This is a genomic window from Nocardia sp. NPDC006630 (assembly GCF_040611495.1).
GTDB lineage: Bacteria > Actinomycetota > Actinomycetes > Mycobacteriales > Mycobacteriaceae > Nocardia.
In genome coordinates this window covers 113,366-228,708 of sequence record NZ_JBEXOK010000005.1, presented here as the reverse complement: position 1 = coordinate 228,708, position 115,343 = coordinate 113,366, and the positions used below count along the sequence as shown (strand labels likewise).

At 67.1% G+C, this 115,343-nt stretch carries 99 protein-coding genes, 4 tRNA genes and 2 pseudogenes (2 of these 105 running past the window's edge); 52 read left to right on the top strand and 53 right to left on the bottom strand.

Features of this window, described 5'->3' with window-relative positions:
• Both ABZX86_RS16315 and ABZX86_RS16310 read left to right on the top strand, forming a co-directional pair.
• Positions 1 to 353, top strand: the 3' end of a protein-coding gene (locus tag ABZX86_RS16315; RefSeq protein WP_355124187.1) for an RNA methyltransferase. It extends 451 nt beyond the left edge of the window; the window shows 353 of its 804 coding nt (coding positions 452–804); its start codon lies off the left edge, out of view; its stop codon occupies positions 351 to 353.
• Positions 350 to 643 carry a DUF2537 domain-containing protein gene (locus tag ABZX86_RS16310; protein ID WP_355124185.1) on the top strand — a complete coding sequence of 98 codons (294 nt, stop codon included), beginning with the start codon at positions 350 to 352 and terminating at the stop codon, positions 641 to 643. The genes ABZX86_RS16315 and ABZX86_RS16310 overlap by 4 nt, the downstream gene beginning before the upstream one ends.
• Positions 644 to 659: 16 nt before the next feature.
• Here the strand turns inward: ABZX86_RS16310 and ABZX86_RS16305 are convergent, their stop codons facing one another.
• The 3 genes from ABZX86_RS16305 to serC all read right to left on the bottom strand — a co-directional run bounded on the left by ABZX86_RS16305 (position 660) and on the right by serC (position 4,188).
• Positions 660 to 1,400 carry a hypothetical protein gene (locus ABZX86_RS16305; RefSeq protein ID WP_355124183.1) on the bottom strand — a complete coding sequence of 247 codons (741 nt, stop codon included), beginning with the start codon at positions 1,398 to 1,400 and terminating at the stop codon, positions 660 to 662.
• 343 nt (positions 1,401 to 1,743) lie between these two features.
• Positions 1,744 to 2,916 (bottom strand): septation protein SepH, encoded by a 1,173-nt coding sequence (gene sepH / locus ABZX86_RS16300; RefSeq protein WP_355124181.1) that lies wholly within the window; start codon positions 2,914 to 2,916, stop codon positions 1,744 to 1,746.
• A gap of 147 nt (positions 2,917 to 3,063) precedes the next feature.
• On the bottom strand, positions 3,064 to 4,188 hold the full coding sequence (gene serC, locus ABZX86_RS16295) for a phosphoserine transaminase (RefSeq protein WP_355124179.1): 1,125 nt from the start codon (positions 4,186 to 4,188) through the stop codon (positions 3,064 to 3,066).
• A gap of 65 nt (positions 4,189 to 4,253) precedes the next feature.
• Here serC and ABZX86_RS16290 point away from each other — a divergent pair, with 65 nt between their 5' ends.
• The gene (locus tag ABZX86_RS16290) at positions 4,254 to 5,042 is read left to right on the top strand and encodes a hypothetical protein (RefSeq protein ID WP_355124177.1); all 789 of its coding nucleotides are present in this window, start codon (positions 4,254 to 4,256) and stop codon (positions 5,040 to 5,042) included.
• A gap of 11 nt (positions 5,043 to 5,053) precedes the next feature.
• On the opposite strand, the gene ABZX86_RS16285 is transcribed toward ABZX86_RS16290, so the two are convergent.
• Together ABZX86_RS16285 and ABZX86_RS16280 are read right to left on the bottom strand one after the other, a co-directional pair.
• Entirely contained in the window at positions 5,054 to 5,926 is an 873-nt protein-coding gene (locus tag ABZX86_RS16285) for a polysaccharide deacetylase family protein (RefSeq protein WP_355124175.1), read from the bottom strand.
• Between the two features lie 44 nt (positions 5,927 to 5,970).
• Positions 5,971 to 6,144, bottom strand: a complete 174-nt coding sequence (locus ABZX86_RS16280) for a DUF1272 domain-containing protein (RefSeq protein WP_355124861.1) — start codon at positions 6,142 to 6,144, stop codon at positions 5,971 to 5,973.
• A gap of 179 nt (positions 6,145 to 6,323) precedes the next feature.
• Between ABZX86_RS16280 and ABZX86_RS16275 the strand changes: the two genes are divergently transcribed.
• Positions 6,324 to 7,061, top strand: coding sequence for an RDD family protein (locus ABZX86_RS16275; RefSeq protein ID WP_355124173.1), 738 nt, complete (start codon positions 6,324 to 6,326; stop codon positions 7,059 to 7,061).
• A 107-nt stretch (positions 7,062 to 7,168) separates the two neighbouring features.
• On the opposite strand, the gene ABZX86_RS16270 is transcribed toward ABZX86_RS16275, so the two are convergent.
• Positions 7,169 to 8,308 carry a citrate synthase 2 gene (locus ABZX86_RS16270; RefSeq protein WP_355124171.1) on the bottom strand — a complete coding sequence of 380 codons (1,140 nt, stop codon included), beginning with the start codon at positions 8,306 to 8,308 and terminating at the stop codon, positions 7,169 to 7,171.
• A 149-nt stretch (positions 8,309 to 8,457) separates the two neighbouring features.
• Between ABZX86_RS16270 and pdxH the strand changes: the two genes are divergently transcribed.
• The 4 genes from pdxH to ABZX86_RS16250 all read left to right on the top strand — a co-directional run bounded on the left by pdxH (position 8,458) and on the right by ABZX86_RS16250 (position 14,061).
• Positions 8,458 to 9,135, top strand: coding sequence for a pyridoxamine 5'-phosphate oxidase (gene pdxH / locus ABZX86_RS16265; protein WP_355124859.1), 678 nt, complete (start codon positions 8,458 to 8,460; stop codon positions 9,133 to 9,135).
• A gap of 137 nt (positions 9,136 to 9,272) precedes the next feature.
• Positions 9,273 to 10,556: an MFS transporter gene (locus ABZX86_RS16260; RefSeq protein ID WP_355124169.1), complete on the top strand. Its 1,284-nt coding sequence runs from the start codon at positions 9,273 to 9,275 to the stop codon at positions 10,554 to 10,556.
• Positions 10,557 to 10,735: 179 nt separating this feature from the next.
• The gene (locus tag ABZX86_RS16255) at positions 10,736 to 12,049 is read left to right on the top strand and encodes a citrate synthase (RefSeq protein WP_327143550.1); all 1,314 of its coding nucleotides are present in this window, start codon (positions 10,736 to 10,738) and stop codon (positions 12,047 to 12,049) included.
• A gap of 806 nt (positions 12,050 to 12,855) precedes the next feature.
• Positions 12,856 to 14,061, top strand: coding sequence for a GNAT family N-acetyltransferase (locus ABZX86_RS16250; protein ID WP_355124166.1), 1,206 nt, complete (start codon positions 12,856 to 12,858; stop codon positions 14,059 to 14,061).
• A gap of 75 nt (positions 14,062 to 14,136) precedes the next feature.
• Here the strand turns inward: ABZX86_RS16250 and ABZX86_RS16245 are convergent, their stop codons facing one another.
• Positions 14,137 to 15,801, bottom strand: coding sequence for a hypothetical protein (locus ABZX86_RS16245; RefSeq protein WP_355124164.1), 1,665 nt, complete (start codon positions 15,799 to 15,801; stop codon positions 14,137 to 14,139).
• Between the two features lie 278 nt (positions 15,802 to 16,079).
• Between ABZX86_RS16245 and ABZX86_RS16240 the strand changes: the two genes are divergently transcribed.
• The gene (locus ABZX86_RS16240; protein WP_327146390.1) at positions 16,080 to 16,469 is read left to right on the top strand and encodes a YccF domain-containing protein; all 390 of its coding nucleotides are present in this window, start codon (positions 16,080 to 16,082) and stop codon (positions 16,467 to 16,469) included.
• Positions 16,470 to 16,509: 40 nt separating this feature from the next.
• Positions 16,510 to 18,264: an AMP-binding protein gene (locus tag ABZX86_RS16235; RefSeq protein WP_355124162.1), complete on the top strand. Its 1,755-nt coding sequence runs from the start codon at positions 16,510 to 16,512 to the stop codon at positions 18,262 to 18,264.
• A 43-nt stretch (positions 18,265 to 18,307) separates the two neighbouring features.
• Here ABZX86_RS16235 and ABZX86_RS16230 read toward each other — a convergent pair whose 3' ends face one another.
• Positions 18,308 to 18,745, bottom strand: a complete 438-nt coding sequence (locus tag ABZX86_RS16230; protein ID WP_355124160.1) for a MarR family transcriptional regulator — start codon at positions 18,743 to 18,745, stop codon at positions 18,308 to 18,310.
• A gap of 130 nt (positions 18,746 to 18,875) precedes the next feature.
• Between ABZX86_RS16230 and ABZX86_RS16225 the strand changes: the two genes are divergently transcribed.
• Entirely contained in the window at positions 18,876 to 19,115 is a 240-nt protein-coding gene (locus tag ABZX86_RS16225) for a DUF2530 domain-containing protein (RefSeq protein WP_327143546.1), read from the top strand.
• 90 nt (positions 19,116 to 19,205) lie between these two features.
• A complete protein-coding gene (locus ABZX86_RS16220; RefSeq protein ID WP_327143545.1) occupies positions 19,206 to 19,820 on the top strand; it encodes a TetR/AcrR family transcriptional regulator in 615 nt (204 codons plus the stop codon).
• A gap of 240 nt (positions 19,821 to 20,060) precedes the next feature.
• On the opposite strand, the gene ABZX86_RS16215 is transcribed toward ABZX86_RS16220, so the two are convergent.
• Together ABZX86_RS16215 and ABZX86_RS16210 are read right to left on the bottom strand one after the other, a co-directional pair.
• Positions 20,061 to 22,985 (bottom strand): ATP-binding protein, encoded by a 2,925-nt coding sequence (locus ABZX86_RS16215; RefSeq protein WP_355124856.1) that lies wholly within the window; start codon positions 22,983 to 22,985, stop codon positions 20,061 to 20,063.
• A 982-nt stretch (positions 22,986 to 23,967) separates the two neighbouring features.
• Positions 23,968 to 24,702, bottom strand: a pseudogene (locus ABZX86_RS16210) (DUF3027 domain-containing protein); the annotation flags it as partial.
• A 17-nt stretch (positions 24,703 to 24,719) separates the two neighbouring features.
• On the opposite strand from ABZX86_RS16210, the gene ABZX86_RS16205 reads away from it, so the two are divergent.
• The 3 genes from ABZX86_RS16205 to ABZX86_RS16195 all read left to right on the top strand — a co-directional run bounded on the left by ABZX86_RS16205 (position 24,720) and on the right by ABZX86_RS16195 (position 28,190).
• The gene (locus tag ABZX86_RS16205; RefSeq protein ID WP_355124157.1) at positions 24,720 to 25,514 is read left to right on the top strand and encodes a glutaminyl-peptide cyclotransferase; all 795 of its coding nucleotides are present in this window, start codon (positions 24,720 to 24,722) and stop codon (positions 25,512 to 25,514) included.
• A 68-nt stretch (positions 25,515 to 25,582) separates the two neighbouring features.
• Complete coding sequence (locus ABZX86_RS16200) at positions 25,583 to 27,640, top strand: MFS transporter (protein WP_355124155.1); 2,058 nt, start codon at positions 25,583 to 25,585, stop codon at positions 27,638 to 27,640.
• A gap of 16 nt (positions 27,641 to 27,656) precedes the next feature.
• The gene (locus tag ABZX86_RS16195; protein ID WP_355124153.1) at positions 27,657 to 28,190 is read left to right on the top strand and encodes a DUF2771 domain-containing protein; all 534 of its coding nucleotides are present in this window, start codon (positions 27,657 to 27,659) and stop codon (positions 28,188 to 28,190) included.
• Between the two features lie 111 nt (positions 28,191 to 28,301).
• Here the strand turns inward: ABZX86_RS16195 and ABZX86_RS16190 are convergent, their stop codons facing one another.
• Positions 28,302 to 28,733 carry a cold-shock protein gene (locus ABZX86_RS16190; RefSeq protein ID WP_355124854.1) on the bottom strand — a complete coding sequence of 144 codons (432 nt, stop codon included), beginning with the start codon at positions 28,731 to 28,733 and terminating at the stop codon, positions 28,302 to 28,304.
• Positions 28,734 to 28,916: 183 nt separating this feature from the next.
• Between ABZX86_RS16190 and ABZX86_RS16185 the strand changes: the two genes are divergently transcribed.
• From ABZX86_RS16185 to ABZX86_RS16170, 4 genes are all read left to right on the top strand, one after another.
• Positions 28,917 to 29,147 (top strand): hypothetical protein, encoded by a 231-nt coding sequence (locus ABZX86_RS16185; RefSeq protein WP_355124885.1) that lies wholly within the window; start codon positions 28,917 to 28,919, stop codon positions 29,145 to 29,147.
• Between the two features lie 460 nt (positions 29,148 to 29,607).
• The gene (locus tag ABZX86_RS16180) at positions 29,608 to 30,234 is read left to right on the top strand and encodes a resuscitation-promoting factor Rpf1 domain-containing protein (protein ID WP_327143540.1); all 627 of its coding nucleotides are present in this window, start codon (positions 29,608 to 29,610) and stop codon (positions 30,232 to 30,234) included.
• A 144-nt stretch (positions 30,235 to 30,378) separates the two neighbouring features.
• The gene (locus tag ABZX86_RS16175; protein ID WP_327143539.1) at positions 30,379 to 30,567 is read left to right on the top strand and encodes a hypothetical protein; all 189 of its coding nucleotides are present in this window, start codon (positions 30,379 to 30,381) and stop codon (positions 30,565 to 30,567) included.
• 349 nt (positions 30,568 to 30,916) lie between these two features.
• Positions 30,917 to 33,205: a helicase-associated domain-containing protein gene (locus tag ABZX86_RS16170; protein WP_355124852.1), complete on the top strand. Its 2,289-nt coding sequence runs from the start codon at positions 30,917 to 30,919 to the stop codon at positions 33,203 to 33,205.
• 26 nt (positions 33,206 to 33,231) lie between these two features.
• Here ABZX86_RS16170 and ABZX86_RS16165 read toward each other — a convergent pair whose 3' ends face one another.
• Positions 33,232 to 33,762, bottom strand: coding sequence for a hypothetical protein (locus ABZX86_RS16165; protein WP_355124151.1), 531 nt, complete (start codon positions 33,760 to 33,762; stop codon positions 33,232 to 33,234).
• A 307-nt stretch (positions 33,763 to 34,069) separates the two neighbouring features.
• Positions 34,070 to 35,647, bottom strand: coding sequence for a cellulase family glycosylhydrolase (locus ABZX86_RS16160; RefSeq protein WP_355124149.1), 1,578 nt, complete (start codon positions 35,645 to 35,647; stop codon positions 34,070 to 34,072).
• Positions 35,648 to 35,831: 184 nt separating this feature from the next.
• On the opposite strand from ABZX86_RS16160, the gene ABZX86_RS16155 reads away from it, so the two are divergent.
• The 4 genes from ABZX86_RS16155 to ABZX86_RS16140 all read left to right on the top strand — a co-directional run bounded on the left by ABZX86_RS16155 (position 35,832) and on the right by ABZX86_RS16140 (position 40,370).
• The gene (locus tag ABZX86_RS16155) at positions 35,832 to 37,490 is read left to right on the top strand and encodes a DNA repair helicase XPB (RefSeq protein WP_327143536.1); all 1,659 of its coding nucleotides are present in this window, start codon (positions 35,832 to 35,834) and stop codon (positions 37,488 to 37,490) included.
• 38 nt (positions 37,491 to 37,528) lie between these two features.
• Positions 37,529 to 38,197, top strand: coding sequence for a DUF3239 domain-containing protein (locus ABZX86_RS16150; RefSeq protein ID WP_355124146.1), 669 nt, complete (start codon positions 37,529 to 37,531; stop codon positions 38,195 to 38,197).
• A gap of 62 nt (positions 38,198 to 38,259) precedes the next feature.
• The gene (locus ABZX86_RS16145) at positions 38,260 to 38,898 is read left to right on the top strand and encodes a LysE family translocator (RefSeq protein ID WP_355124144.1); all 639 of its coding nucleotides are present in this window, start codon (positions 38,260 to 38,262) and stop codon (positions 38,896 to 38,898) included.
• Positions 38,899 to 38,963: 65 nt separating this feature from the next.
• On the top strand, positions 38,964 to 40,370 hold the full coding sequence (locus tag ABZX86_RS16140; protein WP_355124142.1) for a M1 family metallopeptidase: 1,407 nt from the start codon (positions 38,964 to 38,966) through the stop codon (positions 40,368 to 40,370).
• Positions 40,371 to 40,474: 104 nt separating this feature from the next.
• On the opposite strand, the gene ABZX86_RS16135 is transcribed toward ABZX86_RS16140, so the two are convergent.
• Positions 40,475 to 41,119: a LysE family translocator gene (locus ABZX86_RS16135; RefSeq protein WP_355124140.1), complete on the bottom strand. Its 645-nt coding sequence runs from the start codon at positions 41,117 to 41,119 to the stop codon at positions 40,475 to 40,477.
• A gap of 449 nt (positions 41,120 to 41,568) precedes the next feature.
• On the bottom strand, positions 41,569 to 42,750 hold the full coding sequence (locus ABZX86_RS16130; RefSeq protein WP_355124138.1) for a pyridoxal phosphate-dependent aminotransferase: 1,182 nt from the start codon (positions 42,748 to 42,750) through the stop codon (positions 41,569 to 41,571).
• A gap of 205 nt (positions 42,751 to 42,955) precedes the next feature.
• Between ABZX86_RS16130 and ABZX86_RS16125 the strand changes: the two genes are divergently transcribed.
• Positions 42,956 to 43,195 (top strand): hypothetical protein, encoded by a 240-nt coding sequence (locus ABZX86_RS16125; RefSeq protein ID WP_355124136.1) that lies wholly within the window; start codon positions 42,956 to 42,958, stop codon positions 43,193 to 43,195.
• 158 nt (positions 43,196 to 43,353) lie between these two features.
• On the opposite strand, the gene sigJ is transcribed toward ABZX86_RS16125, so the two are convergent.
• Positions 43,354 to 44,280 carry an RNA polymerase sigma factor SigJ gene (gene sigJ, locus ABZX86_RS16120; protein ID WP_355124134.1) on the bottom strand — a complete coding sequence of 309 codons (927 nt, stop codon included), beginning with the start codon at positions 44,278 to 44,280 and terminating at the stop codon, positions 43,354 to 43,356.
• Positions 44,281 to 44,406: 126 nt separating this feature from the next.
• Here sigJ and ABZX86_RS16115 point away from each other — a divergent pair, with 126 nt between their 5' ends.
• Entirely contained in the window at positions 44,407 to 44,988 is a 582-nt protein-coding gene (locus tag ABZX86_RS16115; protein WP_355124132.1) for a GNAT family N-acetyltransferase, read from the top strand.
• A gap of 231 nt (positions 44,989 to 45,219) precedes the next feature.
• Here the strand turns inward: ABZX86_RS16115 and ABZX86_RS16110 are convergent, their stop codons facing one another.
• From ABZX86_RS16110 to ABZX86_RS16100, 3 genes are all read right to left on the bottom strand, one after another.
• The gene (locus ABZX86_RS16110; RefSeq protein WP_355124130.1) at positions 45,220 to 46,305 is read right to left on the bottom strand and encodes a 3-deoxy-7-phosphoheptulonate synthase; all 1,086 of its coding nucleotides are present in this window, start codon (positions 46,303 to 46,305) and stop codon (positions 45,220 to 45,222) included.
• Between the two features lie 308 nt (positions 46,306 to 46,613).
• Positions 46,614 to 46,976, bottom strand: coding sequence for a PH domain-containing protein (locus ABZX86_RS16105; RefSeq protein ID WP_355124128.1), 363 nt, complete (start codon positions 46,974 to 46,976; stop codon positions 46,614 to 46,616).
• A 12-nt stretch (positions 46,977 to 46,988) separates the two neighbouring features.
• Positions 46,989 to 47,873 carry an oxidoreductase gene (locus tag ABZX86_RS16100; protein ID WP_355124126.1) on the bottom strand — a complete coding sequence of 295 codons (885 nt, stop codon included), beginning with the start codon at positions 47,871 to 47,873 and terminating at the stop codon, positions 46,989 to 46,991.
• 88 nt (positions 47,874 to 47,961) lie between these two features.
• Between ABZX86_RS16100 and ABZX86_RS16095 the strand changes: the two genes are divergently transcribed.
• From ABZX86_RS16095 to ABZX86_RS16080, 4 genes are all read left to right on the top strand, one after another.
• Complete coding sequence (locus ABZX86_RS16095) at positions 47,962 to 48,126, top strand: DUF5993 family protein (protein ID WP_355124124.1); 165 nt, start codon at positions 47,962 to 47,964, stop codon at positions 48,124 to 48,126.
• Entirely contained in the window at positions 48,120 to 48,776 is a 657-nt protein-coding gene (locus ABZX86_RS16090; protein WP_355124122.1) for a disulfide bond formation protein B, read from the top strand. Before ABZX86_RS16095 ends, ABZX86_RS16090 begins: the two co-directional genes overlap by 7 nt.
• A 67-nt stretch (positions 48,777 to 48,843) precedes the next feature.
• Positions 48,844 to 50,472, top strand: a complete 1,629-nt coding sequence (locus ABZX86_RS16085; protein ID WP_355124120.1) for an AMP-binding protein — start codon at positions 48,844 to 48,846, stop codon at positions 50,470 to 50,472.
• Between the two features lie 47 nt (positions 50,473 to 50,519).
• Positions 50,520 to 51,392, top strand: coding sequence for an oxidoreductase (locus tag ABZX86_RS16080; protein ID WP_355124118.1), 873 nt, complete (start codon positions 50,520 to 50,522; stop codon positions 51,390 to 51,392).
• Positions 51,393 to 51,405: 13 nt separating this feature from the next.
• Here the strand turns inward: ABZX86_RS16080 and ABZX86_RS16075 are convergent, their stop codons facing one another.
• Positions 51,406 to 52,740, bottom strand: coding sequence for a salicylate synthase (locus tag ABZX86_RS16075; RefSeq protein WP_355124116.1), 1,335 nt, complete (start codon positions 52,738 to 52,740; stop codon positions 51,406 to 51,408).
• A 199-nt stretch (positions 52,741 to 52,939) separates the two neighbouring features.
• On the opposite strand from ABZX86_RS16075, the gene ABZX86_RS16070 reads away from it, so the two are divergent.
• Together ABZX86_RS16070 and ABZX86_RS16065 are read left to right on the top strand one after the other, a co-directional pair.
• On the top strand, positions 52,940 to 55,306 hold the full coding sequence (locus ABZX86_RS16070; RefSeq protein ID WP_355124114.1) for a glycerol-3-phosphate 1-O-acyltransferase: 2,367 nt from the start codon (positions 52,940 to 52,942) through the stop codon (positions 55,304 to 55,306).
• Positions 55,303 to 56,814 (top strand): HAD-IB family hydrolase, encoded by a 1,512-nt coding sequence (locus tag ABZX86_RS16065; protein WP_355124112.1) that lies wholly within the window; start codon positions 55,303 to 55,305, stop codon positions 56,812 to 56,814. The genes ABZX86_RS16070 and ABZX86_RS16065 overlap by 4 nt, the downstream gene beginning before the upstream one ends.
• 2 nt (positions 56,815 to 56,816) lie before the next feature.
• Here ABZX86_RS16065 and ABZX86_RS16060 read toward each other — a convergent pair whose 3' ends face one another.
• The 6 genes from ABZX86_RS16060 to ABZX86_RS16035 all read right to left on the bottom strand — a co-directional run bounded on the left by ABZX86_RS16060 (position 56,817) and on the right by ABZX86_RS16035 (position 58,988).
• Complete coding sequence (locus ABZX86_RS16060; RefSeq protein ID WP_355124110.1) at positions 56,817 to 57,536, bottom strand: polyprenol monophosphomannose synthase; 720 nt, start codon at positions 57,534 to 57,536, stop codon at positions 56,817 to 56,819.
• 141 nt (positions 57,537 to 57,677) lie between these two features.
• Positions 57,678 to 57,851, bottom strand: coding sequence for a hypothetical protein (locus tag ABZX86_RS16055; RefSeq protein WP_355124108.1), 174 nt, complete (start codon positions 57,849 to 57,851; stop codon positions 57,678 to 57,680).
• Positions 57,852 to 57,934: 83 nt separating this feature from the next.
• Positions 57,935 to 58,011 (bottom strand) — tRNA-Phe (locus tag ABZX86_RS16050).
• Positions 58,012 to 58,046: 35 nt separating this feature from the next.
• Positions 58,047 to 58,120 (bottom strand) — tRNA-Asp (locus tag ABZX86_RS16045).
• Between the two features lie 36 nt (positions 58,121 to 58,156).
• Positions 58,157 to 58,229, bottom strand: a tRNA-Glu gene (locus ABZX86_RS16040).
• Between the two features lie 93 nt (positions 58,230 to 58,322).
• Positions 58,323 to 58,988 carry a TetR/AcrR family transcriptional regulator gene (locus tag ABZX86_RS16035; protein ID WP_355124106.1) on the bottom strand — a complete coding sequence of 222 codons (666 nt, stop codon included), beginning with the start codon at positions 58,986 to 58,988 and terminating at the stop codon, positions 58,323 to 58,325.
• 1,102 nt (positions 58,989 to 60,090) lie between these two features.
• Here ABZX86_RS16035 and ABZX86_RS16030 point away from each other — a divergent pair.
• The 6 genes from ABZX86_RS16030 (at position 60,091) to phoU (ending at position 66,693) form a co-directional block, all read left to right on the top strand.
• Positions 60,091 to 60,163, top strand: a tRNA-Lys gene (locus ABZX86_RS16030).
• A gap of 133 nt (positions 60,164 to 60,296) precedes the next feature.
• Positions 60,297 to 60,893, top strand: coding sequence for a DUF937 domain-containing protein (locus ABZX86_RS16025; protein ID WP_355124104.1), 597 nt, complete (start codon positions 60,297 to 60,299; stop codon positions 60,891 to 60,893).
• Positions 60,894 to 61,103: 210 nt separating this feature from the next.
• A complete protein-coding gene (locus ABZX86_RS16020; protein WP_355124102.1) occupies positions 61,104 to 62,081 on the top strand; it encodes an acyl-ACP desaturase in 978 nt (325 codons plus the stop codon).
• A gap of 78 nt (positions 62,082 to 62,159) precedes the next feature.
• Positions 62,160 to 63,311 (top strand): tRNA dihydrouridine synthase DusB, encoded by a 1,152-nt coding sequence (gene dusB, locus ABZX86_RS16015; protein WP_355124100.1) that lies wholly within the window; start codon positions 62,160 to 62,162, stop codon positions 63,309 to 63,311.
• 301 nt (positions 63,312 to 63,612) lie between these two features.
• Positions 63,613 to 65,910 carry an LCP family protein gene (locus ABZX86_RS16010; protein ID WP_355124098.1) on the top strand — a complete coding sequence of 766 codons (2,298 nt, stop codon included), beginning with the start codon at positions 63,613 to 63,615 and terminating at the stop codon, positions 65,908 to 65,910.
• A 111-nt stretch (positions 65,911 to 66,021) separates the two neighbouring features.
• On the top strand, positions 66,022 to 66,693 hold the full coding sequence (gene phoU, locus ABZX86_RS16005) for a phosphate signaling complex protein PhoU (RefSeq protein ID WP_297623266.1): 672 nt from the start codon (positions 66,022 to 66,024) through the stop codon (positions 66,691 to 66,693).
• Between the two features lie 98 nt (positions 66,694 to 66,791).
• On the opposite strand, the gene ABZX86_RS16000 is transcribed toward phoU, so the two are convergent.
• The 4 genes from ABZX86_RS16000 to ABZX86_RS15985 all read right to left on the bottom strand — a co-directional run bounded on the left by ABZX86_RS16000 (position 66,792) and on the right by ABZX86_RS15985 (position 72,364).
• Complete coding sequence (locus ABZX86_RS16000; RefSeq protein WP_355124096.1) at positions 66,792 to 68,477, bottom strand: MFS transporter; 1,686 nt, start codon at positions 68,475 to 68,477, stop codon at positions 66,792 to 66,794.
• A gap of 248 nt (positions 68,478 to 68,725) precedes the next feature.
• A complete protein-coding gene (locus ABZX86_RS15995) occupies positions 68,726 to 69,898 on the bottom strand; it encodes a mandelate racemase/muconate lactonizing enzyme family protein (RefSeq protein ID WP_355124094.1) in 1,173 nt (390 codons plus the stop codon).
• 2 nt (positions 69,899 to 69,900) lie between these two features.
• Positions 69,901 to 71,229, bottom strand: coding sequence for a cation:dicarboxylase symporter family transporter (locus ABZX86_RS15990; protein ID WP_355124093.1), 1,329 nt, complete (start codon positions 71,227 to 71,229; stop codon positions 69,901 to 69,903).
• Between the two features lie 19 nt (positions 71,230 to 71,248).
• Positions 71,249 to 72,364 carry a mandelate racemase/muconate lactonizing enzyme family protein gene (locus ABZX86_RS15985; RefSeq protein ID WP_355124091.1) on the bottom strand — a complete coding sequence of 372 codons (1,116 nt, stop codon included), beginning with the start codon at positions 72,362 to 72,364 and terminating at the stop codon, positions 71,249 to 71,251.
• A 136-nt stretch (positions 72,365 to 72,500) separates the two neighbouring features.
• Here ABZX86_RS15985 and ABZX86_RS15980 point away from each other — a divergent pair, with 136 nt between their 5' ends.
• Positions 72,501 to 73,187, top strand: a complete 687-nt coding sequence (locus ABZX86_RS15980) for an FCD domain-containing protein (RefSeq protein WP_355124089.1) — start codon at positions 72,501 to 72,503, stop codon at positions 73,185 to 73,187.
• Positions 73,188 to 73,289: 102 nt separating this feature from the next.
• On the opposite strand, the gene pstB is transcribed toward ABZX86_RS15980, so the two are convergent.
• The 6 genes from pstB to ABZX86_RS15950 form a co-directional block, all read right to left on the bottom strand.
• Positions 73,290 to 74,066, bottom strand: a complete 777-nt coding sequence (gene pstB, locus ABZX86_RS15975; RefSeq protein ID WP_327143507.1) for a phosphate ABC transporter ATP-binding protein PstB — start codon at positions 74,064 to 74,066, stop codon at positions 73,290 to 73,292.
• 18 nt (positions 74,067 to 74,084) lie between these two features.
• Positions 74,085 to 74,984, bottom strand: a complete 900-nt coding sequence (pstA, locus tag ABZX86_RS15970; RefSeq protein WP_355124086.1) for a phosphate ABC transporter permease PstA — start codon at positions 74,982 to 74,984, stop codon at positions 74,085 to 74,087.
• Entirely contained in the window at positions 74,981 to 75,952 is a 972-nt protein-coding gene (pstC, locus tag ABZX86_RS15965) for a phosphate ABC transporter permease subunit PstC (protein WP_355124850.1), read from the bottom strand. Before pstC ends, pstA begins: the two co-directional genes overlap by 4 nt.
• 116 nt (positions 75,953 to 76,068) lie before the next feature.
• The gene (gene pstS / locus ABZX86_RS15960; RefSeq protein WP_355124084.1) at positions 76,069 to 77,187 is read right to left on the bottom strand and encodes a phosphate ABC transporter substrate-binding protein PstS; all 1,119 of its coding nucleotides are present in this window, start codon (positions 77,185 to 77,187) and stop codon (positions 76,069 to 76,071) included.
• A gap of 250 nt (positions 77,188 to 77,437) precedes the next feature.
• The gene (gene mshD / locus ABZX86_RS15955) at positions 77,438 to 78,334 is read right to left on the bottom strand and encodes a mycothiol synthase (protein ID WP_355124082.1); all 897 of its coding nucleotides are present in this window, start codon (positions 78,332 to 78,334) and stop codon (positions 77,438 to 77,440) included.
• Entirely contained in the window at positions 78,334 to 79,098 is a 765-nt protein-coding gene (locus tag ABZX86_RS15950) for a response regulator transcription factor (RefSeq protein WP_327143502.1), read from the bottom strand. The genes mshD and ABZX86_RS15950 overlap by 1 nt, the downstream gene beginning before the upstream one ends.
• A gap of 387 nt (positions 79,099 to 79,485) precedes the next feature.
• Between ABZX86_RS15950 and ABZX86_RS15945 the strand changes: the two genes are divergently transcribed.
• From ABZX86_RS15945 to ABZX86_RS15920, 6 genes are all read left to right on the top strand, one after another.
• On the top strand, positions 79,486 to 80,319 hold the full coding sequence (locus ABZX86_RS15945; RefSeq protein WP_355124848.1) for an LmeA family phospholipid-binding protein: 834 nt from the start codon (positions 79,486 to 79,488) through the stop codon (positions 80,317 to 80,319).
• A complete protein-coding gene (locus ABZX86_RS15940) occupies positions 80,316 to 80,771 on the top strand; it encodes a thioredoxin family protein (RefSeq protein WP_355124080.1) in 456 nt (151 codons plus the stop codon). Before ABZX86_RS15945 ends, ABZX86_RS15940 begins: the two co-directional genes overlap by 4 nt.
• Before the next feature lie 261 nt (positions 80,772 to 81,032).
• Positions 81,033 to 81,518 (top strand): DUF4395 domain-containing protein, encoded by a 486-nt coding sequence (locus ABZX86_RS15935; RefSeq protein ID WP_355124078.1) that lies wholly within the window; start codon positions 81,033 to 81,035, stop codon positions 81,516 to 81,518.
• A gap of 27 nt (positions 81,519 to 81,545) precedes the next feature.
• Complete coding sequence (locus ABZX86_RS15930) at positions 81,546 to 82,379, top strand: sulfurtransferase (protein WP_327143499.1); 834 nt, start codon at positions 81,546 to 81,548, stop codon at positions 82,377 to 82,379.
• A gap of 5 nt (positions 82,380 to 82,384) precedes the next feature.
• Positions 82,385 to 82,690, top strand: a complete 306-nt coding sequence (locus tag ABZX86_RS15925; protein WP_355124076.1) for a DUF1416 domain-containing protein — start codon at positions 82,385 to 82,387, stop codon at positions 82,688 to 82,690.
• A gap of 444 nt (positions 82,691 to 83,134) precedes the next feature.
• On the top strand, positions 83,135 to 83,734 hold the full coding sequence (locus ABZX86_RS15920; RefSeq protein ID WP_355124846.1) for an FABP family protein: 600 nt from the start codon (positions 83,135 to 83,137) through the stop codon (positions 83,732 to 83,734).
• A 318-nt stretch (positions 83,735 to 84,052) separates the two neighbouring features.
• Here the strand turns inward: ABZX86_RS15920 and ABZX86_RS15915 are convergent, their stop codons facing one another.
• The 5 genes and pseudogenes from ABZX86_RS15915 to ABZX86_RS15895 form a co-directional block, all read right to left on the bottom strand.
• Positions 84,053 to 85,747 carry an ATP-binding cassette domain-containing protein gene (locus ABZX86_RS15915; RefSeq protein WP_355124074.1) on the bottom strand — a complete coding sequence of 565 codons (1,695 nt, stop codon included), beginning with the start codon at positions 85,745 to 85,747 and terminating at the stop codon, positions 84,053 to 84,055.
• Positions 85,748 to 86,055: 308 nt separating this feature from the next.
• Positions 86,056 to 87,762, bottom strand: a pseudogene (gene cydD / locus ABZX86_RS15910) (thiol reductant ABC exporter subunit CydD); the annotation flags it as partial.
• A 66-nt stretch (positions 87,763 to 87,828) separates the two neighbouring features.
• Entirely contained in the window at positions 87,829 to 88,878 is a 1,050-nt protein-coding gene (cydB, locus tag ABZX86_RS15905; protein WP_355124072.1) for a cytochrome d ubiquinol oxidase subunit II, read from the bottom strand.
• Between the two features lie 9 nt (positions 88,879 to 88,887).
• Entirely contained in the window at positions 88,888 to 90,357 is a 1,470-nt protein-coding gene (locus ABZX86_RS15900) for a cytochrome ubiquinol oxidase subunit I (RefSeq protein ID WP_355124070.1), read from the bottom strand.
• A 184-nt stretch (positions 90,358 to 90,541) separates the two neighbouring features.
• Entirely contained in the window at positions 90,542 to 91,471 is a 930-nt protein-coding gene (locus ABZX86_RS15895; RefSeq protein ID WP_355124068.1) for an aminodeoxychorismate lyase, read from the bottom strand.
• A 220-nt stretch (positions 91,472 to 91,691) separates the two neighbouring features.
• Between ABZX86_RS15895 and ABZX86_RS15890 the strand changes: the two genes are divergently transcribed.
• The 4 genes from ABZX86_RS15890 to ABZX86_RS15875 all read left to right on the top strand — a co-directional run bounded on the left by ABZX86_RS15890 (position 91,692) and on the right by ABZX86_RS15875 (position 94,902).
• Positions 91,692 to 92,804, top strand: a complete 1,113-nt coding sequence (locus ABZX86_RS15890; RefSeq protein ID WP_355124066.1) for a folate-binding protein — start codon at positions 91,692 to 91,694, stop codon at positions 92,802 to 92,804.
• The gene (locus ABZX86_RS15885; protein ID WP_355124064.1) at positions 92,801 to 93,511 is read left to right on the top strand and encodes an MOSC domain-containing protein; all 711 of its coding nucleotides are present in this window, start codon (positions 92,801 to 92,803) and stop codon (positions 93,509 to 93,511) included. Before ABZX86_RS15890 ends, ABZX86_RS15885 begins: the two co-directional genes overlap by 4 nt.
• Positions 93,508 to 94,470 carry an asparaginase gene (locus tag ABZX86_RS15880; protein WP_355124062.1) on the top strand — a complete coding sequence of 321 codons (963 nt, stop codon included), beginning with the start codon at positions 93,508 to 93,510 and terminating at the stop codon, positions 94,468 to 94,470. Before ABZX86_RS15885 ends, ABZX86_RS15880 begins: the two co-directional genes overlap by 4 nt.
• 207 nt (positions 94,471 to 94,677) lie before the next feature.
• The gene (locus ABZX86_RS15875; protein WP_327143491.1) at positions 94,678 to 94,902 is read left to right on the top strand and encodes a DUF3073 domain-containing protein; all 225 of its coding nucleotides are present in this window, start codon (positions 94,678 to 94,680) and stop codon (positions 94,900 to 94,902) included.
• A gap of 290 nt (positions 94,903 to 95,192) precedes the next feature.
• Here ABZX86_RS15875 and purM read toward each other — a convergent pair whose 3' ends face one another.
• The 6 genes from purM to purF form a co-directional block, all read right to left on the bottom strand.
• Positions 95,193 to 96,272, bottom strand: a complete 1,080-nt coding sequence (gene purM, locus ABZX86_RS15870; RefSeq protein WP_327143490.1) for a phosphoribosylformylglycinamidine cyclo-ligase — start codon at positions 96,270 to 96,272, stop codon at positions 95,193 to 95,195.
• Positions 96,273 to 96,372: 100 nt separating this feature from the next.
• Positions 96,373 to 98,055 carry an ABC transporter ATP-binding protein gene (locus ABZX86_RS15865; RefSeq protein ID WP_355124059.1) on the bottom strand — a complete coding sequence of 561 codons (1,683 nt, stop codon included), beginning with the start codon at positions 98,053 to 98,055 and terminating at the stop codon, positions 96,373 to 96,375.
• Complete coding sequence (locus tag ABZX86_RS15860; protein ID WP_355124057.1) at positions 98,045 to 99,079, bottom strand: ABC transporter permease; 1,035 nt, start codon at positions 99,077 to 99,079, stop codon at positions 98,045 to 98,047. The genes ABZX86_RS15865 and ABZX86_RS15860 overlap by 11 nt, the downstream gene beginning before the upstream one ends.
• Positions 99,079 to 100,101: an ABC transporter permease gene (locus tag ABZX86_RS15855; protein ID WP_355124844.1), complete on the bottom strand. Its 1,023-nt coding sequence runs from the start codon at positions 100,099 to 100,101 to the stop codon at positions 99,079 to 99,081. Before ABZX86_RS15855 ends, ABZX86_RS15860 begins: the two co-directional genes overlap by 1 nt.
• The gene (locus tag ABZX86_RS15850) at positions 100,101 to 101,690 is read right to left on the bottom strand and encodes an ABC transporter substrate-binding protein (RefSeq protein WP_355124055.1); all 1,590 of its coding nucleotides are present in this window, start codon (positions 101,688 to 101,690) and stop codon (positions 100,101 to 100,103) included. The genes ABZX86_RS15855 and ABZX86_RS15850 overlap by 1 nt, the downstream gene beginning before the upstream one ends.
• A gap of 300 nt (positions 101,691 to 101,990) precedes the next feature.
• The gene (purF, locus tag ABZX86_RS15845) at positions 101,991 to 103,556 is read right to left on the bottom strand and encodes an amidophosphoribosyltransferase (RefSeq protein ID WP_327143486.1); all 1,566 of its coding nucleotides are present in this window, start codon (positions 103,554 to 103,556) and stop codon (positions 101,991 to 101,993) included.
• 190 nt (positions 103,557 to 103,746) lie between these two features.
• Here purF and ABZX86_RS15840 point away from each other — a divergent pair, with 190 nt between their 5' ends.
• Positions 103,747 to 105,000: an ABC transporter permease gene (locus ABZX86_RS15840; RefSeq protein WP_355124053.1), complete on the top strand. Its 1,254-nt coding sequence runs from the start codon at positions 103,747 to 103,749 to the stop codon at positions 104,998 to 105,000.
• Positions 105,001 to 105,004: 4 nt separating this feature from the next.
• Here the strand turns inward: ABZX86_RS15840 and ABZX86_RS15835 are convergent, their stop codons facing one another.
• The 3 genes from ABZX86_RS15835 to ABZX86_RS15825 all read right to left on the bottom strand — a co-directional run bounded on the left by ABZX86_RS15835 (position 105,005) and on the right by ABZX86_RS15825 (position 108,441).
• Complete coding sequence (locus tag ABZX86_RS15835) at positions 105,005 to 105,391, bottom strand: sterol carrier family protein (protein ID WP_355124051.1); 387 nt, start codon at positions 105,389 to 105,391, stop codon at positions 105,005 to 105,007.
• A gap of 582 nt (positions 105,392 to 105,973) precedes the next feature.
• Entirely contained in the window at positions 105,974 to 106,669 is a 696-nt protein-coding gene (locus ABZX86_RS15830; protein WP_355124049.1) for a CPBP family intramembrane glutamic endopeptidase, read from the bottom strand.
• Positions 106,670 to 106,671: 2 nt separating this feature from the next.
• Positions 106,672 to 108,441 carry an alpha/beta hydrolase gene (locus ABZX86_RS15825; RefSeq protein WP_355124047.1) on the bottom strand — a complete coding sequence of 590 codons (1,770 nt, stop codon included), beginning with the start codon at positions 108,439 to 108,441 and terminating at the stop codon, positions 106,672 to 106,674.
• 144 nt (positions 108,442 to 108,585) lie between these two features.
• Here ABZX86_RS15825 and ABZX86_RS15820 point away from each other — a divergent pair, with 144 nt between their 5' ends.
• Positions 108,586 to 108,876, top strand: a complete 291-nt coding sequence (locus ABZX86_RS15820; protein WP_297623328.1) for a YiaA/YiaB family inner membrane protein — start codon at positions 108,586 to 108,588, stop codon at positions 108,874 to 108,876.
• A gap of 89 nt (positions 108,877 to 108,965) precedes the next feature.
• Here the strand turns inward: ABZX86_RS15820 and purL are convergent, their stop codons facing one another.
• Positions 108,966 to 111,260: a phosphoribosylformylglycinamidine synthase subunit PurL gene (purL, locus tag ABZX86_RS15815; protein WP_355124045.1), complete on the bottom strand. Its 2,295-nt coding sequence runs from the start codon at positions 111,258 to 111,260 to the stop codon at positions 108,966 to 108,968.
• A 194-nt stretch (positions 111,261 to 111,454) separates the two neighbouring features.
• On the opposite strand from purL, the gene ABZX86_RS15810 reads away from it, so the two are divergent.
• The gene (locus ABZX86_RS15810; RefSeq protein WP_355124043.1) at positions 111,455 to 112,729 is read left to right on the top strand and encodes a glycosyltransferase 87 family protein; all 1,275 of its coding nucleotides are present in this window, start codon (positions 111,455 to 111,457) and stop codon (positions 112,727 to 112,729) included.
• A 60-nt stretch (positions 112,730 to 112,789) separates the two neighbouring features.
• Here ABZX86_RS15810 and ABZX86_RS15805 read toward each other — a convergent pair whose 3' ends face one another.
• Both ABZX86_RS15805 and ABZX86_RS15800 read right to left on the bottom strand, forming a co-directional pair.
• Positions 112,790 to 114,109, bottom strand: coding sequence for a M18 family aminopeptidase (locus ABZX86_RS15805; protein WP_355124041.1), 1,320 nt, complete (start codon positions 114,107 to 114,109; stop codon positions 112,790 to 112,792).
• Between the two features lie 98 nt (positions 114,110 to 114,207).
• Positions 114,208 to 114,645 carry a MarR family transcriptional regulator gene (locus ABZX86_RS15800; RefSeq protein WP_355124039.1) on the bottom strand — a complete coding sequence of 146 codons (438 nt, stop codon included), beginning with the start codon at positions 114,643 to 114,645 and terminating at the stop codon, positions 114,208 to 114,210.
• Positions 114,646 to 114,688: 43 nt separating this feature from the next.
• Here ABZX86_RS15800 and ABZX86_RS15795 point away from each other — a divergent pair, with 43 nt between their 5' ends.
• Positions 114,689 to 115,343: the 5' portion of a substrate-binding domain-containing protein gene (locus ABZX86_RS15795; protein ID WP_355124037.1), read on the top strand. It continues 437 nt past the right edge of the window; only the first 655 of its 1,092 coding nucleotides appear in the window; it begins with the start codon at positions 114,689 to 114,691; its stop codon lies beyond the right edge, outside the window.

Below are 115,343 nucleotides of genomic sequence, written 5' to 3'. Positions count from 1 at the left end.
GTGATCGCTGCTCGGATCCGCTGTATCGGCGCTCGGTGCGGGTGTCCATGGGGCATGTGCTGAGAATCCCGTTCGCACAACTTCCTCCACTGCCCGGCAGTCTGGACATGTTGCGCGACAAGGGTTTCCAGATCATCGCCCTGACCCCGGACCCCGAGGCGGATACGCTCGCCGCCGCCATGACCGGCGAGCGGGTGGCCCTGCTGCTCGGCGCGGAGGGCCCCGGCCTGACCGAGGAAACCATGCGGGCCAGCGACACTCGCGCGCGCATCCCCATGACACCGGGCACTGATTCGCTTAATGTGGCGACCGCGGCCGCCATGGCCTTCTACGAAAGAGTGCGTGCCCAGTGAGTTATCCGCCGGACGGTCCCTACGGCTACGGGTACTCCGAACCGACCCCGTGGGCGACCGGCATCGCCGTCATCGTCTGCGTCGGGCTGCTGACCGCCACAGGCGTCTACGCCTTCGGTTCCGCACTGGCGCAGGTGCATCCGCTGCTGTCCGCGGCCGTGAATCTCATTGCGGTGGGCGGCGCGACGCCGACCGCATGGCGCTGGCGGTTCCAGCCGGTGACCCGCTGGGTGATCGGCGGGCTGGGAGCGGGCGTGCTGGTGGCCTGGCTCGCACTGCTCGTCTCGTAACCGGGGACCGGCCTTCTCAGGAGACCCGATCGCGGCCGCGCAGCCACCCGAACAACCCGCGCTTGCCAGTGGTGCGCTCGGCCACCGCCGGCACGGGCACAGCATCGAGCGCGGGCGCCTGCCCCTTGGGGAACAGCGAGAATCCGCACACCGCGATCTGATCCGGCGTCAGCGCGTCCTCGGAAAACTTGCCGCGATAACGGAATCCGAGCCATTCCTGATTGGCGGCGTCCGCGAAATCCGGCGGATCGAACGGCAGCATCTGCGGATCGGCCATTTCGCCCGGTTCCAATTCGATGTGGTACTCCCCCGCCCAGTGCGGCCGCTCCCACACCCGCGGCAGGCCCTGATCCTCGAGGATATTGACGCGCGTGGAACTGAAGGACCGCCGGAATTCACCGCGCTCCCACTGCGCGAACGCGCCCCAGCCCAGCGAGAGGTCATAGGCGATCAGGTAGGTGTGCTCGGAGGCGAGCGGACGGACCAGCAGCTCCGGCAGTTCCGTCGGTCTCGGCAGCGCGGCCTGGGTGGAGCAGACGACGGTGACACCGGGATAGCAACCGATATAGATGGATTCCGGATCAGGTCCGGCCCAGACCTTCAGGGTGCCGGAGGCGGCAGGCACCACATCACGCTCCGGATTGAGCTGCCGTGCCAGCGCCCAGGCGGCCTCGGGATCCGGGCCCGGGTGATTGCGCAGCACCGCGACCGGGTCGGGGGCATCGATGTACCAGAGAGACGAGACTGTGGACGGCACTTCCGGCACCTCCCGAACTCCTCGCGACCCAAGGACAGCAACTCCTGAGCAACATTCGGTGGCCGTGACGCGGCGTCGACGTGGACAGCCCCGGCAATCACCGCCACCACTACAAAATCTACCCGCACCACGGCCGGAAATGTCACTGTTGCAGAACCCGCTCTCTCGGCGCGGCGAACTCGTGGCCATATCGAGAGGTTCGGACGAAACGGTCAGTACGCGAACATGGCCGCCACCGGGGAGAAGAGACGGGACCCCACAGGCAGCAGGTCACCCACACGCGAGGTGAGAGCAACCGGAAAGCAACCGATGTAGAGGTGTAGCAAACTTTCAGCTTACAAAATCAGTGACCGGAACTGCGCACGCCTAGGAGTACGTCTTCCCAGGACGGCATAGGCGCCTTGCCGCCACGCTTGGCGCGATTCGGCTTGGCAGGCGCCGGTTTGGCAGCGGCCGGAGCGGCGGGCGCGGCGGCAGCCGGAGCGGGCGCTTCCGCAGCGGGAGCTTCCGCTGCCACCGGAACCGGAACCGGCGCTGCGGGAACGGGAGCCGCGGGAACGGGTGCGGCCGGAACGGGAGCCGGAGTCGACGGAGCTGTCTGCGCCGGAGTAGACGGAGCGACGGGAGCCGGGGCAGCGGGCGCGGGCGCCGACTGTGCCGGAGCCGCAGGCGGATTCGGTGTTGCCGGAGCCGAGGGCGCCACCGGGACCGGAGCCGGAGCGGCAACCGTGGCAGCGGGCACCGTGCCGTCACCGACGGCGGCGCGCTGCTCGAAGTAGCCGTCCATGCTCGCCGGGCTGGCGACCCGGGCGGGTGAGCTCTCGTATTCGGCCCGCTCTTCCCGCGGGGCGGGCGCCGGAGTACGCAGCGCGGGCGCCTCGGCGACCGGCTCGTTCTGGGCGGGCAGGATGGTGGCGAGCCCGCGCAGGGCCCGGCCGAAGTCCGGATCGATCAGATCGGAGGCCGGATCATCCAGCGGCACTACCGAACCGCCGTGCGCGTCGGGCTGGTAGCGCCAGTGCGCGGCAATGACGGAACGACCCGCCTGCCACTGCAATTGGGCGACCCAGTAGCCCTTCTCGTCCTTCCAGGCATCCCATTCGGCGACGTCGATATTGTGGCCGCGCTCGGCGAAGGCCGCGGAGATGATCTCGATGAGGGTTTCGACGGCAGGGCCGTCATTGCGCACCGGATGCGCCTTCTGTGCCAGCTCAGCGGCCCGGGCACGTTCCAGCAGAACGGGATACGCGAAGCGCTCGACCCGGCTGGCCGGCATGCCGGACTCTTCGGTCACCTGTTCCACCGAGGCACCGGCACGAACACGGGCCTGGATATCGCGAGGGCGCATCGTGGCTTCCGTTTCGATCTCGATTTGGCCGAACCTGGCAAGATCTCCGCGGGCAGCGGCACGCAGTTTGTCATCGGCGGCAAGCCGGTACTTCTGACCACTTTCGGTATCGATGCACACGATGTGTGTGGAATCGGGCGTCAATCCGATTACTCGAAGTTCACGCACCGTTACCTCCAATCACAGCTGCCAGGCTCGAGACACCGCCCACGATAATGGAACAGTAGTGCACTTCTGGGGTTCGTGGGGCAAGACACGCGGCGCGGAAATCTGTCGCCAGAGCTCCGCGCCGCATACTGTGTCTAAGTTTCGGTATCAGCCGATCTTTTCCACGACCCAATCAATGCAGCGGGTCAGCTGCGACACATCCTCCGGATCGATGGCCGGGAACATGCCTACGCGCAGCTGGTTACGACCCAGCTTACGGTACGGCTCGGTATCGACGATTCCGTTGGCGCGCAGCACCTTCGCAACCTGTGCGGCATCCACCGAGTCCGCGAAGTCGATGGTGCCGACAACCTGCGAGCGGTGCGCCGGGTTCGCCACGAACGGAGTCGCATAATCGCTGGTCTCGGCCCACGAGTACAGCCGCGAGGAAGAATCCGCGGTGCGCTTTACGGCCCAATCCAGGCCGCCGTTTCCATTCATCCATTCGATCTGATTCGCAAACAGCAACAGCGTGGCGAGCGCCGGAGTGTTGTAGGTCTGATCTTTGGTGCTGTTGTCGACCGCGATAGGCAGCGACAGGAATTCAGGGGTCCAGCGACCCGAGTTCTTGATCTCCTCGACCCGAGCCAGCGCGGCCGGGCTCATCAGCGCGATCCACAGGCCGCCGTCGGAGGCGAAGCACTTCTGCGGTGCGAAGTAGTACACATCGGAGTCGGCGATGTTCACCGGCAGACCGCCCGCGCCGGAGGTGGCGTCGATGGCGATCAGCGCATTCTCCGAGCCCGCGGGACGCGAGACGGGGATGGCGACACCGGTGGAGGTCTCGTTGTGCGCCCAGCCGATGAGGTCGACCGACGGATCGGAGGTCGGCTCGGGCGCGCTGCCCGGCTCGGACTTCACCACGATCGGGTCGCCGATGAACGGGTTGCCCTTGGCCACGGAGGCGAACTTGGAGGAGAACTCGCCGTTGCTCAGGTGCAGCGACTTCTCCCGGATCAGGCCGAACGCGGCCGCATCCCAGAACGCGGTGGTGCCGCCGTTGCCCAGCACGACCTCGTAACCGTCGGGCAGGGTGAACAATTCGCGTAGACCGGTGCGCACCCGCGCCACCACGTCCTTGACCGGCTTCTGCCGGTGCGAGGTGCCGAATACGGAGGCGCCGGTATCCACCAGGGACTGCAGCTGTTCGGGACGCACCTTGGAGGGTCCGCAGCCGAACCGTCCGTCGGCAGGCTTGAGATCGTCGGGGATGGCCGGGAACGCAGAGGTCATGGCGACAAGGGTAGTTGCTGTGTATTACCGCCGAAACGAGTGGGTGAGCATTACCGTTCACCATCATGAGCATGGCCGCGCACGAGCGACCGAGTCCCACCGCCGAGAGATCCGACAGCCTGCCGAATTCGGCAGGTGCACAACGCGACAGCCCAGGTGAGGGGCCCCGCCCGGGATTGTTCCGGCGATGGTCGGGGCGGCGGCTGTCCTCCCAATTCGGTTCGCCCGGCTTACGACTGCATCTCGCGGCGCCGAATCGCGGCCCCGGGCTGGACGATGCCGCGCGCCGCGAACTGCTCATCCACGGCACCGAGGGCACGGCCACCATTCTGAGCGTGCGCGGCGCGCGCACTTCCGAGGAGGACGACGGGCCCGATTCCGGCCACGAATACTGGGTCCGAATCCAATTGGAGGGCAAGCACGCCTACGAGACCCGGGTCCGGCAGCGTGTCAGCCCCCCTGATCAGGAGTGGATGCAACCCGGCGACATCATCGCCTGCCGGGTCGATCCGGGCGATCACGACCGCGTGGTGCTCTATGTCCCCGCGGTCAACGAGACGGCGCGCACCAATATCGCCAAGATCCTCAGCGACGGCCGCCGCGCGCAGGCCACCGTGCTCGCCACCACCCCGGTGGCCGCCGACTACACCGGGCGTGATGATCCGGTGCTGCGATTGGACCTCGAATTGCACGCCTGGGACGAGCCCGCCCCGTGGCGAGTCCGGATAGTGCACCCGGTTCCGCTGTCCGCACTGGAACTGGTTGACCTCGGGCGGCGACTGGAGGTCGCCTTCTTCACCGTCGATCGCGGCGAATCGGTCGCCGTCGACTGGAAAGCCTCCCGCGAGCGCTGATCTGCGGCCGGCTAGGGCAGTCTGACGAAGGCGAATCCGCTGGAGCGCAAGGCCGGAATCGAGTTGTACATACCGGGCCCGGTACCGGATTTCGGGCGGTGCATATGCGCGAGGGAAATGCCGCCGGACTGGGCTTTCATCATATTGGCCTGCACCTGGGCGGCCGTGGCGGTCGCGCCGAGGTCGGCATTGATGGAGAAGCCGACCGGCGTTTCGCCCAGATCCTGGACGATCGAGACCGCGAGTTCGTCGTAGTGCGCGGTGCCGGTGCGGAAGAAGCGGGGCGCGCGGCCGGTGAGCGCCACGAGTCGCTCGTGATTGCCCCACACCTCGTCGACCGCCTCCTGCGGGGACTGTGTCCCGCTGATCCCGTAGACGGCCCGGCCGTTCACCGAGAGCGGCCGGTGCGCGGTGCCGTGATTGCCGAGTTCGAACAGCGGGTTGGCGGCCAACTGCGCGGCGCGCGCCTGATTGGCCTCGATCCAGCGGCTGTTCACGAAGAGGGTGGCCGGAATCTGCTGTGCGATCAGCAAACTCAGCAAATTCTCGTCGATATCGTTGTTGCCCGGACCACCGCACGCGTCGAAGGTGACGGCGAACTGTTTACCCGTGGCATTGAAATTGGTGATGATTCCGGGGATATCCGTACCCCACTGCTGCGGCTTCTTGCCCGCGTATTTGGCGGCCACCGCATCGGGGGCCATGCCGGTCTTGTTCAACGGCAATTTTGTCGCGGCCAGGCTTGCTGTCCGGCTTTGCGAGGTTTCGGCAAGACGATCGTCCGCATTACCGGTGGCAGAGCCGCAACCAGCGGTAACGAAGCCTGCGGCGAGCGCCGCGCCGGCGGTGAGTAGACGTCTCCGGGACAGTCCTGCATCGAGCACTGTCGCAGGCTATGTCAATCGAAACCGCATTGCCAGGATTTGAATCAGCGCGATGTGGACATTCTTGGCCTGGTTACCAATTCGCCACCACAATTCGGGCAGATGTAATTCATTGTTCGACCACACGACTCACAGAATGTGCACTCGTACGCGCAGATCAGCGCCGGACCGTCGGCAGGCAGTTCCGCAACCTCGCAGCGTTCACAGCGAATTCTCATCTCCAGCGCCACATCACACCCCTGTCCCACCTGCGACCGACCCTCCCGGCGTGCCGCTGCCACCGGGTTGCCCCAGACTGTAGCGGCCCAGTCACCTTGCCGCCGACAGACAATCGGCGGCAATCGGGGGGCACGGCGCCATCGCGGCGCTGACTGTTTCGACTCGCACAAGGAAGTACATGACCTACCCGAACAATCCGTACCCGCCGCAGCAGCCCGGGGAGGGCTTCCCGCCGCAGCCGGCGTACGGATATCCCCAGCAGGACGCCCCGCCACCGGGCTACAACGCCACACCCCCCGGATACGGCGCTCCGCCACCGGGATACGGCTATCCGCAGCAGCAGCCCGCGCAGCCCGGATACACCTACCCGCAGCAGGGATACGCGCCCGGCGGCTACTCCCCCTACGGCAACTCTTACGGCCAGCCCCCATTGCCGTTCGCCCATTGGGGCGCGCGCGTGGGCGCATACCTTCTCGACGCGCTGATCTTCTTCCTGCCCGGCTTCATCCTGGAGATCATCGGGATGACCGTCGGCACCGATTCTCTCGACTGCTCCACCTATAGCTCGAACTCCAGCTCGAGTTATGAATACAGTTCGGGCTGCACCGGCGGCAGTCTGAACACCGTGGGCTTGATCTGCGTTTTCCTGGCACTGGCGCTGTTCATCGCCGCCGGAATTTTCCTGGTCTACCTGGAGGGCTCGAGCGGCCAGACGCCGGGCAAGAAGGCGCTCAAGATCCGTGTGGTGCGCGAATCCAACGGCCAGCCACTGGGTTTCGGCCTGGCGCTGGGACGCAAACTCCTCCACGTCGTCGACAGCATGGCCTGCTATCTGGGCTGGCTCTGGCCGCTGTGGGACGAGAAGCGGCAGACGCTCGCCGACAAGATCGTCCACACCGTCGTGGTCAAGGTGTAACAGCCTCGGGCTCGAAACAGCGCGGCTCGCAACGGAATTCCGTTGCGAGCCGCGAACTGTATCGGGGCGCTTCCCTTATAGAGCCACAGCCCTCATCGGGATACCGCTTACTTGCGAACGACGGTTTCCCAGCCGGTCACTGCCTCGGGCAGGCGCGGGGCCGGGCCCGTGTAGATGGCCGCCGGGCGGACCAGCTTGCCGAGCTTCTTCTGCTCGAGGATGTGCGCACACCAGCCGGCGGTGCGGCCGCAGGTGAACATGGCGGGCATCATGTGCGCCGGAACCTCGGCGAAGTCCAGGATGACGGCGGCCCAGAACTCGACATTGGTCTCGATGGCGCGGTCGGGCCGGCGCTCGCGCAGTTCGGCGAGGGCGGCCTGCTCGAGTGCGGCGGCGACCTCGTAGCGCGGGGCGTCCAGGCGCTGGGCGGTGGCGCGCAGCACGCGGGCGCGCGGATCCTCGGCCCGGTACACCCGGTGGCCGAAGCCCATGAGCTTTTCCTTGCGGTCCAGGATGCCCTTGACCAGCGCGCGAGCATCTCCGGACTGCTCGACCGCTTCGATCATGGGCAGCACGCGGGCGGGGGCGCCGCCATGCAGCGGGCCGGACATGGCGCCGATGGCGCCGGACAGCGAGGCGGCCACGTCGGCGCCGGTGGAGGCGATGACGCGGGCGGTGAAGGTGGAGGCGTTCATGCCGTGCTCGGCGGCGGACACCCAGTAGGCGTCGATGGCCTCGGTGTGCCTGGGGTCCGGATCACCCTTCCAGCGGGTCATGAACCGCTCGGTAATGGTGGTGCACTCGTCGATCTTCTTCTGCGGCACGGCGGGCTGGTAGATGCCGCGCGCCGACTGGGCGACGTAGGACAGCGCCATGACCGAGGCGCGGGCCAGATTGTCGCGGGCGGTGTCGTCGTCGATGTCCAGCAGCGGCTGGTAACCCCAGATCGGGGCGAGCATGGCCAGGCCGGCCTGCACGTCGACCCGGACGTCGCCGGTGTGGATCGGCAGCGGGAACGGCTCGGCGGGCGGCAGCCCGTGCCCGAATTCGCCGTCCACCAGGAGGGACCAGACGTCGCCGAAGGTGACCCGGTTCGCGACCAGGTCCTCGATATCGACGCCGCGATACCGGAGCGCACCACCGTCCTTGTCCGGTTCGGCGATATCGGTGGTGAATGCCACCACGCCTTCGAGACCGCTGACGAAGTCAGCTGGGATGACAGGGCTGGTCGCAGCGCTGGCAGTCATGTTGTGACTCTCCTTGCAAAGTCGGGCCGCCCGATCTTTGGGCAGCCACGCCGTTCATTTAGACCTTAACGCGCGCATTACTCCGGAGTAACGTCTGGCCCATGCCCGACCAGGAGAATTACGCCACTCCCGACCTCGATATCGCCGCCATGCGCGTGGAGTACGGAGTGGACGCCGGAGACAATCATCCGGGCCTGGATACCGACCTCGATGAGAGCTGGCTGGCGGACGGCTGGGAACCGTTGCTGCGCAACTGGATCGAGCACGCGACCAGTGCCGGTATCACCGATTCGAATGCCATGGTGCTGGCCACCGTGGAAATCACCGAATCGGGTCCGAAGCCGTCTTCGCGGACCGTGCTCTGCAAGGGTCTCTCGCCCGAAGGTGTGACTTTTTACACGAATTACGAATCGTTCAAGGGCCGTCAGCTCATGGCGACGCCGTACGCGTCGGCGACTTTCGTCTGGCCGGCGCTGGGCAGGCAGGTGACGGTGCGCGGTCCGGTGCGGCGGGTCGCGGCCGAGGTCACCGAGGTCTACTGGCGCTCACGGCCGCGGGGTTCGCAGCTGGGCGCGTGGGCGTCGCAGCAGTCGCGGACCATCGGTTCGCGGGCCGGGCTGGACGAGCAGTGGGAGGCCACCACCGAGCGGTTCGCCGAGCTGGATGTCGTTCCGGTGCCGCCTTTCTGGGGCGGATTCCAGATTCAGCCGGAGACGGTGGAGTTCTGGCAGGGACGCCGCAGCCGGATGCACAATCGCGTCAAGATGACGCTGGAGCCGGGCACCACCGAGGTTTCGGCGATGAAGGTCGAGCGTCTACAGCCCTGAACAATTCCGCGCGACAGTGCGGATCCGCGCATATCAGGGCAACGTTAAAACTCGTGGGATAAAACACTCTCAAATGGTGGGATGTTTCTCCCAAATTGCCTAGCCAAGCTGTGTTTAGGCTGGCTAATGTCACCGCGGTGAAGCTGCTCGCCGATATAACCCCCTTACGCAACCCCGACTACCGGAGGCTCTGGACCACCGGCATCGTCACGGTTATCGGCGCGCAGCTCTCGGTGGTCGCGGTACCCAAGCAGCTGTACGACATGACGCACAGCTCCTCCTATGTCGGCCTGGCCGGACTGTTCGGCCTGATCCCGCTCATCGTGTTCGGGCTCTGGGGCGGTGCGCTCGCCGATGTCATGGATCGCCGGAAGATGCTGCTGATCACCAGCACCGGCACCGGCCTGACCTCGGTCGCCTTCTGGGGGCAGGCGGCGGCGGGACTGAACAATCCGTGGGTGGTGCTGGTGCTGTTCTCGGTGCAGCAGGCCTTCTTCGCGATGAATCAGCCTGCCCGCGCGGCCATCTACCCGCGCCTGCTGCCGGCGGAGCAATTGCCCGCGGCCAATTCGCTGAGCATGACGGTCATGCAGTTCGGCGCGATCGCCGGACCGGTGACGGCGGGCATGCTGATTCCGTTCAGCGGTCTGGCCACGCTGTATCTGATCGATTCGGTCTTCCTGCTCGCCACGCTGTGGGCGATCTGGAAGCTGCCCCCGATCCCGCCCACCGGCACCGCCCGCCGGGCCGGATTGCGCGAGGTGCTGGACGGTTTCGTCTACCTCGCCACGCAGCGAATCCTGTTGGCGTCCTTCGCCGTCGATGTGGTGGCCATGGTCTTCGGCATGCCGCGCGCGCTGTTCCCGCAGATCTCCCTGGACACGTTCCCCGGCAGCAATTCCGGCGGCACCGCGCTGGGCCTGCTCTTCGCCGCCATGTCGGTGGGCGCGGTGCTCGGCGGCGTCTTCTCCGGCTGGCTGACCCGAATCCGCAGGCAGGGCTTGGCCGTTGTGGTCTGCATCGTGCTGTGGGGCCTCGGCATGGTCGGCTTCGGCCTGGCCGTCGGCGCCGCCGGGCATGCGCTGAGCACCACGGTCGCGCTGTGGATCGCCTTCGCCTGCTTGGCCTTCGGCGGTGCGGTCGATATGTTCTCCGCGGCCCTGCGCACCACCATGCTGCAGTCCGTGGCCACCGACGAGATGCGTGGTCGCCTGCAGGGCGTATTCATCGTGGTGGTGGCGGGCGGGCCGCGCATCGGTGATGTTGCGCACGGTTTCGCCGCGGCCGCGGTGGGTACTGCTGCAGCAGCGGCGGGCGGCGGTGTCCTGGTGGTACTGGGCATGGCCCTCGCGGCCCTGGTCTTCCCCGCTTTTGTGCGCTACCGGGTGGTACGTGCGCATTCGCAGTTGCAAACCACCTGAGCGCGTTTCATGCCAATAGCACATGAGAGCCTCTAATCTCACCTGGCGGCGAAGTGACTGTGAGGTAGTTATTGGTGACCCTCGTTAGTCGGGCGTACTGGACAGCGGCTAGCGTTGACGCAAGCGCGTCGTCGCCACCCGCCGATGCCTATGGTTTCAAGCCTGAGAGGGATCCTTCCGTGCCCGCTGAGAACATCATCAACGTCGACGACGACGCCAAGCCGGTGCTGACTTACCCCGGCGGCGAGTACCCCATGACGGTCGCCAAGGCGGTCGAGGGAAATGACGGAATAGACCTGGGCAAGCTGCTGGCCAGCACCGGGTACGTCACCTACGACCCGGGTTTCATGAACACCGCGTCGACCAAGTCGTCCATCACCTATATCGACGGTGAAGCCGGCATCCTGCGGTACCGCGGCTACCCGATCGAGCAGCTGGCCGGTAAGGCCAGTTTCATCGAGGTCAGCTACCTGCTCATCTACGGTGAGCTGCCGACGCAGGCCCAGCTGGACGATTTCACCGACCGGATCCGCCGGCACACCCTGCTGCACGAGGATCTGAAGCGGTTCTTCGACGGCTTCCCGCGTAATGCGCACCCGATGCCGGTGCTCTCGTCCGCGGTGAACGCGCTGTCGGCGTACTACCAGGACTCGCTGGACCCGCGCGATCCCGAGCAGGTCGAGCTGTCCACCATCCGACTGCTGGCCAAGCTGCCGACCATCGCGGCCTACGCCTACAAGAAGTCGGTCGGCCAGCCGTTCCTGTACCCGGACAACTCGCTGAGCCTGGTCGAGAACTTCCTGCGCATGACCTTCGGCTTCCCGGCCGAGCCGTACGAGGTCGATCCCGAGGTCGCCGCCGCGCTGGACATGCTGCTGGTGCTGCACGCCGATCACGAGCAGAACTGCTCCACCTCGACCGTGCGCCTGGTCGGCTCCTCGGACGCCAACCTGTTCACCTCCGTCTCCGGCGGCATCAACGCACTCTGGGGCCCGCTGCACGGCGGCGCCAACCAGGCCGTGCTGGAGATGCTGGACGACATCAAGGCGAACGGCGGCGACGTCAAGGAGTTCATCCGCAAGGTCAAGAACAAGGAAGACGGCGTGAAGCTCATGGGCTTCGGGCACCGCGTCTACCGCAATTACGACCCGCGCGCGACCATCGCCAAGCAGCACGCCGACGCCATCCTGAGCAAGCTCGGCGGCGATGATCAGCTCTTCGATATCGCCAAGGCGCTCGAGGAAGCCGCGCTCACCGATGAGTACTTCATCGAGCGTCGCCTGTACCCGAACGTCGACTTCTACACCGGTGTCGTCTACCGCGCCATGGGCTTCCCGACCCGCATGTTCACCGTGCTGTTCGCCATGGGCCGGCTCCCGGGCTGGATCGCGCACTGGCGGGAAATGCACCGCGAGCCGCTGAAGATCGGCCGTCCGCGCCAGATCTACACCGGTTACGCCGAGCGTGACTACAAGGGCATCTCCGAGCGCTGAGCTCCGCCCCGCAGTACCTGACATCGAACCCGCCTCCGGCACAACGGAGGCGGGTTTCGTCGTTTCGGAAGCCCTTATCGCACAGCGGTTCCCGGCGTTAACGTGGACTGCAAGGTCTTCTTAAGAAGATCGACAGCGACCCCCGGCATTGTTGTTCCCACGAGATCGAAACGATCTCACAGGGAAACGAAAGAGTATGTGCCACAGGCGCATACAGCTGAGAGGGAATAATCATGCTGTACCTGCTCGATGCCGGCTCTTCCATCGCCGCAAATGCCACCGCCGCAATCGGCAATCTCATCAACATCATCATGGCACTCGCTCCGCACTAGTTGATCCGCCGATCGCCGGGACGGGGTAGCGATACAGCCCGGGGGGCGGGGGTTCACATCACGGGGGTGCCGGGGGGCAACAATCCGTCAGTGCTTGTCGGGGGACGGGCGCTGATCAGGGGGGAACAGCCGGCCGGGGGGACGAGTCGGTTCGGGGGGACGGGCTCGTTCGGGGGAACAGGCCGGTTCGGGGGGACGGGGTAGCAACACACTCGGGGGGCTGGGGCACACCGAGCCGGGGGGCTTGGGGGCGACAGCTGGGGCTGGTCCGGGGGGCGAGCGCCGGTTCGGGGGGGACGTGGGCAGCGTTGCCGGGGGGCGGCGCTGGTCGGGGGCGCGCCAGGTCGGGGGGCCTGGTGTTCGACCGGGGACCAGGGGGCGTGTGGCGCCATCCGAGGGATATCGGGGGCGGGTGGCGCCACACGGAGGGAAAACCGAATGCGCGGGATGCCGGATTCATGGGATGGTCGAACCATGGCATCGACGAATGGCATTACCCTGCGTTCGGCCACCGCGAGCGACTGGCCGGCAATTCTGGAGCTGGCCGAAGTGTGCTTCGGCATGCGCTACGACCAGCCCGAAATCGACAATATTCCGGGTCTGTTCCCCATCGACCGGGCGATCGTCGCGGTCGACGAGGGGCGGATCGTCGGGCATACCGTGGACCGGACCATGACGGTCACCGTGCCCGGTGCGGCCACGGTGCAGGCGGCCGGTGTTTCCGCGGTGACGGTCGCGCCCACCCATCGGCGGCGCGGCATTCTGCGCGCGCTCTACACCGCGCAGCACGAGCGCACCGAGGCCGAGGGCGTACCGCTCACCATCTTCACCGCCAGCGAGGGCACCATCTACGGGCGCTTCGGCTACGGCCCGGCCACGGTGGAGAATGCGGTCAGCATCGAGCGGGCGCAGGCCGAATTCCGTTCCACCGCACCGGATCCCGGTGGTGTGCAGACCTCCACCCTGGCCGCGGCGCAGGATCACATCCGTGAGGTGTACGACCGCTGGCGGCGTCTGGTTCCCGGTGGTCAGGCCCGCCCGGACGCCAACTGGAATATCTGGTTCGCCGATCCGGAGCGCCATCGCGAGGGCGCGTCCTCACTGTTCGCGCTCACCCATCCGGACGGCTATGTGCTGTACCGCCGGCAATGGCGCAATGACGAATCCGTCGCGACCGTGGCGGAATTCCGCGCCGTCACGCCCGAGGCGCATGCCGCACTGTGGAGGGTATTGCTGAGCCTGGACCTGCTGAAGAAGGTGGAGGCGTCACTCACCAGCGACGACCCACTCCCCCTGCTGGTCACCAATCCGCGACTGGTCCGCACCACCGCCCGCTACGACGGACTGTGGGCCCGGGTCATGGATGTGCCCGCGGCGCTGTCCGCCCGCACCTACCAGCAGGACCTCGATACCGTACTGGCAGTACAGGATCCGTTCCGCGATGCGGGCGGCACCTTCGCCCTGCGGGTGCGCGACGGCGTGGCCGAATGCACGCCCACCAGCCGTCCGGCCGAGCTGGAACTCGGCATCGATGTACTCGGCAGCCTGTATTTCGGTGCGCACCGGGCCCGAGTCTTCGCCGCCGCCAACCGAATCCAGGCCAAGGATGCGGGAGTGCTGCGGGCATTCGACACGGCCTTCACCGGTGAACGCGATCCGGAACTCGGCTGGTTCTTCTGAGCACCGAGTAAATGCGCGCGAAAACGGCTGGGCGGCACCATCGGTGCCGCCCAGCCGTACCTTGCGCCTACTGCCCTACTTTGCGATCTTCGCGCGGAAGGGTCCGCCGATGCTGTTGAACAGCAGGTCCCCGTTCGGGAAGGCTTCGACGATCGCGTATGCGCCATTGCCGAGGTTGGATTGACCGAAGATGGTGCGGTGCACCGTTTCCCCGGTCTTCCAATCCAGGCCGGTCAGCTCCCAGCCGTCGGCCTTGGAGTAACCGTTGACGAAGACGATGCCCGCACCCGTGGAGACCGCGGGCACCATGGAGGTGGAAACCACGTCGCCGCGCGTCCACACCGAATTCCACTGGTGCGCCTCGGGATCCCATTCGAAGCGCTGCATACCGTGCGGCGGCTCGGCGACCGGGCCATTGGCGATCACGTCCACCAGGCGGTCCGGTGAGCCGCCCGAGCCGATGTTCTGCACCACGAATGCGCCGTAACCGTTCACCACGACGGACTGCTCCGACTGGATGAACTCCGGCGGATTGTCCAGGCCGGCGGTGACCTGGATCTGATCGGCGATCCGGTTGGACTTGGTGTTCGGCTTCTGCTGGAAGCCGTCCGGAATCTTATTGCGCCAGAACGCGACCAGCTTCATATGGTCGGAGCCGTCCGTGATCACCACCAGCTCATCGGTGCCGCTGCCGTAGCCCATCAGGGTCGGGGTGGACCCGGTGCCGATGCCGAATTTCACCGCCGGGGGCTGGCGTCCGAAGTCGTACGGAGAGGCCCACGCGCCATCACCCTCATCGGTCGAGAGCTTGTCGTTCTTCCACACCGCCTTGCGCATGATCTTGTCGGAGGCGAAGTAGATGCCGCCGTCCGGATCCACGGCCATGGAGTTGGAGACGGTTTCGTCGTCGCCGATGCGGACCTGCTGCGGATCCCCGGTGAGGTCGCGGTTCAGCACGTACAGCGAGCGGGAAGCCAGTACGGCCAGATGCCCGTCGTAGGTCATATCGGCGCCGACGATCGTCTCGGGCGTGCCGAGCGTCGTCAGGGCGGTCGACAGCAGCGGCTTGAAGTCCTTCTGCGCCAGGATCTCGATACCGTCCCCGGGCTTGTCCTTGTTCTTCAAGCCGAAGACGAACAGCACCGCATCCTGATTGATGAAGTAGAAGTGATTGTCCTTGTCCACCATGCCGTAGATGCCGTTGGTGATGCGCTGCCAGTTGGCGCCGCCCCAGTCCTGGGCAATCGCGCTCTCGATCTGACCGGCATCGGTGAACTGCTGATTGAGCACCTGATCCAGCTGCTGCGGCGAAATCGGCTGTACGCCGGGCGCATCCATGGACGCGACTTCCTGGAAGCCGCCGTTCGAAACGTCCACATAGCGCGGTCCCGAGGTGGAGGAGATCCACATGAAGTCCGGCGACGGCGAGGCCAGGGTCATGATGCTGACGGGCCCGGTCGGGACACGTGGCATCTGGGCGGGATCGATATGGAAGGTGCCGCGTGGAACCGGGTCCGGGAAACTGTCGGACTGGGCCGGGTCGAGGTGGGTGACGGCGAATTTCTCGGCGGCCAGATACGGATTGCGCGCGGGGCCGGAACCCGCCGCGCTCGCCGCCCCGGAGGTGGTCGACGCGCTTCCGGAATTCGATGAACTGTCACTGCTGCACGCGGAAAGCGTGCCGGCCGCCGCAAGTGCCAGTGCCGCGGCTCCCGCCTGGCAGCGCAATAGTTTGCCCACAGTGTGCTCCTACCTGCGCGAGCGTTTCGCACACGCGCCTCAGAAAGCTACCGGAACTTGAATCTTCAATGCCAAGAGCCATAAATAGGTGATCTCGAGTCGCCGGGAGGCGCTCGAGATCATTAGCGGGATATTAGCAAGAATGGATTGCGGAAGGGGACGATTCGGACATCACCCGGCGAATCCCGCACACCCTGATCGGTACCCCCACCCATAAGTCAGGGTTCTCCCCGTGGTGGACACCGCCGCGACGCTGGCATGCTGGAAGAGTGAAACCGATCCAGCTGATTCTGAACGTCCTGTGGCTCGTCCTGGTCGGATTCTGGATGGCCGTGGGCTATGTGATCGCCGGGCTCATCTGCTGCGTGCTGATCGTGACCATTCCCTGGGGCATCGCCTCGTTCCGCATCGCCTCGTTCGTGCTCTTCCCGTTCGGGCGGGAGGCGGTCGAGAAGCCGGGTGCGGGGGTGGCGTCGATGCTCGGCAATGTCATCTGGATCATCGTGGCCGGCTGGTGGCTGGCGCTCGGGCATCTGTTCACCAGCATTGCCCTGGCCATCACCATTATCGGAATCCCGTTCGCCTGGGCCAACCTCAAGCTGATCCCGATCTCGCTGATGCCGCTCGGCCGCGAAATCGTTCCCAGTGACCGGGCTTTCGGCGCCTGAACCCGCTGCGGCGCGGCAGCGTCCGGGGCACAGTGTTGTCATGCACGACAATTCGCCCAGGCAAGACAATCCGCTGCCCAGGCAAGACAATCCGCTGTGGGCGTCCGGCCCCGAGATCCCGCGGCTCACACCCGCCGAGGTCGCCGAACGCGGTCTGACCTTCGCCGATCTGCTGCTGCTTCGCGAGCAGGACGAGCATCCGGGGCTGCGGTTCGAGGACTCGGTCTGGACCTGGGGCGAGGTGGTGCGCGAATGCGCCGCCCGCGCCGCGGTGCTGGGCGCGCTGCGCCGCCCGGACCACCCCTTCCACCTCGGGGTGCTGCTGGAGAATGTGCCCGAGTACATCTTCCTGCTCGGTGCGGCCGCCCTGTCGGGTGCGACGCTGATCGGCATCAATCCGACCCGGCGGGGCGGCGAGCTGGCCGCCGATATTCGCGGCGTGGACTGCGATCTGATCCTCACCGATTCGCAGCAGCGGGATCTGCTCGCCGATCTGGACACCGGAGTGGACGCGGACCGCATTCTGGCCGTCGATGAACCCGAGTGGCTCGAACGTCTTTCCGCAGCAGCCACCCATTCTGTGCGGGTCGCGCCCGAGGCGCGGGAGCGCTCCACCCGGCTGCTGCTGACCTTCACCTCCGGCTCCACCGGCGCCCCGAAGGCCGTGATCTGCACGACCGGGCGGCTGGCGGCGCTCGGCGCCATGAACCACTGTTCGCTGACCCGCGACGATGTCACCTACAACGCCATGCCGCTGTTCCACGGCAATGCGATCATGGCGTGCTGGGCGCCGTCGGTGTTCACCGGCGCGACCTTCACCATGCGCCGCAGGTTCTCGGTCTCCGGATTTCTGCCCGATATCCGCCGGTTCGGGGCCACCTATTTCAACTATGTCGGCCGGTCGCTGGCCTATCTGCTGGCCGCCCCGGAATCGCCGCTGGAGCGGGATACCAAGCTGCGCATCGCCTTCGGGACCGAGGCCGCGCCGCGCGACCGGGACGAGTTCGCACGGCGATTCGGGGTGCGGCCGGTGGAGAGCTACGGGTCGAGCGAGGGCGGGGTGGTGATTCGGCTGTCACCGGACTCACCGCCGAATTCACTCGGCCGCGCACCCGAGTTCATGAATATCGAGATTCACGATGAGCATGGAAAGCAGTGTCCACGTGCGTATTTCAATGAGCACGGTGCGCTGGTCAATGCCACGGAGGCGATCGGCGAGATCGTGAACATCACGGGCGCGGCCATGTTCGAGGGCTACTACCGCAATGAGCAGGCGAGCGCGGAGCGCATCGACGGCGAGATCTTCCGCACCGGCGATCTCGGTTATCAGGACGAGGCCGGATTCTTCTACTTCGCCGGACGTTCCAGCGATCGCATCCGGGTGGACAGCGAGAACTTCTCGTCCGCACCGGTGGAGCGGATTCTGGCGCGCTTCCCGGGCGTGAAACTGGCGGCGGTGTACCCGGTTCCGGACCCGCGCACCGGTGATCAGGTGATGGCCACCCTGGAACTCGATGCGGGGGCGGAGTTCGATCCGTCGGAGTTCGGCCGATTCCTGGCCCGGCAAAGCGATCTCGGCACCAAGTGGGCGCCGCGGTTCGTGCGGATCACCGCCGCGCTGCCGGTCACCGCCACCCGGAAGATCGACAAGCCCGCGCTGCGCCGCGAGTCCTGGCTGGCGGACGATCCGATCTACCTCGGCACGGGGAAAACGCCGGAGTACCAACGCCTGACGCCGCTGCTGCGGGCAGAGCTGGCGGACGAATACGCGCTGTACGGGCGCTCGCCGAATTGATGCGGGCCCGAGAGACTGACGCGGACCCGAGAGCCGTTCCGCGCTACTCGGATTCGTCGACGATCTGCTTCATGATGGCGACGGCCTGGCTCAGTACCGACAGCTGGTCCGAGGTCAGACCCGAAAGCTGTTCGGTCATCCAGGCTTCGCGTGCGTGGTTCTCGTCGGCGACGAGGGCGCGGCCGGACTCCGAGAGCGACACGATGATCTGCCGGCCGTCGGTGGGATGCGGATTGCGCACCACCAGAGCCATTTCCGACAGGGAGGCGATCACCCGGGTCATGGACGGCGGTTGCACCCGCTCCTTCGCGGCCAGCGTGCCCGGCGTCATGGCGCCGTCACGATTGAGGGTGGCGAGGGCGGAGAGCTGAGTCAGCGAAATCTGAGCATCGGCGCGCCTACCTCGCAGATGTCGCGTCAAGCGCACCACCGCCAGCGACAGTTCACCGGCGAGCGCTCGAATATCGGAAGGCGTTGTCACAGAGGCAAACGATACGTGACACCTCGCGCCGGGGACGGCGGTTCAGTATCAGACCCCCGCCACCAGGGGGCGAACCCACCGGTACGCGCCCTGTCCCCCACCCGGGCCCGGCACCTTCTACTCTGGAGACGTGACCCAGCCCGTGCCGGAGATTCCCCCGCGCTTCACCGATCCGCGTCCGGTGCTGGCCATCGGCAGCATCGGCTTCCTGATCGCCACCATCGCCGTCTGGCTGAACGACAGCTGGGCCACCTCCCGCCCGGTTTGTCTGATGGGTCTGGGTGTCGGATTGCTCGGCTACACCCTCTTCGCAATCCAGCGCCGGGGCGCCCGTCGTGGTGACAAAGGCGCACAACTCGGGCTGGACTAACCCCCGGACGAGCGTCCAGCAGAAAATTTCCGACCGTGCGAATTGACTGCACGCGTTGCGGACGCTTAACTCCCTGGAGTGTCCTCCCGATTGAGCGTCGAAGAACGACGGGCCCACCTTATCGAGGCGGCCATCGGCCTTGCCGAAAAAAAGGGCGTGGCAGGAGTTACCACGCGCGATGTTGCTCAGGCAGCCGGTGTTTCGCTCGGTGTGGTGCATTACTGTTTCGAAAACAAGGACCAGCTGATGACAGAGCTGGTCAAGGCGCTTTCGATGGAATTGCGAGATTCCGTCGACGCCAACGAAGCAGTATGGCAAGACGTCGGAACTGGAAAAGAAGCACTTCAAAGATTGGTGCGCGCGGCACTCGAACTCATGTGGCTCAATGTCGAAGCCACTCCCGAACGCCAACTACTCACCTACGAAACAACCACCTACGCACTACGCGAAGGCGAAGTAACTCCGGCAAAACTCGCGATTGCTCGCGAGCAGTACATGTTCAACGACTCCACCCTTGCCGACATCGTCGAGCATGCGCGTGAAGCCACGTCGACGCAGTGGTCCATCCCCGTCGGCACGCTCAGCCGCTTCATTCTCGCCACCATCGACGGCGTCGTGCTCCGCTGGCTCGTCGACAACGACAGTGCCGCCGTCCGTGAGCAATTGGATGTTCTCGCCACCATGGTGTGCTCCTACGCCAGCTGATCCACCCGGCGGCAATTCCCCGCAATACCAACACGTTCGGCGCGAGCATCCCGAGGGATGCCCGCGCCGAACACATTTCGGTGTGCTCCCCGCGCGGCAGACCACCCGTCGCCCCGGCAGCACAAACCACCCGTCATCCCGGCGCGCTTTTGGCCGGGATCCACCGGAACCCATTGATTCACCATGGATCCCGGCCAAAAGCATGCCGGGACGACGGGGTGGCGGTGCCGGGACGGCGGGTCAGTTGTGCGGTAGCGCGATGTGTGGGTGCGCTTGGACGTGGGTGACGTCGCCGTCCTGCCACCAGGCGACGGCGACGGTGGCGTCGACCGCGCCCGTAAGGCGGACTCGGAGCTCGTCGTGGATGACGAGTTCGCCTGTACGCGCGGGGAATCCGAATTGCAGGCGGAGCAGGACGCCGAGCGGATCGGCGGACCAGGTCGTGCGGCGGCCGTCGCCGAGCACCTCGGCGGTGACCGCCTGCGAGGCCAGGGGCAGGTCGAGCAGCGCCGCGAGGGAGGGGGCGGTGTCGATATCGCCGACGATCAGGCGGTCCGCGGGCAGCGCGGGGCCGAACCACGGCTGATCCAGCACCAGGGCGTCGGCGGCATCGATGACCGCACCGGTCAGGGCACGAACCCGGTCGGGCGGATCCAGATCCGCCACCTCCAGGACGCCGTCGGCGAGACCCTCGGCCAGTCGGCGATGGGTTTCCGAAATCGCCTCGGGGACAGGGATTCTCGTGGGATCCTGCAGTGCGTCCATGAGTTCCTCGGCCAGCTCGGCGGACATCACCTCCGGATCGGCCAGGACCGCGCGCAGCACCCGCAGGTCGTGGGCGCCGAAGCCGGGGATCACCGGGAGCAGACCGTCGAAGGTCGTATCGTCGGGATGCCGCATACGGCCGAGCGCGATGCCGTCGATATGCGCGTGCCGGCGCAACCACCATGCGGTGTAGCCGTCACGGTCGCCGAGCAGCGGGCGGGTGTTCTCGTCGGACAGCAAGAGCTGCAAGGCTTCCGGCCATTTGTCGTCGTCGACCAGATCGAGGTCGCGAACGGCGCGCAGCTCGCGCGGATCATCGGCGAGGCGGTCCCACCAGGACTCCTCGTCGTCGAGATGGTGGTCCGGGCCCGTCGGATCCGATTCTGTGACCACGGTGAAACTCCAGCCGACGCCGATGGCGCGCAAGGCTTCCGGGCCGTACCTCTCGACCTCCGCCGCGGCGACGGTGCCCAGGGGCGACTCCGCGTCCAGGAGCGGGCCCAGCGGTGCGCCCGGGAGCAGCAGCTCGTCGGCGGGCTGCAATTCGCCCGTGCTGTCCGGCAATTCGAGCGAACCGAGCCAGGACGGCAGCGCGCCCGGCACGGATACCGCATACGCGGCCAGCCCCAGTACCGCCTCGACGGTATCGGGATCGCTCGGATCGTCCTCCAGCTGCGCCTGCAGCGCCGGATCGTTCAGCAGGTCCTCCGGTGTGGCAGCGCGCGCTCCCAGCCGCCCCAGCAGCTCGTGTGCGGCCTCCGGATGGGCCAGCCGCGCCCAGTGCACCGGAATCGGCGAGCGCAGCTGATCGTCCAGCACGACCGTGCGCGGACCGGTCACCACCCGGCCGTCGGCCAGCGGCACCGCGAGGGCGCCCAGCTCCTCCACCGACAGTGGATCGAGGACGAACGGCTCCAGGGCGTCGTACAGCGAATACCACCACTGCGGTGCGCGTTCCAGGCTGCTCGACAACTCCGCTATCCGAGCCAGCCCGAGCCGATGCACATCCAGCGCGGCCAGGGCATCGGAACCCGCGCGCCCGGACAACTCCGGAATCACCAGCGGTCCCACGATTTCGGTGAGCAGTGCCGCCAATTCCGTTGTGACGCCGGTGAACACACTCACCCGGCTGGGCCGCTCGATCGAGAAGGCGGTCCGCACCGCGGATCCGGCCCCGTTACGCGCCGCACCGAACAGCCGGTCGTCGTCGAGCAGATCGTCCGAATCACTCGAGCGGCCGGCGTCGGGTGCGGCTTCGGCGGCACCGCCGGACTCGTGCGCGGGATCCGCCGCGAGGGCCAGGTCGGCGGCGAGAACGGGGTCGGTGGCCGGCGCTTCGTCCGAGGTGCTCAGGACCGGGAGCCAAGGATGTTCGCGGAGTTCGGCGACCAGGGCCTCGCGCAGCAGGCTGTCGGCCTCGCTGCGGGCGAAGGCCGGTGCGGGCACCAGCACGAGGCGGTCGATCGGCGGCAGGGCGCGGGCGAAATCCGCGTAGCCGGCGGCCAGGTCGGCGATGCGGGCGCCGGGCAGCAGGCGGCGGCGGTCCGGCTGCATGGCGATATCGGCGATGAGCAGCGCCGGCAGCGACAGCTCCTCGTCCGACCGGGTGGGCGCGCGCAGCACATCGGGGGCGGTCACGACCGGGCGGCCGCCCCGCACCGGCAGCAGCCAGCGGGCATGCTCGGTCCGGTACTGCCACCAGCGGCGGTCCTCGGCCTCGGGGCCGGCGATGCGGACTTCCTGAATACCGTTCTCGAGTTCGGTTACCGCACTGGATATTTCCTGGTCACCGATTCGAATGTGATGCAGTGCAGGCAGTTCCAGCAGCAGATCCACCGCCTCCGCCCGCATGGCCGTGAGCAGTCCGACGGTGTCGATGTCCGCCCGCAGCGTGAGCACGACCTCACTGTCGAATCCGTCGACCGGTCGCTCCTCGATCGGCCACGCCAGCCGCAGTGCGGGCGGCGCGAATTCGCCTTCGACATCGGGGATCGCGATCCCCTCCGTCCCGAGCAGTGCACGCGTCTCGGCCCGTGAGAATCGCACCGATCCACCGCGGGAACGGAATTCGATCTCATCCGCCACCGCCAGCACCGCGGTGAACCCCACGCCGAACCGTCCCACGGAGGCGTCGGCGCTGCCCTTCGCGGACGCACGCAGCGCCGTCAGCGCGTGCACACCCGAAATATCCAGCTCCACACCGGTATTCGCGATATGCAGCGCACGCCCCTCGAGCCACACCGCGATCCGCCCGGCCACACCGGCCTTGGCCGCGGCATCCGCCGCATTCTGCGCCAATTCCGTCAGCAGCCGGTCGCGATATCCGGACCGCACCAGATCCGCCTCGGTGGCCGCATCCTCCCGCAACCGGGTGGGCGACCCTCGCCACGCCGCGACCACCCCCGCCCGCAGCGCCGCGGTATCGAACGGATCCCCCACTCCCAGACCGCCGTTCAACCCACGCACCCCTTCCACTCATCAACACCGGCACGGCGTGCACCGCCGTCCGTATACCGCACGCGAACAGCACACAATAGGCGCGTTGTCCGAGAACCGACGATCGCGTCCCTACCGCACGATTTCCCGCACCGGCAGCCGGGCCCGGACTCGGAACACCACGCGCGCAGGGACTTTTCGAGCCTTCCGAGCACGGCGAGCAGCGGCTCGGCGTGTGGTCGCACGACAGTCCCCGGGTGGGCGGACAGGCCCGCCCACCTCATGGTGCCCGCGTCCGAAATCTCGGCCGCGAGGCTCAGCGGGTCTCCGGCGCTCCGGCGTCGCCCGGCTGTGCCGCACCGGGTTCGGAGTCGACGCGGACTGCGCTGACACCCCAGGCGTCATCGACCTCCGCATCGGGATCTGCCACCTCGAAGAGGGTGAAGGGAGCATCCGCCGGAGCGGCCGCTTCGCCCGACTCGACCGGTACCGCGTCGGCGTTCACATCAACGGCCACGGAGACGGAGTCCGCGACGACATCGACGGCCCCGGCATCGGCGATATCGGCCGCATCGCCCTCGTAGCCCGCCGAATCACCTTCGGCGTCAACATCATTCAACGCTGTTCCGACACCGGCCGGCGTATCGCCCGGATCGGCCGCGGGCTCGATGCTCACCTCGGCGGCGTACTCGGCGCCCGCCTCGGTCCCGGGCGGAATGCTCACCGCGGTCGCAGGCTCGATACCCACCTCGGACACCGGCTCGCCATTGGCGTCGACAGTGGATTCGTCGTTCACATCAGTCACGAGCTCGACTTCCGCATCAGCCACGAGCCCGACATTCGTGTCGGCCGTGGACGTTTCATTACTCTCGGCTGCGGATTCGGTTTCGCGGGAAGCACTTTCGATGGCTGCGAGCTGCTCCCGGGTACGGAATTCCGATTCGGGAACGATATCGAACGCGGCGTCGTCATAGGCCTCGAAGGCCGGGGATCCGGCGCCCGTGGGGAGTTCGGTGTCCGAGTGCGCACCGCAACCGTATTCGCGGTGCACCACATGCCCGTCCGCGCCCATGGCATTGGCGCAGACGCCGAATCCGGCGCGCAGGGCCCCGGCCAGCGGCACGAAGAAGCCACAGACACCGCAGGCGGCGGGCGCCGCCCGGGCCATATCGGTATCGGGTCCGAATTCGGAGAACCAGCGGTCGGCCGCGTCCTCCCGGCCTTCGCGGCTCAGCACCCGGCTGCGGCCCAGACCGAGTTCGAGCGCGACCTCGTCGACGACCGGATCGCCGGTGATCAGATACCCGGGCACCAGGCGCGGATCGTCCTGCAGCGGGGCCAGCAGGTCGCCGGGTCCCAGATCGCCGGGGCGAATGCGCTGATCCCACGGCAGGAAGTCGGGCGCGACGAGCGCGTCCGGACCGGGTAGCAGCGCCGATTCGCTCACCGTGACATGGGTGGCCTCGGGTGGGGCGGCGACGACCACCGCCCACTGCCAGCCCCGATAGCCCGGCAGGGTGGCCTCGAAGTGATGGGTGGCCGCCGAATCGTCCTCAGTGGTCACGCCCAGATGCTTGCCGACGCCGAACGGCTCCAACTCCAAGAGCGCACGGCGAGCCAGGTCGACCGCCTCCGCCAGGATCGGCCGTACAACGGACTCCGAAACTCCAACCGCGCTCACGCCCTACATTTTGCCGTATGGAGCGCAAACGCCGTGCACCGGTAGCGGCCGTCCCCCTTGCACTGTCCACCGTCGTGTGCCTGGCCGCCGCAATGTCCGCCTGCAGCAGCCCGGACGACACGCCGCAGCTGCGTGTCGAAGTCGTCGCGACGCGCGCGCACGACACCGCCGCCTTCACCGAGGGCCTGGAGGCGGACGGCGACACGCTCTACGAGAGCACCGGACTTTCCGGACAGTCCTTCGTCCGCGCGAGCAAGCTGTCCGACGGCAGCGAGCTGGCCCGCGCCGACCTACCGGCCCCCCTGTTCGGCGAGGGCATCACCCGTGCCGGAAACGTGCTCTGGCAAATCACCTATCAGGACCACATCGCCATCGCCCGCGATCCGGAAACCCTGACCGAGCTGCGCCGCACCGGTTTCGACGGCGAGGGCTGGGGCCTGTGCACCCGCGACAACCGAATTCTCATGAGCAATGGTTCGAGCACCCTCACCTTCCGCGACCCGCAGACCTTCGCCCCCACCGGGACGATCAGCCTCACCAGCCGCACGGGCACTCGTCTCAACGAACTGGATTGCGCCCCCGACGGTTCCGTCTACGCCAACGCCTGGCCGACCGACACCATCCTGCACATCAACCCCGAAACCGGCGCTGTACTGGGTGTTATCGACGCCTCCGGCCTCCTCCCCAAGGGCTCCCGCACCCCCGACACCGACGTCCTCAACGGCATCACCCACCTCCCCGGCACCGACCATTTCCTGCTGACCGGCAAGAAATGGCCGTACACCTTCGAGGTCCGCTTCGTCCCCGCGTGAGGGGAATGTGGCGCCGCACACCTGCGGTAGTGGAGCCGCTGTTCTCCGACACTGCAAGAATTGGGGGCGTGACAACTCCCCGGGACTCAGGCGCCGACTCCGGTCGGTGGTGGGACGAGGAGTCTCCGCTCATCGAACGGCATCCGGGATTCGACCGGTATCCGCCGGCGAACACCCCGTCGCCCAAGGGCCGGGGCAGGGAGCCGGAGGTACCGGAGTTCCTGGCCGGGCACCAGCCCGCGCATCCCGTGGACCCGCCGCACGCCGCGGAAGGGCAAGAGCCGAGCCGCACTTCGCGCTGGTCCCGGCGACGCCGCCCGGACGCTCCGCCCACCCGTCCGGTGTCCTCGGACCACCTCTCCGGGCCGCTGAGCGCGCCGACCACCGAGTTCCACGGCCCGCCCCCATCCGAAGCCGCCGGACCGCGCCCGGCCCCGCCGACCGCCCGGTACGACACACCCCCGCCCACGCCCGCGGACGCCCCGCAGCGAGCCCGCCACGGCACACCGCCGCCCGCACGTTCCGGCGCCCCGCGACCCGAGCTCTCCGATCCGCACGCGATCGCGCGGCCCGAGGCAGCGCCGCCCACTCCGTACGAGAAGTCCGCAGGGCATACCGGCAATCCGGAAACGACGCGCCCGCTGACACATTCGCATGATCCGGGTGCGGAGCACGATGGCGAATCGACTCCGGGCCTGCACAACCCACCGAAGAAGCTGACCGTCACCCGGGTGGCGGTGCGGCGCAGCCGGGAGCTCACCGAGCGCGGTTTCGCGACCTTCCAGCGCGCGGCCAAGGCCGACGGCGCGGAGGAATCCGGTCTGACCGCACTGGTTTACGCCACCATGGCCAATTTCGCGACGGATGCCGCGGTCGCGGTGGCGCTGGCGAACACGCTGTTCTTCGCCAGTGCCACCGCGGAATCCAAGACCAAGGTCGCGCTGTATCTGCTGATCACCATTGCCCCGTTCGCGGTGATCGCACCGCTGATCGGCCCGGCGCTGGATCGCTTGCAGCGGGGCCGCCGGCTCGCACTGGCCGGTTCATTCGCTGTGCGTGTGCTGGTGGCCATCCTGTTGATCTTCAACGTGAGCGGCTGGCCGCTCTATCCACTCGCGTTGTGCATGATGATTCTCAGTAAGTCGTTCTCGGTGCTGAAAAGTGCGGTGACGCCACGCGTACTGCCGCCGGGAATCGACCTGGTGCGCACCAACTCCCGGCTCACCGTCTTCGGCCTGGTCGGCGGCACCCTCGGGGCCGGCGCCATCGCGGGTCTCATCGCTTTCGTCGCGCATTCGGCGGGCGCGCTGGCCTTTGCCGCGGTGCTGGCCGGCGCGGGTTGCTATCTGAGCCTGAAGATTCCGTCGTGGGTGGAAGTCACCGAGGGCGAAGTTCCGGCAACTATCACCTATCACGGCGATGATTCGCACACCGAGGTCCTGGACGCCAAACATGCCGCAGAGGTACAGGCGAGCCGCCGCCGCCAGCCACTGGGCCGGGCCGTGGTCACGGGCCTGTGGGGCAATGGCACGGTCCGAGTACTGACCGGATTCCTTACCTTCTACGTGCCTTTCGTCGCCAAATCCACCGAGCACCGGCCGGCCCAACTGGGCGTCATGCTCGGCATCGTCGGCGCGAGTGCGGCCATCGGCAACTTCGCAGGCAATGCCACGGGCGCCCGCATGAAGCTGGGCCGCCCGACCCAGCTCGTCCTGGTCTGCACCCTCGCCTGCGTCGCGGCGGGTGCGATGGCGGCATTCCTGGACAGCCTGATGGGCGCGGCCATCGCGACCGTGGTGGCCTCGGGCGCAAGCGCATTGGCGAAGGTGTCACTGGACGCCTCCATCCAGGACGACCTCCCCGCCGAATCCATCGCCTCGGGCTTCGGCCGCTCCGAAACGGTCCTGCAGCTGTCCTGGGTGATCGGCGGTTCGATGGGCGTCCTGCTGCCGACCGACTGGTGGATCGGTTTCGCTGCGGTCACGGCGGTCATGGCGCTGGGGCTGGCCCAAACGGTGGTCAGCTACCGTGGTCATTCGCTGCTGCCCGGTTTGGGCGGCAACCGACCGCAGCACGCGCAGCAGGAGATTCCCGGTGCTCACGGCACCGCGGAGCCCACCCCGTGAGGACAGGAAACCAACGGTGAGCAAACCCAGCACCCGCACGATCGTCGCTCTGCTGGCAGCGACCCTGCTCGCGGTAGGGGTGGCCTATATCGCCGTCATCGTGGCGCTGGCGCGCAATACCGACAAGCCGCAGCCGCAGATCACCGCCTATGCGCACGGTAAGACGGTGAGCGTGACGCCGTACCTGTACTGCGACGTCCATATCGAGGACAACAAACTCGACCTGCGCAATTGCGATAACAGCCAGCACATCGCGGAACTGACTGTGCCGGCCGGTTATCCGCTGCAATTGTCGCTGCCCAAGGAGATCGCGGACGCGCCCTGGCAGATGGTGCTGGTGTACCAGTTGCCCGGCGGACAGGACGCCCAGCGCCTGGCCACGCATCGCGATTTCCCGCAGGACGCCCGCGCCATCACCGTGCCGACACCGACGGACCCGCGCTTGCAATTGACGGGTATCGAACTGCAGCTGCCCATTCCGGCCCGGGACGAGAACGGCCAGGAGGGCTACGTCACCTCCGCGCGCTGGGCGATCCACACCGCCGCCTGAAAACCGGTGCCGCCCACACACTTCTGAAATGCAGCGGGCCCCGATGAGCAGCAGCTCATCGGGGCCCGTCGGCTTTTCGGTCTTCGGCCTACCGGCGCTTCGGTCCTCGACCTAGTGGTCGAGCTCCCGCGCGACGCCGCGCACCACCTCGGCGATGCGCTGGGCGAGTTTGCGGTCGGGATACCGGCCGACCCGCAGATCGGGCTGCACCTTGGTGTCGAGGAGCGTGATCATGTCCTCGATGAGGCCGTGCAGCTCATCGGTGGTCTTGCGGTTGATCGGGGCCTCGCCGCCGCGCCCGCGACGTTCGCCGCGCTCACGCTCCGGCCCACGGACCGTGGGGGTTTCGAGCAGTTTGAGGCTCAGCGCCTGGGGACCGCGACGACCCGCCGCCATTCCGAATTCGACCCGCTGCCCGGGCTTGAGCGCGTCGACGCCCTCGGGCAACGCCGACGATCGAACATAGACGTCCTCACCCTCATCCTGGGAAAGGAAGCCGAAGCCCTTTTCGACGTCGTACCACTTCACCTTGCCGGTCGGCACTGCGCTCACCTGTTCGTCATTCGATGCCCGGGCACGCCGGGCACAGTCTTGATCAACGGACCGAATCGTCCGCAACCTGTCGGATCTGCGAAAAAACGCGCCCCACAGCTATGGCAGGACGCGATGCTCTATGAGTCTACCCCGGTGTGAATAGGCCGGGCACCTCAGTTTTACGGTCTTCACGTGTCCGACTCTTCCTCGAAGCAGGCTCCGCGCAGGTCCGGAAGCTGGCTGCTGTATTTCGCCATGGCTTTGTTCGCGGTGGGATTGCTGGCAATTGTGGCAATCTTCGGCGTCGGCCTGCTGTCCGATTCCAAGCCGGGGCTGTGGCTGTATCTGCTCGCCATGGCGGCGCCCCTCGGTTTCCTGCTGGCGATCGTGTTCGCCCTGTGGTCGGGCCGCCGCGCGCGCTGACCGCGCTGCCGCGCGTACTGACGCACGGGTGCGCGACACGGGTGCGCGACACGGGTGCCGCGACACGACCGATTGCCCCGTTCGTTACCCAACTATGCGTGTGATCCTGGTCACATAACGGAACGGTCACAGACGTGCAACGGACCGCTACAAAGTGAGACTCACCGCGATCACCTGCGCAGACGATATGCGGAACCCCTTGCGCCGGATAGTGACCCGGACAGACACGGCGGTTACCAAATGGAGACTTTTCACGGCGATCGTCGTAGTGTTCCCTTCCAGTCGGGTCAGCCCGGCGCCACCGGCCCGCCGCACAAAACCTCACCCCGCGGGCACGGACCCCCAACTGGAATCAGGGGTGAGGGCGAGGACAGCGCGCACTAGCGCGCCGGAACGGACGACCTCTCAGTTCGTCGCCGGTAGTCGGTCCCGCAAGTGCGTACGAGAGGAAAACCCGAACATGAGTGGACGCCATCGCAAGCCGAGTAACACCGGTCGCACGGTCGCCAAGGTCGCCCTGACGGGCATCGCCCTCGGTGGAGCCGGTGTGGCCCTGGCCGGTAACGCCAGCGCGGCACCCGACTCCGACTGGGACAAGCTCGCTCAGTGCGAAGCTGGCGGTAACTGGGGCATCAACACCGGCAACGGTTTCCAGGGCGGACTGCAGTTCTCGCCGAGCACCTGGACCGCGCACGGCGGTGGCGAATACGCCCCCAGCGCCAACCAGGCCACCCGCGAGCAGCAGATCACCGTCGCCGAGAAGGTGCTCGCCACGCAGGGCTGGGGCGCATGGCCCTCCTGCTCCTCGAGCCTCGGCCTCCACAGCCAGGCCAGCGACCGTCCCGCCGTCGCCTCGCAGGACGCGCCGCGCTGGAATCCGGGCCAGGCGCCCGCACAGCAGGCCGCAGACGGCAGCCAGCAGGTCTACCAGGCTGTCGATCGCGCCGTGCAGGTTGTCGAGCAGCAGGGCATCCAGGTCCCGCAGCCGGTGCTCGACTTCCTGAATGTGAGCAAGGCCAACAACACTCAGCTCGATCCGTCCATCGTGAACTTCTTCCAGGCGAACAAGGGTCTGCTCCCCAACTGAGCCACTCCCCCGTTCGCGCACATACGCCCCGCATCAGTGTCGATGCGGGGCGTTTGTCGTTGTTGCTGCCGCGGCGCTGTGATTCGAGCAAACATCCGGGTGCCGGACGGGGCGTGCTGCGGGGGCTCATGCCAGAATGGGCGCGTGGTGAACAAATCGAAGAAGCCCTACGTCGACAATGGCTGGCCGGAGACGGCCAATGGCGATCACGCGGTCACCGAACTCTCTTCGACTCGCTCTGGCGGCCTTTCGCCGTACGGCGACGAGACCGAGTTCCCGCTTCCCGCCGATCAGCTGCCCTACGTGCACCCGCACACGGTCATCAACCGCTGATCCGCCTCCCAACCGATAACCATGCGGTGAACGGCGCGGCTCGCTTTCCGGCGGCCGCCGCGCATGCGACTCCGGTCGCGGCGGCGGCTGCTGCACCGCGCCTCACACCGCCCTCTCGCCGTGCTCGCGGCCTTTCCCGCCGCGCACGCGCCGCCGTCGTCCGCCTGGATCGGGTGAAGTGACCGATACCGCCAATCCCGCCGAGAACGGCGCTGCCGCAAAGGCGTCCGAGACCGCGCCCGACGATGCCGCGGCGAAGCTGCGCACCGACACCGCTGCGAAGCCGCCCACCGACTCCGCAGCAAAGCCGCGCACCAGCACCACGGCGAAGCCTCGCAAGAGCCGGGCCGTGAAGGCCGCTCCCCCGGCGACGCTCGCCGAATGGCTGGCCGCCCACACCGACGCCGAACTCGTGGCGCTGCTGCAGCTGCGGCCGGATCTGGCTGTGCCGCTGCCCGCTTCGATGGCCGTGCTGGCCGCCCGCACCGAACAGCGCGCCTCGGTGCTGCGCGCCACCGACGAGTTGGACACGCTCGATTTCGCGGTCATCGAAACTCTGGTACTGCAGGGCGCCGCCGATCAGCGCAGCCCGAATCCACTGCCGCGCGCGAAACTCCGCACCCTGCTCGGCGATCGGGTGCCCGCCGCCGCCCTCGACGCGTCGGTGGCCCGACTACTCGGCCGCGCCCTCGTCTGGGGTTCCGACGCGGGCCTGCATCTGACGCCCTCCGCCCAGGAGGCGCTGCCGTGGCCGCTGGGCAGCGCCACGGAGCTGCCGGACGCGCTCACCGAACCCGAGATCACCGCCGCCCTCATCGGACTCTCGCCGCAGGAGCGGGGCCTGCTGGACAAGCTGGCCGCCACCGGCCCGCGCGGCCGCACCCGCGATGCGGCGCCCGGCACGCCGGAGGATCGTCCGGTGCAGCGGCTGCTGGCGCTGCGCCTGCTGAACTGGATCGACGAGGAGACGGTGGATCTGCCGATCTCCGTCGGCCAGCTGCTGCGCGATGAGCCGGTCACCGATCCGCATGTGCTGACCGCCCCGCAGCCGGCGCTGCGCAAGCAGGGCACCACCGATGTGAATGCCGCGGCGGCGGGTGAGGTCGGAGAACTGCTGCGGCACAGCGCTTCCGTGCTCGATGTCCTCGGCCAGGCGCCCGCACCCGCCTTGCGCTCGGGCGGGCTGGGTGTGCGGGAGATCCGCCGGATCGTCAAGCAGACCGGTATCGACGAGGCCCGGATCGGCCTGATCGCGGAGGTGCTCGCGGCGGCCCGGCTGCTGGACAAGGGTTCCCCCGAACCGCTCGCCGATGACGGCACCGAGGATTTCTGGGCGCCCACCACCACCGCCGACGCCTGGCTGGCCGTGGTCCCGTCGCGCCGCTGGGTGGTGCTGGCACAGGCCTGGCTGGATCTGGACCGCTTCCCGTGGATGATCGGGCTGCGCGACGCCAATGACAAACCGCTGGCGGCACTTTCGGCGGAGCTGCGCAATGTGCACGCCATTCGCGACCGCCGCGCCATCCTGGGCCTGCTGGCCGAGTATCCGGCCGGCAATGCGGTGACGGCCCCGGATCTGGGCCGCGCCCTGGCCTGGCGGCAGCCGCGCTGGCGGCGGCACTACCGGCTGGAATCGGTGGAACGCACGCTCGCCGAGGCGGAGACGCTGGGTCTGGTGGCGCGCGGTGCGGTGACGTCCGCGGGCCGGGCGCTGCTGCACGGCCGCCCGGAGGACGCCGAATCGGAGATGGCGGCGGCCCTGCCGGAACCGGTGGATCACGTACTGGTGCAGGCGGATCTGACGATCATCGCGCCCGGACCGCTGACACCCGAACTGCAGGATCGGGTATCGCTGGTCGCCGATGTCGAATCGGCCGGCGCCGCAACGGTGTACCGCCTCAGCGATACCTCGGTGCGCCGCGCCCTGGACGCGGGTGCGACGGCCGCGGAACTGCACAATCTGTTCACCGCGCACTCCCGCACGCCGGTGCCGCAGTCGCTGACCTATCTCATCGACGATGTGGCCCGCCGCCACGGCCGTTTGCGGGCGGGCATGGCGCAATCGTTTGTGCGCAGCGAGGATCCGGCCCTGCTGGCGGAGGTGCTGGCCGCACCGGTCTCGGGTCTGCTGGCGCTGCGGGCGGTGGCGCCGACGGTCGCGATCTCCCAGGCCCCGCTCGGCGAGGTACTGGAGAAGCTGCGGGCCGCGGGTTTCAGTCCGGCGGGCGAGGATTCGTCGGGTGCGATCGTGGATCTGCGGCCGCGCGGCGCCCGCATCGCGTCCCGCAATAATCACAAACCCGGTTGGCGGCCGAATCCGCCCAGCCCGGAACAACTTCAGGCTTTGGTCTCGGAACTACGCGCGGGCGAGCGTGCCGCGCATACCCGCTCCAGTCAGACGGTTCGCTCCGACGGCAGCCGGACCACCACCACCGCCACCATCAATCTGCTCCAATTGGCCGCGCGTACAAGGCGTTCGGTACACATCGGCTATGTGGACGCCTCCGGGGTGGCCTCACAGCGGGTGATCGAACCCCTGAAGGTGGGCGGCGGTCAGCTGGACGCGCTGGATCCGGTCACCGGCGCGATCCGGCACTTCACACTGCACCGGATCGCGTCGGTCGCACTGGTCGACTAGCGAACTGCCGGGATTCGAGAGTTGTTTTAACCCTTGGGATTTCCCAGGCAGAACGTGGTCTTCGGATCCGAAACGGTCCGGAATCCGATCGAGGTGCTCGCATCGCACTGGAATTCATCGGCCTGACCGTCGATGCGCTTGGTCACCTTGAAAGAGGCTTCGGGCGCGGTGCAATCCACGGCTTTGTATCCGGTGGTGGAACTTTCGTTGTAGCAGGCGCCCTCTTTGAAGTTGGGCGTCAGGCACAGGAAGGCGGTGGTGCCGCCGTTCTGGGTCTCCTCATAGGAGGTCTGCTCGTCTTTGCAGTCGGTCTTCTTGTCGTAGACCTGTGCGACCTTGTAGACGGCTTTATCGGAGGAGCAGTCGACCGGCTCGGTCTTGGAGTCCACCATCGACCCCGAGATCACGTTGATACAGTCGCCGACCTTGGATTTGGCGGTATCGGACTTGCTGGCGTCCTTGATCATCGAACACCCGGTCACGGCCAGTGCGGCCACGGCCAGGGCCATGAGAGCCAGTACGAGGCGCAGCAGCGGTCTCGTCCCTGTGAACTTCACCTGTGAAAACCTTTCTCACCGAACAGTTCACGGCTGCCGTGAACGCGGTGAGGATACCTTTGGGCCCGCGGCGGCCGCATCAGCGCAGCGGGCTTTCAAGAGGTAAGCGGGTATCAGTACATATGCAGGCCGCGCATGGCCAGCAGCGAGTAGTTGAGAATGCTGGGGAGGAGGCTGGTGAACAGCCCGATTCCGTAAAACGCCATGATTCCCTCTCGATTTGGGCGCATGTCCAGGTGCTCGCGCCTCGTCATGTGTCGTGAGACACCCATGGATCGTTACACACTCCGGTGGATAAATCGCGGCGTCATCCCACTGATCCTGATCCGCCGGACCCCGTCCCCGATCCGGAACCCGACGAGCCCGATCCCGAACCCGAATCCGACGACAGCCCCGAGGAACCCGAACCGGCGGAACCGGTGCTGATCGGACCGGTGGGCACGGTGGCGCCCTTCGAACCGGGCCGATTGATATAGACGGTGACCGGCAATGACGAATTCGCCTCCACGGTCACCACGCGCGCACCCGGCGGTGACGTAATGGTGCCACCGTCCACCCGGGCCTGATATCCGCCCGGGTAATGCACATCGGAGACATAGATCTCGGTCGGCTTCGGCCCGGGGCGCGGGGTGTACCGGTAGGCGAAATCACCGGTGGCCGGATCGAAGATCATCCGCCCGGGCGTGCCCGCGGTGGCCTGCGGATAGGTGCGGACCAATTGCTGCCCGATCGGGCCGAGGAAGGGATCCGGTCGCGGACCGCCCGCGCCGAAACTGGAGGAGTAGTGCCAGTACTGCCAGCTGATGAACCGGTCATCGGCCCGCGACACGGTATTGCTCAGCACCGTCGGGTCGCCGTCGCCGAATTCGGTGACCAGGGTGGGCATATGCGTACGCGCGGTGAAGGAGTCGATATTGCCCCAGGTCTTGTCCTGCTGCGGCGGGCACAGACCCTTCAGGAAGGCCGGCAGATTCAGATAGATGGCGAGCTGACTGGGAATGCAGTAATCGTGCGGCGCGAAGGCGATATCGGGCGCGGTGATCGGCGGATTCTTGCCGAGATTGGTCGGCATGGTCTCGTTCCAGGTCACATTGGGCTCCCAGAACACCATGGTCCCGGTATTGCGCGCCCGCACCGCATCGGTCAGCTTCTGCATGGCCGCTTGGTATTTCACGTCGAAGCCCGGGCAGCCGTTGGGATAGCAGGACAGGAAAGCCGAACCGGGCCACGGTTCGTTCAGCAGCTCGAAGCCGAGCACGCCGGCATGGCCGTCCACCCGGGCGGCCAGTGCGCCGAGCGCCTGGCCCAGATAGTCGAGAACGCCATTGCTGTTGTTCCACACCTCATCCCAGCCCTTGTTCATGCTGGGTTCGAGGTAGTAGAGCGGGAAGCCGAGGTTCGGTTCCAGCGGTCCGGGCCGCGATTGCAGCGCCCATTCGGGAAAACCGTTGCCGCCCCAGATCTTCGAGAGGCCGTCCTGATGGTTGTCGAGCAGCGTGTGAATCCCGTACTGCGCCAACGTATCCACCACACCGGCGACACGGTCCAGATACGCGGTGTCGACGACGCCCCTGGTGGGCATGAGCCCATCGAAGGAGACGCCGAGCCGAACGGTATCGAAGCCGTGCCCCGCCAGCAGCGCCGCATCGTCGGCGGTGAGGGTGAACCCGTCCCCCGGCTCGATATAGGGCGGCTCCTTGTCCACATTGTTCACGCCGTGCAGCACCACGACGCGCCCGGAATCATCGACGAACGCGGTGCCGTCGGTGTGTATCGAATCGATCGGCGCGGCCTGCGCGCTCGGCGTCGTGACCAGCAGCGCGCCCCCCAACACCACCGCCACCAGGCTCGCCGTCCATCGTCTGCCCCGTACTCCCCTGCGCATCGGCACCTCTGATTCAGCTTTCGGAATAACAAGAAATAGTTGGACAGTCGCCCAAGTTCGAGTGATCGTAGCCACCGGAACTCGGGGCTTGACCGTTTTCACGGAATTGGCGGCCGCAGCGCTGTCGGTGCCATCAGGGACAATGGACAACGGCCCGATCGGGCCCGACAAGCCAGGAGGTGCCGTGACCGACGGACCGCTCATCGTTCAAAGCGACAAGACACTGCTGCTCGAGGTCGATCACGAGGCCGCGAACGCGGCCCGGCAGTCCATCGCGCCGTTCGCGGAGCTGGAGCGCGCACCGGAGCATGTGCACACCTACCGCATCACTCCGCTGGCACTGTGGAACGCCCGCGCGGCCGGTCATGACGCCGAGCAGGTGGTCGACGCCCTGGTCAAGTACTCCAGGTACGCCGTGCCGCAGCCGCTGCTGGTGGACATTGTCGACACCATGGGCCGCTACGGGCGGCTGCAGCTGGTGAAGAGCCCGGTGCACGGCCTGACCCTGGTGAGCCTGGATCGCGCGGTGCTCGAGGAGGTGCTCCGGCACAAGAAGATCGCTCCCATGCTGGGCGCGCGCGTCGATGACGACACCGTGGTGGTGCATCCGTCCGAGCGCGGCCGGATCAAGCAGATGCTGCTGAAGATCGGCTGGCCCGCCGAGGACCTGGCCGGTTATGTGGACGGCGAGGCGCACGCCATCGACCTGGATTACGAGGGCGGGCACTGGCATTTGCGCGACTACCAGGAGATGGCCGTCGACTCGTTCTGGGCGGGCGGCTCCGGCGTGGTCGTGCTGCCGTGTGGCGCGGGCAAGACCATGGTCGGCGCGGCCGCCATGGCGAAAGCCAAGGCCACCACCCTGATTCTGGTCACCAATACCGTCGCCGGGCGGCAGTGGCGGCGCGAGCTGCTGGCCCGCACCTCGCTCACCGAGGACGAGATCGGCGAGTACTCGGGCGAGCGCAAGGAGATCCGGCCGGTCACCATTGCCACGTATCAGGTGGTCACCCGCAAGACGAAGGGTGAATACCGGCATCTGGAGCTGTTCGACAGCCGCGACTGGGGTCTGGTCATCTACGACGAGGTGCATCTGCTGCCCGCGCCGGTCTTCCGCATGACGGCGGATCTGCAATCGCGTCGCCGGCTCGGCCTCACGGCCACCCTGGTGCGCGAGGACGGGCGCGAGGGAGATGTGTTCTCGCTCATAGGTCCCAAGCGCTACGACGCCCCGTGGAAGGACATCGAGGCGCAGGGCTGGATCGCTCCGGCCGACTGTGTCGAGGTGCGGGTGACGCTCACCGATGCCGAGCGGATGGCGTACGCCACCGCCGAACCGGAGGAGCGCTACAAGCTGTGCTCCACCGCGCGCACCAAGATTCCGGTGGTGGAATCGATTCTGGCTCAGCACCGGGGGTCCCCGACGCTGGTCATCGGCGCGTACCTGGATCAGCTGGACGAGCTGGGCGAACACCTGAACGCACCGATCATCCAGGGCTCCACCCGGACCAAGGAGCGCGAGGCGCTGTTCGAGGCCTTCCGGCAGGGGGAGATTCCGGTGCTGGTGGTCAGCAAGGTGGCCAACTTCTCCATCGACCTGCCGGAAGCGTCTGTGGCCGTCCAGGTTTCGGGCACCTTCGGTTCCCGGCAGGAGGAGGCCCAGCGGCTCGGGCGCCTGCTGCGGCCGAAACACGATGGCGGCCAGGCTCACTTCTATTCCGTGGTCGCGCGTGACACGCTGGACGCCGAATACGCCGCGCACCGGCAGCGTTTCCTGGCGGAGCAGGGGTATGCCTATCGCATCACCGATGCAGACGACCTGCTGGGGCCGACGTTAGGATAACTGGAGGAATAACCTCCGGTAGGTGGGAGAGAACGCACGTGCGACGCTTCGAATTCGCGGTGGACCGTGAGCATGCCCGGGCGGTCAACGAAGTCGTCGCCCAGTTGCGACGGTTGCGCGTGCTCGGGATCGGCGCGGCCATCGTGCTGGGCCTGGGCACCGCCTTCCTGGTCTGGGTGAACCATCCGTGGTCGTATCTGCTGGCGGTGGCCTTTGTCCTCGGGGCGGCCACCTCGCTGTTCATCGGCCTGTGGACACCGCATCGCGCCCGCGTCGACAAGCTTTACGCGGCAGGCGAACTCGTGCCCGCGGTGGTGTCCGAGACCGATGGTCCGGGCGCCACCCTGCTGGCGCTGGTGGATCTGGCCAAGCCGAATGCCGACGGACCGCGCTACGCCCTGGTCACCCGCACCGTGCGCGCGCTGCCCGGGCATCGCATTCGCGTGGGTGAGCGTGTCCCCGCGGTGACCGTGCGCATCGATCGCGCGCCGGGATCGGTCGGTGATCTGTGGCAGTCGGTGAGCGCCATGCCGATTGCCTGGGGAACACGCGATCTCAATGTCATCGAGCGGGCTCGCGGCGAGATTCGCGAGGTCGAGTGGGAATTGCTCACCGACAATCTGGATCTGGCGGACAAGGTGCGGGATGTGGACGCCAAACGGCTGCTGCTGGATCCGCAACAGCTTCCGGACGAGCTACGCGGTTAGCCGACGGTCTGCTCGATCCGATTTCCGCCGAAATCCCTTGCGGCGCTGCGTAGACTGAGTCGATGATCCCCGGCGCTAATCTGCTGGCGTTTTTGGTCGCCGGCACCATTCTGATCGTAATCCCCGGGCCCGGTGTGCTTTTCGTCATCGGGCGCGCACTCAGTTCGGGGCGGCGAGCGGCACTGCTCTCGGTGCTGGGGCATTCCCTGGGTGTGCTGGCGATGCTGGTGCTGGTGGCGGCCGGACTCGGGGCGGTGGTGGCGGCCTCGGCCATCGCACTCACCGTGGTGAAGCTGGCGGGTGCGGTCTACCTGATCTACCTGGGGGTACAGGCGATTCGGGAGCGGCGGTCGCTGCGCGAGGCCTGGGAGTCGCGGGCCGAACCGGCGCAGGGCGTGCGGCTGCTGCGCCAGGCCTTCCTGGTGGGCGTCAGCAATCCGAAGGCCATCATCTTCTTCTCCGCGGTGCTGCCGCAGTTCGTGTCCCCGGCCGCCGGCCGGGTGCCGTTGCAGATTCTGATTCTGGGCCTCATCTTCGTGGCCATCGCGCTGGTCTCCGACGGCACCTGGGCGCTCGCCGCCGGGTTGGCGCGGGACTGGTTCGGCCGCTCCCCCAAGCGGCTGGAGAATCTCGGCGCGGCGGGCGGGGTGATGATCATCGGGCTGGGCGCCACCGTTGCCGTGTCGGGCACCAGTAGCTGACCACGGCGGCGACTAGCATCTCTGCTGGTCGGGGGTAGATGTCGAAAAAAGGGGTCGCGCAGCGCATGAGGCTCAGGTGGGTGCGGTACACGGTGCTGGGTGCGGCGCTGGTGACGGTGACGAATACGGCTCCGGTGCAGGCGGATACCGGCGATCCGTTCGCGGGGGCGGCCGGGGCCGGTGATCCCTACTATCCGCTGGACGGCAATGGCGGATACCGCGCCGAGCACTACGACGTCACCGTCGGGTACGACCCGGCCGGGCATCAGCTGACAGGCTCGACCCGGGTGGATGCGGTGGCCACCCAGGCCATGCACACGTTCGACCTCGACTACAGCGGGCCGCAGGTGTCGAAGGTGACGGTCAACGGCCTGCCCGCCGGGTTCGATCGCACCGACGAGCACGAACTCGTGGTGACGCCCATGCTGCCGCTGCTGCCCGGGCTGCCCTTCGCGGTCCAGGTGGAGTACGCGGGCGCGGTCATCGGAACCGATGGCGCGGGCTGGGTGTTCTCCCCCAGCGGCGGGGCTTTTGTTGCGGGCGAACCACATTCGGCGAGCAGCTGGTATCCGCTCAACGACACGCCTTCGAACAAGGCGACTTTCGCGCTGCACGCGACGGTGCCCGCGGAGTGGGAGGTCATGTCGAACGGGGTGAAGACCCACGATGTGGTGCAGGGCGGGAATCGGACCGTGGATTGGGAGATGCGGCAGCCGGTCGCGGGCTATCTGACCACCATCGCCATCGACCGGTTCGAATTCCTGGAACAGCGCAGCGCCGGCGGCACTCCGCTGCTGAGCGCCTTCGCACCCGATGCGCTGCAGGCCAAGGGAATCGAGCAGCGGCTGCCGGAGATTCTGGATTTCGAGGAGCAGCTGTACGGGCCGTACCCGTTCGATACCGCGGGCGGCATCTATGTGGATACCGATTTGCAGTTCTCGCTGGAGACGCAATCGCGGCCCATCTACGCGCCCTGGACCGATCTGGGGACCGTGGTGCACGAGATCGCCCATCAGTGGTGGGGTGACTCCATGTCGGTGCAGCACTGGTCCGATGTCTGCCTGAACGAATGCTTCGCCAGCTACACCGCCGACTATCTCTGGCCGGAGCGCAAGGACGGCAAGGATGTCGACGCGCAGTACCGCGAGACCGTCACCAAATACCGGGACAAGCCCAAGTTCTGGGAGATCGCGCTGCAAAACCCCGGCGCCGGAAACGAATTCACCTCGGTCTACTACCGCGGGCCGCTGTTCCTGCACGCACTGCGCCGCATCATGGGCGATGCGGCGTTCTTCCCAGCCGTCCACGATTTTGTCGGATCACATCGGTACGGCAATGCCTCCATGCCGGAGTTCCGGCAGTTCGTACAGTCCCGCACGCCGGTGAACCTGGACGGATTCTTCGGCGCCTGGCTCGATCGCACCGATCGCCCGGCCGACGAATTCCTCTACCCCGGCTCATTGCGGTCCTGACTTCCGCGCCCGAGCGCCGACGCCACTCGGACAGGCGCGGCCCGCACGCAGGCAGCGGGGCGTTCAAACAAAGTGACGAGCGCTCGAACAGGATGGCGGGGCGCTCAAGCAGGTAGCGGCCGGGCGCGGTCGGTGGCGACCAGGGCCGCCATCGCGCCCAGCACCGTCCCGGTGACGAGCCGTTGCGCACGCAGCCAGAGTGGCCGTCCCGCAAGGAAACCGGCCACCGCGCCCGCACTCACCACAATGAGCGAGTTCACGGTCAGCGCCACGGCGATCTGCACCGCCCCCAGGCCGAGGCTCTGCAGCCACACCCGGCCGTGTTCCGGCACAACGAACTGCGGAATGAGCGCCATGTACATGATGGCGATCTTGGGATTGAGCAGATTGGTCACGAACCCCATGGCGAACAGCCGCCCCGCCGGATCGATCGGCAGCGCCTCGGGCGCGAACGCCGACACCCCGCCCGGCCGCACCGTCTTCCATGCCAGCCAGCCCAGATACCCCGCACCCGCCAGCTTCAACGCCAGATACAGCGCAGGCACCATCCCGAACACGGCCGTAATCCCCGCCGTGGCCGCCGCCAAATACACCGCGAACCCAGCCGCCACTCCGGTCAACGACACAAACCCGGCCCGCCGCCCCTGCGAAACGGTGCGCGACAGCAGGTACATCATGTTCGGCCCGGGCGTCAGCACCATCCCCAACGCCGCCGCCGCAACCCCCAGCACCGCCGCCATCCCGATCATCCCCCGATCCTCTGCGACCCGGCCCGCCCTGTCGCGGTCCACCGGCCACCCACTGGCCTGCTACCAAAGGCTCACCCCGTTCGACACACCCGCCCGGCCATCCCCGGCACACCCGCCCGGCCATCCCCGACACACCCGCCCGGTCACCCCGTTCGACACACCCGCCCGGTCATACCCGGCACATCCACCCGGTCATACCCGGCACATCCACCCGGTCACCCCCGGCACATCCACCCGGTCACCCCCGACACATCCACCCGGTCACCCCGTTCGACACACCCGCCCGGTCACCCCCGACACATCCACCCCGTCATCCCCGGCACACCCACCCCGTCATCCCGGCATGCTTTTGGCCGGGATCCACCCATCGACGTAGATCCCGGCCAAAAGCGCACCGGGATGACGGGGTTACTCGCGACAGATGACGATCGGTACCTCTGCCGACTCTTCTAGCGCGAGGCGGCGGTCTTCCCCGCGCGGAGGCGGCGGATGCCTTCGGCGATGGTTTCTTCTTTTTTGCAGAAGGTGAAGCGCACCAGGCGGTTCCAGGAGGGCTTGTCGTCGGCGAAGACGCTGACGGGGACTGCGGCTACGCCGAGGCGTTCGGGGAGTTCGCGGCAGAAGTCGTAGGCGTCGGTCGCGCCGAGCGGGGTGATGTCGGCGCAGACGAAATAGGTGCCGTCACTGCGCTTCACGCCGAATCCGGCTTCGGCGAGCGCCGCGGAGAGGCGCAGTCGCTTCTCCGAGAGGGTGTCGCGCAAGGCCGAGATCCACTGCTGCTCATTGTTCAGGGCGTAGGCGATGGCGGGCTGGAAGGGGCCGCCGCCCACGAAGGTGAGGAACTGCTTCGCGGCGAGCACGGCGTCCAGTAGCGGCGCGGGCGCGCAGGCCCAGCCGATCTTCCAGCCGGTGACGCTGAAAGTCTTTGCGGCGCTGGAGATCACAATGGTGCGCTCGAACATGCCGGGCAGTGTGGAGATGCTGATGTGCTCGTGGCCGTCGAAGGTGAGGTGCTCGTACGCCTCGTCGGACATGACCAGCAGATCGTGTTCGATGGCGATCTCGGCGATGGCGGCCAGATCGGCGCGCGACAGCACGGTGCCGGTCGGATTGTGCGGTGAATTCACCAGCAGCAGACGGGTTCTGGGGGTGATGGCCGCGCGCAGACTGTCCAGGTCGAGGGCGAAACCGTCGCCGTCGGGGACTAGGCGGGCAGTGCGCCGCTGGGCCCCGGCCAGCGCGACGGCCGCCGCATAGGAGTCGTAGTACGGCTCGATGAGCACCACTTCGTCACCCGGTTCGACGAGGCCCAGGACGGTGGCGGCAATGGCCTCGGTGGCGCCGACCGTGACGAGCACCTGGGTATCGGGGTCGTACTCGGTGCCGTAGCGGCGAGCGCGGTCGGCGGCGATGGCCTGCCGCAGCGCGGGAACGCCACGCCCGGGCGGGTATTGGTTGAAGCCGTCGGCAATCGCCTGCTGTGCGACCTGCAGCATCCCGGCCGGCCCGTCGGTGTCCGGGAAGCCCTGCCCGAGATTGACGGCGCCGTGACGGACGGCGAGTTCGGTCATCTCGGCGAAGATCGTCGATGCGTAGGGGCGCAGCCGAGCGACAGTCGGAATGTGGGGCATGTTCGGAGGATAGTCCACCTGCGGAAAGGGTTGCGATTCAATAGCGAACGCCTATGTTTCACTTTCAATTCGAAGCTTCTACCTGGCCCGTTGTGCATTGTCCCAAAGGCGGCTACGGTGCCCGTGTTTTATCTCACACTGCCGATAAGCAGCTTCTCGAAAAGGGCGAAACATGGCCTCGTACATAGATCTTCTGCTCCACCCGGTGACCACCGTCAACCTCTTCCACCACGCCTCGATTCAGCTGATCGACACCATTACCGGTGGTTCGTCCACCCCCAACCTGGATCTCGGCTCCAGCCTGCCGGGCTCGGGTTCGGGCACCGGCTCCGGCACCGGATCCGGTATCGGCAATTGCATGGGCTCCGGATCGGCGGCGAGCCTGTCCGGCGGCGTCTCCTGCGGCGGCGCGTCCGGCTCCGGCATCGTGCCGCCCAACAACTAGCGACTTCCGGTGCGCGGCAGGCCAGTCGGGGGTATGCCGCCCAACCGCCGGAGGTGATCGTCGGCGCGGTCGCGAACCTTCGTGGCCGCGCCGTCGCCGCGCTCGGGACGTCTCCGTGCGCGCGCTCGGGACGTCTCGGTGCGCGCGCTCGGGACGTCTCAGTGCGGCAGCCGGATGCCCTTCAGCTTGGCCGGATTGACGAGATCGTAAATGCCCCAGACCTTTCCGCCGGTCACGGTGAACCCGTACACCCGCTGCGGCGTGCCCGGGTGGCCGTTCCATGAGGCGCGTTCGTGCACCAGCAGGCCCAGCTGACCGTTGACGAGCACCGGTTCCAGCGCACCCGCCTCCGGCTGCACCGGTTCGTCGAAGCCGTACCTGCTGCGCAGTCCCAGCCACAACCGGGCGTTCTTCTCCACTCCCGCAACCACATTCATCGCGGTGGCGGTGGTGCCGCCGGCATCGCCGATGGTGCGCACGTCCGGATGCAGCGCGGCGACCACACCGTCCACATCACCGCGGGCCAGCGCCTCCATCAGCTGCTGCACGGCCGCGTTGTGCTCGGTGTCGGTGACCGGTTCCGGCAGGTGCGCCAAGGCTTTCCGAGCGCGCGTCGCCAGGGCCCGGGCGGCCTCGGTGGAGACGCCGAGCAGCTCGGCGATCTCGTCGAAGGGCACCGCGAAACCATCGTGCAGCACGAAGGCCACCCGCTGCGGCGGGGTGAGCACATCCATCACGACCAGGGCGGCGAAGCGCGCATCCTGTTTGCGGACCACCGCGGCCAGCGGATCGGGCATGCTCGAGGGCAGCGGGCTGGTGACGATGGGCTCCGGAAGCCATTGCCCCACATACTGCTCGCGCCGCGCGGTGGCGCTGCGCAGGCGGTCCAGGCAGATGCGGGAGACGACGGTGGTGAGCCAGGCGCGCAGGTCCTCGATCTCGTACTGGCGGGCGACCGCGAGCCGTAACCAGCTCTCCTGCACCGCATCCTCGGCATCGGCGACACTGCCCGTCAACCGGTAGGCCACCGAGAGCAGGTGCGCCCGATGGGTTTCGAACAAGTCGGCGAGAAGAGCGGCAACCATTGAGCCGATCCTACGGTCGTATGCCGACAAGCCGGGCACCGGTCCCGGAAAGTCGACGCGGCAATCGACTGTGTGCAGGTCGCCCGAAACAACCAGCCGTGTCCGGTTCCGTGACAGCATGACTCGATGGATGCGCGGACGCTCTCGAACGGAACCCTCTGGCTGTCGCCGCCCACGGTGCGGGATATCGACGACATCACCGCCTGCTGCCAGGAACCTTCGGTCGGACAGTGGACCACCATGCCGGTGCCCTATATCCGGGCCGATGCCGAGAAATTCGTCTACGACATGGTCACTCCCGGCTGGGCCGCACGCAGCCCCACCTGGGCCGTGCGCCTGGCCGCGGACGCGCCGGTGATCGGCATGATCGGCCTGGGCCCCATCGATTCCCGCCGCGAGGACGCCGCCGCCGAGATCGGCTTCTGGCTCTCGCGCGCCGTACGCGGCCGCGGCCTGATGACCCAGGCCGTGCACCTGGCCTGCGCGGCCGGCTTCCACCGCGACTTCCTCGCCCTGGCCCGCATCGAATGGCGCGCCATCGTCGGCAACCACCCCTCCGCCGCCGTGGCCCGCCGCGCCGGCTTCCACTACGAGGGCCTGCTCCGCGGCGGCTGCCTGCAACGCGGCGCCCGCCGCGACAGCTGGATAGCCTCCCGCCTGCACACCGACCCCGCCGCACCGGCCACCGACTGGCCCGCCAACGTCTGACGCGACGCCCCGGACGCCACCGTCCCGTCGCGCACGATCACCTCGCACACCCCGCACACCCCCGTCATCCCCGCACACCCCGCACACCCCCGTCATCCCCGCACACCCCGTCATCCCGGCACACCCACGTCATCCCGGCATGCTTTTGGCCGGGATCCACACCCGCAGCAGTCCAACGGGTTTCAGTGGATCCCGGCCAAGAACGCGCCGGGATGACGGGTCGGCTACCCGCTACGCGCGGCGGGCGGTGACGGCGTCGGCGAGGCGGTCGAGCTGGGTTGCGGTGACGTCCCAGTCGAGGCAGGCGTCGGTGATGGACTGGCCGTAGGTGAGGTCTTCGGGGTGGCCGAGGGTGAGGTCCTGGCGGCCGGCGACGAGGAAGCTCTCCAGCATGACGCCGACTACGCCCCGTTCGCCGGCGGCAATGCGCTCGGCGATATCGGTGACGACGTCGACCTGCCTGTTGTGGTCCTTATTGCTGTTGCCGTGCGAGGCATCCACGACGAGGCGCTGCGGCAGCGACGACTTCTCCAGGCGGATAAGGGCTTCCGCGCAGGAGGCGGCATCGTAATTGGTGCCGTTGCTGCCACCGCGCAGGATGACGTGGCAGTCCGGGTTGCCCGCGGTGCGAATGAGCGCCGAACGCCCGTCCAGGTCGGTGCCGGGGAAGACGTGGCTGGCCGCCGCGGCGCGCACGCCGTCGACCGCGACCTGTACATCACCGTCGGTGCCGTTCTTGATGCCGACCGGCATGGACAGCGCGCTGGAGAGCTGCCGGTGCACCTGGCTGGCGGCGGTCCGCGCGCCGATCGCACCGTAGGACACCAGGTCCGCGATGTACTGCGGGGTGATGGGGTCGAGGAATTCACACGCCACCGGCAGGCCGAGCGCGGTGATGTCCACCAGCAGCTCACGGCCGACATTCAGCCCGGTATTGATATCGAAGCTGCCGTCCAGGTGCGGATCGTTGATCAGGCCCTTCCACCCGAGCGTGGTGCGCGGCTTCTCGAAGTAGACGCGCATGACCACGTGCAGCCGGTCCCCGAGCTCCGCGGATTTGGCGGCCAGCTTGTGCGCGTACTCCATGGCGGCGGCGGTGTCGTGCACCGAGCACGGCCCGACGATCACCATCAGGCGGTCGTCCGCACCGGTGAGCACCTCGACGGTGGCCTTGCGCCCGGCGCGCACGGTATCGGCGAGCACATCGCCGATCGGGTGCGCGGTACGGACCTCACGCGGTGAGTTGAGCGGGCTCACGCTGAGGGTGCGCTGGTCATCAAGATCGGCATGCCGATCGATATCGGCTGCGAGAGTCATGATCGTGGGTTCCTTGTCTCAGGCCGACCCACGGAGAGTTACTGCGAAACCCCTTGGCGCCGGTCTGTGTTCGTCCGGCTCGGGGTGGAAGAGGTCAGCGCAGGTTCACGCCGCGCGACCCACCCGGGGCCGGCTGGCTAAACCAGAAATACGTGCGCTGCATGCCAGGCAGAGTATCAGAAATCGCCGAGGGTGCCTGTGGCGGTGACCACAGCCGCGCCCGCGCATCCCACACTCCGGGATCACGTCCCACCGCTCGGGCACCACGGCCGGGCATCCGGCCCGGCCGGCGGTGCGGTTCGCCCCGGCTACTGCGTGATGTAGTGCAGGATCACGTCGTGCGCGTGCCGCGTCTTGTCATCACCGCGGAACTCCACCTCATAGGTGTGGTGCCCGGTGCTGATGGCCAGATGCCCCGAGGAGAACCACTGCCCCGCGAACGATTTGTTGGTGAGAATGCTGACGCTGCTGATCCGCGCGTACGGAATGCTCGTGATGGCGATCTTCTTCCCCACGAACGAATTGTCCTGAATGATCACGCGCCGATCGGTGAGCCCCAGGAATCCGGTGCCCACCCCGATCGCGTCGTACACGGCGATGATCGCCTCACCCGGCAGCAATCCGGCTTGAATCTTGTCCAGCTGATCGCGGCGATCGAACGGAGCACTCATGGCTGCCGGCGGCTATCGGCGCGGGAACGAGAAGCTGACCTTGGTCAGCTGTTCCGACAGCTCCCACAGGCGGCGCGCGGTCACCTCGTCGCGGGACGCGGCGCTGGAGCCGCTGCGGCCGGGATGGCCGCGCAGCCCGCGCAGGCCGGTCGGACCGTAGTACCGCCCCTGCTCCACAGCAGCGGAGGTGGCGGCGAAAAGCGTTGGCAGCGCACCCATCTGGGCACTCTGCGCGAATAGTCGATTACCCACGGACATCAGCGCGTCGTACACCGACTCGGTGTGGGCCTGCAGGTCGGTGGCCGCATAACCGGGGTGCGCGGCCAGTGACAGTTTCGATGAACCGGCGGCGGTCAGGCGGCGCTGCAGCTCATAGGCGAACATCAGATCCGCCAGCTTGGACTGCCCGTAGGCGGCCCAGCGCTGATAGCGGCGGCGCTCCCAGTTCAGATCCTCGAGATCGATCTTGCCCATGGCGTGCGCTCCGCTGGACAGCGTGACGATGCGGTCGCGCACCTTGTCCAGCAGCAGAGCCGTCAGCGCGAAATGGCCGAGATAGTTTGTGCCGATCTGCATTTCGAAGCCGTCGGCGGTGCGCTTGAGCGGCACCGCCATGACGCCCGCATTGTTGACCAGCACATCGACCGCATCGATGGAGTCGGCGAATTCGCGCACCGAGGCCAGATCGGCGAGATCCAGGCGGCGCACCTGCACACCCTTACCGATGTCGACCGCGACGGACCGCGCCTTGACCTCATTGCGGCAGGCCATGATCACCTGCGCCCCGGCTCCGGCGAGCGCGCGCGTAGTCGCCGCACCCAGCCCGCTGTTGGCGCCCGTGACGATGACCGTTCGACCGGTCTGATCCGGGATGTCGGCGATGTCCCAACCACTCACCCGATCGAGTCTAGGGGCGGGCGGGCGCGACCGTCGGATCTCGCCCACAACGGCGGAATGCCCGGAAATTGCGGTAGCGTCCGCAACCATGGACACGCTCATACTCTTGGGTTTGCTGGGGGTTTTGATCCTGATCTATCAGCAGAATTCCCGGCGCTCGATTCTGACCGCCTGGTGGATCGTGGCCCTGCTGAGCGCCGTACTGCTGAAGTTGCACATCACCAGCAGCCTCGGCCTGGGACTGACATGGTGACCGAGACCGCGGGCGCCGAAACCCGCAGCGGCGCACTCGGTCAGGTGCAGTACTGGCTGGCCGTCATCTTCGTCGCCGGCTGGTCCGGCGTGATCTGCGGCGGGCTCGGATTCCAGTTCGCCCATTGGGAGTACCCGTGCCCGCTGTGCATGCTGCAGCGCTATTTCATGATGCTGGCCGCGCTGGGCGGGGCGTACATCGTGCGCAAGGGCATGAACGGGACCATCGCGCCGCGCGATTACGCGGTCGGCTGGGGCCTGGCGATCGTGGCCTGTTTCGGTGGCGGATTCACGGCCTGGCGGCAGACCATGCTGCACATCCTGCCGGGCGATCCCGGGTACATGGGTGCGGTGTTCGGGCTGCACCTGTACGTGTGGGCGTGGATTCTGTTCGCCGCCGCCATCACGACAATCGGTGTGGTGCTGTCGTTTTCGTACCTGACCGCGACGACCGCGATTCCCGATGTGCCGCACCGGATGGCCGGGAAATTCGCGATCGGATTCCTCGCGCTGGTCATCGTGGTGAATATCGTCGCGACGTTCCTCCTCGAGGGTTTCCACGCGAAGCTGCCCGATGATCCCGCCTGCTATCAGTTCTTCCATGACATCGGAGTGCTGAAGGACGGCTGCGTACTGCCTGCGGCGCACTGACGCCGGCACGGTGAGATAGGGTTGCCTAACCTTTCTAAGTAACCCTTACTCGCCAGAGGTCGTCGCTGTGACATCGATACCGTCCGCCGTCCGGGACCACCGTGACGGCTTCGTCCCCTTCCCCGCCGATCTCGCGGCGAGCTACCGGCAGGCCGGGTACTGGGCCGGACGCCCGCTCGGCGAACTGCTGCGCGAGGCCGCCCGGCAGTGGCCCGATCGCCCGGCGCTGCTCGCCGATCCCGGCACACCCGGCGCCGGTGCGACCTACGACCAGCTGGACGTCGCCGCCGACCGGATGGCGCACGGAATGCTGGCGCTGGGGCTGCGCCCCGGCGATCGAGTCGTCGTCCAGCTGCCCAATGTGCTGGAGTTCGTGCCGGTGCTGTTCGGGCTGCTGCGGGCCGGAATCATTCCGGTGCTGACCCTGCCCGCGCATCGCCGGGCCGAGATCGAGCACCTCACCCGGCTCTCCGGCGCGGTCGCGTATGTCATCGCCGATCGCCTCGGCGACTTCGACTACCGCACCCTGGCCGAACAGGTGCGCACCGCCGTGCCCACACTGCGGCATGTGCTCGTCCTCGGTGAGCCGGGCCCGTTCACCGATCTGCATTCCGTTCCCGCGGAAGGTGATTCGCTGCCGGAGATCGACGCTGCCGATATCGCCCTCATGCTGGTATCGGGCGGCACCACCGGACTGCCGAAGCTGATCGCCCGCACCCACGACGACTACACCTACAACGCGACCTCCAGCGCCGCGATCTGCGAACTCGGCCCCGAGGACGTCTACCTCGCGACACTGCCTGTCGCACACAACTTTCCGCTGTCCTGCCCCGGCATTCTCGGCACCATCGCCACCGGCGGCGGCATGGTGTTCATCACCGATCCGAGCCCGGAGAACGCCTTCGCCGCCATCGAACGCCATGGCGTGACGGTCACCGCCGTGGTCCCGCCGCTGGCGCAATTGTGGTGCGCCGCAGTCGAATGGGAGGAGGCAGAGCTGTCCTCGCTACGCCTGCTCCAGGTCGGCGGCGCGCGGCTGGCCGAGGTCAATGCGCGCGAGGTGGAGCCGGCCCTGAAGGTGCGGTTGCAGCAGGTGTTCGGCATGGCGGAGGGCCTGCTCAACTACACCCGCCTCGACGATTCCGACGAGCTCGTCCGCACCACCCAGGGCCGTCCGCTCTCCCCCGCCGACGAGGTGCGGGTGGTCGACGCCGACGGCAGGGACGTTCCGGACGGCGAAGAGGGCGAGCTGCTCACCCGCGGCCCGTACACGATTCGCGGCTACTACCGTGCCCCCGAACATAATTCGCGCGCCTTCACCCCCGACGGCTACTACCGCAGCGGCGATCTGGTGCGCCGCCTGCCGAGCGGGCACCTCATGGTCTCCGGGCGCATCAAGGATGTGATCAATCGCGGCGGCGAGAACATCTCCTGCGATGAACTCGAGGAGCACCTGCTGGCGCATCCGGTGGTCCGGCACGCCGCCGCGGTCGGCCTGCCCGATGCCACGCTCGGCGAAAGAGTCTGCGCGGTACTGGTGGTCGACGGCGAGATGCCCGCGCTCGCCGCGGTCAAGACCTTCCTGACCGAGCGCGGACTCGCGACCTACAAACTGCCCGATGTGCTGCGCCAGGCGGACACACTGCCGATCACCGCGGTGGGCAAGATCGACAAGAAAGCCTTGCGCGGAAGCTGAAACGCGTTCGGCGAGACAAGCCGCCACCCACACCATAGAGTTCGGCTATGGGTGGGTGGAGCACGTCGAATATTCCGGATCTGACCGATCGGACCTTCATCGTCACCGGGGCGACCAGCGGGTTGGGCGCGGCCACCGCACGGGCGCTGGCCGAGGCCGGTGGGCTGGTGATCATGGCCTGCCGCAATGAGATCAAGGGGCAGGCGGTCGCCAAGACCATCGAGGGGCGGGTGCAGGTGCGCTCGCTCGACCTGGCCGATCTGCGGTCGGTGCGCGCCTTCGCCGATACCGTGGACCACGCGGATGTGCTGATCAACAATGCCGGCGTGATGGCGGTGCCCTACAGCCGCACCGCCGACGGCTTCGAACTGCAGATCGGCACCAATTTCCTCGGCCACTTCGCGCTGAGCGGCCTACTGCTGGAACGCATCTCGACGCGCATAGTGAATGTCAGCAGCGTCACGCACTACATCGGCCGCATCGATCTGGACGACCTGAACTGGGAGCATCGCTCCTATCAGCGCTTCGGCGCGTACGCCCAGTCGAAGCTGGCGCTGCTGCTGTTCACCTACGAGCTGCAGCGGCGCCTGTTCACGGTGGAGTCGCCGAAACTGGCGGTGGCCGCGCATCCGGGATACGCGGCCACCGAGATCAATTCGAAGGCGCAGAATCTGCTGGAGCAGATCATCGACCTGGGCAATCGACTGATCGCGCAGAGCGCCGAGGCGGGTGCGCTGCCGACGCTTTTCGCCGCCGTGGGCGATGCCGAACCGGGCGGCTACTACGGGCCTTCCGAATGGTTCGGCTGGCGCGGGCAGCCGGGCCTGGCCGGTTCCAGCGCCGCCTCGCACGATGAGAAGACCGCCCGCCAGCTCTGGGAGCTGGCCGAACGACTGACCGGCGTCGACTTCCCGGTCTGAGTCACGAGATGCCCTATGCCCGCACGACATACGGTGCGACGCTGCCCAATTTCTCGCAGGTCTCCTCGAATTCGCGTTCCGGGCGGGACTGGCCGACCACACCCGCGCCCGCGCGCAGCCACGCGCCCGCGCCGGTCTGATAGACGGCGCGCAGCACCAGCGTCGCCTCCAGCGCGCCGTCCGGTGAAACCGTCACCACCGCACCGGAATACAGGCCGCGCGGATCATGGTCGAGGCGGAAGACCGCGTCGACCCCGGCCGCCTTGGGAATCCCGGACGCCGTCACCGACGGGAACAGGGTTTCCAGCGCATCCCACGGGCTCCGGTCGGCCGCCAGCAGGCCCTGCACCGTGGAGGCCAGATGCTGCACGCTGCCGCGCTCGCGCACCGCCATGAAATCCGAGACGACCGTGGTCTCCGGTTCGGCGACGGCGGCGATCTCCGAGAACGAGGTCTGCACGGAAATGGCGTGCTCGACAATCTCTTTGGGATCGCTGATCAGCTCGGCGCGGGCCGCCGTATCGACGGCGTCACCGCGGCCGAAGGCCCGGGTGCCCGCGAGCGGTTCGGTGGTCACCCTGCGATCGGCGTCCACGGCGGCCACCAGTTCGGGACTGAACCCGGCCGCTTCCAGGCCGCCGAGCCGCAGCAGGAAGGAGCGGGCGGGGGTGTTGTGCATGCGCCCCAGCCGGTAGGTGTCCGGAATGTTCACGGCGAAGGGCAGATCCACCTTCCGCGACAGGATCACCTTCTGATATTTGCCGGCGTGGATCTCGGCGACGCCGGTCGCGACGCGGTCGGCGTAAGCGGTCGGGTCGATCGTGACATCCACCGGATGCGCCACCGGTAGCGCACTGCCCTGCGAGGCGGCGATCAATTCGTGGATATCCGCGGTCTCGGCGGGCGTGGCCCCGGCGACCCGGACTCCGGCCTCGTCGATGCGCACCTCGATGCGCGGAATCATCAGGTGCGCCAGCGTCGCGCGGGGGTGCACGTGCGCGGTCGCGCCGAGGGACCAGGCGCAGAACTCGAAACCGATCCAGCCGTAGGCGTTCCGCTGCCCGAGCGGCAGTTCGGCCAGGGCGCGATCCACGGCCTGCGCCGGACTGCCGGTCCAGGCGCCGGCGGTGGTCTGCCCGTCCCAGGTGGAGCGCAGTTCGTCCGCGTCCAGTTCCACGCCGCCGAGAGGATCGGCCGCGAACACCCAGGCGCCCGGCTTCTCGTAGACCACATACTCACCGAAGCGATCGGCCGCCGCGAGTGCGGATACCGCCGCTACCGGATCGGTGACGTGTTCGCCCCATCGCTGCTGCTCGTCGAGCCGTAACCGTTCGTCCGTGGCTGCCACCGGTCCTCCAAGGTTATGCTTACCTAACTTATTCGAGCGAGGTTAGCATTACCTTCGTTCGAATAGGAAGGCGACGAAAGCGAGCTCTGTCACCCCGCGAATCCCGCACCACGATCGACGAATTGAGCGACCCGCAGTGCCGGCGCCCCTCTTTCCGCTTCAATGGGTTGCGGCGGTTCACGCGCGGAGGGAACTACAGATGCTCGATCACGACAGTCGGCTCCCGGAAGCCGCCACCATCCCCGGTTCGGTGGTGGCGCTCGTCGATGCCACCGGGCGGGTCGAACGCGAACTCATCGGCAGCTGGCTGGCCGAGGGCGGGATCGCACAGGAGTTCGGCACCAGCGCGCCCGTCACCCAACTCGATCTGGACGCCGGCGCCGTCGGCGACCGGCTCGTCGGACGCCACGACGACCCGCTGGTGGTGCCGGTGCGGGTGCTGTGGCTGCCGCCCGAACGCGATGGGGTGCGGCGCACCAGCTTCGGCGATCTGCTCACCCTGTCCAATCCGCGCAAGCCGAACCGGCTCATGCAGCGGCGGCTCGTCACCACCGCGCCCGATCGGCATCTGGTCCTCACCGGCGCACCCGCGCGCCTGAGCGAGCTGCGCGCCAATAATCCGGGCGCGGCCGGAGCGCCGGAAGCCTTCGCGCGCGCCATCGTTCGCGCCGGCATCGTCGCCCTGGAGCGCGCCGAGCGCGCCGTCATCGGCGACCGCTACAAGGTGCCGCGCCTGGTGGTCGAGGAGATCCTGGACTCGCCGGAATTCCTGCGCCGGCTCGATGCCATTGCGGAACAGACGGATACGCCCGCGCGCGAGGTGTACCGGCGGGCCGAACGCGGACTGCGGGAACTGGTCGCGGCGCAGAGCCGGCTGGTGTCCGATCTGTTCACCCAGGCCATGCGCCCGGTGCACGCCTCCACCTGGAAGGTCGACGACGATCCGGCCGGACTGGACCGGCTGCGAGCCCTGAATCGCCGCTATCCACTGGTATTCCTGCCCTCGCACCGGTCCTATGTGGACGCGTTCGTGCTCGGAGATATTCTGGCGCGCAATGACTTTCCGCCCAATCATGTGGTCGGCGGAGCAAACCTGAAATTCTGGCCGATCGGACCCATTGCCCGGCGCACCGGAACCGTATTCATTCGGCGCAGTTTCGGCGATGACGAAGTGTACAAAGCGGTTGTCGAAGAATACTTCGCCTACCTACTCGCCAAGCGCTTCAATCTCGAATGGTATTTCGAAGGCGGGCGCACCCGCACCGGTAAACTCCGGCCGCCGCGCTATGGTCTGTTGAATTACCTTGCGGCAGCATTGCGTTCATCGCGTATCGACGATGTCATGCTGGTTCCGGTCTCCATCACCTATGAGCGGCTCAATGAAATCGGGGCCATTGCCGACGAACAGACCGGCGGCAGTAAACAAGCCGAGGGATTGGCCTGGCTGGCGCGCTATGTGCGCAATCAACAGCATTCGGCGGGGCATGTGTACGTGCGCTTCGGGAACCCGCTGTCGGCGCGCGACCGGCTCGCCGCCCTCGGAGATCCGCTGCGCCCGCACGACTTCGAAGCCGCACCGGAGATCGTGGAGCGAGAACACCTGGCGGTGCAGCGCCTCGCCTTCGAGGTCGCCGTCGGCATCAACGACGTCACCCCGATCACCGTCAACGCACTCACCACGCTGGTCCTGCTCGGTGTGCACGAACGCGCCCTCACCCGCAGTGAGCTGCGCACCGCCATCGAACCCGTCCTGGACTACATCGGGAGCCGGGATCTGCCGTGCGGTGAACTCGTCACCCTGCGGGACGATCACGGGCTCGCCGTCGTGCTCGAACAGCTGGCCGTGGCCAAGGTTGTCACCGTGTACCGCGGCGGGCTGGAGCCCGTCTACTCGATCGGCGCGGGCGCGCACCTGGAAGCCGCCTTCTACCGCAACAGCGCGGTGCACTGGTTCGCCAATCGCGCCATCCTGGAGCTGGCCATTCTCACCGCCGTCGAGGCGCCCGAGGGCGATCAGCTGCGGGTCGGCTGGGAAGCCGCCTACCGGCTGCGGGACCTGCTGAAATTCGAATTCTTCTTCCCGGAGCGCGCCGAGTTCACCACCCAGCTCACCGCCGAGATGCTGCGCGTGGACCCGGAGTGGCACCGGCGCACCGCGGCCGGGACCGTCGGCTCCGAAATCCTCGCCAGGCTGGCAGAATCCGGATTCATGATGGCGCACCGGGTGCTGCGATCCTTCTTCGACGCCCAGCTCGTGGTCGCCGAGCGCCTGGCCGCCCGCGATCCGGCGCTCGCCGTCGACAAGAAGGCGTTCCTCGACGAATGTCTGCAGGTCGGCAGGCAGATGCTGCTGCAGCAGCGGCTGCACAGCCCCGAATCGGTATCCTCCGAATTGTTCGGCAGCGCACTCAAACTCGCCGATAATCACGCACTGCTCGAACCTTCCGGTGATCCGGAGGACCTGGTCGCCCGGCGGACCCGCTTCGCCGAGGAACTGCGCGCCATCGGGGCCCGCATCAACCGGGCCGCCACGCTGGACCCGTCCAATCGGCGGGATGCGCTGTGACACACCGCGCCGCAGGTGAGCTACTGTCGCCGCCGCCCCGGCCGGGCGTCGGCATCATCGAACAACCCGTCAACACCATCGATCTCGAGACCGCCGTCGCGGCCATCCGCTCCGGACCGCAGGGGCCGGGGATCGCCGCCATCTTCGACTTCGGCGGCACCGTCCTGCACGGCTTCAACCCGCCCGCGGCCGTACGGCGAATCCTGCGGCGGCACACCGGTTCCACCGCCCTCGCCGCCACCATGCTCGGCAGTATTCGCGGCGCCCGCAGCGAGGGCGAATACGAGCGCTTCCTGCAGCAGGCCATGCAGACCTGGGCCGGAGTGCCCGAGAGCGAACTCGAACAGCTCGGCGCGACGCTGTTCGTGAAGACCGTGCACGGGCACCTGTATCCGGAGGCCTGGCGACTGATTCGTGAACACGAAACCGCCGGGCACACACTGGTACTCGTGAGCTCGCTCACCCGGTATCAGGTGCAGCCGGTCGCCGCCGAACTCGGCATCCCGAATGTGCTGTGCACGACCATGGTGGTGCAGGACGGGGTGCTCACCGGGCATGTGGACGGGAAGCCGCTGTGGCGCAATGGCAAAGCCGATGCGGTCCGGCGCTTCGCCGCCTCCCACGATATCGACCTGACCAGCAGCTGGGTGTACGCCGACAGTGCCGCCGACCTGCCGCTGCTGGGGGTCGCGGGGCATCCGGTCGCCGTCAACCCGGACCCGCGCGTGGTGCTCGAAGCCGCCGAAAAGGATTGGCCGGTCCTGCATTTCCGGCCCAGGCAGGCGCCCAAGGCCACCGACTATGCCCGCACCTTCACCGGATTCGGGGCGCTGGTGGGCGGTGCGCTGTTCGGCGTCGCCGCCAAGGCGCACACCAAAGAGCGCAGGCAGATGGCGGATTCGATGATGACCGTCGCCGCCGGCTCCACCCTGCGCGGCACCGGCGTGCGGGTGCGGGTGGTCGGCGCCGAAAATGCCCGCGCCCCACGGCCGGCCGTGTTTCTGTTCAACCACCAGAGCCAATTCGACATCGTGGTCATCGCCGAGGTGCTCGGCGCCGGATTCACCGGCATCGCCAAACGCGAAGTCGCCAACAACCCGCTCTTCGGACCGCTCATGCGCTTCGTGGAGGTCACATTCATCAACCGGGGCGATACCGCCGCCGCCAAGGCCGCCCTGGAGCCGGTGGTCGACACCCTGCGCGGCGGACTGTCCGTCGTGATCGCCCCCGAGGGCACCCGCTCGATGACACCGCGCGTCGGCCCCTTCAAGAAGGGGGCCTTCCACATCGCCATCCAGGCCGGAGTCCCGATCATCCCGGTGGTGATCCGCAATGCCGGCGAAATCTCCTGGCGCAACTCACCTGTCGTCCGCAAGGGCGTCGTAGACGTGGCCGTCCTGCCGCCCATAGACGTCAGCAGCTGGGATCCGGACCACATGGATGATGAAGTGGCACAGGTCCGTCAGCTGTTCGCAGACACCCTGCTGCACTGGCCCGAAGGCCCGTAGTTCTAAACCTGTTTGCCGAACAACAGCTTCCAGGGCATCAGGGCCGACTCCAGCTGTACCTTCAGGCTCATCTTGGACGCGCCCTTGGTGCGCTCCTCGAACCGGATCGGCACCTCCGCGATCGCGATGCCCTTCTTGACGGTCCGGTAGTTCATCTCCACCTGGAACGAGTATCCGTTGCTCTTGATGGAGGCCACATCGATGGCGCGCAGCGTATCGGCCTTCCACGCCTTGAATCCGGCGGTGGCATCCTTCACCCCGAGCCGCAGCAGCAGATTCACGTAGAAGTTGGCCCACGCGGAGAGCGCCTTGCGGTGCCACTTCCACTCGTCGGCCGTGGAACCGCCGGGGACATACCGGGATCCGAGCACCACGCCCGCGTCCGTGGTCTCCAGCTTCTCCAGCATGGCCGGAATCACCTCGGCCGGATGCGAGAGATCGGCGTCCATCTGGATGACCACATCCGCACCCTCGTCGAGCGCCCGGGTGATGCCCGCGATGTAGGCCCTCCCCAGGCCGTCCTTCTCGGTGCGATGCAGCACGCTCACCACATTCGGCAGGTCGACGGCCAGCTTGTCGGCCACCTCGCCCGTGCCGTCCGGCGAATTGTCGTCTACAACCAGCACATGCAGGTCGGCCACCGGTAGCGCGGTCAGGCGCTCCACCGCCACCGGCAGGTTCTCCCGCTCGTTGTAGGTCGGCACCACCACGGTCACCTTCAAGGGTCGCCCTCCCGCTCGATTCTCGCCCGTACACACGTCGGTACGGACGGGCACATCGCTTTTCTGCTCACGGCACCCTACGCGATCCACCTGAGTGGACCGTGAGCGCCCAGGAGCCGAGACTAGCGGGTCGGAGCGACCTCAGTCGTCATCCGCGTCAGCCGCCTTGTTCCGCGCACGGGCAATCTCCAAAGCCCGCTCCGCAGTGGCCTTATCGGGATAGGGCCCCATCCGCCCGCCCACCCAGCACTGCTTGCCCTGCTCCGCCTTCTGATGATCGATGCAGTAGTACCACTGGGTATCCTCGTCAGCCATGAATCCAGCATCTCACCAAGATCAGAATGCCCGGCGGTGAACACACGAAAAAGGCCGCACCTGGGGTGCGGCCTTCTCGGTACTGGTGGCCAGAGCCGGGATCGAACCGGCGACCTTCCGCTTTTCAGGCGGACGCTCGTACCAACTGAGCTACCTGGCCGAAGCACCCGGAACGAATGCCAAGATATAGGTCTGCGACCCTGACGGGACTCGAACCCGCGACCTCCGCCGTGACAGGGCGGCGCGCTAACCAACTGCGCTACAGGGCCTTGCTCTGCTCCACAACAACAGTGTTTCCACCGCTGTACCCCCTACGGGATTCGAACCCGCGCTACCGCCTTGAAAGGGCGGCGTCCTAGGCCGCTAGACGAAGGGGGCCCGCCGGATTTCTCCGGACCGTTACACTCAACGGCTTCCGTTGGGAGCGGAGATAGCTTATGACAGCATCCGCTCGAATCCCAAATCTGCTGGTCAGACTGCCAAATTGAGATCTTCCAGCCGAGCGGAGACCTTCCAGCCGACCCGCCGGAACTCCTCGGTCCACTCGGGAGTCGCGGTGGCTTCCACGATCATCTCGAGCGCCTCGGTGAACCGGGAACGCAGATCGGTCGGACCACCCAGCACATCGGCGATATAGCGCTGGCCCGCCAGGGCCGCCGCCAGCGTGCGGGTGAAGCGATCGACATCGGTGTCGCCGCGCAACTGTTTGTGTTCGGTGGCGCGCACCGCGAGCAGCCGGATGGACCGCCCGAGAATGCGGCCGCCACCGGCCTGGATGTCACGGTAGAACTCCGGCTCGATGATGAGCCGGAACTCGGCCTGGATGATGATGTCGTTCTCGAGCCGCAGGGCGATCTCGTCGATCATCCCGTGCAGCACGTCCAGGGGTCCGAGATCCCCTCTGCCGAGCCATCTTTCAGTGGATACGCGGTAGCGGTCCACAGCCGCTTCCAAGACCGCGCGAGCCAGGTCCTCCTTGGAGTCGAAGTGAAAGTACATGGCGCCCTTGGTGGCGCGTGAACCTTCCAATATGCGGTTGAGCGATGCAGCGGCATAGCCGCTCTTCCCGAACTCAACGGCGGCGGACCGAATGATCGCCGCGCGTGTCCGGCGGGCCCGCTCTTGCTGCCGTGCCATGCTCGAAACGCCTCCGAAGCTAGCTACCGCCGCTGGCTACCCCTGGAGTTCCCAAAGGCGCCCTCGACGCAAAGTTACGTGTCTTTCAAATACTTCAAAACGGGCTTCGCCCGAATTACCAAACTTTTGGTACGAAAAAGCGCGAAAAACTTGAAACACACCAACTGGTATAGTTTTTCCCGCCCGGGTGCGCCGCAGGGGGTGCGCACCCGGGCGTTCTCGTCGTCTGGATCCGCCTCCCGCAGCCTGATCTATTGGAGCCACGATCGGCCGGAACCGCTCGCGACACGTTCGGGCACTTCAACGATAAGCCGAATCCCATGCTGCCGGGGCAATCCCGGTTCTTCAGGAATTCACCAGTCGGTCACCGTACCCGGAATGCGCACCCTGCGTGAGGTGTACCGGAGAGTCAGTTAGCCAGCACGCCCCCTATCGAAAGCCGCAATTCCCCAGCTATCGACTGGGTGAATGGTCCGAAAAGACGAATTCGCCCATATCCCACGGAAGTTCGGCATACCGGACATCTCCGCGGCACCCACCCCGGCCCACGCGGCATCACCACCGGCCCGACGCCGCCAACTCGGCGCCGGTGCTACCCGGTCCCCACCCCCCGCACCAAAATGCTTGCCACACATCACCATTGGATGATATTCACAATCAGGCGAATCGAAACAATCTGAGTGGCAAGGCGATTGCCCCGGAGCAGTACAGCGGTGGTTCCGGCATGCGCGCCCGCGCGCCCGGCCATCGCCCGCCGCCGGACGGAGGCGGGTCGCACCCCTCGTCCGGCCCACGCCTCCGCCCCCGGCGCGCGAGCCCATGCCGTCACAGTCCCCACCGACCGGTCCGAACCCTCACAGCCCCCCATGGTCCCCCCGCGGACCCATCCCATTCCGGCGAAGCGCGAGGGATCGGCACAGCGCGTCAGCCGATCGGCACGGCGCGTCACCCGCCCGCGGACCACGACACGCGCGCACCGCCCGCAGACCAGTCCGACACGCCCCACTCAAACCGGCATGACCAGCGCAAACACACCCTGCCGGAACACAATCGGATACTCGTTTAACACTTGGGCGGGTGAACCACTAAACTGACCGACCGCGCCCCTATAGCTCAGTTGGTAGAGCTACGGACTTTTAATCCGCAGGTCCCAGGTTCGAGCCCTGGTGGGGGCACAGTTGTCGGGGGGCCCGGATCCTATATTCGGGCCCCGCGCCACATCCGCGAATCCGTGGCAATCTGTCCGGATTTCGCCTACCGTGACCGGAGTAGGGCTTTTCCCGGGACCCATCACCACAGGCGGAGTTCATGACTTCCTTCGATGACCTGCTCTCCAATGTGCCCGTCGCACAGATCGCCGACAAGCTCGGCGTCGACGAAGCGACCGCGACCAGCGCCATCAATGCGGCTATTCCGGTGCTCCTGGGCGGATTCCAGGCACAGGCCGGCAACCCCGAGGAAGGCCTGAATCTGGAGGGCGAAGTCGCCAACCAGCCCGCCGGCCTCCTCGATGGCGGCGTCAATATCGATCACGTGGATACGGACTCCGGCGACAAGATCGTCGATCAGACGTTCGGCGCCGAGAAGAACACCGTCATCAGTGCCCTCGGTAATGTCGGTGGCGGCAACGGCCAGGACCTGATGGCCAAGCTGCTGCCCATGCTCGCCCCGATCGTGCTCGCCTATCTTGGTAAGAAGGCAATGGGCGGCGGTGCGGCCGCCGGCAACGAGGCCGCGGCCAGTGGCGGCGGCGGCATCGGCGATATCCTCGGCAGCCTGCTCGGCGGCGCTACCGGCGGCAAGGGCGGCGGCGGTCTCGGGGACATCCTCGGGAAGGCCGTCGGTCAGAACGCCGGCAGCGTGCTCGGCAACGTTCTGGGCGGTTTGCTCGGCAACAAGAAGTGATAAAGCACCCAGAGCCGGTGTGCGGCTAACGAACTGCGGCTCGCGGCGATAGACACAACGCCGCGGGCCGCGTCTTATGACATCTCTCACTAGCCCCGCAATGGCACACGGATGAGTTTCACATCACTCTACGGTGCCGTAAGGTATGGGCCGCGGCGGCAGGCCGGCGAGGGTAGACAGCTGGATCGCAGATATACGAAGGGCTTATTTATGGCAAAGGATCTGACTCAACTCGAGCTACTGGCGGAGTTGGAGCCGGTTGCCGCGGAAAACGTCAACCGCCACCTCTCCATGGCCAAGGAATGGCACCCGCACGATTACGTGCCGTGGGACGAAGGCCGCAATTTCGCCGAAATGGGTGGCGTGGACTGGGATCCGTCGCAGTCGCGGCTGAGCGAGCTGGCCAAGGCGGCCATGATCACCAACCTGCTCACCGAGGACAACCTCCCCTCATACCACCGTGAGATCGCCGAGAACTTCTCCCAGGACGGCGCCTGGGGCACCTGGGTCGGCCGCTGGACCGCCGAGGAGAATCGCCACGGTATCGCCATCCGCGACTACCTCGTGGTCACCCGCGGCGTCGACCCGGTCGCGCTCGAGCAGGCGCGCATGATCCACATGACCAACGGATTCGCCTCTCCCGCCGAGGTATCCGAGATCGACGCCGGCTTCCTGTACTCGGTCGCCTACGTGACCTTCCAGGAACTCGCGACCCGCGTCGCACACCGCAATACCGGCCGGGTCTGCGACGACCCCATCGCCGACCGCATGCTGCAGCGCATCGCCGCCGACGAGAACCTGCACATGATCTTCTACCGGAACATGTGCTCCGCGGCCCTCGATCTGTCGCCGGACCAGACCCTCGATGCCATCACCCTCATCCTGGAGAACTTCCAGATGCCGGGCGCGGGCATGCCCAACTTCCGGCGCAACGGCGTGCTCATGGCCAAGCATGGCATCTACGACACCCGCCAGCACCTGGAGGAAGTCGTGAACCCGGTGCTGAAGAAGTGGCGCATCTTCGAACGCGACGACTTCACCGCCCGCGGCGAACAGACCCGCGAACGCCTCGGCCTCTTCCTGGAGAAGCTGGGCCGGGACGCCACCAAGTTCGAAGAGCAGCGCGACCGCATGCTGGCCCGCGAGGCCGCCAAGGCCGAGAAGGCGCTCGCCAGCACCTCTCGCTGACCCTCGCATTCCGCACGAAGTGCCCCGGACCGGGTATGTGGTCCGGGGCACTTTCGTACCGATGAGACAATGGATGCCGTGACAACGTCGCTCGAAGCCTCCCGAACCGCGCTGCGGATCGGACCGTACCCGGTCGATCCGCCCGTCGTGCTGGCTCCGATGGCCGGTATCACCAATGTCGCCTTCCGCACCCTGTGCCGCGAATTCGGCAGTGCCACCTCGATCTACGTGTGCGAGATGATCACCGCGCGCGCCGTGGTGGAGCGCAATGAGAAGACGCTGCACATGATGTCGTTCGGGCCGGACGAGAGCCCGCGCTCCATGCAGCTGTACGCCGTGGATCCGAAGACCGTCGGCGAGGCCGTGCGCATCATCGTCGGCGAGGGCTGGGCCGACCATATCGACCTCAACCTCGGCTGCCCGGTCCCCAAGGTGACCCGGCTCGGCGGCGGCGCGGCCCTGCCCTACAAGCGGCAGCTCTTCCGCGACATCGTCAAGGCCATGGTCTCCGCGGCCGAACCCGCCGGGGTGCCGATCACCTTCAAATTCCGCATCGGCATCGACGACGAGCACCACACCTACCTCGATACCGGGCGCATTGCCGAGGGTGAGGGCGCGGCCGCCGTCGCCCTGCACGCCCGCACCGCCGCCCAGCGCTACTCCGGCGAGGCCGACTGGACCGCCATCGCGCGGCTCAAGGAGACCGTCACCAGCATTCCGGTACTCGGCAACGGCGATATCTTCAGCGCCGCCGACGGGGTGCGCATGATGGCCGAGACCGGCTGCGACGGCGTTGTGGTCGGACGCGGATGCCTCGGCCGCCCTTGGCTTTTCGCCGAACTGCAGGCCGCACTGCGCGGTGAGCCGCTGCCCGAGGCGCCGAATCTGGGCCGGGTCGGCGAGATTCTGCAACGCCACACCGAACTGCTCGTCGCGCACGACGGCGAGGACAAGGCCATGCGCGATATCCGCAAGCACATGGCGTGGTACCTGATGGGCTTCCCGATCGGCGGCGACCTGCGGCGCAGTTTCGCCACCGTCAGCAGCATGGACCGGCTCATCGAGCTGATCGGGCAGCTCGACCCCACCGTGCCGTTCCCCAAGGACGCCGAGGGCCCGCGCGGCCGCCAGGGCTCGCCCGGCAAGGTCGCCCTGCCCGAGGGCTGGCTCGACGATCCCGAGGATCCCACCGTGCCCTGCGCCGCCGACGTAATGCACAGCGGCGGCTGAGGATTCACCCGTCCCGGCCCACCGGGCCGCCGCTGCCGACCGGCATGAGAATCGCAGGTCAGCGCCACCGCCGGTGACCGCGCCGACCATGTTCCCCGACCGAGGGTCACCGCCCTGGCAGACTGCTCCGGAACAACCTGCCGCGCTGCCGCTCGACTCGCCGAGAATCGGCGTCCGAGCCTCGGCGTGGCGGGACCGGGAACAGGGCGAGCCAAGCCCGGGCGAATTCGCTCCGGGTGGTCCATCGTGGCGAAATCGTTATCATGACGGTCGGCATCGAAAAGCAAAGTGAGGTTCGCTGGTGGGTGACGATCGGTACGGGCGTACGCCACGGCCCGGAGGTCGCGCCCCGTGGGAGCGCTATCCCGCGGATGCCGACGAAGATCAGCCGCGCACCTCCCGCCGATCCCGGCACACCGACAATCCCGATCCGGAATCCGCGCCCATCTCGGTGCAGGATCTGGTCGAACGCGTGGACAGCGAACGCAAGACCCGGCGCCGCCGCCGCGATGACGAGACGCCGGAGACCGGCGGGCGCACAGCGCAATCCGGCGCCGACCCCGCCCGCCGCGCCGCCCCGCCCGATGCCACGGGTGCGCGGCGACCGGCAGCGCCGCCGAATCCCTTCGCCCCCAATACTTCCCGGCACGCGAACGAGGGCACCGGCGCACAGCCCGCCCAGCTGTCCGGAAGCGGCGCACTGCCGCCCGGCATCGGCGCACAGCCGCCGGGTACCGGCGCACAGCGCGCCCTGCCGCCGGAAACGTTGAACGCCACCGGATCCCAGCGCGCCGTCCCGGACCCGGCCGCCGCCGGCGCTGCTCCCGCGGCCGCCACCGGTGCGCGCCCCGCGGTGCCCGCCCCGCCGCGCACCGACCCGACGGCCGATCCGATCACCGAAGAGCTACCCCCGGTCACCGCTCCCCCGCGGGCCAAGCGCCCCAAGCCGTTCCGCGTCACCAAGCAGGTCGAGTCCCCCGCCGACTATCCGACCACCGCGCTGCCGGCCGCAGAACCACCGGCCACACCGCCGCCAGCCACCGCACTGCCGACCCCCGTAGGCGCAAAACCGTTGTCCCGCTTGGCCGCCGGACGCAGGCGCAAATCTCGGCGGCTGCGGCTGGCCGGGCGGTCCGCGCTCGCGCTGTTCGCGGTGATCGCCATGCTCATCACCGGCGGCGGCTGGAGTTACCTGCGCGCCAAGGACAATAACTTCCAGCAGGTGTCCGCGCTGGAACCCGACTCCCCCGATGTGGTCGACGCCGACGGCCAGACCGGTGACGAGAACTTCCTCATCGTCGGCACCGATACCCGCGCCGGCGCCAACTCCCAACTCGGCGCGGGCACCGAGGACGATGCCGAGGGCGCCCGGTCCGACACCGTCATGCTGGTGAACATTCCGGCCAACCGCGCGCGCGTGGTCGCCGTATCGTTCCCGCGCGATCTCGATGTCAGCCGTCCGGTCTGCGAAGGCTGGAACAATGACAAGGCCACCTACACCGGCGAGAACTTCCCGTCCGCCATCGGCGACAAACTCAATGCCACCTATGCGCTCGGCGGGCCGAAATGCCTGACCAAGGTGATCACCAAACTCTCCGGGCTCAAGATCAATCACTTTGTCGGCATCGACTTCTCCGGTTTCGAATCCATGGTCGACGTGGTCGGCGGCGTCGAGGTCTGCACCACCAAACCACTCGTCGACGACATTCTCGGCACGGTGCTCACCACCCCGGGCAAGCAGATCATCAACGGCTCCACGGCTCTGGACTATGTGCGCGCCCGGCACGTGCAGGGTGAGGAGCGCAGCGACTACGACCGCATCAACCGGCAGCAGCGCTTTCTGTCCTCACTGCTGCGCAGCGCGCTCTCCAGCAAGGTGCTCTTCGATCCGGGCAAGCTGAACGGATTCATCGACGCCTTCGCCCAGCACTCGTTCATGGACAATGTGAGCACCAAGGATCTGCTCATGCTCGGGCGCTCCATGCAGAAGGTGCAGGCCGGCGCCATCACCTTCCTGACCGCGCCCACTGCGGGCACCACGACCTACGGCAATGAGATTCCGCGCGAATCCGATATCAAGGCCATCTTCCGCGCCGTCATCGACGACCAGCCGCTGCCCGGTGAGAAGAAGGCCGATCCGGTCACCACCACCTCGGCGGCGCCGGTCGCCGCGCCGAAGCTGATGGCCGTCGACCCGAGCACCGTCTCGCTGCAGGTCTCCAACGGTTCGGGCGTCGCGGGCGTCGCCTCCACCGCCGCAACCAAACTCGCGAATCAGAGCTTCCAGATCTACAGCACCGGCAATTACGCGGACGGCACCTCACCCAAGACCACCGTCCGCTACTCCACCGGGCACGAGGCCGCGGCGGCCACCGTCGCCAGCTCCCTCCCGGGCGCGACCCTGGAACCGGCGAGCGGGCTGGGCAGCATTGTCGAGGTGGTGCTCGGCACCGACTACGCGGGCACCGTGCGCGCGCCGACCGCCTTCGGCCAGCCGCTACCCGATATGCCGACCGATGCCGGTGGCGCCAGTGCGGCACCGGTCACACTGCCGTCCGATCTGGAGCATGTGAACGCGGCGGACGACACCTGCAAGTAGGCGGCTGGTCGCACCCGGCCGACGTGCGGCGACTGTGCCGCAACCAACCGGCACCGATGATTCACCCACCGTTGGTGACTTGGTCAGCGGCTACCACTAATGTCTTGTTTCATGCGTGTCATCTACAACGAACAAATGGCCGAGCTCGCCGATCTGCTCGGCGGCATGGCCGGGCTCGCCGGATCGGCTATGGAGCGTGCGACCAATTCGCTGCTCAATGCCGATCTCGAGCTCGCGGAGCAGGTGATCACCGAGTACGACCGCATCGCCGAGATGATCCAGCTGGCCGAGGAGAAGGCCTTCGCGCTGCTGGCGCTGCAGGCTCCCGTTGCCGGCGATTTGCGCCAGGTGGTCAGCGCGATCCAGATCGTCTCCGATGTGAATCGCATGGGCGTGCTCTCGCTGCACGTGGCCAAGATGACGCGGCGGCGCTTCCCCAATCACGCCGTCCCCGCGGCCGTGAACAGCTACTTCGCCGAGATGGGCCGCATCGCGGTCAAGATGGGCGCCACCGCCAAAGAGGTGCTGGAGACCCGCGATCCCGATCGCGCGGCCAAGCTCACCGATGACGACGAGGCGATGGACGATCTGCGCAAGCATCTGTTCACGCTGATCATGGACCGCGACTGGCAGTTCGGCGTCGCGGCGGCCGTGGACGTGGCGCTGCTGGGCCGCTACTACGAGCGCTTCGCCGACCACGCCGTGGAGATCGGCCGTCGCGTCGTCTTCCTCGTCACGGGTGTGCTTCCGCCCGACCCGGATTCGGAGAAGGAAAGCATCTGACCACTCTCGTAGCTCTCAGGGGCAAGCCCCTGAAACCCCACGAGATCTGAACGCCCTCCGGCGCTCGCACACGACACGGTGCGGGCGCCGGAGGTGTATCAAGACCGGCTGGTCGAATCCTCCACCGCGCCAACCTGATCGGACTCCGCAGCTGCCGGATCGGCTGCCGCGGTATCGTTCTCGCGCCAGCCCAGCAGTACCGACGGGAGACGTTCGGCCCGCCACGGCAGCGCCAGCGCCACCACGATCGCGGCCACCACCAGGGTGCCCACCGCGACATACGAGGCCGCTTGCGAACCCTCCAGGGCGGCGACCTTCATGGCGTGGATGAGATCCGCTTTCGCCGGGGCGAGTAGCGGATTCACCGGCGCTTTCACGATTTCCAGCACGCTGATCGGCGTATTGCCCGCCAATTCCTTCTGCTGCGGATTCATGATCTGCGCGGGAATCCCGGCGATCCGGCCGCTCACATGCGCGGCGTAGATCGACGTCATGATCGAACCCAGTACGGCCACGCCGAGCGCGCCACCGACCTCGCGCGTGGTGTCGTTGACCGCCGAACCCGCGCCCGCCTCATCCAAAGGCACGGAGCCCATGATGGATTCGGTCGCCGGGCCCTGCACCACCGCGAAGCCCAGGCCCATCAGAATCATGGACACGACCACCGGTCCCACGTACTCGGTGTCGACCGTGGTGCGCCCGGCGATGTACATGGCCACCGCGAGAATGAGCAGCCCGCTCACCACCATGGCCGTGGTGCCGAACCGCTGCGCCATCATGGTCGCGATCGGCGCGCCGAATCCCACCGCCACCGCGAAAGGCAGTGAGTGGATACCGAATTCGAGCGGCGTCAGCTCCTTCACACCCTGGAAGTACTGGGTGATCAGGAACAGGAAGCCGAAGGCGGCGAAGTAGGAGACGGTGATCGCCAGCGACGGCAGCGCGAACCGGCGATTGCGGAACAGCCGCATATTCAGCACCGGAGACGCCACCCGCAGCTCCCAGCCCACGAACACCGCCAGGGTGATGATCGAAAGCAGGTATCCCGCAAGGCTTTGCGCCGACAGCCAGCCGTGCTTGGGCGCCTCGATGATCGACCAGACCAGTGCGGTCACACCCACCAGCGACAGCACGATGCCGATGCGGTCCAGCCGGGCCACATGATCGGCACGCGATTCCGGAACCGTGATCAGCACTGCCGCAATGGCGATGAGCGCCACCGGGACATTGATCCAGAACACCGAATGCCAGGAGAAGTACTCCAGCAGCCAGCCGCCGATGGTCGGCCCGATGGCGACGGCCATCCCGGCCATGGCCGTCCACGCCGCCACCGCCGCGGCACGCTGGCGCGGCTCGGTGAAGATATTGATCAGCAGGGCCAGGGTCGCAGGGAAGACGACCGCCGCGAAGACGCCCATGCCCGCGCGGGCGGCAATGACCTGTCCCAGCCCGGAGGAGAGCGCGCCCGCCGCCGACATGACCGCCACACCGGCCAGGCCGATAACCATGAACCGCCGCCGCCCGAACCGGTCGCCGAGATGACCCATGGCGAGCAGCAGTCCCGAGAAGGCCAGCGTGAATGCGTCCACAATCCACTGCAGGCCGCTCATATCGGCCTGCAGCTGCACCGCCATGGACGGCAGCGCCACATTCACCAGCGTGTTGTCCAGCACCACAAGTAGTTCCGCGAGGCAGATCGCCACCAGAGCGGCAATCCGCCCCCGCTGACTCAACCCCGATGTTGTCGCCCGGCCGGATTCCCGGCTCGCCATTGACACCGTCATCTCGGCACCTCCTTAGTAGACCGATCGGTTTACCTACCCGAGCAGACTATCTGTGACCGAGAGTTGCACACAATCCCCCACGCCCCATATGACGCAGGCCACACCCCGTTCCGGGGTGCGACCCCGGGCTAGGTAGCCCGGGGTCGCTGAAGAGCTGATGCCGGCATCCGACCTGCTGAGGCCGACATTCAGGCCACCGATCACCGAGCCGGGCAGCAGGCCACCCAGCTCGAACCTTCGGCCCGATATCAGGGGTGCAGGGCTCGGAAGACGCGGTAGAGCTCGAATTTGTCTTCGAAGCCGATGCCGGGGGTGTCGGTGAGGTGGAGCCGGCTGTGCTCGATGCGCGCGTCATCGGCGAAGCCGCCGGTGGGCTGGAACTCGCCCGGATAGGACTCGTTGCCGCCCAGCCGCAGGGCAGCGGCAATATGCAACGAGAACTGGTGGCCACCGTGTGGAATGCAGCGGCGGGCGGACCAGCCGTGCGCGCGCAGCATGTCTTGAATGCGCAGGTACTCCACCAGCCCGTAGCCGAGTACCGGATCGAACTGCAGGTAGTCGCGGTCCGGGCGCATGCCCCCGTATCGGAGCAGATTGCGCGCGTCCTGATGCGAGAAGAGGTTCTCGCCGGTGGCCAGCGGGCCGGGGTACCGCTCGGACAGCGTCGCGTGCAGGGCGAAATCGAGTGGATCGCCGGGTTCCTCGTACCAGCGCAGGCCGTACGGCTCGAGTGCGCGGCCGTAGGCCAGGGCGGTATCGAGGTCGAAGCGGCCGTTGGCGTCCACGGCCAGCCGCGAGCCGTCGCCGCCGAGCACCTCCAGCACGGCCTCGACACGCTTGACGTCATCGGCCAGCGGCGCACCGCCGATCTTCATCTTGACGACGTCGTAGCCCTGTGCGAGGAAGCCCCGCATCTCCTCCTGCAGCTGCGCCGGCTCCTTGCCCGGCGCGTAGTAACCGCCTGCGGCATAGACGAATACGTCATCGTCGGGCTCACCGAGACCGTAGTGGCGGACCAGCCAGCGATACAGCGGCAGCCCGGCCAGCTTGGCATTCAGATCGAACAGCGCCATATCGATCACGCCGACGGCCACCGAGCGTTCGCCGTGCCCACCCGGTTTCTCATTGCGCGTCATGAGGTTCCAGGCCCGCGCGGGATCGATGAAGGAACCGTCCTCGGTCTCCAATTCCTCCGGCGCGGCGCGCAGGAGCCGCGGAATCACCCTGCGGCGCAAGATCTCCCCCGCGCTGTAGCGGCCGTTGGAATTGAAGCCGTAGCCCACCAACGGTTTTCCGTCCCGCAGGACATCACTGACCACCGCGACGATGGAACAGTCCATGGCGCTGAAATCGATGAAGGCATTGCTCATCGACGAGCTGATCGCCACGGTGCCTTCGTGAATGGCGACAATACGAGGCATATCTACACTCCTTGAACGTTTTTCGGGCGATATCCGAGGGCGGCGACCGCGCGCACGGGATCCAGCCCGTCCGGCTCCCAGCGCGCGACGACCACGGTGGCCACCGCATTGCCGAGCACATTGGTCAAAGCCCTGATGAGAGAAAGGAATCGGTCCACCGACAGCACCAGTGCCAGCCCGGCGACGGGCACCAGCGCGGTGGCCGCCACGGTATTGGCGAGGGTGATGAAGGCCGAACCGCTGATCCCCGCGGTGCCTTTGGACAGCACCAGGAAGACCAGGAACAGGCCCAGCTGATCACCGGCACTCAATGGAATGCCGTACACCTGCCCGATGAACACCACGCAGATCGGCACCACCACCGCGACGCCGTCCAGGTTGAACGAGAACCCGGTGGGCACCACCAGGCCCACCACACTGCGACGGCAGCCGGCGTCCTCCAGGCGCTGCATCAATTGCGGCAGAACGGCTTCCGACGAGGAGGTGCCGAGCACCACCAGCAGCTCCCGGCGCAGGGTGCCGATCAGGCGCAGCAGGGAGAACCGCGCCAGCCGCGCCACCGAACCCAGCACCACGATCACGAAGAACACGAGAGCCAGCGCGGAAACGGCCACCAGCCGCATCAGCGCCGTCAAGGTCTCCGGCCCGTACTTGCCGACCGTGGCCGCCACCGCGCCGAACGTGCCGATGGGTGCGAGCAGCATGATCATCCGGATCATCCGGAAGAACACCTCGGTCAGTTTGGTGCAGGCGGCCAGAATCGGTGTGGTGACGCCTGTCGGCAGCCGCAGCAGCGCGATGGCGAAGAGCACCGCGAAGATGAGCACCTGAATGATGTGCCCCGTCGCAAAGGCATTGACAGCATTGTCCGGCACCACATCGGCGAGGAATGCGCCGAACGAGGTGTTCGCCGCATCCCCCTTCACATAGTTCGAGATATCACCCGATGCGTGGCCTGGACGCGCAACGCCCGCGCCGGGCCGGAGCAGATTGACCGCCAGCAGCCCGATCAGCATGCCCAGGGTGGTGACGATCTCGAAGTACACCAGGGCGCGCACCGCGATCCGGCCCACCGCCTTCAGCCCGCCGGTCGCCACGATCCCGGTGACGGTCACCAGAAACACGATCGGAGCGATCAGCATCTGGATGAGAGCGATGAAAGCCTGTGCCACCGGCTGCATATTCGACGCGGCAGCCGGGGCGACCATCCCGAAGATTGCCGCCGCCACAGCCGCGACGAGCACCTGGAAGGTGGTATTGGTGAGGACTCTGCGCCAGCGCGGCGGCCGGGCCTCGGAGTCCGGCGCGGTATCGAGTGCGGTAGTGCTCATGCGACCCCACCGCCCGGATTCACTCGGGCCGAACGAGAGTGGAGCGGAGCGCCGCTCGATCCACGGTGAGCCCGAGTCCGGGCCGATCCGGGACCGTGAGCATGCCGTCGACCGGTTCCGGCGCATCCGGGAACAGCAGCTTGCCGACCTGCACCATGCCCAGATGCCACTCCAGCAGCCAACCGTTCATGAGACCGGCCAGGGTGTGCAGATTGAACAGCGGCCAGCCGCCGCCGTGCGCCACCGGCAGGTTGTAGATCTGCGCGAGGTGCGCGGCCTTGCGGGCCTCGGTGAAGCCGCCGCAGTAGCAAACATTCGGCTGCAGGATATCGACGGCGCGCTGTTCGACCAGCTCGCGCAAGCGCCAGCGATGCCCCTCCATCTGACCGGCCGCCAGCGGAATCGTGGTGTGCGCCCGCAGATCCGCCATAGCCCGCGCGTCGTTCTGATGCAGTGGCTCCTCGAACCAGGTGAGGTGCTGATCTTCCACCGCGCGGCACAGGAATTTGGCCTCGACCGGCGTGAAAAGATAGTTGGCGTCGATCATCAGGTCGATATCGTCGCCGATCTCCTTGCGTACAGCTCGAATTCGAGCCGCATCCTCACGCCAGCCGCCCGGGTCCACGGCGACTACCGATTTCAATGCCGTAAAGCCCTGGTCCAGTTGCAGTCTCGCCGCAGCGGCCAGCGTTTCCCGGTCGTACTGCGGGAATCCGAAGGTCACATACACCGGAACCTGTGTGCGCGCACCACCCAGCAGACTGGCAACCGAGCGGCCCGCGACCTTGCCCTTGATATCCCACAGCGCGATATCCAGCAGGGACAGCGCACTGGACACCACACCCGTCATGGCACGCGGATTCAGTGTCCGCCAGACCCTTTGATGGACGGCCTCGATCTCCAGCGGGTCCATGTCCATGACCGCGGGCAGGAAGTGCTCGTGGAGCGCCACCACCACCGCCCTGGCCAGGAAGTGCCCCGTCAGCGCGACGCCGGTGACCCCCTCATCGGTCTCCACTTCACAGAAGACGAATTCCTTCTGCTCCTCCCGGCCGTACCCGCGCACCTGCTCGGTCAGCAGCGGCACATCGATCGAGGTGGTGTGCACACCGGCACGAATGTCTTTGATCCTCATCCCGTCCTCCTTCTTTTCGCTCGGACGGTGAATCGAGTGTGCGCGCAGAAATTGTCAACTGTCAACGATTTGCAATCGACAGTTGACTATGCGAGGATTCGGTCCGACCTGTCCATGCGGTGAGCGAGTGGAGTCCATGACCGAGCACGTGGAGGCGATCAACGCCCTGCAACAGCGAGTGGCCGAGCGCCAGGCCACCTCGCTGCTACAGCTGATCGCCGGAGAACTCGAGCAGATGATCATCCGGGGTGAGCTACGCGGCGGCGACCGCGTCAACGAATCCGCGCTCGCCACCCAGCTGGGCACCAGCCGCGGCCCGGTCCGCGAGGCGCTGCGGCAGCTCGAATACAGCCGCCTCGTCGAATTCCGCACCAACCGCGGCATGTTCGTGCGCGAGATGTCGGTCGACGAAGCCGCCCAGCTCTACGACATCCGGGCCACACTCTTCGGCCTCGCGGGCCGGCTGGCCGCTGACCGGGCCACTCCGGAGGCATTGGAAGCCCTGCGCGCCAAGGTTTCCCGGCTCGACGAGGCAGTTCCCCTCGTCGACGACTACTACCCCCGAAATGTCGAGCTACATCGGGATCTTGTTGCCCTGTCCGGCAATCCACGCCTGGTCGAGCTCTACGGCGACGTCTCCAAGGAACTGCACCTGTTCCGCCGCCACGGCCTGGAAACCGAAACCGCCCGGCACACCTCGAACTGCCAGCATGCCGAAATCCTCGACCGCCTCGCACACGCCGATGCCGCGGCGGCCGGAAGCCTCATGGAGGCCCACATTCTCTCCGGCAAGAAGCGCATGCTCGCCGCCGTCCGCGACTGAAGCAGCCCCGCACCCGGAAACCCTTGCCGCACAGGCCCTGACACAGCGCTGCCCCGGGCTGAAGAGCCCGGGGCAGCGCATGAGTACGGAGGCGGAAATCTCCTAGCCGAAACGACCGGAGATGTAATCCTCGGTCTGCTTCGTCGACGGGTTGGAGAAGATCTTCTCGGTCTCGTCGATTTCGATGAGACGGCCGGGCTTGCCCTGCGCCTCGAGGTTGAAGAAGGCGGTCTGATCACTCACGCGGGCAGCCTGCTGCATATTGTGCGTGACGATGACGATCGTGTACTCCTTCTTCAGCTCGGAGATCAGATCCTCGATCGCGAGCGTGGAGATGGGGTCCAGGGCAGAACACGGCTCATCCATGAGCAGCACGTCCGGGGACACCGCGATGGCACGCGCGATGCACAGACGCTGCTGCTGACCACCCGAGAGTCCGCCGCCCGGCTTGTCCAGCCGGTCCTTGACCTCGTTCCAGAGGTTGGCGCCGCGCAGCGAGCGCTCGGCGACCTCGTCGAGCTCCTTCTTGCCGCGCACGCCCTGCAGCTTGAGCCCGGCCACCACATTGTCGCGAATGGACATGGTGGGGAACGGGTTCGGCCGCTGGAACACCATGCCGATGGTGCGGCGCACGCCGACCGGATCCACGGTCGCGCCGTAGATGTCCTCGCCGTCGAGCAGCACCGCGCCCTCGACGCGCGCCTCCGGCGTCACCTCGTGCATGCGGTTCAGCGAGCGCAGCACCGTGGACTTACCGCAGCCCGACGGACCGATGAACGCGGTCACGGAACGCGGCAGCACGGTCAGCGACACATCCGAGACGGCGTGGAACTTGCCGTAGTAGATGTTGATGTCTTTGAGATCGATCCGCTTGGCCATCAGTCTTTTCCGTTCGCTCTATCGGTTCCGCGTGAGCAGCTTGTTGACCCCGGCGGCGGCCAGGTACAGCAGCGCGATGATCAGGATCAGCGTCAGCGCCGCGCCCCAGACCCGGGCCCGGCCGGCCGGCTCCGGATTGGCCAGCTCCTGGTACATGAGCAGCGGGAGCGAAGCCATATTGCCGTTGGTGAGATCGAAATTGATCGATTTGGAGTAGCCGACCAGCACCAGCACCGGTGCGGTCTCGCCCATGACGCGCGCCACGGCCAGCAGCATGCCGCTGATCATGCCAGGCGCGGCGGTCGGAATGACGATGCGCACGATCGTTTTCCACTTCGGAACTCCGAGCGCGTACGCGGCCTCGCGCAGCTCGTCCGGCACCAGCTTGAGCATCTCCTCGGTGCTGCGTACCACCACCGGCAGCATGAGCAGCACCAGGGCCAGCGATACCGCGAAGGCGCTCTGTGGGAAGCCGAAGGTACCGATCCACAGCGCGAAGATGAACAGCGCCGCCACGATCGACGGCACACCGGCCAGAATGTCCACCATGAAGGTGGTGGTCTTGGCCAGCCAGCCGCGACCGTATTCGACCAGGTAGACCGCGGCCATAATGCCCAGCGGCACCGCGATCACCGCGGCCACCGCGGACTGCGCGATGGTGCCGTAGATGGCGTGGTACACACCACCCGAACTCTGTTCGGGCAGTACACCCTTCTGCGACTTCGTCCACCAGTCCAGCGAAGCGATGGCGTGCCAGCCGTTGTCGATGACGGTGTAGAGCACCCAGAGCAGCGGCACCAGCGCCAGCAGGAAGCACGCCCACACCACACCGGTGGCGAGGTTGTTGCGAATACGGCGGCCGGGGCTGACATGCCGGAAGGTCGGAGCCTTGACCGGCTTGTCCAGTGTGGCGGTCATCCGTTCACCTTCCCGCCGGCCACCAGCCGGGCCAGTGCATTGACCACGAAGGTCAGCGCGAACAACACGAAGCCGGCGGCGATGTACGCGCCGGTCGGCAGCTTCGAGCTGAATTCCGAAGCGGCCGAAGCGATTTTGGAGGCGAAGGTGTAGCCGCCGTCGAACAGCGACCACTTGCCGGCCTGCGAGGAGGTGCGCAGCACGATCAGCACCGCGATGGTCTCACCGAGCGCACGGCCGAGGCCGAGCATGGAACCCGCGATCACACCGGAGCGGCCGAAAGGCAGCACGGTCAGCCGCACGACCTCCCACTTGGTGGCGCCGAGCGCCTGCGCCGCCTCGATCTGCGAACGCGGTGTGAGACCGAACACCTCACGGCTCACCGAGGTGATGATCGGCAGGATCATCACCGCCAGCACAATGCCCGCGGTGAAGATGGTGCCGCCACCGGCAATGCTGACATCACCGTCTTTGAACAGGAACAACCAGCTCAGGTTGTTGTTCAGGAACGTCTGAAGCGGCTCCAGCTTGGGAGCCAGCATCAGAAATCCCCAGAGACCGAACACGATCGACGGCACCGCCGCCAGGAGGTCGACAACCGCGGAGAACGGACGCGCCAGCACCTTCGGCGAATACTGCGTCAGGAACAACGCGATACCCACACCGATCGGCACCGCGATCACCAGCGCGAACAGCGAACTCAGCACCGTGACCATGAACAGGTCCTTGATGCCGAACTTCAGATTGTTCGCATCCGAGGTATTGAACTCGGAGGTGGTGAAGAAGTTCGCCTTGTTCGCCATCACCGAGGGCCAGGCCCGGATGAGCAGGAACAGGGCGATCAATGCGATCGCGGCGACGATGACTCCGCCGGCCGCCGTGGCCGCCGAGCGAAATGCGAACTCCGCACCGTACTTCGTGGGGGCCTTGCGCCCAGTGGCCGCGATGGTGCTGGGTTCGGTCGACATGATCGCAGTATCCCCCGGCGTCTGGGTGCCGCCCTCCGACGGGCCGGTCATTTCGGACAGGCCCGCCGGGGACTTTTCATCGTGCACGGTCATCGTCTTACTCTCGGATCAGTCGATCAGGAGATGGCGTTGATCGCGGTGGTGAGCTTGGTCTTGAACGAGTCCGGCAGCGGCACGTAGCCCTGATCCGCCAGACCGGTCTGGCCGTTGCCCACAGCCGAGGTCAGGAACGCCTTGACAGCCTTCGAGGTGTCCGCGTCGCTGTACTTGGAGCAGACGATCTCGTAGGTGGCCAGCATGATCGGGTAGGCGCCACCGGTGGTGGGCTTGTAGATCGAGCTGTTGTCCAGCACCAGGTCGTTGCCCTGACCGGAAACCTTGACCGCGTCGATCGCCTTGGCGGCGGTCTCCGGGGTGAGGTCGACCGGCTTCGGGTCGTTCGAGGTCGCGGCGGTCAGCACGCGGGCGGTGGACAGCTTCTGCGCCTTGGCGAAGGACCACTCGGTGTAGGTGATCGTGTTCTTGGTGTTCGCGATAGCGGCCGAGGTGCCGTCGCTACCCTTGGCACCCTCGCCGACGCCACCCTGGAACGCCTTGCCGGTGCCCTTGGTCCACGCGCCGGCCGACTCCAGGTACTTCTGGAAGTTGTCGGTGGTGCCGGACTCGTCGGAGCGGAAGATCACGCCGATCTTGTCCGAAGGCAGCTTGTCGGCCTTGGCTGTGTTCAGCGCCTTGATGTGGGCGTCGTCCCAGGTGCTGATCTCACCGTCGAAGATCTTCGCCATGGTCGGCGGATCGAGGACCAGGTCGTCGATGCCGGGCACGTTGTAGGCGACCGCGATCGGGCCGAAGACCGTCGGCAGATCCCAGGCCGGGCTGCCACAGCGGGCGGCAGCCTTGTCCGGCTCACCCTTCTTGGCGTCCAGCGGTGAGTCGGAGCCCGCGAAATCGGTCTGGCCGCCGAGGAATTCGTTCACACCCGCACCGGAACCGGATGCGGTGTAGTCCAGCTTGGCACTGCCGCAATTAGCCTCGTAGGCGGCGACGAAACGGTCCATCGCGTTCTTCTGGGCGGTCGAACCACTGGCCTTCAGAGCCGACTTGCCGCCACAGGCGACGTCGATCTTCGAAGCACCCGTGGTCGAGTCGTTGTTATCGCTGCCACAGGCGGACAGGGTCAGGGTGCCGGCAACTGCCAACACGCCGAGCAGGGCGCTGCTGCGCTTGAGATTCACCAATTCCTCCGGGAATCACGTTGCACGTTCGACCCCTCAACGGTCGGACGGGCGTGATGTGGCGGCTGTTCGCTGCGAACTAGCGCACCAGGCAGCTGAATGCTGCCCAAAAGAAACGTAAGGGCGGCTGGTAGCCAACTGGACCTGGGAAGGTGAACTGGAGATGAACAACCCGGCGCGATTGCACTGCACGATATGTGACATTTGCCGCATCGTTGCAGAGCATGCCGGTGAGTGGGACGGGGACTGGTTACGAGCCCGCCGCGTAGGCCACGTCCACATGGGCCGGTCCGAACCCGAGCTTCGTATAGGTATTCACCGCGGCGGCATTGTCGGCCTCGGTATAGAGCAGCACGGCGCCCAGTCCGCGGTCCCGGAGATAGTGCAGCCCGGCCAGCGTGAGCAGGCGTCCCAGCCCGCGGCCCTGCGCCTGCGGATCGACGCCGACGACATAGACCTCACCGATGTGCGGGTCCTCGTCGAAATGCACCTTGGTCCAATGGAAGCCGAGGATGCGATCGGGATCGGCCGGATCGAAGGCGAGGAAGAGACCCTTGGGATCGAACCAGGATTCCGCGCGGCGCGCCTCGATATCGCGCTCGGTCCAGGCGCCCTGTTCCGGATGCCAGGAGAAGGCGGCGCCATTGACCCGCAGGATCTCGGCATCATCGGAAGGCCCGGCGTAGGTACGCAATTCGAGTCCGGCCGGAATGACCAGTTCCGGTAGCTCAGGAGTAGCCAGATCGCGTCGCATCTGCCAGAGTTCGCGCGCCACCCGCAGTCCGAGCCGAGCCGCGACCGCCTGCGCGGGCGGCAGATTCCCGTGTGCCCAGACCCGGGCGTCCGGGCCGCCGGCCGCCAGTGCGGCAGCGACCAATCCCGCGCCGAGGCCCTGCCGGCGAAAGCGCGGATCGACCGCGACCTCCGCCATGGCCGGATGTTCTCCGTGCGCCGGAGCCACATTCGCGTACCCGGCGACCGCACCGTCCCACTGCTGCACCAGATGCTCCGCCGGAACATCGGCGGCCAGGGACAGCACCGCCTGTTCCGATACCGGCGCAACGCCGTCCGCGACAGTGGCCCGCTCCAGGACCCCCCGCACCTCCGCCGCGGTCTCGAGGGACAGCCGGCCGGTGCTGGAGATCATCAGATAATGCCGTTCGCCGAGGTCAATTCGGAGTCGTCGGTGCCGTCGGACTCGGGGAAGGCGGGCGCGGGCGCCTCGCTCTTCGCACCGCTGGCACGTGCCGGGCGCACCGCCTTGTAGCCGACATTGCGGACCGTGCCGATGAGCGATTCGTATTCGCTACCGAGCTTGGCGCGCAGCCGTCGCACATGGACGTCCACGGTGCGGGTGCCACCGAAGAAGTCGTAGCCCCAGACCTCTTGCAGCAGCTGAGCGCGGGTGAACACCCGGCCTGCATGCTGCGCGAGGTATTTGAGTAGCTCGAACTCCTTATAGGTGAGGTCGAGCGGGCGACCGCGCAGCCGGGCGGTGTAGGTGCCCTCGTCGATCACCAGCTCACCGAGGGTGATCTTGCCGGTGTTCTCCGGACTCGCAGCGCCACCGTTGCGTGCGACCAGCAGTCGCAGGCGGGCGTCCAGCTCGGCCGGACCCGTCCCGGGCAGCAGGATGTCATCCAGTCCCCAGTCCGCGTTCACCGCAACCAATCCGCCTTCGGTGAGCACCGCTACCACCGGCACCGACGATCCGGTGCTACCCAGCAAACGACACAGACCGCGCGCGGCGGCCAGATCGGTGCGGGCATCGACCAGCGCTACATCGGCGGAACCGGCCTCGAGCAGGGACGCCACCTCGGTCGGCGCAGGCCGCACATGGTGCGGCAGCAACGCGAGCGACGGCAGCACCGCCTCGGGGTTGGGGTCGGAGGTCAGCAGGAGCAGCTCCATGGAGGGCCCTCCATCCCATCTGGCATGTGTGTGGCAACTGCTCTGTATGCCACGACTCCATGCTGGTTATCACAGGTAAGTCGGTTGCTACATTAGCGCGTCCGGACCGACAGCCACGCAATCCGGGCAGCGCAACGGCCTCTGGCTATTCAGAGATCACACCTCTGGCTATTCGGAGAGCACACAGCGCGCCCTCGAGAAGGGCCGCCGCTGCGCCCGGCGACGGGCACATCTGTCGTCGCCCGGGGCGGCGGAAGATAATGTGCCCGTATGGGTAACTCACCGGGCACGCCCGAAACCCAGCCCCGCGTCCAGCCGCCGGTCCTCGACGAGACCGCCGCGGCTGCCGTGCGCCGGCCGGAGTCACGGCGTGGCGGGCTGCGCGGAATGGCCGTCCGGAGGCTGATCATCACACTGCTCTGCCTGGCAGGGCTGGCCGTGGTGCTGGACTTCGGGGTGGCGGCGTATTCCGAGTACCGGGTGTCGCGGTTGCTACGCGACGGTTCGAATCTCAGCGCGGATCCGGAGGTCACCATCCACGGATTCCCGTTCACGGCCCAGGCGCTCGACGACGAGTACAAGAACGTCGACATTCGCGCGCGTGCCATGCGGCCCGATATCCCGGGCGAGATCATGGTCGAGGCGAATCTGAAGGGTGTGCACCTATCGCTGCGCAATCTGGTCGACGGCGAGGTGCGCGGAGTGCCGGTGGACAATGTCGAGGCGCGCATGCGAATCGAGCCGGTCGAGCTGGGACGGCTGTTCAAGATTCCCAATCTGCAGGTGTTCGGCCCGCCCGCCGACAAGTCCGACGGCACCGGCGGCTCCGGCGGCTCCGGCATGACCACCGCGGGCGCGATCATCCTGAACGGCACAATTCCGCTGTCGGACTCCGACATTCCCGCGGTACCGGGCACCAAGGGCGAGACCGTGAGCGTGCTGGCGGATCTGCGACTGGTCGACGATCAGGTCCGGATCACCGCCACCGATATCTATCGCGGGCCGGGCGCCGCCACCCAGACCAGCGACGCCTCGCCCGTCACCGTGATTCCGGAATCGGACAAGGCCCGGGTGCTGGCACTGTTCACCCGGACCATCGATACCCGCGATCTGCCCTTCGGCGTGCACCCGCAGAAGGTGGAGGCCAGTGGCGGCCAGATCGTGGTGGAGGGCAAGGGCAGCGATGTGACCGTCGATCTGGACAGGTTGCAGCAGCCGTGATCGCGCTCGGAGTGCTCGCCGCCGTACTCGTGGCCGCCGCGGGTATCGGAATCCTGGTGCGCCGCAACGAGGGTCGTGTCCGTGACAGCGCACCCGCGGTGGTCGTGCCCGAAAGCGGGCGCTCGGCACTCCTTTCCGAGGCCGGTGTGATCGCGGGCCGTCCCACGGTGCTGCATTTCTCCGCGGACTGGTGCGGTCCGTGCGCGGCCGTGCGCCGGGTGGTCGCCGCGGCGGTGGCCGAACTGTCCACCGCCGCGGCTCCCCCGCTGGACCTCGAGGTGGATATCGACGCGAATCCGGCGTTGGCGCGCGAGCTGAACGTGCTGTCGCTGCCGACGACTTTCCTGCTGGACGCCACAGGGCAGGAAAGGTTCCGAATTGCCGGCGTTCCAAAAGCGCCCGATTTGCGCAGGTCACTGGCCGAATTGGCGGGATCCGGCAGATCCGAGTGACCAGTATTACGGACCCCGGGTCCAATTTCCCCCGAAAATTGGGTAAACTTCCTCTCGTGCAAACCAACCTCGAGCTGATGCTCACCCGACGCCGCACAGTTGACCTGTGCCGGCTCGGTGGTTGTTGCTGCCTGTGCCGCTAGCCGGTCGGCCTTTCGCGTTCCCCTTTTCTTCGCGCCGACCGGGTGTGTCCCGCCGTATGAGAGATCGTGTCGATCCTCCGGCGAAATGACCGATAGACCTCATCGCGCAGGAGTACGCATGTCGAACCCGAATCCCACCAGGCCGCCCGCCGGGCAGGTCGATGTCCGCGGCCCGCGTTTCGCCGCCTGGATCACCACCGTCGTCCTGGCGCTCGTGCTGATCATCGCCACCTTCTCCGTTCCCGCCGCCGCGGTGCTGCTGGCCGTGCAGGCCGTGGTGTTCGCGCTCGGCGCGGCCTGGGGTCCGCGGCGCAGTCCGTACGGCCGCGTCTACGCCACGCTGGTAGCGCCGCGCGTCGGCCCGCCCGCTGAGCTGGAACCTGTTGCGCCGCTGCGGTTCGCGCAGCTCGTCGGCCTGCTGTTCGCGGTGCTCGGCGTGATCGGATTCGCGGCCGGCAGCCCGGTCGCCGGTGCGATCTTCACCGGTTTCGCCTTGTTCGCGGCCTTCCTCAACGCGGCCTTCGGCATCTGCCTGGGCTGCAAGATCTATCCCCTCGTCGCACGGTTCAAGACCGTGCCGGCCTCCGCCAATTCCAACGCCTGACCCCGGCACCACCTCGAAAGGAACAACATGGCTCGCTCCGATGTCCTGGTCTCCGCAGACTGGGTCGAAGAGAACCTGAACACGCCCGGAGTCGTCCTCGTAGAGGTCGACGAGGACACCTCGGCTTACGACCTGGGCCATATCGAGGGTGCTGTCCGGCTCGATTGGAAGAAGGACCTGCAGGATCAGGTTCGTCGCGACTTCGTCAACCGCGAGCAGTTCTCCGATCTGCTCTCCACCCGCGGCATCGGCAACGATGACACCGTGGTGCTGTACGGCGGCAACAACAACTGGTTCGCGGCCTACGCCTACTGGTACTTCAAGCTGTACGGCCACCAGGACGTGAAGCTGCTCGACGGTGGCCGCAAGAAGTGGGAGCTCGACGGCCGCCCGCTGGTCAAGGATGTCGTGGTCCGCCCGGCCACCGCCTACAAGGCGAGCGAGCAGGATCTGACCATCCGCGCGTTCCGTGACGAGGCCATCAACGCCATCGGCACCAAGAACCTGGTCGACGTGCGCTCCCCGGACGAGTTCTCCGGCAAGATCCTGGCCCCGGCGCACCTGCCGCAGGAGCAGTCGCAGCGTCCCGGCCACATCCCGACCGCCATCAACGTGCCGTGGTCCAAGGCCGCGAACGAGGACGGCACCTTCAAGTCCGATGCGGACCTGGCTGCCCTGTACAAGGAAGCGGGCCTGGACGGCGAGAAGGAGACCATCGCCTACTGCCGTATCGGCGAGCGTTCCTCGCACACCTGGTTCGTGCTGCAGGAGCTGCTGGGCCACAAGAACGTCAAGAACTACGACGGGAGCTGGACCGAGTACGGCTCCCTCGTCGGTGCACCGATCGAGTTGGGAGCGTAATAAATATGTGTGCAGCACCTACCCAGGGTCAGGCCATTCCGGCCGGCGTCGACGTCGAGAAGGAGACGGTCATCACCGGCCGCGTCCTGACCGCTGACGGCCAGACCGTCGGTGGCGCGTTCGTCCGCCTGCTGGACGGCAACGGCGATTTCACCGCCGAGGTCGTGGCGTCGGGCACCGGCGACTTCCGCTTCTTCGCGGCGCCGGGCTCGTGGACCATTCGCGCGCTGTCCTCGTCGGGCAACGGCACCGCCGAGCTCGCGCCGGAGGGCAACGGCATCCACAATCTGGATGTCGTCGTCGCCAAGTAACTGTCCCGCCTCCCCGGAACTTTTAGCCGGACTCAGGTGCCACAACAGTCGCGTTGGCCGCTGACGGCAACGTAGCTGGTGGGGTTAGCCGGTACCCGGTGAGTTACCCGTAGCTCGCGAGATCACGAGTTACGTTGGGCGGGAAGTCCAAACACTCGAAAACGGCCCCGGGATTCAATACCCGGGGCCGTTTTCGCGTCTCCGACACGGTGCGATTAGAATCCGATTCGTGGTGCTTACCTTCGAGATTCTGCTGGTTCTCGTCTCCGTGCTGATCGCCTGGTTCGGTCTGTACGTTCTCTACCGGCTGTTCACCGAGTCGTGAGCGAATCGGCGAGCGAGAACGTCGAACATACGGATGACGCGGCGACACGGGACGCTTCGGCGAGCCGTGACGATGCCGCGCGCGATGAGCTCGCCGCTCGCCGCAGTGGTGACCAGGCCGTGGCCGAGGCCGCCGAGCGCGCCAAGGTGACGGCCGCCGCCAATATCCCCTCGCTCCCCGACCTTCCGCTACCCATCGACACCGCGAATCTGCGTCAGGGTCCGGACCTGAGCTCCTCCATGCTCGCGCTGCTGCCCCTGGTGGGCGTGTGGCGCGGTGAGGGTGAGGGTAACGATCCCGAGACCGGCGATTACCGCTTCGGTCAGCAGATCATCGTGTCGCACGACGGTGGCGACTATCTCACCTGGGAAGCGCGTTCCTGGGTCATCGACACCGAGGGCAATTACGCGGGCCCGGATCTGCGCGAGAGCGGTTTCTGGCGGGTTGGCATCGACGGTGACGACGAGGTGCTGGAGCTGCTGCTCACGCACGCGTCCGGAATCGTCGAGCTGTTCTACGGCCAGGCCCTGACCCAGTCGTCCTGGGAGCTCGCCACGGATGTGGTCATTCGCAGCCAGTCCGGCATTGTCGTGGGTGGGGCCAAGCGCCTCTACGGCATTGTCGAGGGCGGCGACCTGGGTTACGTCGAGGAACGCATCGGCCCGGACGGTGCACTGGAGCCGCGCTTGTCTGCGCGCCTGAAGCGCTACATCGGCTGATCCGCCACTTCGATTGATCCACAGCCACTTTCGGCTGTTTCTCCCTGAAACAAGGAACGACCCCCGAGTCTTATCGCGGATGCAACTCACGCGATTCCGATCGGACCAGACCGGAGACTCGGGGGCCGGGTGACTGCCTGGGATTCGCTCAGCGCTCGCGCTACGAGAATCCGTTGCAGCGGTGGCCCTTAGCGGACAGCCACCTCACGCGTCCTCGAACTAATCATTATTCGAACCACCTCCTTCCTTGTGTACAGACGAAACTAGTCGTCTGCGGGATCGGCGGCAACGTATTTTCTCGGTCCGCGAAATACCAGGTCAATGCTGGTTTGCGGGAATAAAACGGTCGATGGCGACGGTGCCGTTCGCGGCGACCCGGACGAGGGTGTCGGCGTGGTGCTGCGGGGGAAGCTGGTGTGTGACAACCACAACGGTCCGGCCGGGGTCCACCAGGTCGCTGGAGACGTCGAGCAGGCGGCGCAGCAGATCCGCGCCCGCTTCGGCTTCCAGGTGTTCGGTGGGCTCGTCCAGCAGCAGCACGCGGGCCGGCGAGAGCAGGGCCCGCGCGAGCAGGAGCCGGCGGCGCTGACCGCCGGAAACCGCGGCCGCGCCGCCGACCAAGTCGGTGTCGACGCCGCCCGGAAGCGAGTCCAGCCAGTCACCGGCTCCGACTGCGCGCAGGGCGTTTTCGGCCTCCGGCGCGGTGATGTCGCCGCGTGCGACCCGCAGGTTTTCCAGGACCGTGGTGCCGAAGAGGTGGGCGTCCTCGGCGAAGAAGGTGATGCCGGGGCGGGGGGTGTCGAACAGACCGGCCCAGGACATGAGCAGGGTGGTCTTGCCCGCGCCGCTGGGGCCGGTGACGGCAATGCGGCGGCCCTGCGGGAGCGGCGGGAGATCGAGTGCGGGATCGGCGGATTCGGACTGTTCGAGGCGGGCCAGGCGGTGCAGGGCGGCGCGGCCGGTGGTGAGGGCCTGCGCGGCGGCCGGGAGCACCGCGACCGCTTCGAAGGCGGACAGCGGGACCAGCACCAGGACCGCGAAGGCCATCGGCGTGATGCCGCCGGGCGATACCGTCTGGAAGCCCTTGAAGGCGAGGCCGGAACCGTTGCCGTACAGCGCGATTCCGATCAGCAGTGACCCCAGCACGCTCGCGCCGATGGCGAGCGGCAGCACCGCAGCCGACCAGGCGCTGCGGGCGGCGGCCCGGTCCTCGGCGGCGACGGCGCGCTGCCCGGCCCGCTCTGCCGTCGCGATCGTCTCGGAAAGGCGTCCGGCGACCCGTAATTCGGGAGCGTGGTCGAGCACGGTCAATGCCTCGGCCGTGAATTCGGTGCGGTCGGCGCGCACGGCCACCTCGGCCTCGCTCGCGGCCCACGCCGACATCCAGGGCGCGATGATCCCGGAAACCGCCAGCGCCGCAGCGAGAATGACGGCGGCGGGCACCGAGATGCTCGCCAGCAGCCCAACCGCGAGCACCGAAATCACCAGCGCCACCACAATGGGAACAAACGCCCGCACCACCACGGCGCCGAGATCATCGATATCGGCGCCGACCCGGCCCAGCAGCTCACCCCTCCGCAGTTGCGTCGGATCACCCTGCCGCACAATGCCTTCAGCCTGCGAATCGCTTCCGGCGCTCGATGCCGCGGCGTTCGACGCCGCGCCCTCGCCGGTCCGCCGCGGCCGCCAGATATCCGCCGCGGCAAGCGTGCCGTAGGTCGTGGTGCGCGCCAGACTCATCGACCGCAGCGCCACATCATGCGTGGCCAGCCGCTCCAGATACCGGCACAGCCCACGCGAAATCCCCAGCGCCCGCACCGTCACCACCGCAATGCTCAAATCGAGCACCGGCGGCATCTCCCAGGCTCGCGCAATCAACCACGCCGCCAGCGCGGCCAGCCCGAGCCCACTCCCGAGCGCCGCCACCCCCCAGGCCACCGACAAAGCCATCCGCCCCCGCGACAATTCGAGCAGCCCCCGAATCCGCCGGAAATCCGCCAGGACCCCACTCATCGCACACCCACTTCAGAGTTATCCACAGACGTCCCCAGGTCGCTCGCGCCGGGCGGTCCTGCCGCCGGGCGAGTCGTGTGCGGCACGCTCAGCACACAATCAGCGGCGGCCGGCACATCCAGTTCGCCGGGCGTCGCGGATTCCCCGCGAGCTGCGGGGTGCACACCCGCGGCTGTGTCCACCGCTGCAGGTTCTGGAGCGCCGCCATCACCGCCGGCTTCGTCGCCGGGTACGCCTGCGTCGTTCGGATGCATGGCGGCGCTGACAAGCGACTTCTGCAAGAGGGCAGCAGGCTCCGATTGTGCTGCGGCGGACGTGGCGTGGACGGGGACAAGGTGGTCTGCGATGGCGAGGATGGCGGGGCGGTGGCCGACTATCACTACGGTGGCGCCGGCTCGGGCTCGGGCGATCAGTGCCTGTAGGACGCTCGCTTCGGCGGTGGGGTCGAGGTGGGCGGTGGGTTCGTCGAGGAGGAGGACGGCGCGGTCGGCGGCGAGGGTGCGGGTGAGGGCCAGGCGCTGGCGCTGGCCGAGGGAGAGGCCGATGCCGCCGGTGCCGACCAGGGTGTTCCAGCCGTCGGGCATTTCCGCCAGGACGGTGTCGAATCCGGTTGCGCGGCAGGCTTCGTCGAGTTGGGCGGGGTCGGCGGGCGGGCCGAGGAGTTCGAGATTGGCGCGGAGGGTGCCGGGGACCAGCACGGGGCGCTGCGGCAGCCAGGCCAGGCGGGACCACCACTGCTCGGGGTCCAGGTCTGGGACGGGAGTGGCGTCCACCAGGACTTCGCCCGCATCGGGGGTGATGAGACCCAGGATCGCCTGCAGCGCGGTGGATTTACCGCTGCCGTTCGGGCCGGTGAGCACGGTGACCGCGCCGGGGCGCAGCACCGCGGAGAGTGAATCGGGTGCGGCGCCCTCGCGGGCCGCGACGGACAGGTTCCGAATCTCGATGCGGCCGTGGAATTCCCGGTCGGGGCGCATACCGGCCTTCGGGCGATCCGCGGTGGCGTTCGTCTCGGCCTGTGGGTCGAGCACCGCGAAAGCCTTTTCGGCGGCCGCCATTCCGTCCTGAGCCGCGTGGAAGCGCTCCCCCACCGCACGCAGCGGCAGATACACCTCGGGGGCGAGGATGAGTGCCAGCAACCCGGCGTGCAGCCCCATATCGCCGTACACCAGGCGCAGGCCGATGGAGACCGCGACCAGGGCCACGGACAGTGTGGCCAGGGCCTCCAGCACCATCGAGGACAGGAATGCCATGCGCAGTGCGGCCATGGTGCGCCGATGCAGGTCATCGCCGAGGTCGCGAACACGGTGCCGCATGGTGGTGCGGGCGGCGTGCTCGTCCGCCGGATCGGCGTGGCCGCTCTCGCGGCCCAGCGCCCGCAGGGTCGGCATGCCTGCGAACAGATCCAGCAGTTGATCCGACAGCCGGGTGGTGGCCGCCAGGGTCTCCTCGGCCCGCCCCTGCGTGAGCAGCCCGATGAGGATCATGAAGACCGGAATCAGCGGCAGGGTGATCACGATGATCAGCCCGGAGACCCAGTCGTGAACGGCGATGACCGCCAGCACGATCGGCGGCACCAGCACCGAAAGCAGCAGTGCGGGCAGGTATCCGGCGAGATAGGCGCGCAGCCCGTTCAGCCCGGAGCCGACCACGACGGCCAATTCCGTACGGCGCCGCTCCAATTCGCGGGGCGGCAGCCCCGCCCCGGCGCGCAGGACTGCGGTCTCCAGCTCGGCAACCACCTTCGCCCCGGCCCGGTGCGCGAGCCGGGACTGCCACCAGGTGGCGGTGACCCGGCACAGCACCGCGATGGCGAAGATCACCAGTTCGACTGTCCACGAACCGATATGGCGCCGGGACGGATCGGTGACGACTCCGGCGAGGACCCGCGCCAGAGCCAGGGCCGCGATCACGATGCAGCTCGTGATCACCAGCGACAGGCCGACGCTCAGCGTGAGATATGTGCGTGCCGAGCGAGCGTACCGCCACAGGCGCGGGTCTACCGGTCGTGCCATCTCTTCGGTTCCGTACTGTCGGATTCGGTGTCGAAATAACTGCGAGCCGAAACAACCGCGGCCGAACTAGCCGCGCGGTGCTCCCATCGGCAGTCCGATCGGCGCCGGAATCTGCTCGATGGTGAGGCGCTGCCGGAAGACCCAGTACGACCAGGCCTGATAGACCAGCACCACCGGAACCATCGCCACCGCCACCCAGCTCATGACGACCAGCGTGTAGTGCGTGGAGGACGCCGAGATGGTGCCGCCGCGACCGTCCACACTGAGGCTGAAGGCCGAATCGATGGTGGAGGGCAGCACATTCGGGAAGAGCGACCCGAACAGCAGCACCGTGGCCCCGATGATGGTGAGCGCGGTGCCGGCGAAGGCCCAGCCGTCGCGGCCCTGGGTCGCGGCGAATCCCGCGACCAGCAGCCCGATCACGGCCATTACCAAGGGAATCCAGGTCCAGCCCTTGCCGTAGGCGAGCTGGGTCCAGATGCCGAAGGCCGCCACCACCACGGCGGTGGGCACGAACAGCTTGCGCACCAGCGCCTGTGCCTCGTCGCGCACCTCGTTACCGGTCTTCAGCACGATGAACAGCGCACCGTGCAGCAGGAACAGCAGCAGCGTGGTGAGCCCGCCGAGCAGCGCGTACGGGTTCAGCAGGTCGAGCAGATTGCCGCCGATCTGCCTGTGCTCGTTGAGCTTTACGCCGCGCACGATATTGGCGAAGGCCAATCCCCAAGCAAGGGCGGGGATCCAGGAGCCGAGCCCGATGCCGATATCGCAGCCGAGCCGCCAGCGGTCGTCGTCGATCTTGCTGCGCCATTCGATGGCGCAGGCGCGGGCGATCAAGCCGACCAGGATCAGCAGCAGTGCCAGATAGAACCCGGAGAACAGGCTGGCGTACCACTCGGGGAAGGCCGCGAACAGCGCGCCGCCGGCGGTGAGCAGCCACACCTCATTGCCGTCCCATACGGGACCGATGGTGTTGAGCACCACGCGCTTTCGCACTTCGGAACCCCGGCCCAGGATCGGCATGAGCATGCCGACCCCGTAGTCGAAGCCCTCCAGCACGAAGTAGCCGGTGAACAGCACCGTGATCAGTAGAAACCAGAATTCGGGGAGACTCATCCTGGGCTCCTAGTAGGCGAAGGAAAGCTTGTCGACGTTGTCCCCGGTCATGCGCGGGGTGTCCGGGGCCGGCTGTTCCGGGCCCTCGATCACATAGCGGCGCATGAGGTAGAACCAGGCGACCGCGAGCAGACCGTAGAGCAGCGTGAAGACGACCAGCGAGGTGACGATGGTGCCCGCTGTCACGCCGGAGACGCCCTGCTGCACCGTCAGTCGGATGTGCGGGTCACCGGTCGGATTGGGTGCGACCACCCAGGGCTGGCGGCCCATCTCGGTGAAGATCCAGCCGGAGATATTGCCGAAGAACGGCGTCAGGATGCAGAGCAGCGACAGCCAGGAGAACCACCGTTGATTCGGCACCCGGCCGCCCCTGGTGACCCAGAATCCGACCAGCGCCAACAGGAGTGAGCCGGCCATGAGGCCGATCATCGCGCGGAAGGTCCAGTAGGTGACGAACAGGTTGGGCCGATAGTCGCCGACGCCGTACTTCTCGTTGTACGACAGTTGCAGATCCTTCACGCCGTCGAGCGTCACGCCGGTGAATTTGCCCTCGGCCAGCCACGGCAGCGCGTACGGCACCTCGATGAGGTGGGTGACGCTGTCGCAGTTGTTGTGGGTGCCGATGGTGAGGACCGAGAAGTCCGGATCGGTTTCGGTGTGGCACAGCGATTCCGCCGACGCCATCTTCATGGGCTGCTGTTTGAACATGAGCTTGCCCTGGACGTCGCCGGTGAAAACCAGTGCGACAGCGGCGACCAGGACGACGTACAGGCCGAGCCGGGCGGCCGGGCGCCACATGGTGCGGGCCTCTTCGGTCGGCGCGAGATTGCCGGTGGTCTCCACCTGGCGGGCCTTGCGGACCATCCACCAGCCCGCGACACCGGCCACGAAGGTGCCCGCGGTGAGGAAGGCTCCGGCGATCACGTGCGGGAAGGCGGCGACCGTGGTGTTGTTGCCGAGCACCGCCCAGATGTCGTGCAGCTCAGCGCGTCCGGTCTTCGGGTTGTATTCCGCACCGACCGGGTGCTGCATGAACGAATTGGCCGCGACGATGAAGTACGCCGAGCCATTGGTGCCGATGGCGACCAGCCAGATGCAGGCCAGGTGCACCTTTTTCGACAGCCGGGTCCAGCCGAAGATCCACAGGCCGAGGAAGGTCGACTCCATGAAGAACGCGACCAGCGCCTCCATCGCGAGCGGTGCGCCGAACACATCACCGACGAAGCGAGAGTATTCGCTCCAGCTCATACCGAACTGGAATTCCTGCACGATGCCGGTGGCGACGCCGAGCGCGAAATTGATCAGGAACAGCTTCCCGAAGAACTTGGTGAGGCGGTACCAGTGTTCTTTGCCCGTAATCACCCATGCGGTCTGCATGCCCGCGACCAAGGGTGCGAGACCGATGGTGAGCGGCACGAAGATGAAGTGATAGACGGTGGTGATTCCGAACTGCCAGCGCGCTAGATCCACGACGCTCATCCGACCTCCAGCCGATCTACGACATGACGTAGTACATGACAGTACGCCCTACGGACTTCAGATCAACATGTGCCGCGCCACAGTACGCCACAAATTAGCTGGAATGTGATACCGCGCTCTCTGCGCGCCCGGACACCGCCCTCCGACATGGCGATGACCGGGTTCGAACACCGAGGAATACGGACTACCAGTCGGCGGCGCTGCCGGGCAGCGCGATGCCGCGATCCACCAGCGCCGCGATCTCGGGGGCATTCTCCGGAGCCGACAAGCGCAGTCCGTCCAGCGATTTCACCCGGGCCGCCAGGGTCACGCTCGACAGCATCCAGACACTGTCCGCGGTGATCAGATCGGCGGTGAACAGCGGCTCGTAGCGGCAGTCCCAGCCCGCCTTCTCGGCCTGCACATAGAGTGCGCGCTGTGTGGTGCCGGGCAGGACGCCATTGCGGGCGGGCGGGGTGACCAGCTGATTACCGCGCGCCACAACCACTGTCGAGCGTGGACCCTCCAGCACCCGGTTCTCGGTGCTGGTGAAGATCACATCGTCGGCGTTCATGCGCTGGGCGAAGCGCAGCGCCGCCATATTCGTTGCGTACGAGAGGGTTTTGGCGCCGAGCAACTGCCAGGGCGCGGCCTGCGCGAGATCGATGGAGATGCCGCGCGAGAGGGTGATGACCGAAACGCCTTCGGCGCGAGCGGTTTCGACACGCGCGTGCACCGGGACGACCAAAACGTAACCGGTAGTGGCGGGTTCGGAGCCGGAAAGACCGCCGCCAGCATTAGCTGATGAGTTGCTACTTGCTTTCGCGTGATCGCTGTCACGCCCGCGGGTGAGCACCATCCGCAGTAATCCCTCACGCTCGGCGCCCCACTCCTCGGCCGCCAGTTCCACCGCGAACCGCCATGCCTCGAGATCCGGCGCGGGCAGTTCCAAGGCCTCCGCCGAGCGGCGTAGTCGGGCCAGGTGCAACTCCAGTGCACAGGGCGTACCACCCCGGACCAGGACAGTCTCGAAAATGCCGTCACCACGCAGTGCGCCGATATCGTCCGCATAAAGAAGCGGCGCGTCCGGATCCCGGATCGCGCCGTCGATAGTCACCAAAACCCGTTCCACCATGCAGGCGAGCCTAGGACAGACGCCACAATATCGAGCGATATCCGGCCACCCGGTCCCGCCAACCCGGCAATACAGATCACCCCCGGCACCCCGCGCGACCGGGCAATTCACCCGGGAATTCCGGGCCCGGCCAGGTCCGGGAAATGAATGGAACCGCGGCCCGGGGCACGGCGAACCCGCGACGCCGCAGGCGGCGGAAATCAGACACCGCTAGGGTGGGGTGGTGTCCTTCGAGGTAGCACCCAGTCCGATTCTGCAGGTTCCAGGGGCTGTCGCGGGGCCGCCCGAGTCACCGGATGCGGCGGTCGCGTGGCATTACGGGGATCCACTGGGTGAACAGCGCGCCGCGGTTCAGCGCGCGGCAGTGGTGGACAGATCGCATCGATTCGTCATCAGCATCACCGGTAAAGAGCGCCTGACCTGGCTGCACACCATCTCCAGTCAGGCCGTGGCCGATCTGCGGGACGGACAGTCCGCCGAGAATCTGGACCTGGATCTGAACGGCCGGGTGCTGCACCACTTCGTGCTCACCGAGCTGGACGGCACGGTGTGGATCGATACCGAGGCCGAGCGCGGGCCGGATCTGCTGAGCTTCCTGCAGAAGATGGTCTTCTGGGCGGACGCCAAACCCGAAGCCGCTCCCGACCACGCGCTGCTGACCCTGCTGGGTCCGCGCGTGACCGCTGAAACCCTGGGCGTCCCAAGCCTTCCCGAGGTCTATCAGGCGGCGGCGCTGCCCGGCGGCGGTTTCGTCCGCCGGATGCCCTGGCCCACCACCGATTCCTTCGACCTGCTCGTCCCCCGCGCCCAGCTGGTCAGCTGGTGGACGCGGCTGCGCGACGCCGGGGTGGAGGCCGCCGGCAGCTGGACCTTCGAGGCGCTGCGGGTGGCGGCGCTGCGCCCGCGCATCGGCATCGACACCGATGACCGCACCATTCCGCACGAGGCGAACTGGGTCGGCGGCATAGACGAGCACGGAGCCGTGCACCTGAACAAGGGCTGCTACCGCGGTCAGGAGACGGTGGCCCGCGTCCACAATCTCGGCAAGCCCCCGCGAAATCTGGTGCTGCTGCACCTGGACGGCTCCGCCGACTCCCGCCCGGCACCCGGTGACGCGGTGACGGCCGGCGGTCGCGCCGTGGGCGTGCTGGGCACCGTGATCGACCACTACGAACTCGGCCCGATCGCGCTGGCGCTGGTCAAACGCAATGTCCCCGCGGACACCCCGCTCGAGGCGGGCCCGTGCGCGGCCTCGATCGATCCGGATTCCGTTCCCGCGCACGATGAACCGCAGGCCGGCCGGCTCGCCGTCGAAAGGCTGCGCGGCCGATGAACGCACTCGCCGGCCGAGTGCTCGCCGTGTGTGTGGTGCACGAGGAACTCGAGGACGCCGGGCGAGTGGGTCGCACCGCCATCGACAAACGTCCGGTGCCGCACCGGGTTCCGGTGCGGGCGCTGGGTCTCGAGGGTGATCACGTCTGCGATACCGAGCATCACGGCGGCGTCCACCAGGCCGTCTACGCCTATGCCGAGGAGGACGCGCAGCGCTGGGCGGCCGAATTGGACCGCGAGCTCGCGGTCGGCTGGTTCGGCGAAAACCTGCGCATCAGCGGCATTCCGGTGAGTGATGCGGTGCTCGGCAGTCGCTGGGCCATCGGCGACACCGTGCTGGAGGCGTCCGCACCGCGCGTGCCGTGCGCCACCTTCCAGCGCTGGACCGGTGAGCAGCAGTGGGTGAAAAGGTTCACCGCACAGGCGAATACGGGCGCCTATTTCCGGGTACTGACGGAGGGCACCATCGGCGCGGGCGACGAGGTGCGGCTGGTGCATCTGCCCGCGCACGGCGTCACCGTGCGCGAACTGTTCGTCGGCGCCGATATGGCACGCCTGGATCTGCTGCTGGAGACCGAGCCGACCATCTCCGACGACGTGCGCATGCAGATCGACCGGCATCGCCGCCGCCACGAGAACGCGGAACGCGCGGCGGTGACTCGGGCACAACAGGACCGCACCCGGTCGCAGGAAGGAGCGGACGCATGAGCACAGATCTGGTCGAGGTGGTGCGCTCCGGTTTCCGGGAGTGCGTGCATCGCGGTTCCGCGATCGTGCTGCGCCCCGGCGGTGAGCCGCTGGTCTCGGCCGGCGAGGTGCACCTGCCGATCTTCCCGCGCTCCACCAATAAGCCGCTGCAGGCGCTCACCCTGCTGCGCAATGGTTTCGAGCCGTTCGACGAGGCCGAACTTGCCATCACGACCGCCTCGCATTTCGGCGAGGCCGATCACGTGGAGCTGGTGCAGCGGCTGCTGGACCGCTTCGGTTTCACCGAGGATCAGCTGGAGTGCCCGCCCGATCTGCCGTTCGAGGACCAGGCGCGCGCGCAGGTCCTCGCGGGCTCGGACCGCGGTAAGGCCGCCCGCCGGATCTTCATGAACTGCTCCGGCAAGCATGCCGCCATGCTCGCCACCTGCAAGATCAACGATTGGCCGACCACCGGCTACCTGGATATCGGGCATCCGCTGCAGCAGGCGGTGCTGCAGACGATCACCGAGGTCACCGGTGAGCCGGAGACCGATCTCGGCATCGACGGCTGCGGCCTGCCGATCGTCCCGGTCTCCCTGGTGAATCTGGCCCGCGCCTACGCCACTCTCGCGACGGCGCCCGAAGGTAGTCCGGAACGCCGGATCGCGGACGCGATTCGCGCGTATCCGCGAGTGATTTCCGGCACGGACGGGCCGGATTTCCGGGTGATGACGGCGACGCCCGGACTGGTCTGCAAGATCGGCGCGGACGGCGTGCACGCGGGTGCGCTGCCCGACGGCAGCGCCTTCGCCTACAAAATCGATGACGGCGCGGATCGCGCCCGGCTGCCGCTGACCCTCGCGCTCTTGCAGCGTATGGGTATCGAATGGTCCGGCGAGCACGCGGAACTGGCGGCGCCGGCGGTGCTCGGGGGTGGCGCACGGGTGGGCATCATCCGGGCTGTTCCGGGGGTGCTGTAGCTCCGCCCGTCTCGTTCACAACCCGGTCCCACGCGGCCCCGGGCCGCCCTTCGCGACGGCGCCGGGAGGCACTTCCATGGTTTCTGCCCCACTCCTGGAAGCGAGACCGCCTGACACACGCTAAAGTGTCTGTCAGGAAGATTATTAATTCGAACGGGGCCGCCAAACCACCCCAGGCCGCCCCGCAGTGACGCGAGGGGGTCAGCCATGGGCCGTGGCCGGGCTAAGGCAAAGCAGACCAAGGTGGCGCGCGAGCTCAAGTACAGCTCAGCGCCCACCGACTTCAAGAACCTTCAGCGCGAGCTGTCGGGGAGTGAGCTGTCGGGGAGTCCCTCCGACTTGCCGCGAAGCGGTGTGCTTTCCGACGAGCACGACGCGAAGGACTCGCAGTCGAGCTGGGACGAAGACGACTACGACGACTGGCGCCGCTGACTCGGATTGATCGACGTACCAAGGGGAGGCCATAGTGGTCTCCCTCTTCGGCACTGCGATGTCACCGAGGCTCCGACGGTATATCTGAAGGATTGCTGATCAAAGCGTCCCGTCCGCATGGACGGGACGTCGATGTGTGTTCTGTACTCGCACACCGGAATTGCGCGCTCTCGGCATTCCGGCCTCGGCGGTCCCGAAAGTGGCGGGGCTGCAATGACATCGGGCATTCCAGACATAAAGCTCGGCCCCGGTCACTCCTACGAGTGACCGGGGCCGTTGCTGTCGGTTCGTCAGAAGCGCGGGTGATCGCCCAGCAGCACGGCGCGCGGGGCGTCGGCGTCCTTGGCCTTCTTCACCGTGCCCAGCGTCCAGCAGTCGATATGGCGGGCGGTGAGCACCGCGAGCGCGCGATCGGCATCCTCGGGCGCCACGATGGCGACCATACCGACGCCCATATTGAAGGTCTTCTCCATCTCGTCGCGCTCCACGCGGCCGCGCTGCGCGATCAGCTTGAAGACCGGAGCCGGGCTCCAGGTGCCGCGGTCCAGCTCGGCCACCAGGCCGGCCGGGAGCACGCGGGCCAGGTTGTTGGCCAGGCCGCCGCCGGTGACGTGCGAGAAGGTCCGCACATCGGTCTCGGCGATCAGGGCCAGGCAGTCCTTGGCGTAGATCTTGGTCGGCTCGAGCAGCTCCTCGCCGAGGGTGCGCCCGAACTCCTCGACATGCCCGGACAGCTGCATGCGGTCGATATCCAGCAGCACCTTGCGGGCCAGGCTGTAGCCATTGGAGTGCAGGCCCGACGAACCCATGCCGATGATGACGTCGCCGGGGCGCACGCGGTCGGGACCGAGGACCGCATCGGCTTCCACCACGCCGACGCCGGTGCCGGAGATGTCGTAATCGTCGGCGCCCATCAGGCCCGGGTGCTCCGCGGTCTCACCACCGAGCAGGGCGCAGCCGGCCAGGATGCAGCCTTCGGCAATGCCGGAGACGATCTGGGCGACGCGCTCCGGGACGACCTTGCCGACGGCGATGTAGTCCTGCAGGAACAGCGGTTCCGCGCCACACACCACCAGATCGTCGACGACCATGGCGACCAGATCCAGGCCGACGGTGTCGTGCTTGTCCATGGCCTGGGCGATCGCGATCTTGGTGCCGACGCCGTCGGTGGAGGCAGCCAGCAGCGGCTCCTTGTATCCACCCTTCAGCGCGAACAGTCCGGCGAAACCGCCGAGTCCACCCTGAACCTCGGGCCGGCTGGCCTTCTTGGCCAGCGGTGCGAACAGTGCTACTGCGCGGTCGCCGGCTTCGATATCCACTCCGGCCGCCGCGTAGGAAGCACCGGCGCCACTGGGTGTCTGTTCAGTCATTGTCGGGGAGAGCTCCAAGCCGAATCGGGGTGGATAGATGCACGTTGAGCCTAGCTGACCCGCTCCCCAGCCTCGCCGGGTACTTGGCGCACCGCCACCATTACGAGATCAGCTGTCGTCTTTCCTCACGACGGCGGCGCTGTTCCACCGGGTCCGGGACGGGGACCGCGGCGACCAGACGGCGGGTGTAGTCGTGGGCGGGGTGGCGGAGGATTTGGTCGCGATTGCCCTGTTCGACGATCTCGCCGTGGTTGAGGACGGCTATGCGGTCGGCCAGTTGGTCTACGACGGCTAGGTCGTGGCTGATGAAGAGGCAGGCCCAGCCGTGTTCGCGCTGGAGGTCGGCGAACAGGGCCAGGACGGTGGCTTGGACGGAGACGTCGAGGGCGCTGGTGGGTTCGTCGGCGATGAGCAGGTCGGGGTTGAGGACCAGGGCCCGGGCGAGGCTGACGCGCTGGCGCTGGCCGCCGGACAATTCGTGCGGGTAGCGCTGTGCGGTGTCGGCGGGGAGTTGCACGTCGTCGAGAAGTTGGCGGACCCGGTCGCGCAGGGCCGCGCCCTTGGCGGCGCGATGCACGATCAGGGGTTCGGCCACACAGTCGCCGACGGTGAGGCGGGGGTTCAGAGACGTTGCCGGGTCTTGGAAGACGAATCCCAATCTGCGGCGCAGGGGTCGGAGGCGGCGCTCCGACAGTCCGGTCAGTTCGGAACCGAGAACGCGCACCGATCCGGCCGAGGCGCGCTGCAGTCCGGCGACGCAGCGGCCGATAGTCGATTTGCCGGAACCGGATTCGCCGACCAGGCCGAGGGTTTCGCCCGGGGCGAGGGTGAGGCTCACGCCGCGCACCGCCTGAAATGCGGGCCGCCCCAGGCCACTCGGGAATTCGACACGCAGATCGCGGATCTCGAGAACGGCCTCCGTCGCGGAGTCGGTTGCCGCGTCGTCGATCGCGTCCGGCCGGGTCGATGCCCCGAGGTGCGGGACGGCCGCGAGCAGCGCCCGGGTGTATTCGTGCGCGGGATGCGCGAAAAGGTCGTCCACCGTGGCTGTTTCGACAACACGCCCGGCGCGCATGACGACTACGCAATCGGCGAGGTCGGCGACGACGCCCATATTGTGGGTGATGAGGACGATGGCGCTGCCGATGCGATCGCGCAGATCCCGCAGCAGTTCCAGGATTTCGGCCTGCACCGTCACATCGAGGGCGGTGGTCGGCTCATCGGCGATGATCACCTTGGGTTCGCAGGCGATGGCGATGGCGATCATGACGCGCTGCTTCTGCCCGCCGGAGAGTTGATGCGGGTAGTAGTCGACGCGTCGTTCCGGATCGGGCAGGCCGACCAGGCGGAGCAGATCGGTGGCGCGGGTGCGGGCGGCGATCCGGGTCATGCGCCGGTGCGCGCGAAGGGCTTCCATGATCTGGTAGCCGACGGTGAAGAGGGCGTCCAGGGCCGAGCCCGGTTCCTGGAAGATCATCGCGATATCGCCGCCGCGCACCGCGGTGAGCTGCCGTTCGGTCATGGCGGTGATCTCGGCGCTGCCGAGGGTGACGTGCCCCCGCACCCGCGCGGAGGCGGGCAGCAGGCCCATGGCGGTGCGGGAGCTCACCGATTTGCCGGAGCCGGATTCGCCGACCACGGCGAGCACCTCGCCCGGGAACACCTCGTAGGAGACCTCGCTGACCGCGAACACGGGTCCGGCATCGGTGGCGAAGGTGACCGACAGGGCATCGACAGACAGTGCGGGCCCGCCTGTTTCGCGGTTCTCGGCTTCACCCGGCATCAGTCGCCTCCTCGGTGTCAGATGCGATATCGGTGCCGGCGTCCGCCGCGATATCGCCGGCCTCCACGCCGCGCCGGGTGCGCAGCAGCGGGTTGAATACTTCATTGAGGCTCTCCCCCACCAGGGTCATGCCCAGCACCACGGTGACAATGGCCGCGCCCGGGAAGACGCCGGTCCACCAGATGCCGTCGGGCACATCGGAAAGCGCCTTGTTGAGATCGAAACCCCACTCCGCCGCCTGGGTCGGTTCGATGCCGAAGCCGAGGAAGCCGAGTCCGGCCAGGGTGAGAATGGCCTCCGCGCCATTGAGCGTGATGATCACCGGCAGCGACTGCGTGACATTGGCGAGGATGTGCCGGAACAGGATTCGCGTGGTGGATGCCCCGCTGACCCGCGCCGCGTCCACGTACGGTTCGTTCTTCACCGCCACCGTCGCATTGCGCACCACCCGGAAGTACTGCGGAATGAAGATGACGGTGATGGCCACCGCCGCGGACAGCACGCCGCCGAGCTTGCTGGAGCTGCCGCCCGACACCACGATGGACACCACGATGGCCAGCAGCAGTGTCGGGAAGCCGTACATGGCGTCCATGAACAGCACCAGCACCCGGTCCAGCCAGCGCCCGGCATATCCGGACACCAAACCCAGTGGGACACCGGTCAACAGCGACAGCAGCAGCGATACCGCGATCACGTAGAGCGCGGTGCGGGCGCCGAAGACCACGCGGGAGAACACATCCTCGCCGCGCACCGAGGTGCCGAACCAGTGCTGCGCCGACGGCGCCTGCTGCCGGACGAAATCCACGCCGTCGGCATGGTTCTGGGCGAATCCGTACGGCGCGATGAGCGGTGCGAATACCGCGCAGATCAGGAATACCGCGATCAGGAAGAGCCCGAAAAGCAGTGTGACCCGCTGCAATCCGTGTGTCATGGCCAGTAGCCGCACCCCCGGCAGGCCGCGCCGCTTGCCCCTCACTGCGAGCGGCGCGACTGCCGGTTCGGTCACTACTTCAGGTGCTGTCATCAGAACCTCACCCTCGGGTCGATCAAGGCGATGATCACGTCGATGACGAAGCTCATGACCGCGACCACCAGTGCTATGAATGCGACAATCCCCTGCACCGCAATGAAATCGCGGGCCGTGAGCAGCTCGGTGAGCTGATACCCGAGCCCCTTCCATTCGAAGGTCCGCTCGGTGAGCACCGCACCGCCGAGCATGGTGGCGATGTACATGCCCATGACGGTGACAATGGGAATCAGCGCATTGCGGAAGGCATGTCGCCGCGTCACCACCCGGCCGGACAGGCCGCGGGCGCGGGCGGCGTCCACATAGTCGCTGCGCAGGGTCTGGATCAGGTTGATCCGCACCAGCCGCAGAAAGACGCCCGCTGTGAGCAGTCCGAGCGAAAAAGCCGGGAGCACGGTGTGTTTCAGCACATCGCCGAGATATCCCATGTCCCCGTACAGGATTGCGTCGACGAACAGGATATTCGTCTTCGGCGAGACGTGCTGCAGCGCGAGTTCCACATTGGTGCTGGCCCGCCCGGACACCGGCAGCCAGCCCAGTTTCACCGAGAACAGCAGTTTCAGCAGCAATCCCACGAAGAACACCGGTGCGGCGTAGGCCAGGATGGCGAACAGCCGCAGCCCCGCGTCGGCGGCGGTATCACGGTGGGTGGCCGCGTACCGGCCCAGCGGCACGCCGATGGCGAAGGCCACCAGCAGCGCCCAGAACACCAGCTCCAGGGTGGCGGCCCCGTAGGTGGTGATGATGTCGCTGACGGCCCGATTGTCCTGGGAGCGGCCGAAATCCCCGCGCGCCAGGCCCGAGATGTAATCCCAGTACTGGCTCAGGATCGGCCGGTCCAGGCCCGCATCGTGTTTACGCTGGGCGAGCTGGTCGGGTGGCAGCCGACCGCCCAGCGCCGCCGTGATCGGATCGCCCACCACCCGCATCAGGAAGAACACGACGGTCACCAGAATCCAGGCGGTGGGCACGATCAGCAGCAATCGCACCCCGAGGTAGCGCAGCAGGCGCGCGGAGATCACTTGCTCAGCACACCGAAGCGGAACTTGGAGGATGGGTCGAGCGTCTTGTCCACCCCCTGCACACTCTTGCCCGCGACCGCGATCTGATTACCGGTGAGCAGCGGCACGATGGGCATGAAGTCGGCCATCAGATCGTGCTGGATGGTAGCGAGCACCGCCGCCCGCTTGGCCGGATCGGCCTCGGTCACTTCGGCTTTCAGCGCATCGGTGATCTTGGGATCGGTGAAGTGGTTCTGCAGGAAGTTGTCCGCGGTGAAGAACGGGGTCAGGTAGTCATCGGCGTCCGGGAAGTCCGGGAACCAGCCGAACTGGAAGATCGGGTACCCGTCGGTGGAGCGCGCCTTCTGGTACGAAACCCATTCGGTGGATTGCAGATTCACCTTGAACAGCCCGGTCGACTCCAGCTGGCTCTTGATGGCCGCGTATTCCTCGGAGCTGGTGGAGCCGTAATGGTCGGTGTTGTACTGGATGTTCAGCGTCACCGGCGTGGCCACTCCGGCATCGGCCAGGAGTTTGGTGGCAGCATCCTTGTTCGGCTTGGCGCCGTAGATATCCTTGAATGCCTCGGTCGCACCCGGAAGCCCCTGCGGCACCGGTGAATACAGCGGCGTCCAGGTGCCCTTGAAGACATCGGCGGACAGCGCGTCGCGGTCGACGGACGTGGCGACGGCCTTGCGCACGGCCAGCTTCTGCGCGGGAGTGCCGCCGGGCTGGGTATTGAGATTGAACACGATGTACCGGGTGTCGCCGCCGGGCGACTGATGCACCGTCACCTTGTCGCTGTTGCGCAGGGAATCGATATCGGTGGGCGTGAGCGTATGCCAGGCCACATCCACATTGCCCTGCTGCACATCGAGTTTCAGATTGGCGGCCTCGGCGTAGTACTTCACCGTCACGGTATCGGTCTTCGGCTTGCCGAACAGCCCGTTGTAATCCGGATTGGACTGGTAGGAGACCAGCTTGTTCTTGTCGTAGCTGGCGATGGTGTACGGACCGGAAAAGGGTTTGGCCTTCACGATGTCCTCGTCGGCGAGCACCTTGTCGGCGGGGAAGACCTTCTCGTCGACGATGGCCGCGGCCTGCGTCGGCAGAATCGCCGGGAAGGTCTGATCATTGGCGTTCTTCAGCGTGAAGGCGACGGTCTTGTCGTCCGGGGCGTCGGTGTGGTCCAGGCCGACCAGCAGCGCGGAGGGGCCCTGCGGGTTCTTGATGCCCACCATCCGGTCGAAGGAGAACTTCACGCTCTTGGCGGTGAGCGCATCGCCATTGGCGAACTTCAGCCCCGGCTTGAGCGTGCAGGTGTAGACGGTCGGTGTGGTGAATTCGCATTTGTCGGCCGCGTCGGGTTTCGGCGCCGCTTCTCCCGCAGGGAAATTCAGCAGGAACTGGTACACCTGGGTCTCGGCCAGCAGTGACCCGTTGTCATAGGCCATGGCCGGGTCCAGCGAGGTGACCTTATCGGTGGTGCCGACCACCAGGCCCGCTCCCCCGCCACCGCCGTCCCCGGTCTTTCCCGACCCGCAGCCGGCGATGGCCAGCACCGTGAGTCCCGCAACCCCTACTGCCGCAACTCTTTTCCCGCGCATACTGCCCCACTCTCGAAACGCGCGACGCACGGGCCGGGTCGCGGCCCCGCCGCATCGCGGTGGACTTCGTTTGGCTGGGCACAGTATCGGCTGGTTATAACCGCTGTGTTGCGTTTCCGGACAAACCGATCATTTTTATGTCACGTGCGCGACGACGCCCATGGCGCAACTACGCCAAGGGATTTCGGCACACCCATGACTACCTGCGGTGATGCCTACGACCTCGAAATGATCCACACAGGCCCCGAAAACGACTCGTGCCCGCCCGCAGGATGCGGACGGGCACGGATCGGGACAGTTCTACGGGCGGCTGAGTGCGCTCGCATTCGCATTGTCGGCCAACAGGTCCGACTCCTTGGCGCCGCTGAGGACGCTTTCCAGCACGTTCTTGCCCAGCGCCATCTCGGTCGGCAGCGCGATCGGGTACTCACCGTCGAAGCAGGCGCAGCACAGTCGTGACCGCGGCTGTTCGGTGGCGGCGACCATGCTCTCCAGCGAGATGTAGCCGAGGGTGTCGGCGCCGATGGAGCGGCGCACACCCTCCACCATATCGGCGATGCTGGTGCCCTCGATGCCGTCCGGCCCGGCCCCGTTGGCGACCAACTCCGCACGCGAGGCGAAGTCGATGCCGTAGAAGCACGGCCACTTGACCGGCGGCGAGGCGATGCGGACGTGGATCTCCAGCGCGCCCGCCTCCCGCAGCATCCGGATCAGCGCGCGCTGGGTATTGCCGCGCACGATGGAATCGTCCACCACGATGAGCCGCTTACCGCGGATCACCTCGCGCAGCGGATTCAGCTTGAGCCGGATACCGAGCTGGCGAATGGTCTGGCTGGGCTGGATGAAGGTGCGGCCCACATAGGCGTTCTTCATCAGGCCCTGCCCGTACGGCACACCCGAACCCTGGGCGTAACCGACGGCGGCCGGGGTGCCCGATTCGGGGACCGGGATGACCAGATCGCCTTCGACGGGATGTTCGATGGCCAGGCGGCGGCCGATATCCACACGCGTGGCATGCACGGAACGACCGGAAATGGTGCTGTCCGGGCGGGCCAGGTACACGAATTCGAAGACGCAGCCCTTGGGCGTCGGATTGGCGAAGCGCAGCGAACGCACCCCGTCGGCGTCGATCGCCAGCAGTTCGCCGGGCTCGATCTCCCGGACGAAGGAGGCGCCGACGATATCGAGCGCCGCGGTTTCACTGGCGACCACCCAGCCACGATCCAGGCGGCCGAGGCAGAGCGGGCGCACACCGTGCGGATCACGCGCGGCATAGAGGGTGTGCTCATCCATGAAGGTGAGGCAGAAGGCGCCCTCGAGCGTGGGTAGTAGCTCCATCGCGGCCTGCTCGATGGTCTTGTCCGCGGCGGCGTGCGCGAGCAGCGCGGTGATCACATCCGAATCGGAGGTGGCCGCGATCGGACCGGCGAGCCGGCCACTGATCAGACCGAGTTCCCGTGCACGCGAACCCAATTCGGCGGTATTGACGAGATTTCCATTGTGGCCCAGCGCAATTCCGGTACCCACCGTGGTGGTGCGGAAGATGGGCTGGGCGTTCTCCCAGCTCGTGGAGCCGGTGGTGGAATAACGACAATGCCCGACCGCGACGTGGCCGGGCATTGCAGCGAGAGTCTGTTCATCGAAGACCTGGCTCACCAGGCCCAGATCCTTGAATACCAGCACCTGGGAACCGTCGGAGACGGCGATACCGGCTGCCTCCTGGCCGCGATGCTGCAGCGCATAGAGTCCGTAGTAAGTGAGCTTGGCCACATCCTCGCCCGGAGCCCAGACACCGAAAACTCCACACTCTTCGCGGGGTTCGTTTTCGGGCTGATCGGGGGTGGTGGCAGCGGGGGGCAGGGTCACCGTGTTTGCTCCCTGTTCGACGGGCGGGGGGCAAGGCCCATAGTACTGGTAACCGGCGCGCAACCCACCGCTGGGATAACCCTGATGGCAGGGGATTTGCTGTTAGCGTTCCTCCGTGGCGAGCACCGGCACTTCGGAATCGAGTACGACCCCCCGGCGTCTGACCCCTTTCAGGTGGGCATTCCCGATTGTGGTGGTCACGCTGCTGGCCTCGCTGCTGGGTGTGATGTATCTCGATTACATCGTCGATCCCGAGAAGAACCTGCACGATTTCCCGATCGCACTGGTGAATCAGGACGTCGGCGACGATCTGAGCACGGGCGGTCCGGCCAAGCACGTCAACTTCGGTGATCAGGTCACCGACGGCCTGCGCAAGGCGGTGCCCGCGGACAAGATCGATCTGCGGGTGCTCGGCATCAACGAGGCACAGCTGCAGATGCAGTCGGCACAGGTGTACGGCACCATCATCATTCCGAGCGACTTCTCCAAGCGGCTCGGCATTCTCGGGGTGGGCAGCGTTGTCCCCGGGGACATCACGCGCCCGGTGATCACCCTGCAGACCAATCCGCGCACCGGCGCCTTCGGCACCACCATCGTGCAGAAGTTCGGCGCGCAAGCGCTCACGCAGGTGAACGCGCAGGTCGGGCAGCAGCTGACCGATCAGGTGAAGACGACGCTGACGCCCGCGCCGGGCGGTCCGCCCGCGCCGCAGCTGACGGCGGCCACGATGATCACGCTGGCGCAGCCGCTGAATATCGTGGTCGACCAATTCCGGCCGCTGCCAGGCGGTTCCGGTGAAGGTCTGACCGCGTTCTTCTACAGCCTGCTCCTGCTGCTGGCCGGCATGGTCGGCGCGATGATCATCCATCAGCTCATCGATTCGGCCCTCGGCTTCATTCCGACGGAATGGGGTCCGTGGTACGTGCACAATTCGCGCGCACCGATTTCCCGGACGCGCACGCTGCTGTTGAAGTGGTCGGCGGTGGTGGTGATGGCGGTCGCGGTATCGGCCGCGCTGCTCGGCATCGGGTCCGCACTGGGCATGCCGATCGATCGGCCGCTGCTGCTTTTCCTCTACGGCGCGTTCGTGATCACCGCGGTCGGGGTCACCTGCACCTCGGTGCTCGCGGCGGTGGGCACCGCCGGCCTGATCATCAATCTGATCATCTTCATCATTCTGGGGCTGCCCTCCTCGGGCGGCACGGTGCCGATCGAGGCGACGCCGAAGTACTTCGGCTGGCTGGCGAGTTTCGAACCCATGCACCAGGTGTTCCTGGGGACGCGGTCGATTCTGTATTTCTACGGCGGCGGCACGGCCGGACTGTCGCGCGGCCTGTGGATGTCCACGCTCGGCCTGGCGATCGGTCTCGTGCTGGGCCTGGTGATCACCCGCTTCTACGACCGCAGGGGTTTGGATCGCAAGCCGGCCGGCGCTGTCGCATAGGCCGTCAGAATTGGGCGATGGGCAACCACCGCGCCACATCGGCGGCCCGCGAACCGGATGCGGTGAGCGCACCCGATTCGACCGCGGCGTCGAAATCCAGCAGTCCGGTCGCGAGCAGCAGCCAAGTGCGCGGATCGGTTTCGACGACATTCGGCGGTGTGCCCCGGGTATGCCGCAATCCCTCGATGCACTGCACCGCGACGAAGGGCGGCACCCGCACCTCGACGGCCCCGCCCGGTGCGTCGGCGGCCAGCGATCGGGCGGTGCCGCGCACGGCCGCGGCCAGCTCGGCCCGCGCGGGGGCCGGCGTGGTCTCGTCGCGCAGCCACTCCCGCACCGCGAGCAGCGCCGCGCGCACTGCCGCCGGATCCACCGCACCTCGTCCTGCCATGCCGGTGAGGCTACCGCCGAGGTCCGTCACCTGGCCCGCGCCGGTGCCCGGTACCTTGGCGATCGTGTGTGCGCCCGGCCGTCCCGGATCGGGTCCGCCGTGCCGGCGCCACGAACAGCATGGTCGGTCGACTACTTCGAGCGGGGAATGATGGTGTGATGGAGCAGCTTCCGCTGATCGCGGCCACCGACTCCGAGGCACCGCGACGCCATCGCGGACTGATCCTCGCGTGCTGGTCGGTCTCCATGGTGCTGTGGCTGATCGCGCTCGTGATCTACCCCACGGTCACCTCGGATCTGCGGACGCCCAGCACGCGAGTGATGCTGGGCGCGGCCCTCGTACTCTGCCTGGCCAATGCCGCACTGCTCTACACGCGGCCGCTGCCGATTCCGGTGTTCCTGCTCGCCGGGCTGGGCGGGATCGGCGCGAGCGCCGCCAGCATGAAGGTGGCGACCCAGCATCGCTGCTGCGATGTGGTGTGGCGGACCATGCGCGGTTTTCCGTACCCGTTCCGCGAGAACATCCGGCGGTCCTGGGACCCGAGCCGGCTGACCACCAAATTCGAACCGGTGGGCACCGTGCTCAATGTGATCGTGTGGGCGTATCTGCTACTGCTGCTCGCGGTCGTGCTCCGGCCGGTGGTGGCGTGGCTGTGGCAACGCGGCGGGCGGCCACTGGCGTCAGGGCTCCGCCGGCATTCAACGCTAGGTGCAGCAGAGCCGGGGCGGTAGCGCTGGCGGTGCGGCGGTAGAGCCGGTCCAGCACCAGGCCCGCCAGGGTCGTGACGGCGACCGTTCCGGGAACGGGGTCACCGGCGGCGCGGGCGGGCCGGATATGCGAGAGGCCGAATGTCAGTGCGCCCAGCAGGGTTCCGCGATTGCCGAAGGTTTCCTCGAGCAGCGGGGTGAGGGTGGCGCGGTAGACGAGCTCTTCGCTCAGGACGGTGCCGACGGGGATGTGCACACCCGCCCACTCCGCTGTGGAGACCTCGGGGCCACGGTCGGCGAGTTCGGCGAAGTGCCGCCGGATGGCCGGAACGGCAAGTGCCGCAACGTAACCTGAGAGCACCACACCGGCGGCGGCCGCCCCGATGCGGCGGCCGTGGGATGAGGTCCAATTCGGATTGCCCTGGAACACAAGGGCATAGCCGGTCGCGAAGGCGGTGTTCGCAGCGGTGCGGCCGCGAATGCCCAGGCGCAGCGCGGGCAGCGCGCGATTGCTCCACAGCAGCGGAAGTGCCACTGCGGCTGCGGCTTTCGAGATCACGGTGGCGCGCACGGCTACTTGATCACCCGCTCGTAGTCTTCGGCCAGTTCGATCTGGGTGCGGATCTTCTCGCGCAGCTCCGGCGTCCACTCCGGCGGGGCGGCAATGGCGGCCCAGCCGTCCAGCACCAGGGAACCGTAATTGTGCCCGTGGCCGTCGCTGACACCCTGTGCGTTGGTGAGGTCGGCGGCGACCTGCCAGAACGTCACCACGGGCGACCAGCGCATCTGCGGGGAGACATCCGAGCCGCGTGGCTCGGAGAGCCAATCCGGTTGGGAGAACAGCAGATCCGGCGACCACCAGACAATGGGGTCGGACGGGTGCATGAGATAGGCGATGCGGGGTCGCCGCCAATCGGGTGAGGGTTTGTCCAGATCGGGTGCGGTGGCGGCGAACCGCACCACCAGGCCGTCCGCGTATACCGGATCCACCTCGCGGGTGCCGGGATCGCGGCGGGAGACGAACTGCTGCCACAGCCGATTCGAATTGGGCGGGCCCACCCACAGCGCGCCGTCCACCTTGGAGCGCAGATCGGCCAGACCGTCGAAAGCGGCTTCGGAGCCCTGCGAACCCAGGCTCTCGCCGTAGACCAGCAGTTTCGGCCGCGCGTTCGGCGGGCGCGCCGACCACGCCCGGTAGACCGCGTCGAACATCTTCTTGCCCGCGATCGCCACCTTCTGCCGGTCCGCCAGGAAGGACAGCACACTCGGCAGATACGAGTACTGCGAGGCGAGAATGGCGGTGTCGCCGCCGTACATGTACTCGAGCGCGGCGGCGCTCATGGAGTTCACCCAGCCGGTGCCGGTGGTCGTGGTGATGACCAGCACCTTGCGGTCGAAGGCACCCGTGCGCTGCAGTTCGGCGACGGCCAGGTCCTCCTCGGTGGTGGCCGCGGGCGCGGACTGCAGGCCCACGTACACCCGAATGGGCTGGCGCGCGGGCTTTCCGGTGACCGCGCTGATCAGCATGGGGTCGGGTCCGTGCGAGACGAACCAGCGGCCCTCGAAGCCGAGGGTCTCCCATTTGGCCAGTGATTGCGGACTGCCCGAACGTTCCGGCAGGGTGGGCTGCACCGCGAACTGGGTCGTCTGGTTGTTGCGCACACTGAAGGCCGAGTTGGCGACCGCGAAGAAGGCGCGGCTGGCGACACCGTTGAAGAGCGTGACGATGAGGATCGTCAGCAGCAGCACACCGGTGGCCGGTGCGAGCTTGGGCGGCACCCGCACCCAGCGGCTGAGCTGACGGGCGATGAACCGCACCAGTTCTCGCAGGGTGCGGAACACCGCCACCACGAGCGCGCCGACGGCGAAGCTGAGTCCGCCGGTGCGCAGGTAGGCGGCGCGGGTGGTGCCCTCCATATCCATCAGGCCGGTGATCTCGCGCTGCCAGTCCGCGGACAGCACCAGCATGTAGGCGGCCACCAGGGCGCAGGTCAGCACCACCGCGACCTTCAGCACGTAGCGCACCCACTCGGGCGGGCTGCCGATCGTCAGCCGGGGCCGAATCCACCTGCGGAACAACCACTGCAGCACACAGCCGACCCCGTAGCCGAGCGCCGCGTTGACACCGGAGATGAGACCCTGGAAGAGCCAGTCGCGAGGCAGCAGCGACGGCGTGACCGACAGGGCGAAGAAGACGGTGGCGACCACCAGGCCGGTGTGATTGAGATCGACGATGTCCTCGGCGCGCTTGGCCACCACCGCAATCCGGCGGCCCCAGCCACGACGGGCCAACGCGGCGCCACGAGCGCGCAGCCGCGTCAGAACCTGGGCGGGGTCGAACACCCGTCAAGTATGGAGGGCGGCGCGCGGAATCCGGGGATGCTCGGGTGTGAGCGGCACCATGATCACGGCGTGTCGAGACTACCCATCGCACTCGAGTAGTAGTACGCGGTCGTGCCGGGGCCCCGGTCAGCAGACTCACACAGCATGAGCACCACCAGCGCACAGACCAAGAGCACCAACGCCTTTCTGGCCCAGGCTGCCATCGCGTTCGGAATCAGCTTCTCCGCCAACACCATCGGCATCGTCTACCTGCCCCTGGACATCTGGCAGCGCGGATTCCTCCTGATGACCACCCTTTTCCTGGTGAGCAGCTGCTTCACCCTCGCGAAAGTGGTCCGCGACCAACACGAATCCTCGAAGGTGCACAGCCGCATCGACGAAGCCCGCCTGGAAAAGCTGATGGCAGAACACGACCCGTTCAAAGTCGCCGGTTAGCCCAACTCCCAAAAGCCACCCTCCCGCCGAGTCCGGTTGATACGAGGGGTCCGGACCTGGCGGGAGGGTGGCTTCAGTTGTTCAGCGGCTCAGTGCTCGAAGTGGCCGAAGAGGGCGGGGAGGGTGCCTTCGAAGGCGGTGCGGAGTTCTTCCAGGGTCGCGGTGAACTGGCCCTGCACCTCGACCGAGTCCGAGCCCTGGTCGACGACGCCGATGCGCACCCACGGGAGGTCGCGGGCGGAGCACATCTTGGTGAAGCGGGTCTCCTCCGAGCGCGGGACGGCGACCAGCACGCGTCCGGCGGATTCGGAGAAGAGGGTGACGAACGGGTCTTCGCCCTCGGGAACGATGATGCGGCAACCGGTTTCACCGGCCAGCGCGGCCTCGACGACGGACTGGATGAGCCCGCCCTCCGACAGGTCGTGCGCGGCGCTGATCATGCCGTCGCGGCTGCCGGAGGTGAGGATCTCCGAAAGCAGCTGTTCGCGAGCGAAGTCCACCTTGGGCGGCAGCCCGCCGAGGTGATCGTGCTCGACCTGCGCCCAGATGGAGCCGTCCAGCTCGTCGTGGGTCTCGCCGAGCAGAATCAGCGTCTCGCCGGGCTCCAGGCCCAGGCCGGTCGGGATGCGGCGGTGCACATCGTCGATGACGCCGAGCACGCCGACCACGGGGGTCGGCAGAATGGCGGTCTGGCCGGTCTGGTTGTAGAAGGACACATTGCCGCCGGTCACCGGAATGCCCAGCGCCACACAGCCGTCCGCGAGACCGCGCACGGCCTGCTGGAACTGCCACATGACGCCCGGATCCTCCGGCGAACCGAAGTTGAGGCAGTTGGTGACGGCCTTCGGGGTGGCTCCGGTGGTCGCCACATTGCGGAACGCCTCGGCCAGCGCCAGCTGCGCACCGGTGTACGGGTCCAGCTTGGTGTAGCGGCCCGAGGCGTCGGTGGCCAGCGCGATACCGCGGCCGGACTCCTCGTCGATGCGAATGACACCCGCATCGGCGTGCTCGGCCAGCACGGTATTGCCGCGCACGTAGCGGTCGTACTGCTCGGTGATCCACTTGCGCGAGCACAGCTGCGGGCTGGCGATCATCTTCAGCAGGGTGGCGCGCAGTTCGTCGCCGGACTTCGGGCGGTTCAGCGCGGCAGTCGAATCCGCGTTGAGGGCGTCCTGATCGGCCGGGCGCTGCACGGGGCGCTCGTACACCGGGCCGTGGTGGGCGACGGTGCGCGGCGGCACATCCACCACAACCTCGCCGTGCCAGGTGATTTCGAGGTGCTCGCCGTCGGTGACCTCACCGATGACGGTGGCATTGGTCTCCCACTTCTTGCAGATCGCCATGAAGCGATCCACATTCTCCGGGGCGACCACGGCGCACATGCGCTCCTGCGATTCGCTCGAAAGAATCTCGGCGGGAGTCATATTGGCGGCGCGCAGCGGCACCTGATCCAGGTCGATGTGCATACCGCCGGAACCGGCCGCGGCCAGTTCGGAGGTGGCGCAGGACAGGCCGGCGCCGCCGAGGTCCTGGATGCCGACGACCACGCCGGAGTGGTACAGCTCGAGACAGCACTCGATGAGCACCTTCTCGGTGAACGGGTCGCCGACCTGCACGCTCGGCAGTTTCTTACGGCCGGAACCGGATTCGTCGCCGGAGAAGGTGTCCGAGGCGAGGACGGACACGCCGCCGATGCCGTCGAGGCCGGTGCGCGCACCGAACAGAATGATCTTGTTGCCCTCACCGGAGGCGAAGGCCAGCTTCAGGTCCTCGACCCGCATGACGCCCGCGCACAGCGCATTGACGAGCGGATTGCCCTGGTAGGAAGCGTCGAAGACAGTCTCGCCACCCACATTCGGCAGGCCGAGCGAGTTGCCGTAACCGCCGACACCGCGCACCACACCGTCGACGACGCGCCGGGTGTCCGGGTGATCCGCCGCACCGAAGCGCAGCTGATCCATGACCGCGATCGGGCGCGCGCCCATGGCCATGATGTCGCGGACGATGCCGCCGACGCCGGTGGCCGCACCCTGATAGGGCTCCACGTACGAGGGGTGGTTGTGCGATTCCACCTTGAAGGTGACCGCCCACCCGTCGCCGATATCCACCACACCGGCGTTCTCGCCGATACCGGCGAGCATGGACTTGCGCATCTCCTCGGTGGTGGTCTCACCGAAGTAGCGCAGATGCACCTTCGAGGACTTGTACGAGCAGTGCTCGGACCACATCACCGAGTACATGGCCAGCTCGGCATCCGTGGGGCGACGCCCCAGGATTTCCTTGATGCGGGCGTACTCGTCGTCCTTGAGGCCGAGTTCCTTGTAGGGCTGCGGGCTGTCCGAGGTGGCCGCGGCGTTGCTGACGGTATCGACGTGGCTGGTCACGGGAATACCAGAGTCCTTTCGGCCGGGCAGGTGCAGTACCGAGAGCCCGTAGCTGGAAGTCGGCGAGAGATAGGTCGGAGTCTAATTGCCGAGGTTGCGCCCGCTGACACGGCCTCCGGCGTGCGACTCCCGCATTGACCACCGAACGCGACCGGGCACGTCAACTGACGCGCCTGCCCAGCTAGTCTGTCCCGGTGAACGAACGATCCGGGGTGGCGGATCCGGCGGAGAAGCCTGCGCCCGCGCCCAACGCCGCCAGGCTGTCGCGGCAGCAGATACAGCTGCTCGCTATCGCCGTGGTGCTGTTCGCGGTGTCGGCGGGGATCAGTTATGCCGCCAAGTTCTGGCACGGATATATCGACCTGCAGGTGTACCGCAATGGCGCGCGGGCCTGGCTCGACAACAAGGATCTCTACGGTCCGATGCCGCCGGTGTACGGGCTCGGACTGCCGTTCACCTATCCCCCGCTGGCCGCGCTGTTCTTCGCGCCGCTGGCGATCATGCCGCTCGTGATCTCCGAGTGGGCGGTGCTGGCGACCTCGGTCATCGCACTGGGCGTGACGCTGTGGGTGGTGCTGGACCGGCTGCGGCCGAGCCTGCCGCGGGCGACCCGGCTGGCCGTTGTGGTCGGCGGGGTCGGTCTGCTGGAGTTGCTGGAACCGATTCGCCAGACCTACGGGTTCGGGCAGATCAATCTGGTGCTGATGGCGGCCATCGCCCTGGATTGCCTGGTGCGCAAGCCGTTCTGGCCGCGCGGCATGCTGATCGGCATCGCGGTGTCGGTGAAGCTGACGCCCGCCGGCTATCTGCTGTACTTCCTGCTGCGCAAGGACTGGAAGGGCGCGGCCACGCTGGTGCTCTCCACCGCCGGTGCGGTCATCGTGGGTTTCGCACTGTTCCCGCATGATTCGGTGCAGTACTGGTTCCACACCATCTCCGATACCGGGCGCATCGGGCCGCCCTGGTTCGCGGGCAATCAATCCCTGAAGGGCTTCGCCTACCGGCTGGGCGTCTCCGATTCGGTGGCGACGCTCATCTGGCTGGTGCTGTCGGTGCTGGCCGTGGCGCTGGCCGCGATCTGGATGAAGCGCCTGTTCTCCGTGGGCGCGAACGCCGCCGCACTGCTGGTGAATGCCGGTGCCGTACTGCTGGTTTCGCCGGTGTCGTGGTCACACCACTGGGTGTGGATCGCACCGGCGCTGCTGGTGGCCGCCGATGCCATCGCCCGCGGTCGCCGCAATCCGGCGTTCCTCACCGCGGTGTTCGTGGCGACCGTCATGTTCGCCATCGGCCCGCAGTGGTTGCTGCCGCACGATCACGATCGGGAACTGGCCTGGGCCTGGTGGCAGCAGATCATCGGGAGCAGCTACGTGCTGTTCACGCTGGGCGCCTTCATCGTCGCCGCCCTGACCTACCACCCGGTCCGGGACTCGGCGTCGCTCGAAGAGCCGGCCGAGAGCCCGGCATAGCCACTGCCACAACACTTTCGGATCGCGCCGACCGCAGTAAGCGGTCGGCGCGATCTTTTTCTACCGAGCCTCGTCGGGCGTGAGGAACGCGGCCAGGGCGGCCGCGTAGGCGGGAACGTCTGCGGCGCCCATCATTTCGCGGGCGGAGTGCATGGCCAGCTGGGCCGCACCCACATCCACGGTCGGCATGCCGGTGGCGGCCGCCGTCATCGGCCCGATGGTGGAACCGCAGGGCAGATCGGCGCGGTGGACATACCGCTGCAGCGGCACGCCGGCCTGTGCGCAGGCCAGGGCGAACGCCCCCGCACCGGCCGCATCGGTCGCGTAGCGCAGGTTCTGATTGACCTTCAGCACCGGACCGCCGCCGACCTCGATGCGGTGCATGGGCTCGTGCCGGTCGGGGTAGTTGGGGTGGGTCGCATGCGCCATATCGCCGGAGGCGCAGACGGATCCGGCGATGGCCGCCAGGTATTCGGCCCGGCCGCCGCCGCGGGTCAGCACAATGCGCTCCAAAACCGTGGGCAACAGCCCGGATTGGGCGCCCCGATCGGATTGGCTGCCGACCTCCTCGTGATCGAACATCGCCAGCACCGGCACAGCCGCACCCGGTTCGGCGACAGCGGCCAGGAAGGCGCGCAATCCGGCGTAGCAGGTGCCCTGATTGTCCAGGCGCGGTGCGCTGATCAGATCCAGATCGCGGCCGATGAGCTTGGACGGCACCAGATCATGGGTCATGAGCTCCCAGCCCAGCACCGCATTCGCTTCGATGCCGGAGCGTTCGGCGATGAAGGCCAGGAACGAGCGCGGTTCTCCGCCGATCCCCCACACCGCGTTCACATGCCGCTGCGGATCCAGGGTGACCCCGCGCCGGTCCTCGGACAGGTGGATGGCCAGCTGCGGCACCCGCAGGATCGGTTCGTCGATGCGAATCAGGCGCTCCCGCACCATATTTCCGTCGCGAATCGACAGGCGCCCGGAGATGCCGAGATCGCGGTCCAGCCACGAATTGAGCCAGGCCCCGCCGTAGGGTTCGAGGCCGACCATCTGCCAGCCCGCCACCGCGGTATCGGGATGCTGTTTGACCCGCAGATTCGGGCTGTCGGTATGCGCGCCGACCACGCGGAACGGGGTGGCCTGCCCGGTGCGGAATCCGGTGGGCGCGCCCGGGCCGCCATCGGACCAGGCGACCAGCGAACCGCTGCGCACCACGTAGTAGCGCCCCGCGCTACTCGAGGGCCAGGGCGCGGATTCCGAGAGCCGGGTGAAGCCGTGATCGTCGAGTTCGGCGGCGACGGTGCGGCATACATGAAACGGCGACGGAGAGGCGTCGATGAATTCGCACAGTCCGGCGGCGGTCGCGGTGGTCTCGGCAACTGGCATGACTGCGATCCTAAGCATTCACAGTTCAGTTTTCGCCGACGGTCGGCCTATCCGCCCGCCCGCGCGTGTGGCCCCGGAATCCGCATACCGCCCCGGAATCAGTGCGACAGCGGAAGATCCGAGACCCGCTCCAGCAGCCGCAGCAGCTCCACGTAGTCGTCACCGCCGAAGTGGCGGCGCAGCTCGGCCTCGGCGCGCATCTCCTCGATGCGCACCTCGTCCACCAGGTCGGCCCCGCGCCGGCTCAGCCCGATGAGGATGCGGCGGCGGTCATCGGCGGCGGCGACCCGGAAGATGAGACCGCGCTCGGCCAGATGGTCGGCGTGCCGGGTGGCGGAGGACGGTGGAAGCTGCGTGCGCACGGCCAGTTCACTCATGGTGATACCGGTATCGCAGGAGAGGTTCGTCAGCATGCACCATTGATCGGCGGTCAGCCGCCTGGCGCACAGTGCGGCGTCGAGGTGACGAAGCCAACTGCGCTCCGCCGCCCGCAGCGCTCCGTGCAACGTGGATATTCCACCTAGAATTGTCGCCATAAGCCCGCCCATCAAATTGCTCGAACGAGGGGAAGGGTATCCGATGACCTCGTTCCGCGGCAGCCCCGAAAACTGTATCGAGATCCTGAACATAGTTCCGCTACAGGGTCCCGGCGGTATCTTCGCCCCTTCCTGCGAGGCCGCCATTTCATTGGCTGCTGAAGAAATCAACAGTGGGACAGGAATTCTCGGGCGCGAATTACGTGTCACCCACATTGACGGCGGGCGGGAACCGGCCGAGGTGGCGCGCGAGGTGTCGGCGCTGCTGGCCACCGGAATGGTGCATGCGATTACCGGCTGGCACACCTCCGCGGTGCGGCGGGCGGTGACGCGGGTGACCGCGGGACGGGTGCCCTACCTTTTCGCCACCGACCACGAGGGATTGGACGTGGCGCCGCCCGGCCTGTTCCTGGTCGGCTCGGATCCGGGGCGTCAACTGCTGCCCGCGCTGCGCTGGCTGCGGCGCGAGCTGGGGGCGCGGCGCTGGGCGATCATCGGCAACGATTATGTGTGGCCGCGGCGTACGGCCGCGGTGGTGCGGGCGGAATTGGGTGCGCACGGGGGCGTCGCGCTGGAACGGTTCGTCCCTTTGGAGAAGTTCGTACCATTCGGCGCCGAGGATTTCGGCGACTTTCTCGCCGATCCGCGGCTGGACCGTTGTGATGGGGTGATCGTGCTCTTGGTCGGCGCCGACGTTG

Bases quoted from the DNA above. Each gene is read 5' to 3' on its own strand.
- serC (WP_355124179.1), bottom strand. From the start codon at position 4,188: ATGACCTCTGCGTTCCCGGCCATCCCCGACGATCTCAAGCCTGCCGAC.
- ABZX86_RS16290 (WP_355124177.1), top strand. From the start codon at position 4,254: ATGAGCATGGCCGCGCACGAGCGACCGAGTCCCACCGCCGAGAGATCC.
- ABZX86_RS16280 (WP_355124861.1), bottom strand. From the start codon at position 6,144: ATGAGAATTCGCTGTGAACGCTGCGAGGTTGCGGAACTGCCTGCCGAC.
- ABZX86_RS16275 (WP_355124173.1), top strand. From the start codon at position 6,324: ATGACCTACCCGAACAATCCGTACCCGCCGCAGCAGCCCGGGGAGGGC.
- ABZX86_RS16270 (WP_355124171.1), bottom strand. From the start codon at position 8,308: ATGACTGCCAGCGCTGCGACCAGCCCTGTCATCCCAGCTGACTTCGTC.
- pdxH (WP_355124859.1), top strand. From the start codon at position 8,458: ATGCGCGTGGAGTACGGAGTGGACGCCGGAGACAATCATCCGGGCCTG.
- ABZX86_RS16250 (WP_355124166.1), top strand. From the start codon at position 12,856: ATGGCATCGACGAATGGCATTACCCTGCGTTCGGCCACCGCGAGCGAC.
- ABZX86_RS16235 (WP_355124162.1), top strand. From the start codon at position 16,510: ATGCACGACAATTCGCCCAGGCAAGACAATCCGCTGCCCAGGCAAGAC.
- ABZX86_RS16205 (WP_355124157.1), top strand. From the start codon at position 24,720: ATGGAGCGCAAACGCCGTGCACCGGTAGCGGCCGTCCCCCTTGCACTG.
- ABZX86_RS16180 (WP_327143540.1), top strand. From the start codon at position 29,608: ATGAGTGGACGCCATCGCAAGCCGAGTAACACCGGTCGCACGGTCGCC.
- ABZX86_RS16160 (WP_355124149.1), bottom strand. From the start codon at position 35,647: ATGCGCAGGGGAGTACGGGGCAGACGATGGACGGCGAGCCTGGTGGCG.
- ABZX86_RS16145 (WP_355124144.1), top strand. From the start codon at position 38,260: ATGATCCCCGGCGCTAATCTGCTGGCGTTTTTGGTCGCCGGCACCATT.
- ABZX86_RS16140 (WP_355124142.1), top strand. From the start codon at position 38,964: ATGAGGCTCAGGTGGGTGCGGTACACGGTGCTGGGTGCGGCGCTGGTG.
- ABZX86_RS16135 (WP_355124140.1), bottom strand. From the start codon at position 41,119: ATGATCGGGATGGCGGCGGTGCTGGGGGTTGCGGCGGCGGCGTTGGGG.
- ABZX86_RS16130 (WP_355124138.1), bottom strand. From the start codon at position 42,750: ATGCCCCACATTCCGACTGTCGCTCGGCTGCGCCCCTACGCATCGACG.
- sigJ (WP_355124134.1), bottom strand. From the start codon at position 44,280: ATGGTTGCCGCTCTTCTCGCCGACTTGTTCGAAACCCATCGGGCGCAC.
- ABZX86_RS16115 (WP_355124132.1), top strand. From the start codon at position 44,407: ATGGATGCGCGGACGCTCTCGAACGGAACCCTCTGGCTGTCGCCGCCC.
- ABZX86_RS16110 (WP_355124130.1), bottom strand. From the start codon at position 46,305: ATGACTCTCGCAGCCGATATCGATCGGCATGCCGATCTTGATGACCAG.
- ABZX86_RS16105 (WP_355124128.1), bottom strand. From the start codon at position 46,976: ATGAGTGCTCCGTTCGATCGCCGCGATCAGCTGGACAAGATTCAAGCC.
- ABZX86_RS16095 (WP_355124124.1), top strand. From the start codon at position 47,962: ATGGACACGCTCATACTCTTGGGTTTGCTGGGGGTTTTGATCCTGATC.
- ABZX86_RS16090 (WP_355124122.1), top strand. From the start codon at position 48,120: ATGGTGACCGAGACCGCGGGCGCCGAAACCCGCAGCGGCGCACTCGGT.
- ABZX86_RS16080 (WP_355124118.1), top strand. From the start codon at position 50,520: ATGGGTGGGTGGAGCACGTCGAATATTCCGGATCTGACCGATCGGACC.
- ABZX86_RS16070 (WP_355124114.1), top strand. From the start codon at position 52,940: ATGCTCGATCACGACAGTCGGCTCCCGGAAGCCGCCACCATCCCCGGT.
- ABZX86_RS16055 (WP_355124108.1), bottom strand. From the start codon at position 57,851: ATGGCTGACGAGGATACCCAGTGGTACTACTGCATCGATCATCAGAAG.
- ABZX86_RS16035 (WP_355124106.1), bottom strand. From the start codon at position 58,988: ATGGCACGGCAGCAAGAGCGGGCCCGCCGGACACGCGCGGCGATCATT.
- ABZX86_RS16025 (WP_355124104.1), top strand. From the start codon at position 60,297: ATGACTTCCTTCGATGACCTGCTCTCCAATGTGCCCGTCGCACAGATC.
- ABZX86_RS16020 (WP_355124102.1), top strand. From the start codon at position 61,104: ATGGCAAAGGATCTGACTCAACTCGAGCTACTGGCGGAGTTGGAGCCG.
- phoU (WP_297623266.1), top strand. From the start codon at position 66,022: ATGCGTGTCATCTACAACGAACAAATGGCCGAGCTCGCCGATCTGCTC.
- ABZX86_RS16000 (WP_355124096.1), bottom strand. From the start codon at position 68,477: ATGACGGTGTCAATGGCGAGCCGGGAATCCGGCCGGGCGACAACATCG.
- ABZX86_RS15995 (WP_355124094.1), bottom strand. From the start codon at position 69,898: ATGCCTCGTATTGTCGCCATTCACGAAGGCACCGTGGCGATCAGCTCG.
- ABZX86_RS15990 (WP_355124093.1), bottom strand. From the start codon at position 71,229: ATGAGCACTACCGCACTCGATACCGCGCCGGACTCCGAGGCCCGGCCG.
- ABZX86_RS15985 (WP_355124091.1), bottom strand. From the start codon at position 72,364: ATGAGGATCAAAGACATTCGTGCCGGTGTGCACACCACCTCGATCGAT.
- ABZX86_RS15980 (WP_355124089.1), top strand. From the start codon at position 72,501: ATGACCGAGCACGTGGAGGCGATCAACGCCCTGCAACAGCGAGTGGCC.
- pstB (WP_327143507.1), bottom strand. From the start codon at position 74,066: ATGGCCAAGCGGATCGATCTCAAAGACATCAACATCTACTACGGCAAG.
- pstA (WP_355124086.1), bottom strand. From the start codon at position 74,984: ATGACCGCCACACTGGACAAGCCGGTCAAGGCTCCGACCTTCCGGCAT.
- pstC (WP_355124850.1), bottom strand. From the start codon at position 75,952: ATGTCGACCGAACCCAGCACCATCGCGGCCACTGGGCGCAAGGCCCCC.
- mshD (WP_355124082.1), bottom strand. From the start codon at position 78,334: ATGATCTCCAGCACCGGCCGGCTGTCCCTCGAGACCGCGGCGGAGGTG.
- ABZX86_RS15950 (WP_327143502.1), bottom strand. From the start codon at position 79,098: ATGGAGCTGCTCCTGCTGACCTCCGACCCCAACCCCGAGGCGGTGCTG.
- ABZX86_RS15945 (WP_355124848.1), top strand. From the start codon at position 79,486: ATGGCCGTCCGGAGGCTGATCATCACACTGCTCTGCCTGGCAGGGCTG.
- ABZX86_RS15935 (WP_355124078.1), top strand. From the start codon at position 81,033: ATGTCGAACCCGAATCCCACCAGGCCGCCCGCCGGGCAGGTCGATGTC.
- ABZX86_RS15930 (WP_327143499.1), top strand. From the start codon at position 81,546: ATGGCTCGCTCCGATGTCCTGGTCTCCGCAGACTGGGTCGAAGAGAAC.
- ABZX86_RS15925 (WP_355124076.1), top strand. From the start codon at position 82,385: ATGTGTGCAGCACCTACCCAGGGTCAGGCCATTCCGGCCGGCGTCGAC.
- ABZX86_RS15915 (WP_355124074.1), bottom strand. From the start codon at position 85,747: ATGAGTGGGGTCCTGGCGGATTTCCGGCGGATTCGGGGGCTGCTCGAA.
- cydB (WP_355124072.1), bottom strand. From the start codon at position 88,878: ATGAGTCTCCCCGAATTCTGGTTTCTACTGATCACGGTGCTGTTCACC.
- ABZX86_RS15900 (WP_355124070.1), bottom strand. From the start codon at position 90,357: ATGAGCGTCGTGGATCTAGCGCGCTGGCAGTTCGGAATCACCACCGTC.
- ABZX86_RS15895 (WP_355124068.1), bottom strand. From the start codon at position 91,471: ATGGTGGAACGGGTTTTGGTGACTATCGACGGCGCGATCCGGGATCCG.
- ABZX86_RS15885 (WP_355124064.1), top strand. From the start codon at position 92,801: ATGAACGCACTCGCCGGCCGAGTGCTCGCCGTGTGTGTGGTGCACGAG.
- ABZX86_RS15880 (WP_355124062.1), top strand. From the start codon at position 93,508: ATGAGCACAGATCTGGTCGAGGTGGTGCGCTCCGGTTTCCGGGAGTGC.
- ABZX86_RS15875 (WP_327143491.1), top strand. From the start codon at position 94,678: ATGGGCCGTGGCCGGGCTAAGGCAAAGCAGACCAAGGTGGCGCGCGAG.
- purM (WP_327143490.1), bottom strand. From the start codon at position 96,272: ATGACTGAACAGACACCCAGTGGCGCCGGTGCTTCCTACGCGGCGGCC.
- ABZX86_RS15865 (WP_355124059.1), bottom strand. From the start codon at position 98,055: ATGCCGGGTGAAGCCGAGAACCGCGAAACAGGCGGGCCCGCACTGTCT.
- ABZX86_RS15860 (WP_355124057.1), bottom strand. From the start codon at position 99,079: ATGACAGCACCTGAAGTAGTGACCGAACCGGCAGTCGCGCCGCTCGCA.
- ABZX86_RS15850 (WP_355124055.1), bottom strand. From the start codon at position 101,690: ATGCGCGGGAAAAGAGTTGCGGCAGTAGGGGTTGCGGGACTCACGGTG.
- ABZX86_RS15835 (WP_355124051.1), bottom strand. From the start codon at position 105,391: ATGGCAGGACGAGGTGCGGTGGATCCGGCGGCAGTGCGCGCGGCGCTG.
- ABZX86_RS15820 (WP_297623328.1), top strand. From the start codon at position 108,586: ATGAGCACCACCAGCGCACAGACCAAGAGCACCAACGCCTTTCTGGCC.
- ABZX86_RS15805 (WP_355124041.1), bottom strand. From the start codon at position 114,109: ATGCCAGTTGCCGAGACCACCGCGACCGCCGCCGGACTGTGCGAATTC.
- ABZX86_RS15800 (WP_355124039.1), bottom strand. From the start codon at position 114,645: ATGGCGACAATTCTAGGTGGAATATCCACGTTGCACGGAGCGCTGCGG.